Raw genomic sequence first — 112,000 nt, forward strand, 5'->3', positions numbered from 1 at the left:
GCTCGGGGTGGGTGTCGGGGTGGCGTCGGCGTCCGGCGCAGTGGTGCCGGAGTCGGCGCCCGGTGTGGAGTCCTGGACGCGGATCGACCCGCCCTCCTGGGCGATGCGGACCACGAACGGCTCGGCCTCGGGATCGCCGAAGGTCTGCGTCCACAGCTGACGGCCGTCGGCGGTGCGGACCTCGCGGGGCGCGTCGATCGCGCCTCCGTCGACGTCCAGCACGAGGAGCTCGGTGTCCTCCGTGGTCGCCTCGAGGCGGACCGCCGTTCCCGCCATCGTGGCGACGGACACGTGCCCGTAGCCGATCCACAGGTCCAGCGGCTCGCCGGAGGTCTCGTAGCCGGGTGCGACCGTGACGCGCAGGTCGCTCGCCGCGAGCGTCGCGTAGCGGCCGGGAGCGGCGCTCGAGAAGCCGTAGGTGCCGAGCACGGGGAGCAGCTCGCGGTCGGTCGGCAGCACGGCGGCGCAGGCGGCGGTGACCAGCGCGACCGTCGCGAGGGCGATCAGCGCGATCGCGCGCCTCCGGAACAGGCCGGCGAGCACGATCACCACGGCGAGCACGAGCGCGGCCGAGGCGGCTCCGACGACGAGGGCCGTCGGCCCGGAGGCGGTGAGCGAGACCAGTGCGCCGGTCAGGGCGGCGGCGCCCAGGGCGAGCAGCGTGAGGCTCGCCCGCAGCCGGGGGTTCGCGGCGCGTCGGAGGCGCTGGCGCTCCAGGCGCGCGGCGGTGACGGCGGCGGCGGCGAGTCGCGCCTCCTCCGCCCGGGCGCGGGCCGTCTCGCGGGCCGTCGCGCTCTGCTGGGCGCGGAACGCCTCCCGCTCGGCCCGCCACGCCTCCTGGCGCTCGCGCCACTCGGCGACGGCCTCGGGGGACGAGGGGCGCTCGTCCTGCAGGCCGGGGTCGGGTGCGGGGTAGGCCGGAGCGGTGGTCGCGGGATACGGGAGCGTCGCGGAGGGATGTGCGGACGGGGAGGCCTGGGCCGGGTGGGCGGCCTCGTCGTCCGATCGCCGACTCCGCCGCACGATCCAGACCACGAAGGCCACCATCAGCCCGAGCACCACGAGCGACCACAGCGTCCGCCCGGTCGCGGGCGCCCAGGGCATCGCCCCGGTGTACGCGCCGCCGAGCGACCAGAAGCCCTGCGCCACCGGCAGCATCGAGGCGAGCACGAGGACGCCGATCCCGGCGTGCACCCGGTCGAGCGAGCCGCGGAGCAGCCGCTCCACCGGCAGGGCGCCGTCCTGGTCGGGCAGCAGCAGCCAGGCCGCGGCGTAGAGGAGGAGCGCGGGCCCGCCCAGCACCGCGACGACGAGCACGATCCCGCGCACGATCAGCGGGTCGATGCCGAGCCGGTCGGCGATCCCCGCGCAGACGCCGCCGATCCAGCCGGGACGGCGGGGCAGGTCGAGGCCGCGCAGCCAGAGCACGAAGCGGTTCTCGGGCGCGGGGGGCGGATCGGCGGGGCCGGAGGCTTCCGGGCCGGTGCTCTCGGGGCCTGTGCTGTCCGGGCCGGCGCTGTCGGGGCCGGCGGCTCCGGGATCCGTCCCGATCGGCGTCGTCGCTGTGCTCGCCGCCTCCGTGCCGTCCGGCTCCGCGGAGCTCGGCGGGGTCGTGCTCTGTCCTGTCATGCTGCGAGTCTCCCGTGCGCTCCACGGCCCGGACCATCGGGGGAACCCCTGATCCGACCCCGAGAGCACCCCCGATCGTGCGGCCGACCTGTTTGGATGCAGGGGTGAGCACAGTCCCCGGCACCGCCGTCCGCCCCCCGCTGCAGCGGCCGCGGACGATGCTGCTCGGCGGAGTGTGCACCGCGGTCGCCGACCACCTCGGCTGGAGCGTGCGGAGGACCCGCCTCCTCACCGTTCTCACGACCGCGCTCGGCGGGGGCGGCGCGCTCCTCTACCTCTGGCTCTGGGCGCTGGTGCCCCTCGCGCCGCTCGACTCGCGCCACGCGGATCCGGCCGTCCGCCGCTCCGCTCCCGTGGCCGGCCTGCTGACCCTCGCCGCCGCCGTCGCGGCGCTCGCCGTGCTGATCACCGTCGACAGCGGCGACGACGCCGACATCACGCGCGCGCTCGTCGCCGTCGGCCTGCTCGCGGGAGGAGCCGTCGGCTGGAGCCTCGGGCTCGACCGCGGCGACGCCGTCCGCCCCGCCCGGTACGGCTCCGCGGTGCGCCTCGCCTCCTGCGCGCTGCTGGTGCTCGCCGGAGCGGCCGTGCTCACCGGCCGCCCGAGCGCCCTCAACGCGGTGCTCGCCGTGGGCGTGCTGCTGATCGCCGCCGGCGTGCTGGCCGCGCCCCGGGTGGTGACCCTCTGGTCCGAGCTGATGGGCGAGCGGGCCGCCCGCGTGCGCGAGGAGCAGCGGGCAGAGATCGCCGCGCACCTGCACGACTCCGTGCTGCAGACCCTCGCGCTCATCCAGAACCGCGCCGGAGCCTCGAGCGAGGTCGCCCGCATCGCCCGCGCCCAGGAGCGGGAGCTGCGCGACTGGCTGTTCGAGCGCGACGTCCCGGTCGCCAACGACCTGGCCGCCGAGGTCCGGGCGATCGCCGCCGCCGTCGAGCTCGACTACCCCGTGCACCTCGAGGTGGTGGCCGTCGGAGCGTCCGTCCCCGGCGCCGCCGCGCTCCTCGCCGCGACCCGCGAGGCCGTGCTGAACGCCGCCCGGCACGCGGGCGGCGACGTCTCGGTGTACCTCGAGTCCTCCGTGCAGGGCGTCGACGTGTTCGTGCGCGACCGCGGCCCCGGCGTCGTCCTCGACGAGGTGCCCGGCGACCGCCTCGGCATCCGCGAGTCGATCATCGGCCGGATGGCGCGCGCGGGCGGCAGCGCGACCGTGCGTCCCGGGGTCGGCGGCACCGGCACCGAGGTGCATCTGCGGCTCCCCGCGGAGGTCGAGCGGTGACCCGCGTGCTGCTGGTCGACGACCACTCGATCTTCCGCTCCGGCCTGCGGGCCGACCTCGCTCCCGAGCTCGAGGTCGTCGGGGAGGCGGCCGACGTCGACTCCGCCGTCGGCCTGGTCGCCTCGCTCGCGCCCGAGGTGGTGCTGCTCGACGTGCACCTGCCGGGCGGTGCGGGCGGAGGCGGGGCCGAGGTGCTGCGGCGCAGCGCCGGGTCGTCGTCGCGCTTCCTGGCGCTGAGCGTCTCGGACGCCGCGGAGGACGTGGTCGGCGTGATCCGCGCCGGCGCCCGCGGCTACATCACCAAGGCCAGCTCCGGAGCCGAGGTGAGCCGGGCCGTGCTCGCGGTGGCGGGCGGGGACGCCGTGTTCTCGCCGCGCCTGGCCGGCTTCGTGCTCGACGCCTTCGGGGCGCTGGCGGGCGAGCAGGCGGAGTCGGGGGACGAGCTCGACCGGCTCTCGGCCCGCGAGCGCGAGGTGATGCGCCTGATCGCCCGCGGCTACGCCTACAAGGAGGCGGCCGCCGAGCTCTTCATCTCGGTCAAGACGGTCGAGTCCCATGTCTCCGCCGTCCTCCGCAAGCTGCAGCTCTCCTCCCGCTACGAGCTCACCGCCTGGGCCTCCGCGCGCCGCCTGCTCTGAGGCGCACGGCCGCAGTCGACCCCCGTCCCCCGCGCACTCCTGCCGTCCGACACTGTTGGGGCACGACAGCCAAGGACAACATCTCGCCGAGCAGCGCAGCGATCCTGGCCGTCGAGCCCGTGAACACACGGGCCACCGGCAGCCAGGAGGGGGCGTTGAAGCGGTTCATCGACGAGCGGCTCCACCGGATCCTGCTGCGCGAGACGTGGAACGTGCTCGACGCCCTGCGCACCGGGGAGCCGCGTCGCACCCTCGAGCACTCGCTCGGCGGGACCGTCACGGCGCAGGTCGAGACGCTGGTGCTCGGCCCAGGTCGCCTGCGCGAGCGCGATCTGCTGGCGCTCGCGAGGAGCCATGGGTCGCGTCCGCCCCGGAGGAGGTGCTGGGCGCCGAGGTGATCGACTCCGTCGATGCCGCCCTCGCGCAGGCCCGCGCCGCCGTGCTGCCGGATGCACGCGTGCTCGTCACCGACTTCCGCACCGCCCGGAGAAGGTCGACATGGTGACGCTGCCAAACGACGCCGACGCCGCGGCGATCCTCCGCGGGAGCATCGGTCGGCCGGTCCCGAGAGTCTAGACCGACGTCTCTGCGGTGTCGTGAGCAGTCGAAGACTTCGAGCCATTTGTCGCCGCCACACCACTATTCGAATCTAAGGGCCATCTATCGAAAAAAGGCTGAAAGTACCCCCCTTTCCCGAGTCGGAGTCGGCCGCGAGGCGCGGCAGGACAAACTCGTGCACTACTTGTTGATTCTTTTCTATTCCAATCCATCGGCGCCCCAGCTTCTGCGCGACTAGGGCTGTTGTCCCTGAACCCAAATAAAAGTCGAGAACAAGTTCACCTGGATTTGATCCGATTTCAACTATCCTCTCCAGAAGCCCCTCGGGTTTGGGAGTGTCGAAGACCGGTTTTCCCGGAAATTGTCGAATCAGCGCTTTCTTGGCGCTCGAGGTGTCACCCACATCGGCTGCACTCCAGATCGTGAACGGCGCCAAACCGTTACCATCATTCGCATATCGCTTAAGTCGAGGCTTGCCATCTCCGTTCTTCGGCCAGTAGACGAAGCCGTCTCGATCAAGCTGCGCGAGTCGCTCGGCCGTGTAAGTCCAACACCGGCCTGGCGGCGGCCTGTGTTCAACTCCAGTTGGTGTAACGACAGTGTAGAACTGACTTTGTGTCGCGTGCCCCGACTGGACGGACATTGGAGCTGATCGCCAGGGTCCACGAGGATCATTATCCGGATTGGTGAAGATGCCATCGTCTACGAGCCCATTCCGAACTCGTTTCCAATATTGCGGACCGCCGGGAGCATACACGTGAATGTAATCGTGCATTGAGCTGAATGCTTTTCTGTTGTCACGAGTCAAGCGCTTCTGCCAAATCACGGTGGACACAAAAGCATTCCGCCCGAAGACTTCGTCTAACACCACTCGCGCACGATGTTGCTCTGAGTCGTCGAGGTGCAACCATACGCTTGCGTCTGGCGCCAGTAGAGGCTTCAAAGCAGTTAGGTGACTTCGCAAATCGTCGAGCCAGTCGGCTGACTTTCTATTATCGTTGTAGTAAGTGAACCGTTCGCCGGTGTTATAAGGCGGGTCAAGGTAGCAAAGCTTCACATTTCCGTGAACGTCTGTTCCGATTGCTTCCGCCGCGAGAGCTTGTAGCGCCAAGCCGGCGTCTCCTATAAGCAGAAGATTACTCGGGCTTGCGCCGAGTAAGTTACCCTCCGGGCGCGCCAGACGAGACGCGGTCCGATCATTGCTCGAGTCGCGGGTTGCTCTAATAATTTCAGCATAATCTCTTGATGAAGGTTTTGCTTCGATAGTCAATCCAAAGTCCCGTCTCCCCTTCACGCTAGTATACATGCGCGGGCGATGGAAGGAGTCGCCCGCTGAGCTGGCGTCTAACAACGATAGAAAAAAGTGCGGACTGCGCTCCCGGCCATTACTCAGCAACTATCGAGGTGACTGAATGAACCAAAACAGCTCAGGCTTTCGACCAATCCATTACATGGGTAATAAGTCGAAGTTTCTGGCAGAAATTACGACAGAAATGCGGGCACTTACACCTCGAGGATCCACGGTGGTCGACCTCTTCGCCGGAAGCGGTGTCGTGACTCGTGCACTAGGTCAGCTCGGTCCGGTGGTGTCCGCCGACATACAAGCCTATTCATCAGTACTAGTTAGCGCCCTCTGCAACCCCTTTGAGATCACCGACGAGCAGATTTCGAAGCGGATCGAAGCCGCCGAATCGTGGATTGGGGACCTTGGAGACGACATCAGGCCCCTGCTCGACTATGAGGAGGATGCGATCCTGAAATCTAACGACGACCCTCGCGCTTTAGCCTTGCTCGCCGAAGGGCGCTTTTCATCTGACGGCCTAGCGGGGGATAGTCGACTCTCTGCTTCTTTGCAACAAGCTCTGCCAGCAATGGTCGGCTCGGGCGCAACCATAGCGCCCTATTACGGTGGGTCCTATTTTTCGTTCAGACAAGCGCTCGAACTTGACGCTATTTCTGCGACGACCCCGCGTGGGAAAGAAGCGGCGAGCAACACCGTCATTGCCTCACTTCTTGGCGCTGCTAGTAATTCTGTAGCGTCTGTGGGCAACCACTTCGCGCAACCCACTCGCGTTATTGATGCTCGCGGCACCATCAAGAAGTCTGCAATTAGAAGTGTGGCCACTGCGCGAAAAGCTTCAATTTTCCAGATCTTCGGTGAGCGTCTGCGTCAGTATCGGGCGGTTACGCCAACCTTGTATCAATGTGATTCGATGACTGGAGACTATCGATCAATCTTGACGACTCTTCCCGGTTCGGTTGATGCAATATATGCGGATCCGCCCTACACTCGAGATCATTACAGTCGCTTTTACCACATACTAGAGACCCTCGCTCTCGGCGACGATCCAGGAGTCACTTCCAGCTCGGCTTCATCGACTCCCAGTCGAGGTTTGTACCGCAAGCAACGCCATCAATCACCCTTCAGCATTCGTTCTCAGGCGCACGGCGCGTTCGACGAGTTATACAGATTGTCACGCGGGCTAGAGGCGCCGGTTGTGCTTTCGTACTCGCCGAGAGGTCCTGGTACTCAAGCTCGACCTGAGACGCGATTGTTGTCAATCGAGGAAATTGAAGCGATTGCCGGTCGTTACTATCGATCCGTTGATTTGAAGGTCATTGACGGCTCCTCGCATAGTCGGTTCAATCTTCGTCGCCTGAATAGTGAGCCGGATCTTGGCGCCGAAGTGATGGTCATTGCTACTCTTTAGAGTTCGGGAAGCCCGGCTTTCCAGATCCCAAGTTCGGGGATTGACGCCTGGACTTGGCCGACGTTCAGACGCACACGGCGCATGAGACGATTGTGACCGGACCACTGTTCTTTCAAGAATCGAGACGCCTGTGTATAATTGGCGTCTGCTGGCATTAATAGGGAATATAGAAATTGTCCAGTTTCAATTCTCACGAAGATACCAATTGGACGGCCTTGATCGGGGTAGGGCAAATTTCGCGCGGCGGCTAATTCAAACCGGTAGTTCTTACTCACAACCTCGACGCTTGGGCGACTTTCGATTTCTCCAATCGATCCGTCTGCGCCGACATGCTGAAGAACTATTCTTTTTTGAGATCCGACGGTAGCTCCGAAAAATTGTTCGTAATTCTCTTGATCAAAATTTGCTTGGCTCCATCGCTTCTTTGACTTCGGGATCTCAGCAACCAGCGCGATGTCTGTTTGAGCAATGGCAGAAAGCACTCCCTCGGACCGCCAGCCGATGGTTGGTCGTCGGAAACTTCTTTCATTTCCCGTGTTGAGCGCAACCCTAGTCAGGACTTCTTCAGCACCTATCGGCCATAAACAATTTACTTGGTCCGAGAGAAATCGTTCGATCGATTCGAGCGCATCGACGGCCTCGGATCCCTCAAGTCGCAATACTACAAACGCTTCCCAATTCGAAAGCAAGCCACCCATTGTTAGGTTGCCGGAGCCAACTATTAAACTTAGGTGATCCACATGCTCGAACCAAGCCATTTTGGGATGAAACAAAGATTGCTTAGAGCTCAAGTAGGCCTCCACCTGGAGCCTGGGGCACTTCTCGGAGAGCTTGGCTAGCGTATCGATTGCTCGCAGATCTGTAATCGCATCGGTGCCAATAATGAGGCGAAAGTTACTCTTCTGTAGCAGTTCGTCCATCGATTTGTCTCCGAGGAAGGTGATTGCTCCAGATGCATTTGCCCACGCGAATATCCCACCTCCTCGAGTTGCGTCGATCGACTCTGATAAGAGGATCTCGAGCAAATTTCCGTCTTGGGCTCCAGCGGTCTGGAAGTGCAGCATGGGAGAAACCGCTCTCTGTTGATTAGGGCTCAAGCTCACATTAGCTCCTGAGGGCCGTCCTTACACAAGGGAAAGTTGATCAAAGGCGAGGGCGCCGTTGGCTTAGGGGTGAATGGACGGGCACGCGCCACTGAAAGGAGCGGACGCGGTCCGCCCCTCCCGGCACGGCTCACGCCTGCTGGTCGTCCTCGCCCTCGGCGGCCGCGCGGCGGCGCGCTCCGAGTCCGAGCGCGGTGGCGCCCGCGGCCAGGAGCGCGGTGGCGCCCGCGATCAGGCCGACGCTCTCGACTCCGGTCGAGGCCAGCCCGCCGCCCGAGCCGCCGACGGGCAGCGGGGTGGGAGTGCCTGTCGGCGCGGTCGTGGGCATCGGGGACGGAGCAACGGTGGGCGCCGCAGTCGGCCCGGCGGTCGGTGCCGTGGTGGGAGTCGCCGTGGGCGCGGTGGTCGGCGGGGTCGTCGGAGCCGTGGTCGGCCCGGCGGTCGGCGTCGGAGTCGGCGCCACCACCTGCGAGGCCGGCAGGATCTGCACGATGGTCGGACGCGGTGCCGCCACCGCTCCCGCCGCCGTCGATCCGTAGTCCGGGAAGAACGAGGTCGGCGCGTCGAAGGTGCCCTCCTCGCCCGGGTGCTGCACCGCCACGAACACGTGCTGGTCGAGGTCGTGGACGATCGGTCCGCAGGTCTCGGCGTCGCGGGGCACCGAGAGGAACTGCTCCACCCTGCCGCGCGTCGCGCCCTCGAGCGCGACCTTGAAGAGCCCGTCGTTGTAGCCGATGCCGCTCGGGGCGCCGTCGGTCGAGATCCAGAGGTTCCCGACCGAGTCGAAGGCCAGGTTGTCCGGGCACGAGATCGGCGAGACCTGGTCCGCCGGGAAGCCGGAGAAGTAGACGACGTCGCCCTGCGCCTGGTCGCCGCAGAGCATCAGCAGGTTCCAGGTGAAGGTGCGGCCGGTCTGGTCGCCGCCGTCCTCGATGATCTCGACGATGTGGCCGTCGCGGTTCTCGGTGCGCGGGTTGACCTCGGTCGCGCCCTCCTTGGCGCCCTCGGTGCCGCGGGCGGAGTTGTTGGTGCAGGCCACGTAGATCCGGCCGCTGACCAGGCTGGGCTGCACGTCCTCGCAGCGATCCATCTTGGTCGCGCCCGCGGCGTCCGCCGCCTGGCGGGTGTGGACGAGCACCTCGGCGACGCTCATCCCGGCGATCGTCGAGGCGCCGTTCAGCACCAGGGGGAGCCACTCGCCGATCCCGTCGAAGCCGCCGTCCGAGGGGACCGCCCCGGTGCCGGTGATCTCGGCCACGGGGGAGTCGCCGGTGAAGCGGGCGACGTAGAGGTCGCCCTCCTCCAGCAGGGTCTTGTTGTGGGCGCGGTCGCCCTCGATGTAGCGCTTCGTCGAGACGAACTTGTAGAGGTAGTCGAAGCGCTCGTCGTCCCCCTGGTACGCGACCACGCGGCCGTCCGGGGCGATGATGACGTTCGCGCCCTCGTGCTTGAGCCGGCCGAGCGCCGTGTGCTTCTTCGGCGTGGAGTCGGGGTCGAAGGGGTCGAACTCGACGATCCAGCCGAAGCGGTTCGGCTCGTTCTCGTAGCCCGGGGTGCGGGCGTCGAAGCGGGGGTCGTCGAGCTCCCAGAGGCGCGAGGTCTCGGAGTCGGCGAGGCCGTAGCGCTTCTCGGCGTCGCTCGTGCCGACGGCGCGGAAGTAGCCGTTGAAGTTCTCCTCGCCCGAGAGGATCGTGCCCCACGGCGTCGTGCCCCCGGAGCAGTTGCCGAGCGTGCCGAGCACGGTGCGGCCCTCGGGGTCGGCGACCGTCTTCAGCAGGTCGGTGCCGGCGGCGGCGCCGGTCACCTCGTAGGGGGTGTCGAGCAGGTAGCGGCGGTTGCGCTCGCCCCCGCGGACGTAGGCCCACGGGCGGTCGACCGCGGTGCGGACCAGCTCGACGACGCTGAGGCCGTGGGCGGCGCGGCCGACGGCGCGCACGCGCTCCGGCTCCGCCTCGAGCTGCGCGGCCGGGAACATGATGCTCTCGTTCGTGTACTCGTGGTTCACGACGAGCAGGGCGCGGAGGCGCTTCGAGCCCGGGATCTCGACGATGTCGGTGTAGTCGTTGTTGTAGCCGAACTGCGCGGCCTGGGCGGCCTCCGTCTGGTCGGCGATGTCGAAGGCGGGGCTGTCGGCGAAGAGCGGGTCGCCCCAGCGGATGATCGGCTGCCAGGCGAAGCCCTCGGGGACGGTGAACCGGTCGACCGTGTACGGCACCGGAGCGATCGGAGTGAAGGCGAGCGGCGAGCCGTCGGCCGCGGTCGCCACGGCCGCCTCGGCGGTGGGCGCTCCTCCGGCGGAGGCGACGGCGACGGTGACCGCGCCGGCCAGGCCGAGGCCGAGGGCGCTGCGGCGGGAGAGCTGCGACGAGACGATGTCGCGGAAGTAGCTGTTGTGCGACGTGTTGCAGGTCGCGGTGGAGCAGGCGTTGGCGCACTTCAGCGCGCAGGTGACGGGGCTGCGCTTGCCGCGCACGTGGCCGGCCATCGGGAGGAGGAGCGGGCGGCGGGCGGTGTCTGACATGGAGGTCCTTCGATCACGAGCAGGAGACGCGATCGAGGCAAGCAGGGGGAGGGGGCGCCGATGCCGCCGGGTGGAGGCTCCTCCCTGAACGGGACGTGAACGTTCTCACAAGAAGGTGAGGCTCACCTTCCCTCCCGGCGGCCCTCCGAGCGCGCCTCCAGGACCGCCCCGACGTTCCCCGCGATCCACTCGACGACCGGCAGCAGCCGATCCGCCAGCTCCGCTCCCAGCGGCGTCAGCCGGTACTCGACGTGCGGCGGGACGACCGGCCGCGCCTCGCGGTGCACGAAGCCGTCCTCCTCCAGGATCCGCAGCGTCTGAGCGAGCATCTTCTCGCTGATCCCGCCGATCCGGCGCCGCAGAGCGCCCCAGCGCAGCGTGCCCGGAGCGAGCGCCGCGAGCACCAGGACGCCCCACTTGCTGGTGACGTGGCCGAAGACCTCGCGGCTCGGGCAGTCGGCGGAGTAGACGTCCCCGGCGAGCAGGGGGGAGTCGGCGATCGTCAAGGGTGCTCCTCGGGACAGGGGTGATATCTGTACTAACGAAATAGTGGGTACTGCATTCCGGGAAGCAGGAGGAGGATGCGCCGGTTGCACCCTCCTGGCGGCGGACCCCGCCCGCCCCCACCCGTCAGGAAGGACCCCTCATGACCCTCGTCGTCACCGGAGCCACCGGCCACCTCGGCCGTCTCGCCGTCGAGCACCTGCTCGCCCGCGGCACCGCCGCCTCCGACATCGTCGCCACCGGCCGCGATGCCGCGAAGCTCGAGGCGCTCGCCGCCGACCTCGGCGTCCGCACCGCCGTCGCGGACTTCGACGACCCCGCCTCGCTCGACGCCGCCTTCTCCGGCGCCGAGGCCGTCCTCCTCGTCTCGGGCTCCGAGGTCGGCAGGCGCGTCGCGCAGCACACCGCCGCGATCGGCGCCGCCGTCCGAGCCGGCGCGCGCCTGGTCTACACGAGCGCCCCGAAGGCGACCACGAGCGCGCTCATCCTCGCCCCCGAGCACAAGGCCACGGAGGAGGCGATCGCCGCCAGCGGAGTCCCCGCCGTCGTCCTCCGCAACGGCTGGTACAACGAGAACTACGAGCAGACCGTCGCCGAGCTCGCCTCCACCGGCAGCACCCTCTCGAGCGCCGGCGAGGGCCGCGTCGCCAGCGCCGCGCGCACCGACTACGCCGAGGCCGCAGCGGTCGCCCTGACCGACCCGTCCCTGGTCGGCACCGTGCACGAGCTCTCCGGCGACAGCGCCTGGAGCTTCGACGAGCTGGCCGCGATCGTCGCCGAGGTCGCCGGACGCGACGCCGCGATCGGCCACGTCTCCTCCGACGAGCACGCCCGCGTCCTCACCGGCGCCGGCGTCCCCGAGGGCGGAGTCGGCTTCGTCGTCGGCCTCGACGCGAACATCGCCGACGGCCTCCTCGGCGGGACCGACGGCTCGCTCGCCCGCCTGATCGGGCGGCCTACCACGCCGATCCGCGCGTACGTCGAGGAGCAGCTCGGGCGCTGACGCTCCGGCGTCCCCCTCCGGCTCCCGTCCGGCTCGCAGGAGCAGTCCGCCCCCGCGAGCCGGACGGTGGCGCGCCCGGCCCTCCCGCGGCTCCGCGCCGGGCATTCCCGTCCGCGGCTCCGCGCCCGCCCTCCGCGGCTCCGCGCTCGACCCGCCGCACCTCGCGCCACCGTGTCGGCGCCCCGACGTAGGCTGTCCGCCATGACCTCGACGACGCCTCGCTCCGGTATCGACCGCTCCGAACTCGACCCCGCGACGCGCCCGCAGGACGACCTCTACCGGCACGTCAACGGGCTCTGGATCGACCGCACCGAGATCCCCGCCGACAAGGCGCGCTACGGCTCCTTCCACGTGCTCCAGGAGGAGGCGGAGAAGGCCGTGCGCGACATCATCGTCGAGGCGCAGACCGCGCAGCACGGCACCGAGGAGCGACTGTTCGGCGACCTCTACGCCTCCTTCATGGACGAGGAGCGGGCCGAGGAGCTCGGCGCCGCCCCGATCGCCGACGACCTCGCCGCCGTGCAGCGGGTCGACTCGATCCCCGGCCTGCTCCGCGCGGTCGGCGCCTTCGAGCGCACCGGCGTCCCCGGGCTCTTCGGCCTCTTCGTCGACAACGACCCGGGCAGCCCCGAGCGCTACCTCGTCTTCGTCAACCAGGGCGGCCTCGGCCTGCCGGACGAGAGCTACTACCGCGAGGAGGAGTTCGCCTCCGTCCGCGAGGCCTACACGCCGTTCGTCGCGCGGATGCTGGCGCTGGCCGGCATCGACGCCGCCGAGGCCCGCGCCGAGCGCATCGTCGCCCTCGAGACCGACCTGGCCGCCGCGCACTGGGACAAGGTCCGCAGCCGCGACAGCCAGGCGACCTACAACCTCCGCTCCTGGTCCGAGGTCGAGGAGCTCGCCGCGGGCGTCGACCTCGGCGTGTGGCTCACCGCGATGGGCGCTCCGGAGGGGGCGCTCGCCGAGGTGGTCGTCCGCCAGCCGAGCTTCCTCCAGGGTCTCGCGGGCCTGCTCACCGAGGACCGCCTCCCGGCCTGGCGCGACTGGCTGTCCTGGCAGGTGATCCGCGGAGCCGCGGCCTACCTGTCCAGCGGCTTCGTCGACGCCAACTTCGACTTCTACGGCCGCACCCTCACCGGCACTCCGCAGAAGCGGGAGCGCTGGAAGCGCGCCGTCTCGCTCGTCGAGGGCTCGCTCGGCGAGGCGGTCGGCCGCACCTACGTCGCCCGCCACTTCCCCGAGACGGCGAAGGCCGCGATGGACGTGCTGGTCGCGAACCTCATCGAGGCGTACCGCCGCTCCATCGTGGACCTGGAGTGGATGAGCCCCGCCACCCGCGAGCGCGCGCTCGAGAAGCTCGCGAAGTTCACGCCCAAGATCGGCTATCCGGTGCGCTGGCGCGACTACTCCGCCCTCTCGATCGACCCGGCCGACCTGCTCGGCAACGCCCGCCGCGTGGCCGAGTTCGAGTTCGCCCGCGAGCTCGGCAAGATCGGCCGCCCGCTCGACCGCGACGAGTGGTTCATGACCCCGCAGACGATCAACGCGTACTACAACCCGGGCTTCAACGAGATCGTCTTCCCGGCCGCGATCCTGCAGTTCCCCTTCTTCGACGAGGCCCGCGACCCCGCCGCGAACTACGGAGCGATCGGCGCCGTCATCGGTCACGAGATCGGCCACGGCTTCGACGACCAGGGCTCGCGCTTCGACGGCGACGGCCGCCTCACCGACTGGTGGACCGAGGAGGACCGGGCCGCGTTCGAGGAGCGGACGAAGGCGCTCATCGCGCAGTACGACGCGCTCGCTCCCGCGACCACGCCCGGGCACCACGTGAACGGCGCCCTGACCATCGGCGAGAACATCGGCGACCTCGGCGGTCTCGGCATCGCCTGGAAGGCGTACCTGCTCTCGCTGGACGGCGAGGAGCCGCCCGTCGTGGACGGCCTGACCGGCGCCGAGCGCTTCTTCCTCTCCTGGGCGCAGGCCTGGCAGCAGAAGTCGCGCGACGAGGAGACGATCCGCCTCCTCGCCATCGATCCGCACGCTCCGGCCGAGTTCCGCTGCAACCAGATCGTCCGGAACATCGACGAGTTCTACGCTACTTTTGACGTCTCCGAAGGCGACGCCCTCTGGCTCTCCCCGAGCGAGCGCGTCACCATCTGGTAGTCGCCGCCGACCACCTCCGCACCACGGACGAGGAGCCCCGGGCATCGAGAGCCGACCGATGCAGCGGGGTCGTCCGCCGATCGCGCGTCCTGCCGGCGCGTGAGGACCCAGGTCCCCCCTCCGCACGACCGCACTCCCGACCCGTAGAGGGGCCGTACCCGTGGTGATCCCCACCAGCGAGACCCGCCGTGAGAGCCGACGCAACCGCCGGGGGCGCCACAAGGGCGGCGGTGACCGCGAGAACTTCCAGCGCGGCTTCGACGCCCTCGGCCGTCTCGCGATCGACGGGGTCGTCGTCTCGGCGCGCGCCGTCGACCTGGCGACCGGCCGCACCCTGTTCGCGGTCGACGACTCCGTCTCGATGCCCACCGCCTCCCTCGGCACTGTCGTGCTGCTGATCGAGGTCGCCGCCCGGCTGGCGGACGAGCCGCAGGAGAACCTGCGCCTGGTCGACCGGACCGCGGCGGACGCGGTCTCGGGCTCCGGGCTCTGGCAGCACCTCCAGGTGCCGTCGATGCCGATCGCCGACCTCGCCGCCCTCGTCGGGGCCTCGAGCGACAACCTCGCGACCAACGTCCTGCTGCGCCGCGTCGGCCTCGACGCCGTGCGCGAGCGGGCGGAGGCGCTCGGCCTCTCCCGCACCGCCCTGCTCGACGTCGTGCGCGACGAGCGCGGCCCGGACGACGCGCCGCAGCTCTCGATCGGCTCCGCCCGCGAGCTGACCTGGCTGCTCGCCACCCTCGCGAACGGCGAGATCGTCGACGCCGCCGTGAGCTCGCGGGTGATCGGCTGGCTCTCGCTCGGCACCGACCTCTCGATGGTCGCCGCCTCGTTCGGGCTCGACCCGCTCGCGCACCGCCACCCCGACCACGGCGTCCTGCTCGTCAACGCGACCGGCACCGACGTCGGCGTCCGCGCCGAGGCGGGCGTCCTCCGCGGCCCGCGTGCCGGAGTCGCCTACGCGGTCGCCACCCAGTTCGACGACACGACCCTGCACTACCGCCTCGCGGTGCTGGAGGGCATGCGCACCCTCGGGGCCGACCTGCTCGAGTACGTGCACTGACGGCTGCCGGGGCGGAGGCTCCTCCGGAGCAGGCCGATCCCGCGGAACCCCTCGGGTGCCCCGTCAAGTCCGTGACCGCCTCCGGGGGCGCGACCTAGGCTGCCCGCAGCGGCGCCGCCTCCCGGGCGCACCGCGGAGAGGGAACCATGAGCAGCTTCGGCTTCGACGCCCCCGAGGACGTCACCGACACCACCCGCCCCGACGGCGACTCCCTGCCGGTCCCGCCGGAGGACCCGGCCGAGATCGACGACCCCGAGTCGATCGACGAGGCGCTCGACCAGGGCGCCGACGCCCGCCTCGGCGACGACCAGGACCCGCCGGAGCACCCCTTCATCCCGTCGCCCAGCTGATCGGCCGGCCGGGCGCCCCAGCGGCGCCCGGCCTCCTCCGACCTGGCTGCTCCTCCGAGCCGGCTACTCCTCCGAGCCGACTACTCCTTCGACCCCGGCTTCAGGCGGTTCGCGAGGCGCTTGATCGGGTGGGCGGGCTCGCGCTCCGCCGGATCCTCGACCTCGAGGCCGTAGAACGTGCCGATGTCGCCGACGAACGCCTTGCGGCGGGCCTTGTCGTAGGCGCGGATCTCGCGGCGGAAGGCGATCACCGTCGCGACGCACATCAGGATCATCACGACGCTGAACGGCAGGGCCGAGAGGATCGCGGCGGTCTGCAGGGCGTCGAGGCCGCCGGCGACCAGGAGCGACAGGGCGAGCAGAGCGGTCGCGACGGCGAAGAACACGCGGATGCGGTTGCGCGGCTCCGGCTCGCCGCCGGTCGCGATCATCGACATCACCAGCGCTCCGGAGTCAGCGGAGGTCACGAAGAAGACGCCGATCAGGAGGATCGCGCCGATCGTCAGCACCGAGCCCGCGGGCAGTCCCTGCAGCATCGAGAAGAGCGCCAGGTTGGTGTCGACCGAGCCGTCGGCGCCGACGAGGCCGCCGTCGCCGTAGAGCTCCCGGTAGATGGCCGTGCCGCCGAGGACGCTGAACCAGAGGAAGGTCATGATCGTCGGCACGAGCAGCACGCCGCCGACGAACTCGCGGACCGTCCGGCCCTTCGAGACGCGGGCGATGAAGATGCCGACGAACGGCGCCCACGACATCCACCAGCCCCAGTAGAACGTGGTCCACGAGGCCTGCCACTGCTCGCCCTCGCGGCCGGCGTAGGCGCTGACCGTGAAGGTCAGGCCGATGAAGTTCTGCAGGTAGTTGCCGAGCGACTGCACGAACTCGCGGAGGAGGAACTGGGTCGGGCCGGCGACGAGCACGAAGACGAGGAGCGCGGCGGCGAGCAGCAGGTTGCCGGTCGAGAGCCACTTCATGCCCTTGCCCACGCCCGAGATCAGCGAGAAGACGGTCAGGCCCGTGACCACGGCGATGACCACGATCTGCACGGTGAGCGACGACTCCACGATGCCGCTCGCCTCCAGTCCCGCTGAGATCTGGGTGACGCCCAGGCCGAGCGAGGTCGCGACTCCGAACATGGTGCCGACCAGGGCGACCACGTCGATCGCGTTGCCCCAGCCGCCGCGGACCCGGCGGCCCAGCAGCGGCTCCAGCGCCCAGCGGATCGACACCGGCCGCTTGCGGCGGTGGATCGCGTACGCGAGGGCGAGGCCGACCACCACGTAGATGGACCAGGCGTGGACGCCCCAGTGCAGGTAGGTCTGCGAGATGGCGCTCTGCGCGAGCTCCGTCTCGGTGCCGGTGACGCCCGGGCGCGGAGTGGCGAAGTGGGTGAGCGGCTCCGCGACGCCGTAGAAGACGAGGCCGATGCCCATGCCGGCGGCGAAGAGGAGCGAGATCCAGGCGAGCATCGAGAACTCGGGCTCGTCGTCGTCGGCGCCGAGCTTGATGTCGCCGAAGCGGCTGACCCCCATCCAGATGGCGAAGGCCACGAAGACCGCGGCGATCAGCACGTAGTACCAGCTGAACGTGTTGACGACGGTGGTCTGCAGCGTCGAGAACACGGAGGTCGCGGCGTCGGGCGCGAGGATCGCGAAGGCCGCGATCGACAGCGTGAGGACGGCGGCGGGCCAGAAGACCCACCGCGCGAGGCGGTGCGGAGGGGCGGTCGTGCCCGCGGTGGCGGGGGCGGTGTCCGGGGAGGACGGGTGCTCGGACATGGGGTCCTCTCGTCGGCGGCAACCGTCCACGGTACACGGGGGCCCGTCGGCGGCCCCGGCCGGGGGAGCCGGGCTGGCATGATCCGGCCCCGGTGCGGGAGGCTGGACCCGTGCAGTTCAGAGTCTTCACCGAACCCCAGCAGGGCGCGAGCTACGAGGACCTCCTCGCCGTCGCGCAGGCCGCCGAGAGCCTCGGCTACGACGGCTTCTTCCGCTCCGACCACTACCTCCGGATGGGGGACGGCGACCCCGGCGTGGGCCCGTCCGACGCGTGGACGACACTCGCCGGCCTCGCCCGCGAGACCGAGCGGATCGCGCTCGGCACCCTCGTCTCCTCCGTCACCTACCGGCCGCCGGGGATCCTCGCGATCCAGGTCGCCCAGGTCGACGCGATGTCCGGGGGCCGTGCCGAGCTCGGCCTCGGCACCGGCTGGTTCGAGCAGGAGCACGCCGCGTACGGCATCCCCTTCCCTCCGCGCCGCTTCGACCTCCTCGAGGAGCAGCTCGAGATCGTGACCGGCCTGTGGTCGACGCCGGTCGGCGAGCGCTACTCCTTCGCCGGCGAGCACTACACGCTGACCGACTCCCCGGCCCTGCCCAAGCCCGCCCGCCTGCCGCTGCCGGTGATCGTCGGCGGCGGCGGCCCCAAGCGGACCCCGGCGCTCGCGGCGCGGTTCGCGAGCGAGTTCAATCTGCCCTTCCCCGAGTTCGACGCGATCCCGGGGGCCTTCGAGCGCGTCGACGAGGCGTGCCGGGCGATCGGGCGCGAGCCCTCGTCGCTCGTGCACTCGGTCGCGCTGATCGCGGTCGGCGGAGGCGACGAGGCGGAGTTCACGCGCCGTGCCGCGGCGATCGGCCGCGAGCCCGCCGAGCTGCGCGAGCACGGAGTGGCCGGCGGCGTCGACGAGGCGGTCGACCGCCTCGAGTCCCTCCGCGAGGCCGGCTGCGAGCGCGTCTACCTGCAGTTCATGGACCTGCAGGACCTCGACCACCTCGACTTCTTCGCCCGGGAGGTCCTGCCGCGCCTGTCGGCCTAGGGCGGGCGCCGCTGCTGACTCTGCTCCGACCGTCCAGGAGTCGTCGCACTCGCGCTCGACTGCGACGACTCCTGGCTTCTCGCGATCTCGTCCTCGCGGCTCCGCGCCGAGTGCGACGACTCCTGGACACTCGCGGGCTGCGGGCGGCGCGCTCCGGGCCGCGCGCCCGGGCGTCCGCCCGCGCCGCGGCCTACGCTGGAGGGATGGCGGACACGATCGAGCGCGCGGACGAGCGCCTGGCGACCCGCTCGGCGGCCGAGGTCCCGTGGATCGTGCTGGTCTGGGACGATCCGGTCAACCTGATGTCGTACGTCTCGTACGTCTTCCGCAGCTACTTCGGCTTCGGCCGGGCCGAGGCGGAGCGACTGATGCTGCAAGTGCACACCGAGGGGCGCGCGGTCGTCGCGACCGGCAACCGCGAGGAGATGGAGCGGCACGTGGAGGCGATGCACGGCTACGGCCTGTGGGCGACGCTGCAGAAGGCCGACGCGTGAGCGCCCCGCTGCGCCCCGCGGCCGCGGAGACCGGAGAGCACCCCGCTCGCGGCATCCGAGGACTCGGCTGATGCGCGCGTTCCGTCGCGACTCCTCCGGAGCGGCCGTCGCCCGTTTCGACCGCGAGGAGGCCGGGATCCTCCGCCATCTGGCCGGCGAGATGCTCGAGCTGCTCGATCGCGGGGCGTCCTCGGAGGAGGCCCGCTCCGATCCGGCGCTCGCCCGCCTCCTGCCCGACGCCTACCGCGACGACGCCGAGGCGGCCGACGAGTTCCGCCGCTTCACCGCTCCGGACCTCGCCGCCCGCAAGATGGACGACGCCCGCGCCGTCACGGCGGCCCTCGACGCCGGCGACGGCACGAGTCACGGCCGGATCTTCGAGGGGCTGGGCGAGGTCGCGGTCCGTCTCGAGGAGCCGCAGGCGATCGCCTGGCTCCGCGCACTGACCGACATGCGGCTCGCTCTGGCCGTGCGGCTCGGCATCGACGACACAGACGACGTCGTCCCGGAGGAGGGGAGCGCGGCCGCGATCCGCAGCGTCTACGACTGGCTGGGCGGCGTGCAGGACGGACTCGTCCGCGCCGTCGACGTGTGATCCGCTCGTCCTTCTAGCGATTCCACAGCTGTGGACAACCCTGTGGAAAGGTGTGGAGAACCGGCTCCGGGAGCACCTCCGAACGGCGGAGCGCCGGGCGCGGGGGTGTGGAAACGCGTAGCGTCCACCCTGTGAACACTCCGAGCACCGCCGACGCCCAGCGCACCGCCGACGACATCCAGGACTCGCGGGCGGTGCGGACCCTCGCCCGCGGCGGCTTCGCGGCGAACGGCCTCGTCCACCTCCTGATCGGAGTGATCGCGCTCGGCGTGGCCCGCGGCGGCGGAGGCGAGGCCGACCAGAGCGGTGCTCTCGGCGCCCTCGCGGCGCAGCCCGGCGGTCTGGTGATCCTCTGGATCTGCACGGTCGGCCTCTTCGGCCTGGCGCTGTGGGGGCTGCTCGAGGCGTTCCTCGTCCGCCCGCGCGAGAGCGCCCTGAAGACCTGGGGCAGCCGGCTCAAGGAGGCGGGCAAGGCCGTCGTCTACGGCGCCCTCGGCGTGACGGCGCTGAAGTTCGCGACGGGCGGCGGGTCGAGCTCGTCCGAGTCGTCCGAGAGCGCGAGCGCGCAGGTGCTCTCGGCGCCGGGTGGAGTCGTGCTGCTCGTGATCGCGGGACTGGCCGTCCTCGCGGTCGGCGGCGTCTTCGTGTACCGCGGAGCGAGCAGGAAGTTCCTCGAGAACGTCGCGGAGCCGGGCGGCACGGCGGGCACCGTCGTCACCGTGCTCGGCGTCGCCGGCTACGTCGCCAAGGGCGTGGTCCTCGGCGCTCTCGGCGTGCTGCTGATCGTCGCCGCCGTCACCCACGATCCGGAGCAGGCGGGCGGGCTCGACGAGGCGCTGAAGTCGCTCGTGGAGCTGCCGGCGGGCGTGCTCCTCCTCGGCTTCGTCGCGGTCGGGCTCATCGCCTACGGGCTCTTCTGCTTCGCCCGCGCGCGCTGGCCGCGCCTCTGATGTCGGAGAGCGGATCCGCTCCATACCTGTCACCCCCCTTCCGCGCAACTGGTCCCGCCGTCACGGAGTCGGTGACACGCTGGGGCCTGTGAGTGCTGGAGGCGAGGACGCGACCGGTGGACGGGTGCGTCCGCCGCTGACGCAGGACGCCGCCCGTCTGCTGACCCGCTCCGCCACGGGGGACGCCTCCGCTCTGGGAGAGCTCGTCGACCGCTTCGGCGGCCTCGTCTCGGCGTGCGTCGGCACGGTCCAGGCCGACCCGGCCGGCCGCGACCGGCTCTGCACCGACGTCTTCACCGCCGTCTGGCGCCGCTCCCGCGAGGGTGCCCGCTCGCCGGAGCCCGTGCTCTGGGTGCTCGAGGTCCTCTGCGAGACCCTCGGGTCCGCGCACGAGCTCGCCCGGCGTCCGCTCGGCAGCGGCCTGCTCGCCCTCGACTGCCCGGACCGCGAGCTCCTGCTGCTGGCTGCGGCCGGCGGCTTCTCGCAGGCCGAGATCTCGGCGCTGACCGGGATCGACGAGTTCCGGCTGCGCTCGATCCTCCGGAACGCGCTCGAGGCGCTCCAGGGTCGCGACAGCGATCTTCTGACGGCCTGACCGCCGGAGCCGTCGCGGGAGTAAAGTTGAGTCCGTCGAACTCAACTTTCGAGCCACGGAGGAGACCACCATCATGCAGGCCGGTCGGATGCCCCAGCAGGACGAGAAGTCCGCACTCGAGCAGTACGGCGTCAACCTGACCGCCATCGCGGCGAGCGGCAAGCTCGACCCGGTGATCGGGAGGGACGCCGAGATCCGGCGCGTCAGCCAGGTGCTCACGCGCCGCACCAAGAACAACCCCGTCCTCATCGGCGAGCCCGGCGTCGGCAAGACCGCCGTCGTCGAGGGGCTCGCCCAGCGGATCGTCGCGGGCGACGTCGCCGAGAGCCTCAAGGGCAAGCAGCTCGTCAGCCTCGACCTCTCGGCCCTGATCGCCGGAGCGAAGTACCGCGGCGAGTTCGAGGAGCGGCTGAAGGCCGTGCTCCAGGAGATCGAGGAGTCCGACGGCCGGATCATCACCTTCATCGACGAGCTGCACACGCTGATGGGCGCGGGCGGCGGCGAGGGATCGGTGGCGGCCGCGAACATGCTCAAGCCCATGCTGGCGCGCGGCGAGCTGCGGATGATCGGCGCGACGACGCTCGACGAGTACCGCCAGTACATCGAGAAGGACGCCGCTCTCGAGCGCCGCTTCCAGCAGGTCTTCGTCGGCGAGCCGACCGTCGAGGACACCGTGGCGATCCTCCGCGGGCTGAAGGAGCGCTACGAGGCGCACCACAAGGTGGCGATCGCCGACTCCGCCCTGGTCGCCGCCGCGTCGCTCTCGAACCGCTACATCACCTCCCGCCAGCTGCCGGACAAGGCGATCGACCTGATCGACGAGGCCGCGTCGCGGCTGCGCATGGAGATCGACTCCGCTCCCGTCGAGATCGACGAGCTGCGCCGCTCCGTCGACCGGCTGAGGCTCGAGGAGCTGGCGCTGAAGAAGGAGAAGGACGAGGCCTCGAAGGCGCGGCTGGAGAAGCTGCGCGAGGACCTGGCCCGCCGCGGCGCCCAGCTCGAGGAGCTGCAGGAGCGCTGGGAGCGCGAGCGCGCCTCCCTCAACCGCGTCGGCGAGCTCAAGAACCGGCTCGACGCCCTGCGGATCTCCGCCGAGCGGGCGCAGCGCGAGGGCAAGCTCGAGCGCGCGTCGAAGCTGCTCTACGGCGACATCCCGGTGATCGAGCGCGAGCTCGCGGCCGCCGAGGCGGAGGAGGAGCCGGCCGAGGGCCGCATGGTCAACGAGCAGGTGACGGCCGACGACATCGCCGCGGTGATCGCCGCCTGGACGGGCATCCCCGTCGGGCGCCTCCTGCAGGGCGAGACCGAGAAGCTGCTGCACCTCGAGACCGAGCTGCACCGCCGACTGATCGGCCAGGACGAGGCGGTGTCGGCCGTCGCGGACGCGGTGCGCCGCACCCGCGCGGGCATCTCCGACCCCGACCGGCCGACCGGCTCCTTCCTCTTCCTCGGGCCGACCGGCGTCGGCAAGACCGAGCTGGCGAAGGCGCTCGCCGACCACCTCTTCGACGACGAGAAGGCGATGGTCCGCATCGACATGTCGGAGTACGGCGAGAAGTTCGCCGTCTCGCGGCTGGTCGGCGCCCCTCCCGGCTACATCGGCTACGAGCAGGGCGGCCAGCTCACGGAGGCGGTCCGCCGCCGCCCGTACTCGGTGGTGCTCCTCGACGAGATCGAGAAGGCGCACCCCGAGGTGTTCGACGTCCTGCTCCAGGTGCTCGACGACGGCCGGCTCACCGACGGCCAGGGGCGGACGGTCGACTTCCGCAACACGATCCTCATCCTCACCTCCAACCTGGGGTCGCAGTTCCTCGTGGACCCGGCGCTGTCGCGGCCGCAGAAGGAGGAGGCGGTCCAGCAGATGGTGCGCCAGGCCTTCAAGCCCGAGTTCGTGAACCGGCTCGACGACATCGTGATCTTCGACGCGCTCGACCGCACCGAGCTCGGCGAGATCGTGTCGCTGTACGTCGACCGGCTGTCGAGGAGGCTCTCGGAGCGACGGCTCGACCTGGCGGTGACGCCCGCGGCCCGCGGGTGGCTGGCCGAGCGCGGCTACGACCCGCAGTACGGCGCGCGGCCGCTGCGCCGGCTGATGCAGCGGGCGATCGACGACCAGCTGGCGACGGCGTTGCTCGGCGGCACGGCGCGCGACGGGGACGTGGTGCTGGTGGACGTGGCGCCGGACGGCGAGAGCCTGTCGGTGACGGCCGGGATGCCCGCGTCGGACTGACCGGGGTGCTCGACCCCTGTCGCGAGTCCGCAGAGGTCGCGGTGGTCGCGGTCGACGCCGACGTCTAGGGGGACGGGAAGGAGCGCGCCGGCGGTGACGGGAGGTCCCTCCACAGGGCGCTCGCGGGCGGTACTCGTCCACAGTGGCGGGATCCGCGGGCGGCGCGTCCGGCGGGCTCCGTAGCGTCGGCGGCATGTCCTTCGAAACGCCCGGCCCCCGGATGGCCGACCTCCCTCCCGAGGAGAGGCCGAGGGAGCGCCTCCGCGCCTACGGACCGGAGGCGCTCACCGACGCCGAGACCCTCGCCGTGCTCATCGGGGCCGGCGTCCGCGGCGCCAACGCGACCGTGGTCGCGCAGCGCCTCCTCGCGCGCTTCGGCGGCATCGACGCCGTCGCCCGGGCCGGGGTGGCCGATCTGATGCGGCACCGCGGAGTCGGCGAGGTCGCCGCCTGCCGCCTGGTCGCCTCCTTCGAGCTGCGGCGGAGGATGAACCGCGCCTCGCGCGCCGCCCGCGTGACCGACGCCGCCGGCCTGGCCGGGCTCGTCGCTCCGCTGCTGGCCGCCCGGCCGGTCGAGACCGTGCTGGCAGTGGCGCTCGCCGAGTCCGGAGCCGTCCGCGACGTCCTGACGCTGGCCGACGGAGCCCCGGCGCACGCCGAGATCCCCGTCGCCGCCGTGCTCGCCGAGGTGCTGGCGCGCGGCGCGGCGGGCATCGGCCTGGCGCACAGCCACGCGGGCGAGGCCGTGGTGCTCCCCTCCGACCGTGAGGCGACGCGGGCGATCGCCGACGGGGCAGAGGCGTGCGGCCTGCGGTTCCTCGCACACGTCGTGATCGGGCGCGACGGCTGGGCGGAGGCGCAGCCGTGACGCGGCGCAGGGCTGCTGCGAGGCTGCTCCGATCCGGCAGGACGCCTCCCGCCCCGCGCCGGACCGCCCCCGGCCGTGCCCCGGCTCTCCACCTGGGCCGCGTCGGCGCGCGTTCGTGCAAGCCCCCGCCTCTCCGGCGCCCGCGGCCGGTCGCGGGCGTACCGTGGACGCCGACCCCATCCCCCTCCCGACCAGGAGCACCCATGCGAGCAACACTCATCCACGGCGAGCGCGACATCCGACTCGAGGAGGTCCCCGACCCGCAGCTCTCGACGGGGCGCGACGCGATCGTCCGCGTCACCGCGGCCTGCGTCTGCGGCTCGGACCTGTGGCCCTACCGCGGCGTCACGCCCACCAAGGAGGCGCACCGCATCGGCCACGAGTTCGTCGGCGTCGTCGAGGAGATCGGCGACGACGTGCACGACGTCGCGGTCGGCGACTTCGTGATCGCTCCGTTCTACGTCTGCGACGGCACCTGCGCGAACTGCGCGAACGGCGTCTCCACCTCGTGCCTCACCGGCGGCTGGTGGGGCGCCGAGGTCCGCGAGGAGGGCTTCGCGGACGGCGCCCAGGGCGAGAAGGTGCGCGTGCCCCTCGCCGACGGCACGCTCTTCCGCGTGGGCATCGATCCGGACCCGGCGCTCATCCCCAGCCTGCTCACCCTCGCCGACGTGATGGGGACCGGCCACCACGCCGCGGTCTCGGCCGGCGTCACCGCTGGCTCGACCGTCGCGGTCGTCGGCGACGGCGCGGTCGGCCTCTGCGCCGTCCTGGCGGCCAAGCGCCTCGGCGCGACCACGATCATCGCGATGTCGCGGCACGAGTCGCGGCAGAACCTCGCCCGCCGCTTCGGGGCGACCCACATCGTCGAGACCCGCGGCGACGAGGGCGTCGCGCGCGTCCGCGAGCTGACCGGCGGGATCGGCGCCGACTGCGTGCTCGAATGCGTCGGCACCAAGGAGTCGATGCAGCAGGCCCTCGACTCCGCCCGCCCCGGCGGCATGGTCGGCTACGTCGGCGTCCCCAACGGAGGCCCCGAGCTGCCCGTCCGCCAGATGTTCGGCTCGAACGTGGGCGTCAACGGCGGAGTCGCGCCGGTCCGCGGCTACATGGCCGAGCTGCTGCCCGACGTGCTCAGCGGCGCGATCGAGCCCGGTCTGGTCTTCGACCTCGAGCTGCCCCTCGAGGAGATCGCCGAGGCGTACGCCGCCATGGACGAGCGCCGCGCGATCAAGACCCTCGTGCGTCCGTAGTCCCGCCGAGGGGCGCCGGCACGGTCGCGAGGAGTAGCCTCCCGCGCATGACCGCGTCAGCCCGCACCGCCGCGACGGCGCCCCTCTTCCACCCCGACCTCGCGCTCGGCCGCTTCCTCCCGCCGATCGTCCTCGGCCCGCGACTGCTGCGCCTCGCCACGCGACGCGCCGCCGAGGGAGGCGAGGCTCCGCCCGACATCGTGGTCGACGACGTCGAGATCCCCGTCGCCGGAGCCGCTCCCGTCCGGGCCCGCAGCTACCGGCCGCGCATCCTCCGCGGTACCGCTCCCGCGCTCCTCTGGGTGCACGGCGGCGGCATGGTGCTCGGCAGCCACCTCCAGGACGAGGCGTCCTGCATCGACTTCGCCCGCACCCTGGGCATCACGGTCGTCTCCGTCGACTACCGCCTCGCGCCCGCGCATCCGGCCCCGGCTGCCGTCGAGGACGTGCTGGCCGCGTTCGACTGGCTCGTCGAGCACGCGCAGGAGCGCGGCGTCGACCCGGCGCGCATCGCCGTCGGAGGCGCGAGCGCGGGCGGCGGCATCGCCGCGGGTGCGACCCTCCTCGCCCACGACCGCGGAGGAGCGCAGCCCGCGTTCCAGCTGCTCGTCTACCCGATGCTCGACGACCGCACCGTCACCCGGCCCGGTCCTCCTCCGCGCGGAGTCCGCGTCTGGACCCCGGGCAGCAACCGCTTCGGCTGGACCGCCTACCTCGCCGGCGAGCCCGGCGGCCCCGGCGTCACGGCGTACGCCGCCCCCGCCCGCCGCGACGACCTCACGGGCCTCCCGCCGGCCTGGATCGGCGTCGGCGGCCTCGACCTCTTCCACGGCGAGGACGTCCGCTACGCCGAGCGCCTGCGCGCGGCCGGAGTGCCGTGCGGGCTCGAGATCGTGGAGGGCGCCTTCCACGGCTTCGACGCCCTGTTCCGCCGGACCGGTGTGGCGAAGCGCTTCTGGGCGGCGCAGGCCGCGGCGCTCGGCGAGGCCCTCGTCGCCTGACCTCCGCGTCGACGCGCCGGGCCGATTCCGTCTCCGGCGCTCGGCACTGCGAGGCTGAGGGGCGACGGCCGCCGCCCGCGCGTCACCCGTGCCGTGCCTGCCGCGCATCCGTCTCCGCCCGCCGCCCCGCCCCGCCCCGTCTCCCGGAGGACCCATGGACATCGACCGCCTCGCCACCCGCTACGAGATCGCCCTGCCCGCCTGGATCGGTGACGCCCTCCGCGACGTCCCCGAGGTCCTCCCGAGCCTCGAGGACCGGATGGCCCTCGTGCACGCGCTCGCCGACCGCAACTTCCGCGAGGGGAACGGCGGCCCGTTCGCGGCGATCGTCGTCGAGCGCGACTCCGGTCGTCTCGTCTCGGTCGGAGTGAACGTCGTCCTCGGCAGCGGGGTCTCGTCCGGCCACGCCGAGGTGACGGCGCTCGGTCTCGCGCAGACCGCGCTCGGCACCTGGGACCTCGGCGGCGAGGGCCTCCCCGCGCACGACCTGGTCGTCAACTGGCGCCCGTGCGTGCAGTGCTACGGAGCGACGATGTGGTCGGGGGTGCGCCGCCTGGTCGTCGCGGGCTCCGGCCCCGAGCTCGAGGAGATCAGCACCTTCGACGAGGGGCCGATGCGCGAGGACTGGGCCGCCCAGTTCGAGGCCCGCGGGATCGAGGTCGTCGACGGCGTGCTCCGCGACGAGGCCCTCGACGTGTTCCGCGCCTACCGCGCCTCCGTCGACTCCGGCGAGGTGCTCGTCTACAACGCCCGCGCCGACTCCTGATACCGCGGCGGGTCCGGACCGCGCGGCGGTTCCGCGCAGGACGCAGGGGAGCCCCGCCTCAGCGGGGCCCCGTGCGGTCCTGAGCTGCCGGCCGCTGGAAGCGGTCAGCAGCGGCTCAGCGCCACCAGTCGTCGAACATCGACAGCGGCACCTGGCGCTTGTGCTCGGTCGCGGCGTACCGCGCCTCGATGGCCTCGGCGACGGCCCGGTCGACCTCGCCGCCCTCGAGGTACGTGTCGAGGTCGGCGTAGGTGAGCCCGAGGTTCGTCTCGTCGGTCTGGCCGGGGTTGTCGTCGAGCAGGTCCGCCGTCGGCGCCTTCTCGTAGAGCCGGGCCGGTGCGTCCAGGTGCTCGAGGAGCGAGCGCCCCTGCCGCTTGGTGAGACCGGTGAGCGGGAGGACGTCGGCGCCGCCGTCGCCGTACTTCGTGAAGAAGCCGGTGACCGCCTCGGCCGCGTGGTCGGTCCCGACGACGAGCATCCCGGCCTGGCCGGCGATCGCGTACTGCGCGATCATCCGCATCCGCGCCTTCACGTTGCCCTTCACGAAGTCGCTGATCGGCTCGTCGACCGCGTCGCCGAATGCTGCGGCCACGCCGTCGACGCCCTGGTGGATGTCGAAGACGACCTGGCGGTCCGGGCGGATGAACGTGAGGGCGAGCTGGGCGTCCTCCTCGTCGGCCTGCACCTTGTACGGCAGGCGGACCGCGATGAAGGAGGCGTCGCCGCCGCTCGCGCGGACCTGCTCGACCGCGAGCTGGCAGAGGCGCCCGGCGAGGCTCGAGTCCTGGCCGCCGCTGATGCCGAGGACGAGGCCCTTCGCGCCGGTGCTGCGGAGGTAGTCGGCGAGGAAGCCGCTGCGCCGTTCGACTTCGACGGCCGGATCGACGGCGGGGGAGACGTGGAGCTCGGAGATGATCTGCTGTTGGACGTCGCGCACGGCTTCACGCTACTCCGGATGTTCCCCGGCGGCCCCTCCTCGCCGCGGACGCGCAGGCTCCCGACGCCTCCCCGAAACAGGGTCCGCCCGCCGCGTCCGACTGGCGCGGCGCCTACCCGCGCTCGGCGACGATGCGGGCGATGCGCGCCGGGACGGTGTCGTCCTGCAGGCTCGTCACGTCTCCGAGCGGGCGGCCGTCGCGGATGTCGCCGAGCAGCCGCCGCATGATCTTGCCGGAGCGGGTCTTGGGCAGATCCGGCACCACCACCACGTCGCGCGGCTTGGCGATCGGCCCGATCGCGACCGCCACGTGGTCGCGCAGGAGCGCCGAGAGCGTCGCGCCGAGCGCGGCCCAGTAGGCGGGGTCCTCCTCGGCGCGGTCGACGGCCTCGTCGGAGGGGATGACGAACGCCGCGATCGCCTGGCCGGTCGTCGCGTCGGCGACTCCGACGACTCCGGCCTCGCCGACGGCCGGATGGGCGACGAGGGCCGACTCGATCTCGATCGTGGACAGGCGGTGCCCGGAGACGTTGATGACGTCGTCGACGCGGCCGAGCACCCAGACGTCGCCGTCGGCGTCGTACTTCGCGCCGTCCCCGGAGAAGAACCACCCCTGGGACGCGTAGCGGGCCCAGTAGGAGTCGCGGTACCGCTCCGGGTCGCCCCACACGGTGCGGGCGAGCGCCGGCCCTGTCCGGTCGACCACGAGGTACCCGCCGGAGCCGTTCGGCACCCGCTCGCCGTGCTCGTCCACCACGAGTACGCCGAGCCCGGGCAGTGCTCCGAGCGACGAGCCCGGCTTGAGGGTCGAGACGCCCGGCAGCGGGCACATCACCGCAGCGCCGGTCTCGGACTGCCACCAGGTGTCGACGATCGGGCAGCGCCCGCCGCCGATCGCCTCGTGGAACCAGACCCAGGCCTCGGGGTTGATGGACTCGCCGACGGTGCCGAGCAGGCGCAGGCTCGACAGGTCGTACCGGTCGGGCACGCCCTCGGGGAACCAGGTCATCAGCGTCCGGATCAGCGTCGGCGCCGTGTAGTAGACGGTCACCCCGTACCGCTCGATGATCTCGAAGTGCCGGGCCGTGTGCGGGGTGCTCGGGGTGCCCTCGTAGATCACCTGGGTGAGCCCGTTCGAGAGCGGTCCGTAGATCTCGTAGGTGTGCGCGGTGACCCAGGCGAGGTCGGCGGTGCACCAGTGCACGTCGTCCGGCTTCGCGTCGAACACGGCCCAGTGCGTCCAGGAGGCCTGCGTGAGGTAGCCGCCGCTGGTGTGCACCAGCCCCTTGGGCTTCCCGGTCGTGCCGGAGGTGTAGATGATGAACAGCGGCGTCTCGGAGTCGAAGGCCTCGGCCTCGTGGACGTCGCTCTGCGCATCGACCAGCTCGTGCCACCAGACGTCGCGGCCCGGGGTCCACGGGACGTCGGTCTCACCGGTGCGGCGGACGACGAGGACGTGCTCGATCGACGCGACGCCCTCGACCGCCCGGTCGGCGCTCGCCTTGACCGGCACCGCCGCTCCGCGCCGGAACTGCCCGTCCGTGGTGACCAGGAGCTTCGCGCCGGTGTCCTCCACGCGGAACCGCACCGCCTCGGCGGAGAAGCCGCCGAAGACGAGCGAGTGGATCGCGCCGATCCGCGCGATCGCGAGCGTGATGACGATGGTCTCGGGGATCACCGGGAGATAGACGACGACGCGGTCGCCCTTCCCGATCCCGAGCGCGGTCAGCGCGTTCGCGGCGCGGGAGACCTCGCGCTGGAGCTCGGCGTAGGTGATCGACCGCCGGTCGCCGCGCTCGCCCTCGAAGTGGAGGGCGGTCTTCCCGCCGCGTCCCGCGTCCACGTGGCGGTCGACGCAGTTGACGGCCACGTTCAGCCGTCCACCCTCGAACCAGGTCGTGCGCGGCACCGAGAGCGAGCCGTCGGGCAGCGGAGCGGCAGGCTCCCAGCTGTGGGCGGTGTGCCACGGCTCCGCCCACTCGAGGCGGCGGGCTGCCTCCTCCCAGAACGCGACCGGATCGGCGGCGGCTCGCGAGTACTCCTCCGCGCCCGCGTTCGCCTGCGCGGCGAAGGCCGCGGGCGGGGGGAACCGGCGGTGCTCGTCGAGCAGGTTGGCGATCGTCCCGCTCACGCTCGGAGCTCCCTCCCCGGCGCTCACGCCCACTTCCTCACGGCGTAGCGCTGGAACACGCCGACGACGGCATCGGTGAGCTTGCCCAGCACGGCCAGCAGGACGATCGCCAGGAACACCCGGTCGATCCGGCCGTTGTTCTGGCTGTCGATGAGGCGGAAGCCGAGGCCCATCGAGGAGGCGATGAGCTCGGAGGCGACCAGGAACAGCCACGACTGGGCGAGCGCGAGGCGCAGCCCGGAGATCACGGACGGGATCACCGCGGGCAGCTGCACCGTCGTGAAGAGCCGGACGCCCGAGAGGCCGAAAGCGCGGCCCGCCTCGACGAGGTGCCGGTCGACGTGGCCGAGCGCCGTGGCCACCGTGGTGAAGACCGGGAAGAACGCGCCGATCGTGATCAGCGTGATCTTCGACTCCTCGCCGATGCCCATCCAGAGCAGCAGCAGCGGGACCCAGGCCAGCGACGGGACCGCCCGGATCGCGCCGAGGGTCGGTCCGAGGACGACCTCCCAGACGCGGGAGAGCCCGAAGAGCGCGCCGACCACGAGCCCGAGCGCCGAGCCGAGCGCGAACCCGATGAGCACGCGCTGCGTCGAGATGGCGACGTCCTGGCCGAGGTCGCCGCGCTGGGCGAGGTCGACGCCGGCCGCCCAGACCATCGCGGGCGAGGGGAAGACCGCCACCGAGACCATCCCGGTCGTCGTCGCGATCTGCCAGGCGGCGAGCAGCAGCACGGGCAGGACCGCGCCTCCCGCGACGACGAACCACCGTCGCGATGTGAGCGGGTGGGTGCGGTCCTCGCGGAGGCGGCGCTGGGAGGCCGCGACCGATGGGCCCGCCGTCACGAGTCCGGGCTCACCCGGCATCGGCGCGGACAGCGCGCTCCGCCGCAGCACATCGGCGTCGGTCGCGGTGTCGTCGTCGCGGATCGTCATCGTCGGTCTCCTCGGATCACGGGTTCGGGGGCGGAGGGCCGGACCCTCAGGCGCCGATGGCGCTCGGGTCGGCCGCCGAGGCGTAGGTGTCGTCGAGCAGCGAGTCGAGCGCGTCGTCGACCTGCTGCTGCGAGGCGACGTCGCCGTTCTCGACGAAGATCGGGCCGATCACGGCGAGCACGTCGGTCTGCGCGGAGCCGGGGACGTTGTCGACGTCGAGGTTGCTGCGCTCGGTGATGACCGTCGTCGCCACCGCCACGTCGAGGCCGGCGACGGAGGCGAGGATGCTCGCCGTCTCGTCCTGGTTCTCGAGTGCCCAGGCGCGGGCGTGCTCGTACGCGTTCACGACGGTCTGCGCGAGGTCCGGCTTCTCGGCGAGGAAGCTCTCGGTCGCGTTGAGCAGACCGTAGGAGTTGAAGTCGACGTTGCGGTAGAGCAGGGTCGCCCCGGCCGCCTCGGCGCCGGCCATGATCGGGTCCAGGCCCGCCCAGGCGTCGACGGAGCCGTTCTGCAGCGCCGCCCAGCCGTCGGCGTGCTGCAGGTTCTGCACCGTCACGTCGCCGATGCCCAGCCCGGCGGCCTCGAGCGCCTGCACCAGGAAGAAGTAGGGGTCGGTGCCCTTGGTGGCCGCGATCTGCTTGCCCTTGAGCTGCTCGACCGACGTGATCGCCGAGCCGGCGGGGACGACGAGGGCCGACCACTCCGGCTGCGAGAAGATGTCGATCGTCCTGATCGGCGAGCCGTTCGAGCGGGCGAGCAGTGCGGCCGAGCCGGCGGTGGAGCCGACGTCGATCGCTCCGGCGCGCAGGGCCTCGTTGGCCTTGTTGGAGCCGGCCGACTGCACCCAGGCGACGGTGACCTGCTGCTCGGCGAGGGCGGCCTCGAGCCAGCCCTTCTCCTTGATGACCAGGCTCAGCGGGTTGTACGTCGCGAAGTCGAGCGTGAGCGTGCCGCCCTGAGTTCCTCCGGAGGCGGCGTCGGCGGTCGCGGCCGCCGCTCCTCCTCCGCCCTCGCCCTGCACGCAGCCCGCGAGGAGCGGGACGGCGGCGGCGGTGAGCAGACCGGCGAGAGCGGTGCGGCGGGTGAGCGGGGAGCTGGTGAACGACATGGGGGCCTCGGCTTCGGGGATGCGGTGACAGCGAGTGTGGACGCTGCAGGGGAGGGGCGGTGCGGGGAGGTGCTCGTGCGGTGGAGAGCGGGAGGAGGAGGCGGCTGGGGAGGGAGGTCGTGCCGCCCGGACCGTGCCGCCCGGGTGGAGGGACGCGGGTCGATCCGCCCGGGGTCAGTGCCGCTCGATGCCCAGCCCCGCGAGGAGCTCGGCCCGGTGCTCGGCGAGCTCCGCCGAGCCGCGGTCGCGGGGCCGCGCGCCGGGGACGGTGACGATCCGCTGGATGCGCGAGACGCCTCCGGGCTCGTCGCGCCCGAGGAGCACGATGCGGTCGGCCAGCTGGAGGGCCTCGTCGACGTCGTGGGTGACGAGCAGGATCGTCGCCGGAGCCGCCGCGTGCACGTCGAGCAGCAGGTCCTGCATCCGCAGGCGGGTCAGCGCGTCGAGCGCCCCGAAGGGCTCGTCCAGGAGGAGCACGCCGGGGTTCCGGGCGAGGGCGCGGGCGAGGGAGGCGCGCTGGGCCATCCCCCCGGACACCTCGCGGGGCCGCGAGCGGGCGTGCGCGGTGAGGCCGACCAGCGAGAGCAGCTCGTCGACGGCGGCGCGGGCGGCCGTGCGCGGGGTGCCGCGCGGCAGTCCGAGCGCGACGTTGTCGGCGATGCTCCGCCAGGGCAGCAGCCGCGGCTCCTGGAACGCCACCGCGCAGCGCGGGTCGATGCCGGAGACGGGGGCGCCGTCGATGAGGACGGACCCCTCGGAGGCGGTGTCCAGGCCCGCCGCGATGCGCAGCAGCGTGGACTTGCCGCAGCCGCTCGGGCCGAGGATCGCGATGACCTCGCCCGCGGCGGCCTCGAGCGTCACATCCGTCAGCACGGGGGCCCCGGGCGCGAAGGTGCGGCCGACCCCCTCGAAGCGCACGGGGAACGCCGACTGGCCGAGCTCGGCGTCGAAGGCCAGGCTCGTGCGGGCGGCGGGGGTGGCGGGCATGTCTCTCCGGGCAGCGGGACGGACGGGCGGATCGTCCGATCGTACGGAGAGGCTCCCGGCGGCACAGCGGGGACCGACACGGGGAGTAACACAGGGGTGGGACGCGGAAGGCCTCCCCGGTCCGCGGACGGAGGAGGCCTTCCGCGGGAGGGTTACGCCTGGACGAGCACGAGCTCCTCGAGGGGCAGGCGGGTGCGCGGCGCGGTCTCGCGCTCGCGGAGGGTCTCGTTCGCCAGCGCGTCGGCGTCGGCCGCGACTCCCACCGCGGCGATCGTCACCGGGTCGAAGCGCTCGTCGACGCCGAACGCGGCGCGGACGGCGTCCTTGTCGAAGCCGGCCATCTGGTGCACGTGCAGTCCCTCGTGGTGCGCCTGCACGCTGAGGTGGGCGATCGACTGGCCGAGGTCGTAGACGGCCCAGGGGCGCGGCTTCCCCTCGGAGTCGACGGTCTCGGCGAGCGCGACGACCAGGACGGCGGCGGAGCCGGCCCAGGCGCCGTTGAAGCCGGCGAGCGTCGCGACGATGCGGTCGAACTCGTCGGTTCCGCGGCGGGCGACGATGAAGCGCCACGGCTGCGAGTTGCTGGCGGACGGGGACCAGCGCGCGGCCTCGAGGAGGGACGCGAGGGTCTCGTCGGAGACGGTCGCGGTCGCGTCGTAGGAGCGGGGGCTCCAGCGCTCCGCGAGGACGTCGAGGATCGGGGCGCTGGTGCTGGCGGTGCGGGAGGCGGTGGCGGACATCGCGGGGCTTCTTCCGTGCGGGGGACTGGGGGAGGGGCTCCGTCGCCCGTGGAGCCCAACCGTGCCCGCCCCGCGGGCATTCCCGCGCGCGCACGGCAGGCGCCCGCGCGCGCGTTCGCCCACGGAGGAGCGGGCCGCCTCCGAGCCCCGGAACGGTACGGTGGGAGACGGCGTGGTCACCCCGCGCACCACCATCCACGACTCTGGAGGATCATCCATGGCCCAGCACTTCGACGTCGTCGTCCTGGGGGCAGGCCCCGGCGGATACGTGGCCGCGATCCGCGCCGCCCAGCTCGGCAAGTCCGTCGCCGTCGTCGAGAAGCAGTACTGGGGCGGTGTCTGCCTCAACGTCGGCTGCATCCCGTCCAAGGCGCTGCTGCGCAACGCGGAGCTCGCCCACCTCTTCCACACCCAGGCGAAGCAGTTCGGCATCTCGGGCGACGTCTCGTTCGACTTCGGCGCGGCGTTCGACCGCAGCCGCTCGGTCGCGGACGGCCGCACCAAGGGCGTCCACTTCCTGATGAAGAAGAACAAGATCGCCGAGTTCGACGGCGTCGGCTCCTTCACCGGCCCGCAGGGCCTCGACGTGCAGCTGAGCAAGGGCGGCACGGAGTCGCTGACCTTCGACGACGCGATCATCGCGACCGGCGCGAGCGTCCGCCTCCTCCCCGGCGTCGAGCTCTCCGAGAACGTCGTCACCTACGAGACCCAGATCATGACCCGCGAGCTCCCCGACACGATGGCCATCGTGGGCGCGGGCGCGATCGGCATGGAGTTCGCCTACGTCCTCAAGAACTACGGCGTCGACGTGACGATCATCGAGTTCATGGACCGCGCCCTCCCCAACGAGGACCCGGACGTCTCCAAGGAGATCCAGAAGCAGTACAAGAAGCTCGGCGTCGAGATCCTGACCTCGACCAAGGTCGAGTCGGTCGTGGACAAGGACGGCTACGTCACGGTCACCTACACCGCGAAGGACGGCACGCAGTCGACCCTCGAGGTCGACAAGGTGCTCATGTCCATCGGCTGGGTCCCCCGCACCGAGGGCTTCGGCCTCGAGAAGACGGGTGTCGAGCTCACCGAGCGCGGCGCGATCGCGATCGACGACCACATGCGCACCAACGTGCCGCACATCTACGCCATCGGCGACGTCACCGCGAAGCTCCAGCTCGCGCACGTCGCGGAGGCGCAGGGCGTCGTCGCCGCCGAGACCCTCGCCGGTGCCGAGACCCAGACCCTGGGCGACTACCGGATGATGCCGCGCGCGACGTTCTGCCAGCCGCAGATCGCCTCCTTCGGCCTCACCGAGAAGCAGGCGACGGACGAGGGACACGAGATCACCGTCTCGACCTTCCCCTTCATGGCGAACGGCAAGGCCCACGGCCTCGGCGAGCCCACCGGCTTCGTGAAGCTCATCGCGAGCAAGAAGTACGGCGAACTCCTCGGCGCCCACATGATCGGCCCCGACGTCTCGGAGCTGCTCCCCGAGCTCACGCTCGCCCAGAAGTGGGACCTCACCGCGACCGAGCTGGCCCGCAACGTGCACACCCACCCGACGCTGTCGGAGGCGCTGCAGGAGGGCTTCCACGGCCTCAAGGGGCACATGATCAACATGTAGGGCTCGTCCCTCCACGGCCTCCGGCCCGCAGGATCCCGCTCGGCTCGTCCGCGGCGGATCCTGCGGGCCGGAGCCGTCTCCGGGGGCGTCCGCGGGGCTCCGGCGCCGCTCCCGCTACCGTGGCCCGATGGATCCGCGCCTGCTCGACCGCCTCGCCGCCGACGCCTGGCCCGCGCTCGTGCGGCGCCCCCTCGGCCCATGGGAGCTGCGCGCCTCCTCGGGGGTCACGAAGCGCGCGAACTCGGTGCTCGCGTCCGGCGACGTCGTCGACCAGGGGGCGGCCCTCGACGCGGCGGAGGCGTTCGCCCGCGAGCACGGGATCGCGCCCCTCGTGCAGATCGGACCGCCGAGCCCTGCCGGTCTGACCGGGTTGCTCGCCGAGCGGGGCGCCGCGCCGATCGACCGGACGCTCGTGCTGACGGGATCGGTGCAGGAGGCGCTCGCCGCCCTGCCCTCGACGTCGGGGTCCGCGCCGTCGGGATCCGCGCCGCAGCCTCGTGTCCGGCTCGCCCCGGCTCCCGACGAGGACTGGCTCGCCCTCTGGTGGTCGGTGGACGGTCGCGGGGGAGCGGAGGAGCGTGCGGTCGCCGAGCGCATCCTCGCGGGCTGCCCCTCCTCCTACGCTCTCGCCGTCGACGGCGACGGCCCGGCCGCGACCGGCCGCCTCGCGCTCGTCACGGCGCCGGACGGCGAGCTCTGGGGCGGCCTCTTCGCCCTGGCGACCCGGCCGGACGCCCGGCGCCGCGGGCTCGCCTCCGCCGTGATCCGCGCCCTCCTCGAGGACGCGTCCGGCCGGGGCGTCGCGCGCTTCTGGCTCCAGGTGCTCGCCGAGAACGCCGGCGCCCGCCGCCTCTACGCGTCCCTCGGCTGCCGCGAGTCGTCCTGGTACGAGTACTGGCGCTGACCCGCTCGCGAAGGAGGAGCGGGGTGCCCGGGTCAGGCGTTCGCGAGCACGGCGCGGGCGACGGCCTCGGCCTTCGCCGCGTCGCCGGTGACGGTCACGCGCCACCACACGTCGTCGGCCAGTGCGTCGATCTCGCAGACGCCCGCCGCGCAGCCGGTGAGGGCCTTCTCGCCGAAGCCGTCGAGCGGCTCGAGCGGGATCGCCAGGCCCGAGGTCAGCGAGAGGTTCCGCCAGCCGTCGTCGCCGTTCGGGAGCGCGTCGACCGTCACGCCCGAGTAGGCGGCGCTGGAGGCGTCGCTCCAGCTGCAGGAGGCGTACCCGGCCCGGGCGGCGGCAGCGGCCGACGCGGTGGTCGGCGTCCCGGTCCCCGTCCCCGCGGTCGCCTGCGCGAGACCGGCGGCACCGGACAGCTGCTCGGCCGTCAGGACCTCGGTGCAGACGGGCGCCGTCGCGGTGACCGGCTCGTCGAGGCTGCCGAGCGCGGCGGAGGCGGTGCCGGTCGCCAGCGCGGCGAGGTCGACCGCGGCCGGGGCGCCGCGCAGCTGCAGCGTCACCCAGGTGGCGCCGGCGAGCAGGTCCAGGTCGCAGCTGCCGTCGGTGCAGGAGCCGTAGGCCTCGACGCCGGTCTCGAGGCGCGGGCCCGGACGGCCGGCGAACGCCTCAGCGGCGTCGTCGACCGCCGCCGCGGTGATCGAGGCGTCCTCGTCGTACCAGGCGCAGCGGAGCACTCCGCCGTTCTCCTCCGCGGCCTCGCGGATCAGCTCGCCCGAGGAGCGCGTCGTCACCTCGCGGCTGCCCTCGAGAGCGCTGCGGGAGACCCCCAGCGCCGAGGCCGCCCGCGTGGCGGGGAGGAGGGAGTCGCAGCCCAGGCGGGTCGAGGCCGTGGCCGTGGGCGAGGGCGTCGGAGTCGCGGAGGGAATCGGAGCGGCGGTCTCGGACGCCGACGGGGTGGCCGCGACGTCCGAGCGCTCGGCCGTCGTGCAGCCCGTCAGCGCGACGAGAACGGCGAGCGCGGCGCCGACCGTCGCCAGGCGCGGGAGGCGGGCCCTCATGCGGCCAGCTCGCGCTCGATCGCGGCCGTGAACGCGTCGATGTCGTCCTCCGTCGTGTCGAAGGAGCAGACCCAGCGGACCTCGCCGGTCGCCGGGTTCCAGTCGTAGAAGCGGTAGGCGGTGCGGAGCCGGTCCGCGACTCCGGGCGGCAGCGTCGCGAACACCGCGTTGGCCTGGGTCTGCTGCGTGAACTCGAGCCCGGCGATCCGGCCGGCGGCGATCGCCTCCTCGAGCCCCGAGCGCAGGCGCGCCGCCATGGCGTTCGCGTGCCGGGCCGAGCGGAGCCACAGGGGCTCCTCCTCGCCGCCGTCGCCGAGCAGGGCGAGCAGCTGCGCCGAGATGAAGCGCATCTTGGAGGAGAGCTGCATGTTGGTCTTGCGGAGGAAGGTCAGCCCGGTCGAGGCCGCGGGGTCGAGCACGACGATCGCCTCGCCGAGCAGGATGCCGTTCTTGGTGCCGCCGAACGAGAGCACGTCGACGCCCGCGTCGGTCGTGAAGGAGACCAGGGGCAGGCCGAGGGCGGCCGCGGCGTTCGCGATGCGCGCCCCGTCCATGTGCAGCCGCATGCCGAGGCCGTGCGCGTGGTCGGCGAGCGCGCGCACCTCCTCGGGGGTGTAGACGGTGCCGAGCTCGGAGGACTGGGTGATCGAGACCACGAGCGGCTGGGCGCGGTGCTCGTCGCCGAAGCCCCACGCCTCCTGGTCGACCAGCGCCGGGGTCAGCTTGCCGTCGGGCGTGGGGACCGTGAGGATCTTGATCCCGCCGACCTTCTCGGGTGCTCCGCCCTCGTCGGAGGTGATGTGGGCGGTGCCCGCCGAGACGACGGCGCCCCACCGGGGCAGCATCGACTGCAGGCCGGTGACGTTGGCGCCCGTGCCGTTGAAGACGGGGAAGGCCTGGGCCTGCTCGCCGAACTCGCGGCGGAACGCCTCCTGCAGGCGCTCGGTGTAGACGTCCTCGCCGTAGGCGATCTGGTGCGCTCCGTTGGCCGCGGCGATCGCGGCGAGGACCTCGTCGTGCACTCCGGAGTAGTTGTCGGAGGCGAAGCCGCGGACGTCGGGATCGTGCAGAGCGCTCATCCCTCCATCTTCGCAGCCCGCCGGCCGGAGGAGCCCGGGAGGCGCCCGCCGAGACACCCCTCCTGCCTCCCGCATGTTTCGGGCAGGTGAACGGACGACGACCCGAAAGCCGATCTCCGTCAAGAAGTTGGTATCGGCTGGGAGGCAGGCCACTCTTGACGTATGCGCATGGACACGACGGGAGCTGTCCGCGACATGCCCGCCCCTCCCGGGGTGGACGAGATCGCGGCTCGCTTCGGCGATCCCGTCCTCGCGTTCGCGCCCCAGCCGAGGCTGGAGGAGTTCGCCGCGGCGCAGACGATGGCGCTCGGCCGCTTCGTCGAGATCTCGCTCTCGTACTCGTTCTACAAGAACCCGCGCAACCGCGCCGACCCCGTCAACCACGTCCCGCTGACCCCCGAGCAGAAGCGCGCGATCGAGCGCGCCGAGAACGACCACCTGCCGCCGTGGATGGTCGACCAGGTGACGCGGATGCGGTACCCGGTGCTCTGGGAGGCGGTCCGCACTTCCGTGCCGATCCCCGCCGAGCGCAGCCGGCCCCTGGAGTCCCGCCTCGCGGCTCACATGGGCGACGTGCTCCGCAACACCTTCCCGGGCCGCGTGCGCAGCCGCCGCGGCGGGATGCCGGTGGTCGCCGCCGCCCTCCGCGACGAGGACGTCGTGCGCGGCGTCCCGGTGATCGTGGACGGGGAGGCGCTGCGCGGCTACCGCGTGGACACCGATCCGGACGTGGTCGCGATCGGCGCCCGCGTCGACGGCCGCTACATGACGGTCGTGCTCGACCGGAAGATCGTGCCGGAGATCCGGATGGAGTTCGTCCGCCGCACCCCGCCGCGCCCGGCTTCGAGCCAGCCCCGGCGCTGACCGCCCCGGCCCACCGCTCAGGGGCGCCCCGGCACCGCGATCCCGTGCTCGTAGGCGAACACGACCGCCTGGATCCGGTCGCGCACGCCGAGCTTCATCAGGATCTTCGAGACGTGCGTCTTCACGGTCGCCTCGCCCACGAACAGCTCGGCCGCGATCTCGGCGTTCGACCAGCCCCGCGCCAGGTGCACGAGCACCTCCCGCTCGCGTTCCGTCAGGTCGGCCACTCCGGAGTGCTCGGCCGCGGCCGGCGTGTGCTCGGGCACGGACGCGAACCGCTCGATCACGCGCCGGGTGACGTCGGGGGCGAGCATCGCGTCGCCGCGGGCGACCACCTGCACGGCCTCGACCAGCTCCTCCGGCGACGCGTTCTTGAGCAGGAACCCGCTGGCGCCGGCCGAGAGCGCCTCGAAGAGGTAGTCGTCGCGGTCGAATGTGGTGAGGATGAGCACCCGCGAGCACAGGCGCGGGTCGGCCACGATCTCGCGGGTCGCGGCCAGGCCGTCGAGGCCGGGCATCTGCACGTCCATGCAGATCACGTCGGGGCGCAGCTCGGAGGCGCGCTGCAGGGCCTCGAGCCCCGTGCGGGCCTCGCCGACCACCTCGATCCCCGGCTCCGACTCGAGGATGATGCGGAAGCCCACGCGGACGAGCTCCTGGTCGTCGACGAGCAGCACGCGCACGTGCTCGGTCATGGGCGGCCCCCGCTCGCTCGCTCCTGACGCCCCCGCGACGTCTCCGACGACGGTACCGGGTCGTCGGCGTCCGGCACGCTCGCCCGGACGGGGGACAGCGGCACCCGGGCGTGCACGAGGTACCCTCCGCCCCTCGGCCCCATCTCGATCCAGCCGCCGACCGCGGCCGCGCGCTCGCTCATGCCGGTGTGCCCCAGTCCGCAGGAGGCGGGAGCGCTCGGGTGCGGGCCGGACCCGCCGTCGTCGGCGATCTCGAGCTCGACCGCGTCGGGGGCGTAGCGGAGGCGCACCTCGGCGTGCGCGCCGCGCCCCGCGTGCTTGCGGACGTTCGTGAGCGACTCCTGCGCGATGCGGTAGAGGCTGAGCCCCACCGTCGCGGGGATCTCGCGGGGCGTGCCGAGGGTGAGGAAGACGGTGGGCAGGCCCGACCCGCTGGACGCCGCGACCAGCTCCTCGAGCTGGGCCACCCCGCGGGTGGACGCGGCGTCGGTGAGCGGATTCGGGACCGCGTCCTCGGCGCGCAGCGCGACCAGGATGCGGTGCAGCTCCTCGATCGCCGAGCGCGCGTCGCCCTCGATGGCGCTGAGCGATGCCGCCGCCCGCTCCGGATCCCGCGCCAGCACCCGCCGCGCCGCTCCCGCCTGCACGCCCATCACGCTGACGTGGTGCGCGACCACGTCGTGCAGCTCGCGCGCGATCCGCAGCCGCTCGGAGGACACGGCCTGCCGGGAGGAGCGCTCCCGCTCGTCGTCGAGCTCTGCCGTGCGCGTCTCGAGCGCCTCCAGCCGGCGGGCCGACTGCCACGACGCCTCGCCGAAGACGTAGGCGCTGCCGAAGTAGAGCAGGTTCGACACGACCGCGAGGGCCGACTCCGCCGCGTAGGGCGAGAGCAGGCCGGGGGAGTCGTCGACCGGCACGGAGCTGCCGAAGTACTCGCCCGTGGCGAGGGTGGTGAGCAGCCAGCCCAGCATCCCGACCGCGATCGCCACTCGGACGACGAGCGCCGTGCGCCGGTTCCGGCCCCACGCGCCGACCGTGTAGAGCGCGAGGAACAGGCAGATCTGGCCGAAGAGCGACTCCGGCACCTGGAGCACGATCCCGAGCGCGTAGACGACGGAGAGCCCGGCCGCCACGCTCGCGGGGAACCGGCGGCGCAGCGCGAGGGGAAGGGTCATCAGGACGGCCCAGTGGGCGCTGACGACGGGGTGCGCCGCGTCCGGGAAGCCCGCCGAGGAGTACAGCGCGACGGAGACGATCGTCGCCACCAGCAGGATCCCCGCGGTGACCGCGTCGCGCACGTATCCGGCCCGGCTCGGCGCTCGCCGGATCCAGCCCGCGTCGAGCGGGTCCGCGGCTCCGTCACCTGAGGGCATGCGCCCCACGCTAACCGACGCCGGTCGGACGGGGCCCCGGGAGGCGGAGGAGCGCACCCCGCCGCCTCCCGGGCGCGACGTCAGTCCCGGCCGGTGATGCCCCGGGTCGAGGCGATGACGTCGCCCATCTTCTTCCCGAGGGCCTCGTAGAACATCGACAGCGGGAACTCGTCGTCCAGCACCGCGTCGGTGAGCCCGCGCGGGGCGCCGAGCAGCACCTCGTCCGGGAGCCCGCGGGCCCAGGCGGAGGCGGGGTGCGGAGTGAGAGTGGCCGCGATCAGCTCGTGCGCGGCCAGCCAGTGCGCCGTCTTCGGCCGGTCGATCGAGCGCCAGTAGAGCTCGTCTATCGCGTCCGAGAGGGCGACGACCACGTCGGCGACGCCGTCCCACTCGAACGCCAGCCGGGTGTCGGTCCAGTGCAGGACGCCGTGCTGGTGCAGCCAGGCGAAGAGCAGCTGGCCGCCGAGGCCGTCGTAGTTGCGCACCCGCGACCCGGTGAGCGGGAAGCGGAAGAGCCGGTCGAACAGGATCGCGTACTGCACGAAGCGCGAGCGCTCGGCCAGCGCCTCCTCCTCGTCGTCGCGGCGGTCCAGCGCGCCGAGGCGGCGCTCGATGGCGACGGCCTCGCGGAAGGCGGTGAGGTCGCACCGCAGCTCCTCCAGCGAGTAGAGGAAGAAGGGCATCCGCTGCTTGATCATGAACGGGTCGAACGGCAGGTCGCCGCGCATGTGGGTGCGGTCGTGGATGAGGTCCCACATCACGAAGGACTCCTCCGCCAGGCGCTGATCGGCCAGCAGGCGCTGCGCGTCCTCCGGGAGCTCGAGACGGGTGATCCGGGCCGCCTCCGTGACGACGCGGCGGAACCGGGCCGCCTCGCGGTCGGCGAAGATCGCGCCCCAGGTGAAGGACGGGACGGAGCGCATCGCGACCGTCTCGGGGAACAGCACGGCGCTGTCGGTGTCGTAGCCGGCGGTGAAGTCGACGAAGCGCACGGGCACGAAGAGGGCGTTGGAGTAGTCCCCCGCCTCCAGCTCGGCGACGAACCGCGGCCAGACGACCTCGACGAGGACGGCCTCGACGTGGCGGTCGCGGCTGCCGTTCTGGGTGTACATGGGGAAGACGACGAGGTGGCGGCGGCCGTCGACGCGCTCGAGCTGCGGCTGGAACGCGGTGAGCGAGTCGAGGAAGTCGGGCAGGCCGAGGCCGCCGGCGCTCCAGCGCTCGAGGTCGACGACCAGCGCGTCGAGGTACGCGGCGTCGTGCGGGAACGCGGGGGCGAGGGTGCGGACGCCGGCGACGATCCGCTCGACGAGGGTGCGCGCCTCCTCGAGCCGCTCGGGCTCGGCGAGCGAGCCGTCGTGTGACTGGAGCGGCTGCAGCGCGGCGGCGGCCGCCTTCAGGTCGAGCCAGGCGGCGGAGTCCTCCACGCGGTCCTCGACGACCTCGGGTTCTCCGACGACGGTGCTCTGCACGGCTTGCGACATGGTGATCCTCCTCACGCTGGTGATACGGGGCTGCAGGAGCGGAACGCGCTCCGACTCCGAGCGTATGGGCTCGTGCGCGCGCTTTTCTTGCGTCTCGACGGAGCGAAGCGGCGATCTAGCGGGGGCGGGCGCACGTCTCCGCCGCTCCTCGGAGGCCCCGCGGTCAGCGGTTGCCCAGGTGTTGTGCAGGTGCCACCCCCCGTCCGGGGCTAGATTCCTCACCGCTTCCGTTTCCCTCCCCTCATCGGGTCGAAGATGGGGCGACACCGTGTCCGCATCCCGAGTGCGGAGACATCCGATCGGACAGGCGCGCCGAACACCCTGGCGGCGCGCTCGATCGGCGAGCCATCCTGAGAGAGAGGATCGGAGCGCGTGACGGGACCCGAACCCGGAAGCGACCAGAGAACAGCCAGCATCGACCACCACCCCGAGAACCTCCGCCTGCTCCCCTGGCCGCAGGCGGACGCCTCCGTCCTGCGCGACACCCTCGCGCACGCGGGCGGCGGACTCGAGAGCGAGAGCGAGATCCTCGTGCGCCACGACCGCTACCTGCGCGGTTGGGCGGACGGCGACGCGTTCTTCTACGTGGTCGAGCTGGACGGACTCTCCGTCGGCTCCATCGGCTATTGGTACGGCTGCTCGCGCGGCGTCGTCGCCTACGAGGCGGCGTGGAGCATCGCTCCGCACGCCCGCGGCATCACAGCGGACTCCGTGCGGATGCTGCTCGAGGAGGCGGCGGCGTTCCCCGTGCCCCGCTTCGTGCACGCCTTCGTGGCGGAGAGCGACCTGGACGCCGGCGCGACCTGCGTCGAGGCCGGCTTCGACCGGATCGACCTCGTCGAGCAGGGCGAGCCGCCGGAGCTCTACGTGGACTGGGCGTTCGACCTGGCCGCCGTGGCCTGATCAGATCCCGTGGCGCTCCAGCCACGGCCGCAGCACCGCGAGGAACTCCTCCGGGTGCTCGAGGCCGGGCAGGTGCGCCGCGTCCTCGAGCACGTGCAGCTCGGCACCGCTCACCTCGGCGGCGAGGTGCTCGCAGACCGGCAGCGACTCCGAGAGGTCGTGCGCGCCCGCCACGACGAGGGTCGGCACGGCGATCTCCCCGAGCCGCTCGCCCGCCGGCCCGGAGGGCTCGATCGGGCGGGGGGCCTCCGCCTCGTGGCCGACGCCCGTGAGCGCGAGCTCCCGGACCCGCGCGAGGAACTCCGGAGCGACGTCGTCCGCGGAGCGGTCGGGACCCACGGCCCAGAGCTCCGCCTCGACGATCGCCGCGGCCTCCCGCTCGCCCGCGAGCTCCAGCGCCTCGACCTCCCCGAAGCGGCGCTCCTCCTCCGCCGTCAGCGCGGGGTAGTCGAAGCCCGCCAGGCCCGGGGCGATCACGACCAGGCCGGTCACCCGCTCCGGATGCTCGAGCGCCAGGTCGAGCGCGAGCGTTCCGCCCCGCGAGCAGCCGACGACCACCGCGCGCTCGACGCCGAGGTGGTCGAGCACGTCCAGGGCGTCCCGGCGCGGGTCGTACTCCACGTCCTCCGTGCTCGTTCCGCCCGCGCCGCGGACGTCGTAGCGGACCACCAGCCGGTCGCGGGAGAGGTCGGGGACGAGCGGGTCCCACATCCGCAGGTCGGCGATGCCCGCGTGCACGAGCAGCAGGGCGGGCGCGGAGGCGTGGCCGTCCGCCTCCCAGTGGAGGCTCGCGCCGGGGACCTCGAGATGCGGCATGCCGCACACCGTAGGCGCGTCGCGCCGGCGCTGCAACGCCCCGGCCACTGCCTAGGGTGGAGGCGCGACAGCGGACGGGCCGCGGCGGGGAGGCGGCGGCGTGGAGGGCGTGCTCACCGGCTTCTCGATCATCGGGGTCGTCATCGCGGTCGGCTACCTGATCGCGCGGTTCCGGATCGTCCCGCCCGAGAGCCGGCTGATCCTGTCGCGGATCGCCTTCTTCGTCACGACGCCGGCGCTGCTGTTCACCGTGCTGTCGCGGGCCGACGTCTCCGTCCTCTTCTCCTCGTTCCTGCTCGTCTCGCTCCTGACGGTGCTGACCGTCGCCCTGCTCTACGTGCTGGCCTCGCGGCTGCTCTTCCCCCGCCCACTGCCGGAGACGGTGATCGGGACCGCGGCCTCCTCCTACGTCAACGCCAACAACATCGGACTGCCGGTCGCCATCTACGTGCTGGGCGATCCGCAGTGGGTGGCGCCGACGCTCCTCCTGCAGCTGATCGTCCTCGCGCCGACGATCCTGACGCTGCTCGACGTCTCGACGAGCGGGCGGACCTCGGTCGGCGCGATCCTCATGCAGCCGCTGCGGAACCCGATGATCATCGCCTCCGCCCTCGGCCTCGTCGTCGCCCTCACCGGCGTGGAGCTCCCCGCGCCCGTGCTGCAGCCGTTCTCGATCATCGGCAACGCGTCGATCCCGCTGGTGCTGATCGCCTTCGGGATGTCGCTGCGCGGGCAGCGGCCGCTGGAGGCGGGGCCGGCGCGGGTCGAGGTGGTCGTCGCCTCCGTGCTCAAGTCGCTGGTGATGCCGGCGGTCGCGCTGCTGCTCGGGCGCTTCGCGTTCCACCTCGACTCCGAGCACCTCTTCGTGGTGACGGTGACCGCCGCGCTGCCGACCGCGCAGAACATCTTCACCTTCGCCTCGCGCTACGACCGGGGCGTCGCCGTCGCCCGCGACACGGCCCTCGTGACCACGGTCGCCGCGGTGCCCGTGCTCATCGGGGTGTCCCTCCTGCTGGGCTGAGCGGAGCAGCATCCCCGCCTCCCGCTCGGTCCCGGCGGAGGCGCCGGACGGCCCGCGCATCCACGTCGCGTGTCCCTCGTCCTGGGACGGGGCCGGTGGCGCGGGCCCGGTCGCACTCCGCCGACCGTCGCTTAGGCTCTCTCGAATGAGCACCACCACGTCCGCCGACCGCTCCGCCCGCGGCAGGCCGCGCCGCCGTCGCGGCCTCTGGATCACGCTGATCGTCCTCCTGGTCCTGCTGATCGGCGCCGTCGTCGCGGTGCTCCTCGGCGTGCGCACCTACGACAAGGCGATGACCGTCCGCGACAAGCTGACCGAGGCGATCCCGCTGGTGTCGCAGGTGACGGACAGGCTGACGACGTTCGACACCTCCGGGGCGGAGGAGACCGCGGGCCGGATCGCGACCCTCACCGGCGAGGCGCGCGACGAGACCGAGGACCCGGTGTGGCGGGTGATGGAGGTGGTGCCCGTCCTCGGGCCGAACCTGTCCGCGGTCCGCGCCGCGACCGAGATCGCCGACGACGTCTCCGGCCGGATCGTCACGCCGCTCTCCACGACCTCGCTCGACATCCTCAAGCCCGTCGACGGCAGGGTAGACCTCGCGGCGATCACCGAGCTGTCGCAGAAGATCACCGTCGCCAAGGAGGTCGTCGACGCGGCGCAGACCCGCGTCGAGGGCATCGACCGCGGCCCGCTGGTGCCGCAGGTCGCCTCGGCCCTCGACTCCTTCACTCCGCAGCTGGCCACCGCGACCGCGGCGATGGAGCAGGTCGAGCCGCTCACCGCGATCCTCCCCGACTCCCTCGGAGCGTCCGGTCCGCGCCACTACCTGGTGATGTTCCAGAACCTGGCGGAGTCGCAGGCTCTGGGCGGCGGCGCGTCGTCGGTGATGCAGCTCGACGTCGACGGCGGCGCGATCTCGATCGGCCGTCAGCTGGGCAGCGGCGACTTCCGCGGTCTGGCGCCCGTCACCGTCGACCAGAGCGCGCTCGACACCATCGGCGAGAACATGGCGACGACCTTCAACGTCTCGACCAGCCGCCCCGACTTCCCGACGGCCGCCTCGATCGCCTCGCAGTTCTGGGCGCAGAAGTTCCCCGACCAGAGGATCGACGGCGTCCTCGCGATCGACCCCGTCGCCCTCTCCTACCTCCTCGGCTCGACCGGGCCCGTGACCCTCACCGACGGCACGGTCCTCACGAGCGAGAACACCGTCTCGACCCTGCTCAACGAGGTCTACTTCCGCTACCCGGAGTCGGTCGTGGCCGAGCGCACCGACGAGTTCTTCTCGGAGGCGAGCGCGACGGTCCTGGGCAAGATCCTCGGCGGGGAGATGGAGCCGACGAAGATGCTCCCGGCGATCGTGAAGGCGGTCGACGAGAGCCGCATCCTCGCCTACAGCTCCGACGCCGACGAGCAGGCGCTCCTCGCGCCCACGCCGATCGCGGGGGTCCTGCCGCAGACGACGACCGACGGCACGACCACCGGAGTGTTCTTCCAGGACGCCTCGGGCGGCTCGAAGATGGACTACTACCTGAGCACGGCGGTCACGCAGTCGAGCGCGGGCCGGTGCGCCGCCTCCGGCGCGGTCTTCACCACCTCCGTCACCGTGACCAACACGATCTCGAAGGCGATCGCTCGGACGCTGCCCGGCTACGTCGCCGCGGCCGGCGGGCGCGGTGCGTACCCTCTGGGCGACTTCGTCACCAACATCTACGTCTACGGCCCTCCCGGGACCACGGTGTCGAGCGCGGCGTGGACCGACGGCACCGGCTACGGACCCGAGAGCCTCGACGACCTCGGCCGTCCCGTCTCGAAGGTCGCCGTGCAGCTCTCGCCCGGCCAGTCCGAGACGTTCGACGTGCAGTTCAGCGCCGGCGACGCCTCCGGCTTCGGAGACCAGGCCGTGCGGGTGACCCCGATGATCAACCCCACCGCGGTGACGCTGAACGACGAGCCCGCCTGCGGCTGACCGCGCGATCGCGCCCCGAGCACGCCGACCGCTGACGCGCCCCCGGGTAAGTGCTAGACCAGCGCCGAACCGGGGATCGAGCTCGTCACGAGCGAGGAGGCGAGGAACGCGGTGGCGATGCAGAGCACGAACCCGATGACCGGCACGAGGAACGCGCGTCGGCCCACGAGGTAGCGCACGACCGTCACGACCACGGCGATCAGCGTCAGCGCGGGCGGCCCGATCAGCGCGATCGAGACGCCCCAGTCGATCCGGTCGAAGTCGCAGGCGAAGTTCTGGCCCTCGCACTGCGCGGGGAAGACCGAGAGGATCGCGGCGAGGTAGCCGAGCACGATCGTGAGCAGGCCGAGGGCGAGGCAGCCGAGGATCGAGAGCACGAGGTCCCAGCGGCGCCGGCGCGGCTTCCCTGCGGCGATGATCTCGCCCACCGAGCGGTAGGCGTCGGACCGGAACTCGTCGTGCGCGGCTCCGGGACGGGCGGTCGCAGGACGGGCGGTCGCAGGGCGCGCCGTCGCGGGTCGGGCGGCGGGGCGGGAGGCGCCGGCCGAGGCGGCCTCGGCCCGCGCGCGCTTCTTCTTCGACGAGGCCATGCTCAGAAGATCATCGGGCGGTCGTCGTCGAGGGTCGTCTCCAGGTCGAGGTCGACCACCACCGGGACGTGGTCGCTCGGGGCGTCGCCCTTGCGCTCGTCGCGGTGGATCGAGGCGCCGGTGACGAGCTCGACGAACGCGGGGGAGCCGAGCACGAAGTCGATCCTCAGCCCCTCGTTGCGCGGGAAGCGGAGCTGCTTGTAGTCCCAGTAGGTGTAGCCCTCGGGCACGAGCGGGCGGACGACGTCGCGCAGGCCCGCGTCCTCGAAGGCGGCGAAGGCGGCGCGCTCGGGGATCGAGACGTGCGTGGATCCGGGGCCGAGGCTCGGGTCGCCCACGTCGCTGTCGAGCGGCGCGACGTTCCAGTCGCCGACCAGGGCGAGCGGCAGGTCGGGCTCGGCGGCCAGCCACTCGCGGGTGCTCGCCTCGAGGGCCGCGAGCCACTCGAGCTTGTAGAGGTAGTGCGGGTCGTCGACCGCGCGGCCGTTCGGGACGTAGAGGCTCCAGACGCGCACGCCGTCGACCGTGGCGCCGATCGCGCGGGCCTCGAGCGGGTAGGAGCCGTCGGCCGCCGCCTCCTTCGCGAAACCGGGCATGCCCGGGAAGCCGATCTGCACGTCCTCCATCGGCAGGCGCGAGGCGATGCCGACGCCGTTCCACTGGCTGAGCCCGACCATCTCGACGTGGTAGCCGGCGTCGGCGAAGGCCTCGTGCGGGAACTGCTCGGGCTTGCACTTGAGCTCCTGCATGGCGAGGACGTCCACGTCCTCGCGCACGAGCCAGTCGACGACGCGGCCGGTGCGGGCCCGGATGGAGTTCACGTTCCAGGTGGCGATGCGCATCCTGGAAGTGTAGGAGCCGCCGCCGACACGTCTCCTGCGCGTCCTCCGCGCGTCCCGGCGGCCGCGGGCCGGGGGAGTCATCCCCTCGGCGGATTGCGGAACCGGTGTCGGTGGTCGATGGTTGTCTAGCGCCGTCCCGACCGGCCGTTCGTCGTGCCGTCCGGACGCCGCCGCCGCCCGCGCCGTGCGGGCCCGACGGGCTCCCCGGCGCTCCGCGCTCCCCAGCCCGGTCCACTCCCCTCCCGCTCCTGCTCCGCCCCTCCGGAGGACCCATGATCCTGCTCCGCCTCGCCTCCGCCTACGCGAAGCCCTACGCGCGCTGGGTGGCCGCCGTCGTCGTGCTGCAGCTCGTCGCGACGCTCGCCGCGCTCTACCTGCCGAGCCTCAACGCCGAGATCATCGACCAGGGCATCGGCCGCGGCGACACCGACTTCATCTGGGGAACCGGCATGACCATGCTCGGCGTCTGCGTCGTGCAGGTCGCCGCGGCGATCGGAGCCGTGTACTTCGGCGCCCGCACCGCCATGTCCGTCGGCCGCGACCTGCGCCGCGACGTCTACCGCCGCGTCGACTCGCTCAGCGGGCTCGAGGTCGGCGGCTTCGGCACGGCCACCCTGATCACCCGCGGCACGAACGACGTGCAGCAGGTGCAGATGCTCGTGCTGATGACCCTCAACTTCATGGTGTCCGCGCCGATCATGTGCGTCGGCGGCATCGTCTTCGCCCTGCGCGAGGACGCCGGCCTCTCCTGGCTGGTCTGGGTGTCGGTGCCGCTGCTGTTCGTCGTGGTCGGCTTCCTGGTGTTCCTGCTGCTGCCGCTGTTCCGCCTCATGCAGGACCGGATCGACGGGATCAACAGCGTGCTCCGCGAGCAGATCACGGGCATCCGCGTGGTGCGCGCCTTCGTGCGCGAGCCGTTCGAGTCCGAGCGGTACCGCAAGGCCAACGCGGCGATCACCGAGGTGTCGATCAAGGTCGGCAACATCTTCGTGCTGATGTTCCCCGCGATCATGATGATCCTGCACCTGGCCACCGCGGCCGTGCTGTGGTTCGGCGGGCAGCGGGTCGACGCCGGTCAGATGCAGGTGGGCTCGCTCACCGCGTTCCTGCAGTACCTCCTCCAGATCCTCACCGCCGTGATGATGGGCGTCTTCATGGTGATGATGATCCCGCGCGCGGTCGTCTGCGCCGAGCGGATCCAGCAGGTGCTCGACGCCCGCACCAGCCTCACCACGCCCCAGGGCGGAGTCCCGACGCCCGCGCGCGGCCGCGTCGAGTTCTCCGGGGTCGTCTTCGGCTACCCGGGGGCCGAGCGCCCCGTGCTCTCGGGCATCGACATCGTCGCGGAGCCGGGCCGCACCACGGCCGTCGTCGGCTCCACCGGCGCCGGCAAGACCACCCTGCTCGGCCTCGTGCCGCGCCTGTTCGACCCGCAGGAGGGCACCGTCACGATCGACGGCGTGCCCGTCTCCTCCCTCGACCGGGCGCAGCTCGCCGAGGTGATCGGGCTCGTGCCCCAGCGCCCCTACCTCTTCTCGGGGACGATCGCCTCGAACCTGCGCTTCGGCCGCCCCGACGCGACGGACGCCGAGCTGTGGGAGGCGCTGCGCATCGCCCAGGGCGAGGACTTCGTGCGGAGCAAGGAGCACGGGCTCGACGAGCCGGTCTCGCAGGGCGGCACCAACGTCTCCGGCGGGCAGCGCCAGCGGCTCTGCATCGCGCGGGCCCTCGTCGCGAAGCCGCGGGTCTACCTGTTCGACGACTCGTTCTCGGCGCTCGACGTCGCGACCGATGCGCGGCTGCGGGAGTCGCTGGCCGACGCCACCACCGACGCGACCGTGATCATCGTGGCCCAGCGGGTGTCGACCATCCGCCACGCCGACCAGATCGTCGTGCTCGACGCGGGCCGCGTCGTCGGCCGCGGCACGCACGACGAGCTCCTCGAGACGAACGCGACCTACCGCGAGATCGTCGAATCCCAGCTGAGCGTCGAAGGAGTGTCCTGAGATGGCGCGCACACGCGACACCACCGCCCCCGAGGAGACGACGTCCCCCGAGCCCGAGTTCGTGCCCGGCGAGGGCGACGGCGGCATGTTCGGGGACGGGCCGCCCGCCCGCAAGGCGCAGAACTTCTGGCCCTCGGCCAAGCGCCTCTTCTCGCTGCTCGGCCCCGAGCGCGCCCGGATGGTCCTCGTGGTCGCCCTGGTCTCGCTGTCGGTCGTCCTCACCGTCATCGCGCCCAAGATCCTCGGGCAGGCGATGGACACGATCTTCAACGGCGTGATCGGCTCGCAGCTCCCCGCCGGCGTCCCGCTCGAGCAGATCATCGAGCAGCAGCGCGCCTCGGGCAACGGCACCTTCGCCGACATGCTGGCCAAGACCGACATCGTGCCCGGCGCGGGCATCGACTTCGTGGTCCTCGGCCGCCTGATCATCATCGTGCTGCTGATGTACGTCGTCGCGTCGGTGCTCATGTGGGCGCAGGGCTACATCCTCAACGGCCTCGTGATGCGGGTGGTCTTCGGCCTCCGTCAGGACATCGAGGCCAAGCTCAACCGCCTCCCGCTGCGCTTCTTCGACACCCGGCAGCGCGGCGACGTGATGTCGCGCGTCACGAACGACGTCGACAACATCCAGACCGCGCTGCAGCAGGCCTTCTCGCAGCTGGTGCAGTCGGTGCTCACCATCATCGGCATCGCCGCGATGATGTTCATCGTCTCGTGGCAGCTCGCGCTGATCGCGCTGATCTCGATCCCGCTCTCGGGCGTGATCGCGGGCGTGATCGGCGCCCGCTCCCAGAAGCTCTTCGCCGCCCAGTGGAAGAACACGGGCGCGCTCAACGGCCACATCGAGGAGACCTTCTCCGGGCTCGAGATCGTCCGCGCCTTCGGCCGCGACCGCGAGATGCTCGAGGAGTTCGACCGCCGCAACGACAGCCTCTACACCGCCTCGTTCGGCGCCCAGTTCGTCTCGGGCATGATCATGCCCGCGATGACCTTCGTCTCCTACCTCTCCTACGTGCTCATCGCCGTGGTCGGCGGCCTGCGGGTCGCCTCCGGTCAGCTGACGCTCGGCGACGCGACCGCGTTCATCCAGTACTCGCGCGAGTTCACCCAGCCGGTGACCCAGCTGGCGAGCATGGCGAACATGCTGCAGTCCGGCGTCGCCTCGGCCGAGCGCACGTTCGAGCTGCTCGACGCCGAGGAGCAGGAGCCGGAGACGGCGACCGCGTCGCTCCCGCAGCGCACCGACGGCCACGTGGAGTTCGAGGGCGTCTCGTTCTCGTACGACCCGGAGCAGCCGCTGATCGAGGACCTGACCTTCTCGGCGCAGCCCGGGCAGACGGTCGCCATCGTCGGTCCGACCGGCGCCGGCAAGACCACGCTGGTCAACCTGGTCATGCGCTTCTACGAGCTCACCGGAGGGCGCATCCTGCTCGACGGCGTCGACATCACGAGCCTCGCGCGCGGCGATCTGCGCTCGCGCGTGGGCATGGTGCTGCAGGACGCGTGGCTCTTCCAGGGCACCATCCGCGAGAACATCCGCTACGGGCGCCTGGACGCGACCGACGAGGAGATCGTCGACGCGGCGAAGGCCACCATGGTCGACCGCTTCGTGCGCCAGCTGCCCGACGGCTACGACACGGTGCTGGACGCCGACGGCGGCAGCGTCTCGGCGGGCGAGCGGCAGCTGATCACGATCGCGCGCGCGTTCCTCGCGAACCCGTCGCTGCTGATCCTCGACGAGGCCACCTCCTCGGTCGACACCCGCACGGAGCTGCTCGTGCAGCACGCGATGAACGCGCTGCGCACCGACCGGACCTCGTTCGTCATCGCGCACCGGCTCTCCACGATCCGCGACGCCGACACCATCCTGGTGATGGAGTCGGGCCGGATCGTCGAGCAGGGCGCGCACGAGGCGCTCTTGAAGCAGCGCGGCGCCTACTACGAGCTCTACATGACACAGTTCCGCGGAGGAGGCGACGAGGCGGGCGAGCACGCCGCAACGGGCGCGCTCCCGAGCGGGGGAGGGGTCGCCCCGTAGAGTAGGCGCGTGACCGACGCACGCCAGCAGCTCATCGAGTACATCGGCTCCGACGCCGTCTTCCACGGGGACTTCACCCTCACGAGCGGCAAGAAGGCGTCGTACTACGTCGACCTGCGCCGCGTGAGCCTCGACCACCGGGTCGCGCCGCTGATCGGGCAGGTCATGCTCGACCTCATCGCGCCGATCGAGCGCGTCGACGCCGTCGGCGGCCTCACGATGGGAGCCGACCCGATCGCCGCCGCGATCCTCCACCAGGGCGCCGCCCGCGGTCTCGCCTACGACGCGTTCGTCGTGCGCAAGGAGCCCAAGGACCACGGCCGCGGCCGGCAGGTCGAGGGCCCCGACCTCGAGGGCAAGCGCGTCGTCGTCGTCGAGGACACGTCCACCACCGGCGGCTCGCCGCTGAAGGCGATCGAGGCCCTGCTCGAGGTCGGCGCCGAGATCGCAGGAGTCGCCGTCGTCGTCGACCGCGCGACCGGGGCCCGCGAGATCATCGAGGACGCCGGCTACCCGTACTTCGCCGCGATCGGTCTGGCCGACCTCGGCCTGAGCTGATGGTCGACGAGGGGGGACGCGGCGGGGGCCCGGGAGGCGGCGAGCACCCGGAGCCGGAGCGCCGCGGGTCCGAGGGCCGCGAGCCGGAGGGCCGCGAGCCCGAGCCTGCTGGATCGGAGACCTCCGAGCCGGAGCGTGCCGAGCCGGAGCGACCCGAGCCGGAGCGTCCCGTCGGCAGCAGCGAGTGGCTGCTCCAGCAGCTCAGCGGCGGCCGACTGAAGAGCATCTTCGATTCGCCCCGCCTCGTCCCTCCCGTGGAGGAGTCGCGCGCGGAGCGGACGTCCGGTCCTGCTGAGTCCGCAGCCGACGAGGCCCACGTGTCAGCGGAGGAGCGGAGCGTTGCGAGCGAGTCGGCCTCCTCCGCCGACGCGGCCGGACCGTCCTCGGGCGACTCCGACTCCGACTCCGACCCGGCGCCGCGCCGTGCCCCTGCCGCTCCGGTCGGCCTGTGGCCGGGGGAGCCCGTGCTGAGCGCGACGCCGGCCGCCGAGGAGGACGGCGGCGACCTCCCGAACCCCGCGGACGACTCCGCTCGGGTGGAGGAGCAGGACGCCGACGCCGACCGCGGAACGGTCGCGGAGCCGGAGCGCTCCTCCGGCCGCGACGGCGTCCCCGCCGAGGGACGGAGCTCTCGGGGCGACGACACGGGAGCCCGCGCCATGGGAGCGCCCGAGACGGGTGCCCGCGAGACGAGTGCCCGCGAGACGGGTGCCGGTGGGACGACTGCCCGCGGGACGAGCGCCTCCGACGCGGACGTGTCCGACGAGGACGACTCCGACGAGGACGCCTTCGACGCGTTCTTCGCCCCCCTCCGCGACGACGCCGACGGCTCCGACGCCTCCACCGATGCCGGCCGCACCGAGGTGCACCGCCGCGGGGCGGACTCCGTGCGCCCGGTCCTGCCGCAGACCGACCCTCCCGCCGACCTGCCGACCGCCCCCGCCGGACTGCGCAGCGCGCACCGGCCGGACGACGAGCCCGATGCCGGATCCTCGGCCGACGTCGACCCGGCGGGCCGCTCCGGCGTCCCCTACCCCGCCGACGGACGCCCGGTCGGCGCCACCCCGCCGACTCCGCGCGAGCCGACTCCGCCCGCCGTCTACGAGTGGCCCGACCCGCGCGGGGACTGGGACCAGCCGCCCGTGTGGGAGCAGGTCGTCGCTCCGCAGGACGAGCCCGACGAGGACGGCGGCGACGAGGAGCTGTGGCGCGAGACCGCCGGCGCCTACTCATGGAACCTCGAGCCGGCCGCCGAGCCCGCCGACCGCGCCGAGCCCGCGCCCTTCCGCACCGCTCCCGCGGTCGCCCACGTCAACGCCGCTCCGCCGCGGAAGCGCCGCTCCGCCCGGTCCCGACCCGAGAGACGCGAGCGCGACTCGGCGCCCGCCGCAGCACCCGCGTGGCGCACGCTCAGCCGACGCCGGCTCCTGATCGGCCTGATCGCTGCGGGTGCGGTGATCCTCCTCGCCGGCCTCTTCGCGATCGGCATCGCCGTCGGGAGCGCCGGCGGCCGGGCCGAGCCGCAGGCCGCCCCGGTCGTCAGCGAGACGCCCACGGCGGAGCCGACCCCCTCGCCCACTCCGACCGCGACCCTCCCGACCGTCGGCCCGCTGCCCGTCGGCACCTGGGCCTGGAGCGCGCTCCTCGGCGGCGAGTGCGTCGAGCCCTTCGACTCCGTCTGGGCGGAGGAGTTCACCGTCGTGGACTGCGCGGGGTCTCACTCCGCCCAGCTCGTCGCCACCGCGGAGCTGACCGACGCGGTGTTCCCCGGCCAGGACGCCCTGGCCGTCACCGTCTCCTCGCTCTGCCAGGCGCAGGGCGTCGTGGACGTCGCCGCGGCCGAGACCTACGGCGACGTGCAGGTCGCCGGTGCGTTCCCCGTCACCCAGGAGCAGTGGGACGCGGGCGAGCGCAGCTACTACTGCTTCGTCGACCGGGCGGGCGGCGGCGAGCTGACCGGCTCCCTCGCCGGCACCCCCGCGGCCTGACGCGCGCCGTCGCTCGGACCTCGGAGGATGCCGCCGGGCACCGGCCCGGTGCACCCGGCCGAGCCGCGGAGCGCCCAGTAGGATCGCTCGTCGTGCAGGAGAACGAGGCGACCCCCGCGACCGGACCCACCGCCTCCGTGGAGCTCACCACGAACGGCGTCGGCCCCTGGCAGGGGGAGTGGCCCGAGGACGACCGCCTCGACCCGGAGCTGCTGGAGCGCGGCGACGCGCGCAACGTGGTCGACCGCTTCCGCTACTGGCGGATGGACGCGATCGTCGCGGAGCTCGACCGCACGCGGCACCCGTTCCACGTCGCGATCGAGAACTGGCAGCACGACATGAACATCGGCTCGATCGTCCGCAGCGCCAACGCGTTCGGCGCGGAGGGCGTCCACATCGTCGGCCGGCGGCGCTGGAACAAGCGCGGCGCGATGGTCACCGACCGCTACCAGCACGTCCAGCACCACGAGACGGTGGCCGACCTCGTGCAGTGGGCCGCGGAGGCGGACGTGCCCCTCCTCGCCGTCGACAACGTCCCCGGCTGCGTTCCGCTCGAGACCTACCGGCTCCCCGAGCGCTGCCTCCTGCTGTTCGGGCAGGAGGGACCCGGCCTCTCGGAGGAGGCGATCGCCGCCTCGGAGGCGGTGCTCGAGATCTCGCAGTTCGGCTCGACCCGGTCGATCAACGCCTCGGCGGCGGCAGCCGTCGCGATGCACGCCTGGGTGCTGCAGCACGTCCGCTTCTGACCCCCGCGAGCCGCGGTGCCGTGTCAGGAACCGGCGCCCGGCCCGCTGCCGGGCCGCCGGGACTCAGACCGCCGAATCCGGCGGGAACTCCGACTCCAGCGGCTCCGACGACAGGAGCTCGTGCACCCCGCTCAGCACCTCGTCCGGGCGGAACGGATAGCGCTCGATCTCGGCCTCGTCGCTGATCCCCGTCAGCACCAGCACGGTGTGCAGGCCCGCCTCGATGCCCGCGACGATGTCGGTGTCCATCCGGTCGCCGATCATCCCGGTGTTCTCGCTGTGCGCGCCGATCTTGTTCATCGCCGAGCGGAACATCATCGGGTTCGGCTTGCCGACGACGTACGGATCCTTGCCCGTCGCCTTCGTGATGAGCGCCGCGATAGCCCCCGTCGCCGGGAGCACGCCCTCGGCGCTCGGCCCCGTCGCATCGGGATTGGTGACGATGAAGCGCGCACCCGCGACGATCAGGCGGATCGCCTTCGTGATCGCCTCGAAGCTGTAGTTGCGGGTCTCGCCCACGACCACGTAGTCCGGCGCCGTCTCCGTCATGATGAAGCCCGCCTCGTGCAGCGCGGTGGTGATCCCCGCCTCGCCGATCACGAACGCGCTCCCGCCCGGCTTCTGCGACGCGCAGAAGTCCGCCGTCGCCAGAGCGCTCGTCCAGATCCGCTCCTCCGGCACGTGCAGCCCCGACCCGCGCAGCCGCGCCGCCAGATCCCGTGGCGTGAAGATCGAGTTGTTCGTCAGCACCAGGAACGGCGTGCCCGAATCGGTCCACTCCTGGATCAGCTCGGGCGCGCCGGGGAGCGCCTTGTTCTCGTGCACCAGCACGCCGTCCATGTCCGTGAGCCAGGCCTCGACTTCACTGCGGTTCGTCGCCATGGGTCGATGCTATCGGCGGCACCCCCGCGCACGACGGCGACGACCGGCGAACCGCCCGGCTCCCTCCGCTGACGCCCCTGTGGAGGGACGACCGCCGTGCGCCGGACGGCCGGACCCCGGACCCGCACAGCCGCGAGCGGGATAGCCTGGGAGGCATGAGTGGCGAGAACCTGCTGGGCCCCGAACCGACCCTCCTCCCCGACGAGCCCGCGGTCACCGCGGCCCTCGCGAAGCACGCGAACCCGGGAGCCGTCGAATTCGCCGCCCTCGCCGCCGCCCACCCGCGCTCCCCGCTGGCCTGGGCACTGCTCGCCGACAGCGTCTGGGGCATCGACGCGGCCCTCCCCTCCTACGCCTACGCCCGCGTCGGCTACCACCGCGGCCTCGACCTCCTCCGCGGAGCCGGCTGGCGCGGCCAGGGCCTCATCCCCTGGCGCCACGGACCCAACCGCGGATTCCTGCTCTCCCTCTACGCCCTCCGCCGCGCCGCCGACTCCATCGGCGAGACCGAGGAGGTCACCCGCCTCACCCAGTTCCTCCAGCAGGCCGACCCGATCGCCATCGAGGAGATCGAGCGGTACCACGAGGACGCGTTACCCCCTACCGCCGCCATCATCATCCTCGGCAACGACTAGGCGCCGCCCGGGTGCGGTTCTGGCGGCGTTGTCGTCGGGCGCCGTAGCGCCGCTACGGCTTCCTCCTCCGCCTTGCCAGAACCGCACCCGGACGCCGCCTAGCCCTGTGCTGGTGGGGTGGGCGCCGTGCCTGCGGCACGAGCCTGCTCGCGCGGGAGTGTGGGGGCCGTGCCTGCGGCACGAGCCTGGTCGGGGGGAGTGCGGGGGCCGCGCCTGCGGCGCGAGCCTGGTCGGGGTGAAGGAGTCGGGCCGTGGTTGCGGCGCGAGCGTGGTGCGGGTGCTGGAGGGTCGGGCCGTGCCTTCGGCGCGAGCCGCTTCGGGCCCTGGACGTGGGACGTGCGTTCGGCGCGAGGCCGGCCTCGGGTGGCGGTTGATCGAGGCGGCGCGCGGGGGCTGCGGCAGGATGGGGGGATGGACGGCGGGGCGGTGGAGCGGCTTCTCGAGGGGCTTCCGGGAGCGGAGGCGGGGTTCCCCTTCGGGGAGGGGATCCGGGTGTGGAAGGTCGCGGGGAAGGTGTTCGCGCTCGAGTCGGAGCGGTTCGGGCGGCCGGTCGTGAGCGTGAAGGCGCTGCCCGAGAACGTGGTGCACCTGGTCGCGGGGGTCGACGGGATCGAGCCCGGCTACCACCTGAACAAGAAGCACTGGGTGACGGTCGACGCCGGCGGGACCGTCGAGCCCGAGCTGGTGCTCGAGCTCATCGAGGAGTCGCACGCGATCGTGGTCGCGAACCTGCCGAAACGGCTCCGCCTCGCCCTCGACGGCACGGCGTCCGGATCGTTGAACGAGGACGTCTGACAGCGGCCGGGACGCGCAGGGCCCGGACGCGCAGACCCCCGAACCGGCCGAGCCCGGACGCGCTGCGCCCGAGGCCCCGACGGAGCACCGGACGCCTGACGGTGCCCGCCTGCGCAGCGCCTGGACGCGCGGGTGCACAGGACCCGCGAGGGGGCGCCGACGCCTGACGGCAGCTGGACGCGCACCGCCCACGACGTCCAGCGCCCGAGGCCTGCGACGACCCCCGGATGCACGGAATCCCCCGCCGCAGCAGGGGATCCCGGAACGTCTCGCGCGGAGCGGTTACAGGCCGTAGGAGCGGAGGTACGCGGCGGTGTCGTGCCAGCCCTCGACGGCGAAGCACTCGACGCCCATCGCCTTAACGGGGTAGTCGTTGCCGTCCGGGTCGAGGCGGTCGCCGACGAAGATCATGTCGTCGAGAGGGATGCCCGTCAGCTCGGTGAGCTTGTTCATCCCGTACGCCTTGTCGATGCCCTTGCGGGTGATGTCGACCGACGTCGAGCCGCCGGAGCGGACCTCGAGGTCGGGGAGCACGGCCTGCACGGCCTCGCGGAGGGTGTTCTTCTTCTCGCCGTCCGGGTCCCAGGCCTGCTTGACCTCGACGGGCGCGGACTGGCCGAGGGCCGAGAAGGTGATCTGCGAGTCGCGGTCCTCGAGGATCGGGCCCCAGGTCTCGGACTCCCAGTAGCCGAGCTCCTTCGCCTTCTCCTCGACGGCGGCGAGCGCGCGCGACTTCTCGTCCTCGGTGAGGTTCTCGGCGTAGATCTGCGCCCAGTCGCCGTTCTCGTACCGGTAGTACTGCGTGCCGCAGGTGGGCATGAGGTGCAGCTTCGCGAGCACCTCGGGGTCGGCGCCCTCGAGGCGGTCGAGCACCTGCATCCGGAACTGGCCGATCTGGCCGCCCGAGATGATGCACACCTCGGTGGCCTGGAGCAGCTTCACGAAGAGGTCGGCCATCGCCGGGTCGACGGGGGACTTCGAGGCGGCGAGGGTGTCGTCGAGGTCGAAGGCCATCAGGCGGGGCAGGGTGCTCATGGAACTCGTTTCACGGTCTGCGGACGGGGCGGTAACGAGGATACGGGGCGCCGCCGGAACGCGCGCGCGGTCGGCGCGAGCGGGCTCCGAGCGCAGACTGGGGGCATGACCGCCGCCACAGCGCCCGACGGAGGACGCCGCTCCGTTCCGCGCACTCTCGCCCGCATCCTCCTGGGCCTGGTGCTCGTCACGGCCGGCGCGGCGCACCTGACGGTCGCGCGTCAGGCCTTCCAGGCGCAGGTCCCGCCGTGGCTGCCGGCCGACCCGGACCTGGTGGTCGTCGCGTCGGGCGTCGTCGAGATCGCGCTCGGGCTCGCGCTCGTCGTGCTCGTGCGGTGGCGCGTGATCGTGGGAGTCGTGGTGGCCGCGTTCTTCGTCGCGGTCTTCCCGGGGAACATCTCGCAGCTGGTGACGCGGACGCCGGCGTTCGGCCTCGAGACGGACGCGGCGCGCGCGGTGCGGCTCGTCTTCCAGCCCCTGCTGGTGATCTGGGCGCTCTGGTCCACCGGCGCGTTCTCGGCTTTGCGGGCCCGCCGGTCGCGACGCCGCGGCGACTGAGCCGCCGGTCCGCCACCCGATCATCCTGCGATCCTCCGGAACGACGAACGGCGGTCGGCGGGAGACCCCGCCGACCGCCGCCCGTGCCTTGCTCGGCTAGGCCGCGAGGCGGCGTCGCGCGACGACCAGCGCGAGACCCGACAGCAGCAGCACGAGGGCTCCGCCGATCAGGCCGGCCGCGTCGGCGCCGGTGTTCGCGAGCGAGCCCGGGCCGGAGCCTCCCGCGACGGGGGCCGCCGTGGTGGTGGGGTGCGGCGACGGAGCGGTGGTGGGCTGCTCCGTCGGGGTGCCGGGCTCGGTCGGCGCCGGGGTGACCGGGACCTCGGCGGCGGGCTCCGTCGTCAGCGACCAGTTGGGGTCGTAGAAGTCGGCCTGGTCGATCACGCCGCGGGCGGTCGACCAGTCGATGAGGAGCTGGCGGATCTCGAGACGCTCGTCGTAGACGAGCGGTGCCTGCGCGACGGCGGGGTAGGCGCCTCCGCCGCTCTGGCGGTAGTTGTTGACCGCCATCACGAAGCGCTCGTCGTCGGCGACGGGGGTGCCGTCGGCGTGGGCGAGACCGCGGATCCGCGAGCCGGCGGGCTGGGAGACGTCGATCACGTAGTCCAGGCCCGAGATCGCGTCGTAGTTGTAGTCCGGGATGCCGTCGGGGCGGTCCTCGGTCGTCGCGTTGGTGCCGGTCTCGGGGTCGAACACGGCGCCCTCGGCGGTCTGCACGAAGTAGCGGGCCGAGAACTCGAGGTAGTCGCGCACCTCGGCTCCGGTCAGCTCCACTCCGCGGAGGGTGTTCTCGTAGATGTACAGGCCCGCGATGTCGCGGATGCTGACCTGCCCCTTCGGGAAGACGGCGGTGCGCGAGAACGGCGACGCCTGGGAGATCACCGGCAGGTCCGCCCACTCGGTGCCCTCGAGTGCCGTCTCGACGGTCTCGGCCTGGACGGTGTTGATGAAGTCGATGATCGGGGTGTCCTCGTAGCGCGAGGTCGCGGCCGAGAGCTCCTCGACCGAGTCGGCGACGGGGGTGTTCACGTACTCGATCGTGGCGGCGTGCTGCTCGTCGAGGGCGTCGACCAGTGCGGGCGACTCCTCGGCGATGTCCTTCGCGTAGACGGGCTGCGTGACGGGTGCGTTCCCGGCCGACCAGTCGACCTCGAGGCCGCCCGCGGCGTCCGGCACCAGGTTCAGGGTGACCTCGGTGAGGCCCTGCGCCCAGAACTCGGGCTGGGTGACCAGCACCTGCTCGCCGGCGACGTTGGTGAACAGCGTCTGCGGCAGGTCCTTGTGGCTGTGGCCGGCGACGACCACGTCGATGCCGGGGACCTGCGTCGCGATGTTGTTGACGACGTCCTCGTTGAGGTCGGCGGCGTCGTACTCGGCGTCCGGCACCGTGCCCTGGCCGGTGTGCGCGAGGACGACGACCACGTCCGCCTGCTCCTGCACGATCGGGACCCACTGCTTCGCGGCGGCGACCATGTCCTGGAACTCGAGGACGCCGTCGACGTACTGCTTGTCCCAGACGCGGACGCCGGGGGTGACGAGGCCGAGGACGCCGACGGTGACCGTCTTCCCGTCGATCTCGCGCTCGATCAGCGTGTAGGGGTCGTGGTACGGCTTGCCGGTGGCGACGTCGACGACGTTCGCGCCCAGCAGCGGGGCGTTCAGGTCGCCCTCGTACGCGCTGAGCATGTCGAGCCCGTAGTTGTACTCGTGGTTGCCGACGACCTGCGCGTCGTAGCCGATGGTGTTGAACGCGGTGGCCATCGGGTGCGTCGTCTCGCCGGAGAGGACGCCTGCGGCGCCGTCGCCGAGGCCGTAGTAGTAGGTGAGCGGCGTGCCCTGGATCGCGTCGCCGTTGTCCATGACGAGCACGGACTCCTCGCCCTTCTCGGCGCGGAGGCGGTCGACCTCGGTCGCGACGCGGGTGAGGCCGAGCGCACCGTCGGCCGGGTACGGCGCGTTCGCGAAGTAGTCCCAGTCGTAGACGTGCCCGTGCGTGTCGGTCGTCGACACCAGGGTGAGCTCGACGCCGTCGTCGAGAGGGGCGGCCGAGGCGATCGGAGCGGCGGTGGCGGCTCCGAGTGCGACGACGGCGAGGAGGCTTGCGGCGCGGAGTCTGCGCATCGTGGTCCTGTTCGCGTGATGAGTGGAGTGTGAACGTCCTCGAATCTATGCGCCGCGTGTGAACTGCGCATGACGGGATCGAGAGCATTGCTCGGCGATGCGTCCGCGGTGCCGGCCGGAGCCGGGGGAGTCCGCGGTGCCGCCCCCGCGCGCTGGAGCCGTCCTCCGGCCCCTCCGCTAGAATCGAGCGGCTGGTCGCGCGGAGGCGGCACGACTGCCGCGCCGCACCCGCCCACCCCCGCCCCTCCCGTCGAGAAGGACACGCCATGCCAGCAATCGTCATCACCGGCGCCCAGTGGGGCGACGAGGGCAAGGGACGCGCCACCGACCTCCTCGGCAGCCGCGTCGACTACGTCGTGAAGTTCAACGGCGGCAACAACGCCGGGCACACCGTCGTCGTGGGCGACGAGAAGTACGCCCTGCACCTGCTCCCCTCCGGCATCCTCACCCCGGGCGTCGTCCCGGTCATCGCGAACGGCGTCGTCGTCGACATCGAGGTGCTGTTCCACGAGCTCGAGGCGCTGAGCGCCCGCGGCGTCGACGTGTCGAAGCTGCTCGTCAGCGCCAACGCGCACGTCATCACCAGCTACCACCGCACCCTCGACAAGGTGACGGAGCGCTTCCTCGGCAAGCGCCAGATCGGCACCACCGGCCGCGGCATCGGCCCGGCGTACGCCGACAAGATCAACCGCGTCGGCATCCGCATCCAGGACCTCTTCGATGAGAACATCCTCCGCCAGAAGGTCGAGGGCGCCCTCGACCAGAAGAACCACCTGCTGGTGAAGGTCTACAACCGCCGCGCGATCCTGGTCGAGCAGGTGCTGGAGGACCTGCTGCAGTACACCGAGCGCCTGCGCCCGATGGTCGCCGACACGTCGCTCGTCCTCTCGCAGGCGCTCGACGCGGGCAAAACGGTGCTGTTCGAGGCCGGCCAGGCCACGATGCTCGACGTCGACCACGGCACCTACCCGTTCGTCACCTCCTCCAACGCGACCTCGGGTGGAGCGGCCACCGGGTCCGGAGTCGCGCCGAACCGCATCGACCGCGTCATCGCGGTCATCAAGGCGTACACGACCCGCGTCGGCGCCGGCCCGTTCCCGACCGAGCTCTTCGACGAGTGGGGCGAGTACCTCCGCCGGCAGGGCTTCGAGTTCGGCACCACGACCGGCCGCCCGCGCCGCTGCGGCTGGTACGACGCCCCGATCGCCCGCTACTCGGCGCGGATCAACGGCGTCACCGACTTCGTCCTCACGAAGCTCGACGTGCTCTCGGGCCTCGAGACCATCCCCGTCTGCGTCGCCTACGACGTCGACGGCGTGCGCCACGACGAGGTCCCGGTCTCGCAGAGCGACTTCCACCACGCGAAGCCGATCTACGAGGAGTTCCCCGGCTGGCAGGAGGACATCTCCGGCTGCCGCGAGTTCTCGGACCTGCCGCAGACCGCGCAGGACTACGTGCGCGCGCTCGAGGCGATGAGCGGCGCTCGGTTCTCGGCGATCGGCGTCGGCCCGGAGCGCGAGCAGGTCGTCGTGCTGCACGACCTGCTCGACTAGAAGCGGCGAGGAGCCGGGCCGGGCAGCCCTCTCGGAGGCGGCCCACGTGTTCACAACCGAGGAAGAACGTCGGGGACCTCGCGGAGAGACGCGGATCCCGGGCCCTCTCGACGAATCCTTCCTCCGGTGTGGACACGACCGCCGCCGAGCGCGCCGGATAATCGGCGCATGCAGATCTACGCCGACCTCCCGGCCGTCCGCGCGCGGCAGATCCTGGCCGACGCCCTCGCTCTCGGCGTGGCCGTCGTGGCGATCGCCGCGGGGATCGCGGTCGGCTCGCTGATCGCCGGCCTGGCCGAGATCGGCCGTCGGCTCGAGAGCGCCGGCAGCGGCTTCGGCTCGACCATGAGCGACGCCGGGACCACCCTCGGCGGCATCCCCCTGCTCGGCGACGCCGTGCGCGCGCCGTTCGACGAGGCGAGCGGGGCCGGCTCCGTGCTCGCCGCCGCCGGACGCGACCAGCAGCAGCTCGCGAGCGCCCTGGCCGTGGTCGCCGGGCTCGCCGTCGGGGGCCTCCCGCTCCTGCTCCTGGCCGTGCTCTGGCTCCGGCCCCGGCTCCGCTTCGCCCGCCGGACCGCCGAGCTGCGCGCCCTCGGCTCGACCGTCGGCGGAACCGAGCTGCTGGCCCTGCGCGCGCTCACCCAGGCGTCCCCCCGCGACATCCTCGCCGCGCACCCGGACGCCGCCGCGGGCTGGCGGACCGGCGACCCCGCCGTCACCGCCGCGCTGGCGGCCCTCGCCCTCCGCCGGGCGGGGCTCCGGCCCCGCTGACCCCGCAGGACCATCGCGGGTCCGCCGGAGGGATGACGCCGCGAGCCACTGCGGACGACGCCGGCGACACGGGTGCCTCCGTAGCGTCGAGGACATGCAGAACCAGACCTCCTCCGTCGTGGCGCGCGTCGAGGGCGTGCGCAAGCTCTACGGCAGCACGCCGCCCGTCGTCGCCCTCGACGACGTCACGCTCTCGATCGAGCGGGGCGAGTTCACCGCGGTGATGGGCCCCAGCGGATCCGGCAAGTCGACGCTCATGCACGTCCTCGCCGGCCTCGACACCGCCTCCTCCGGCCGCGTGTTCCTCGGGGACGCCGAGATCACCTCGATGAGCGACGCCGAGCTGACCGTGCTCCGCCGCCGCAGCGTCGGCTTCGTCTTCCAGGCCTTCAACCTCGTCCCCACGCTCGACGTGCGCGGAAACATCCGCCTCCCGTTCGAGCTCGACGGCCGCTCCGTGACCGGCGACGAGGAGCAGTGGATCGCCCGGCTGATCGAGTCCCTCGGGCTCCGCGAGCGCCTCACGCACCGGCCCCACGAGCTCTCGGGCGGGCAGCAGCAGCGTGTGGCGATCGCCCGCGCCCTCGCCACCCGGCCGCAGCTGATCTTCGCCGACGAGCCCACCGGCAACCTGGACTCGCGCACCGGCCGCGAGGTCCTCAGCCTGCTCCGGGCCTCCACCCGCGAGTACGGCCAGTCGATCGCCATGGTCACCCACGACCCGATCGCGGCGGCCTACGCCGACCGCATCGTCTTCCTCCGCGACGGGGCCGTGGTCGACGACCGCCGCGGGATGAGCGCCGAGGAGATCTCGCGCGCGATGCTCACGATGGAGGGCGCGGCGTGAGCGGCGTGCGCACGGGCTCGAGCCAGGGCGGGGGCGCCATCGTCACCGTCGCCGCACTCGCCGCGGCGTTCGGCGCCGTGCTCGTGCAGGTCATCGCCGACATGGTCGCGGCCTTCGCGGCAGCGGGGATCGACGGCTTCGGCCAGGTCGCCCTCATGCTCGGGATGGTCGGCGCCGTCTTCTTCGGCATCGCGGTGTTCGTGGGCGGGATCGTCACGGCCAACGCGGTCTCGACCGTCATCGCCGGGCGCACCCGCGAGATCGCCCTGCTGCGCCTGCTCGGCGCCTCCGGCCGGTCGCTGCGCAGCGGGATCGTCCGCACGGGCCTCCTGCAGGGGCTCCTCGGAGCGGCGATCGGCCTGGTCGCCGGCGTCGCTCTCGTGGCGCTCGCCGCGGAGCTCGCCATCCGGAGCGGCACCCTGCCCCGCTTCGACTACCCGCTCGTCTCGCCCGGCCTCGTGCTGCCGCTGATCGCCGTGGTCGCCTCGACGGTCATCGCCTCGTGGTCCGGATCGCGCCGCGTGCTCGCGGTCGCGCCGTCGCAGGCCGCCGGATCGTCCGCCGAGCCCCGCTACGAGGAGCTGCGCGGCCGCACCGCCCGCAACGTCACGGCGATCGTCTTCGTCGTGGTCGGCGCGCTGCTGCTCGCCGCCGGCGTGGTGTTCGGGCTCGCCAACCCCGGCGGCGTCCTCCTCGGGCTGGTCGGAGGCATGGCGTCCTTCACCGGCGTGATCCTCGGGGCGCCCGTCCTGCTCCCTCCGCTCACGGCCCTCGTGGGCCGCGCCTTCGGCCGGGGCCCCGTCGCCCGCCTGGCGTCCGCCAACGCAGTCCGCAATCCGGCGCGCAGCGCCCGCGCCGTCATCGGACTGGTCATCGGAGTGTCGCTGGTCACGATGTTCGCGGTCGCCGCCGCCACCTTCGGCACGATCATGGAGCGCTCGGGTGAGACGAACCCCGAGGTGATCGCGGCGTTCGAGCAGTTCATCCAGGTGAGCACCGCGGTGATGAGCGTCCTGCTCGGCTTCTCGGTCGTCCTGGCCGCCGTCGGCATGGTCAACACGCTGTCGCTCAGCGTGCTGCAGCGCCGGCGCGAGCTGGGCCTGCTCCGCGCGCTCGGCTTCACCGGCTCGCAGGTGCGGTCGATGGTGGTGCTCGAGGCGGCGCAGATGATCATCGCTGCCGCGGTGCTCGGCATCGTGCTCGGGATCGTCTACGGCTGGTGCGGCGCGATCTCGGTGTTCGGCTCGCTGCCGGGCATCGGACTGATCCCGCCGACCGTCCCGGTGCCGATCCTGGTGGCGGTGCTCGTGGTGGGCGTCGTGATCACGGTCGTCTCGGCCGTGCTGCCCGCCCGCCGCGCCACGAAGGTGTCGCCGGTCGCCGCTCTCGCCGTGGCCTGAGAGCCGGCGCCGCGCAGAACCCGCAGCCGGAGGGCCGGCGCCCTCACACCACCGAGAACCCCGCGGCGAGGGGCTCCCGCCCGCTCAGCGCGAGCAGGAGCTCCTCGCCGCGTCCGGCTCGAGCGGCCAGCCCGCCGGTCAGCGCGCAGCACGCCTCGACGGCCTCGCCGGGCAGCACGTGCGGGATCCCGGTGGCCCGCGAGAGGTCGAGCGTGTGCACGACCAGCTCGAGCAGCCGGGTCCGGAGGTACTCGTCCAGCTCGATCGCGTGGCCGCCCACGGCGACGAGGCGGCCGGGACGCTGGGCGGCGACCAGCTCGACCGCGCGGCCCGCCGCCTCCGCCAGCGCCTGAGCCGGCCTGTCGCCGAGCAGCAGCCCCGCCTCGACCCCGCGCCGCGCCACCGCCGCGGGGTCGGCGACGTTCCCGGCCAGCGCGGCGTAGTAGTCGAGCGCGTCCTCGATGGTCGGCTCGGGCGGCTCCGGAGCGAGGAGGTACGCCTCGACCGTCAGCACCGCCCGCGACGCGTGGCCCGCGAGGCCGCGGACGTCCCAGACGCCGAGCCCCGGCTGCTCCCACTGGTCGTCCCGCACCTGCGCGAGCAGGCCGACGAGGGCGGCGGCGGCGGACTCGAACAGCGCGGCGGTGCTCATGGAGCCATGCTGGCACGGTGCCCCACACTGATCGCGTGAGCAGTCCCCGCCGCCCCGGTCCCGTCACGCTCGTCGGCCGCTCGATCGTCCTCGAGCCGCTCGCCGCCGAGCACGTCGAGCCGCTCGGGCGGGCGATCGGACGTCCGGAGGTGTTCGCCGGCGGCTACGGAGGAGGACCGTCCGGCCTCCCCGGCACCCCGGAGGAGTTCCGCGCCTTCGTCGACCGCTACTACCCCTGGGGCACGGGCCTGCCGTTCGCCGTGCTGCAGGAGGGACGCGTCGTCGGCACGACCTCGCTGGCCGACTTCGACGAGGCGCGCGAGGCGGCCCACCTCGGCTGGACGGCCTACGCGCCCGAGACGTGGGGCACCGTCGTGAACCCGGAGGCGAAGCGGCTGGTGCTCGGGCTCGCCTTCGACAGCGGCTACGAGCGGGTGAAGCTCCAGGCGGATGCGGTGAACGCGCGCTCGCGGGCCGCGATCCTCCGCCTCGGCGCCGTGTTCGAGGGGGTGCTCCGCCACGACCAGCGCCGGGCCGACGGCTCGTGGCGCGACACGGCCGTCCACTCGATCCTCGCGGCCGAGTGGCCGGCCGTCCGCGACGCGCTCGACCGCCGGATCGACGCGGCGCTAGCGCTCCCTCCCTCGACCGCGCAACCGCTGACCGGGCGGCCGCCCGAGGAGTAGGAAGGAGGCATGGAACGCATCCACTACGCCGGCAGCTCCGTGCTGACGGGTACCGCCATCGCGCGGTCGCTGCTGGCCTACGCGGAGGCGCTGGCGCTCACCAAGGGGTCGATCACGGTCGACATCCCGATCCGCCAGGAGTCCGGCCGGCCCGGACGGGCGGCGCTGCTGATCGGACCGGCGAGCCAGCTGTTCTCGGAGTCCGAGGACGACGGAGCCGAGGAGCTGCTCGACGAGGAGCTCGTCGAGCGCTTCACCCGCGAGACGGCCCGCCTGGGCGTCTCGCACCCCGTGGCCGAGGAGGACGGCGGCGCCGGGCCCCTCTCCGCCGTCGACACCGAGATCCCGCACTTCCACGGCGAGGACGACTCCTGGTGAGCATCCGGGGCGCCGGTAGGATCGACACTCACGACTCCGCCCGATCCTTCGCGGACGGGCGACTTCCCGAACGGAGAACCGCCTGATGGGGCGACTGATCTACGACTCGACCCTCGAGGCCGACTTCGACGACCGTCTGCTGGCGCACCTGCAGATCGTGATCGGCTCGAAGCTCGCGCGCAACGAGTCCTTCTACTTCTCGTGGAAGGACTCGCAGGCGGTCGGCGACGGACGCACGTCGATCTGGCTGCACCCCGCCATCCCGCTGCGCTTCAAGTACCACGGCGGCCGTGCCCCGAACATCAACCCGGACTGGATCCGACAGCTGCTCGCCGACTCGCACACGGCGCACGGGCTGCGGATCAGCGAGGAGCCCCACGGGACCGCCCGTCAGAGCGAGGAGAGCATGCTGTGAAGCGCGTCGAGATCATCTACGGCGGAGCGCCGTTCAGCCTGAGCGAGACGTCGGCCGCGGAGGTGCGCGAGAGCATCGACCGCGCCCTGGACGGCTCCGCGTCGCGCTGGATCACGGTGAACCAGGGCGAGGGCGAGCCTCGCGAGACCTCGATCCTGATCACGCCGGGAGTGGCGTTCTCGGTCGCCGACGTCGCGCACTGAGGTCGACGCCGCGGTCACGGTGATCGCCGCCGCTCACGCCGCCGGCTCGGTCCGGGGCGCTCGCACCGCTGGCCCGCCTCGGAACGACTGCCGTCCTCAGCGCACCCGCGCCGCTCAGCCCGCCAGCACGCGCGGGAACTCCCCCGGGATCTCGCTCGCGAGGTACCCGGCCGGTCCGATCCGCGCGGAGAGGCGCGTGTCCGCCTCCGTGTGCAGGAACGCGCCCCACGCGGCCGCGCCCATCGGATCGACGCCGCGCCCGCGCAGGCCCGCCGTCGCTCCGGCGAGCACGTCGCCGCTGCCCGCGGTGGCCAGCCCGGGGTGCTCGCCCTCGATCCGCACCGCGTCGCCGTCGGGCGAGGCGATCGTGTTGAACAGGCTCACCACCGCGCCGTAGCGCTCGGCGACCGCGAGGGCGGCCCGCTCGACGTCGTCGACCTCCTCGCCGAGGAGCCGGGACGCCTCCTCCGAGTTCGGGGTCAGCAGGAGCCGGCCCGCGAGCCTCCGTGCGAGACGGCGCTGCCCGGGCAGGACTCCGAGCGGGAAGGCGTCGAGGTGCACGGCCGGCACATCGTAGAGGAGCGGAGCGAGGGCACGGAGGGTCGCGGCGGTCGCGCGCGGGTCGTCCAGGCCGGGTCCGATCAGGGCGACGTCGGCGGAGGAGAGCTCGCCGGCCAGGACGTCGAGCCCGCGGCCCGAGACGGAGCCGGTGCGCGTCTCCGCGAGCGGGACCACTCCGCACTCCGGCAGCGCGACCGCGGTGGCCGACGCGACCGACTCGGCGACGCAGAGCGTGATGCGACCCGCGCCGGTCCGCAGCGCGGCGATCCCCGCGAGGATCGCGGCTCCGGGCGTCTTGCGGGCGCCGCCGACGACGACGACGTCGCCGCGGGAGTGCTTCGAGCCTCCGGGCTCCGGGAGGGGCCAGCGCTGCTCGAGCAGGGCGCGGGAGACGAGGTCACTCATGAGGGTCTCCTTCTCCGTCCGCTCGGTCGTCGTGCCGGGTGACGGGGGCGCCGGAGCGCTCGAGGTGGGACGTGCGGTTGAAGAGCTCGAGGCGCCACGCGTCGCCGTCGCGGACGAGACGGGTGACGGAGCCGTTGGCGACGGGCGTCGAGGCGCCGATGTCGAGCAGCTCGTGCTCGGAGAGGCCCTCGAGGACGTAGCGGAGGACGAGGACGACCGCGTCGTGGCAGAAGAGGATCGCCGGCCCGGGAGGCGCGGCGACGGCGAGGTGGTCGACGAAGGCGCGGATGCGGAGCGCGAGGTCCGTCCAGGCCTCGCCTCCCGGCGGCCGGTAGTAGAACTTGCCGAGCCACTCGCGCCGCGCCGCCTCCTCGGGCATCCGGGCCCGCACGCCGGCGGAGGTGAGGCGGTCGGTGACGCCGAGGTCGCGGTCGCGCAGGCGCTCGTCGGGGCGCAGCCGCAGGTCGATGCCGGCCTCGCCGAGGGCGAGGCGGGCGGTCGCGGAGGCGCGGCGGTAGGGCGACGTCCAGGCGGAGGCGGGCCGCGCCTCCTCGGCCAGCCAGCGGCCGAGCGCGCGCGCCTGCTCCTCGCCGGCGGGGGAGAGCTCGACGTCGGGGTCGCGGCGGTCGACGGCGATCTCGTGCGCCCCCGAGGCCTCGGCGGCGCTCGCCGCGATGTTGGCGAGGCTCTCGCCGTGACGGACGAGGAGGAGCTCGGTCGGGCCGGTGGAGGAGGCGGGCATGGCTCCACGCTCCGCCTCGCGGGCCGGAGGCGCCAGGGGGTTCCGCCGCGGCGACGCGGGTTGCTACGGAGTCGTCAGGGGTTCCGCCGTCGTCAGGGCGCCTCTCCGTCGGCGCGCTCCTCCGCCGAGACCGCCGTGACGACCGCGGTGAGCGTCTCGGGGTCGCTCAGGATGCGGAAGTGCCCGCCGGTCTCGATCCGGACGTTGACCGCGCCCTCGAGCATGCTGCCCTCGGGGATGTGCGGATCGAAGAGGCCGAACACGGACGTGATCCGCGCGTTCGCTCCGGAGCGGCTCGACAGCAGCAGGGTCGTGGCGTCGCGCGGCGAGAAGGCGCGCAGGCTCCGGAGGACCAGGTAGGGCGCGTAGCGGGAGCCGCCGAACGGGGTCGCCACGGCGACCATCCGGTCGACCCGGCCGTCCGGGTCGAGCTCGGTCATCACGTACTTGCCGATCAGTCCGCCCTTGCTGTGGGCGACGATCACCACGTCGCGGAGCCCGTGCTCGGCGAGGTAGGCGGCCACGTCCTCGGCCGTCCGGGCGACCGGGCGGCCGTTGCGGCCGAGGCTCGTCAGCACGTGGAGAGGGTGCCCGCGCTCGTGCAGCGGATCGATGATCGGGCGGAGGAAGGACCAGGTCTCCCAGATCCCCGGCAGGACCACGACGGGCCGCCGGTCGCCGTCGAGGTAGTCGTCCGGGGCACGGCGCGAGAGGACGCCGCGCACCTGCCAGGCGACGGCGTAGGCGTAGTCGCGGATCCACCAGACGGCGTCGCGCACCAGGCGCCGGAGCCGGCTCATGCGGCCGGCTCCGACCGGAGGGGGAGCGGGGCGGCGGGCCTCTCGCCGAGCGCGGCGGCGAAGCGGAGGATCTCGCGGGCGAGCGCTCCGGGCTCGGTGCGGGGGACGACGTGGCGCGAGCCGGCGAACTCGACGAGCCGCCCCTCGCGCGCGTGGGCCGTGAGCCGCTCGCACCAGTCACGGGTGGCGATCGGATCGTCGCGGCCGCGGGCGACGAGGACCGGCACCTCCAGCTCGGCGACGCGCACCTGGACCGGATGCCGCAGCATCTCGGGCAGCTGGCGCAGGTACCAGCGCAGGCCGCCGCGCAGGTAGTCGGCCAGCAGGATCGCGTCGACGCCCACCGGCTCGCCGAGGCAGTCCCGCAGCAGCGCGAGCCCCTGGCGGACCGCTCCGGGCCGCTGCGGATCCACCACCGGCCCGATGAGCACCGCGCCGTCGACGAGGCCGGGCGCGCGCAGCCCCAGCTCGACCGCCACCTGCGACCCCATCGAGTGCCCGACGACGACCGCGCGCGAGACGCCCAGTCCGCGGAGGACCTGCTCGACCTGCCGCGCGTGGTCCTCGAGGCCGACCCTCCGCCGCGGGCGCGCATTCGCGCCGAAGCCGGCGAGGTCGACGCCGATCACCCGGCCGTGCCGCTTCAGGCGGGCGGCGAGCGGCGAGAAGGTGTGGTGCGACATCCCGATCCCGTGGATCAGGACGAACACCGCGCCCGCTCCGGCCGGACCGGTGTCGACCGTCCGCAGCGTGACGCCCTCGACCTCGTGTCGCACGGGGAGGACGCGGCGGGGCGGTGTCGGCAGCATCGTCCCAGGCTAGGGATCGGCGGCCGGCCGCGCGGGGGGATGCGCCCGCTCCCGCCGTGGTCTAGGCCGCATCCACCCTGGGGAGGAGCATTCACCCCGCCGGCCGCCGGCGGTCCCCGCCGAGCGTCCCGTCGTGCCCGCTGTCAAGCGGCTCCTCCGCGGCGGCACCCCTGCCTAGCCTCGGAGGGGGGGGCCGGCGTGCGCCGCTCCCGGAGGGATGACGCCATGCGGATCGCGATCGTCGGGGCGACCGGCAACCTGGGGACGGCCCTGCTGCGGCGCCTGCACGGCGAGGCCGGGGTGGAGGAGATCGTAGGCATCGCCCGCCGGGCCCCTCAGCTCCGCTCGGAGGAGTACCGCGACGTGCGCTGGGTCGAGATCGACCTCGCGTCGAGCGTCGCCCCGCGGCGGCTCCGCGAGGCCTTCGCCGGCGTCGACGCCGTCGTCCACCTCGCCTGGGCGCTGCAGCCCAGCCACGACGAGCCGTTCCAGCGGCTGGTCGACGTCGGAGGCACCGCGGCCGTGCTCGAGGCGGTCGCCGCCGCGGGAGTCGGCCAGGTCGCCGTCGCCTCGTCCGTGGGTGCCTACAGCGCGGCGCCGAAGTCGATCCGGGTGACCGAGGACTGGCCCACGGGCGGCCTGCACACCTCGACCTACAGCCGCCACAAGGCCGCGAACGAGCGGCAGCTCGACGCCTTCGAGGAGCGGCACCCCGAGATCGTCGTCACGCGCCTGCGCCCGGGGCTCGTCTTCCAGCGCGGAGCGGCGACCGAGATCGCCGGGCTCTTCGCCGGACCCCACTACCCGACGCGGTGGCTGAAGGCGGTCCGGATCCCGGTCCTTCCGCTGCCGAGAAGCATCGTCTTCCAGGGCGTGCACGCCGACGACGTGGCCGACGCCTTCTGGCGCGCGCTCGACCGGCGCGCCGGCGGGGCCTTCAACATCGCGGCCGAGCCGGTCCTCACTCCGGAGCGGCTGGCGCACGCCTTCGGCGCCCGCCTGGTCACGGTGCCGTTCGGGCTGCTCCGCTCCGTCGTCTCGGCGACCTGGCACCTGCGCCTGCAGCGCACCGACGCGGGCTGGCTCGACATCGCGGGCAACGTCCCGGTGATGTCGACCGAGCGCGCCCGCGCCGAGCTCGGCTGGGCGCCGACCCGCACGGCCGAGGAGGCGCTCGCCGAGCTCGTGGCCGGCCTGGCCGACCGCTCGACCGTCCCGGGCTCACCCCCGCTCCGGGGATGATCCAGCCGGTCGTCGATCGGAGGCGAGCCCTCCCGGTCAGTCGGCGACGCGGATGAGCACCTTGCCCGTCGCTCCCTGCTCGACCGCGTCGTGGGCGGCCGCGGTCTCCTCGAGCGGGAACCAGGTCAGCGGGAGGCCCGCCTCCTCGCCCACCGGGAGCGCGCCGTCGACGAGCGCCGCGGTGATGTCCTCGGCCGCGGCCTGCAGCGCCTCCTCGCCCACGGTGTAGAGCAGCAGGCCCTGCCAGCGGGCGTTCTTCGCGAAGCTCGCGACGATCGGCACGGTGAACTCGTCGCCGTTGTTGTTCGCGTAGTACCCGATGCTGCCGTGGTTGGCGAGCACCTCGACGTCGAGCGCGGCGTTCTGAGCCGGTGCGACCTCGACCACGTGCTGGACGCCCTCAGGGGCGAGCCCGCGGATCCGGTCGGCGAGAGCGTCGTCCGGGTACTGCAGCACGTGCTGCGCGCCGGCCGCACGGGCGAGCCGCTCCTTGGAGTCGCTGCTCACCGTCGCGATGACGGTCGCCCCGGCCCAGACCGCGAGCTGGATGGCGGCGTGCCCGACGGCTCCGGCGCCACCCTGGACCAGGACGGTGCGGCCGGCGAGGGCGCCGGGCGCGAGGCGGGAGGGGCCGTGCTCGTGCACGGTGAGGGCGCGGTGGGCGGTCATCGCGGGGACGCCGAGGCTCGCGGCGACGTCGGTGCCGACGCCCACGGGCAGGCGCACGACGTGCTCGGCGGCGAGCACCGCCGACTCCTGCGCGGTGCCGGTGGGGCGGCGGTGCGCGGAGAGGTACATCCAGACCCGGTCGCCGACGGCCAGGCCCTCGACGCCCTCGCCGACCGCCTCGACGACACCGGCGCCGTCCTGGTTCGGCACGACCTCGTCGAACGCGAGGTCGCCGTCTGCGCGCGCCTTCCAGTCGGTCGGATTCACGCCCGACGCCAGGACGCGGACGCGGACCTCGCCGGCGCCCGGCGCCCGCTCCTCCCGATCGACGAGGGAGAGGACGGAGGAGTCACCGGTGCGGGAGTAGACGATCGATCGCATACGGAGGGCAAGGAGTGCGGGCGGCGGTGTATTCCCGGCGGCACGACGAAGGGCGGCGGGCCCGGAGGCCCACCGCCCTGTCAGCGCCGACGGATCAGTGCTGCACGTCCTCCTGGACGGCGTGCTTGGCCTCGCGGGCCGAGTCCTTCACGTCGTCAGTGGCGGAGGTGCCCGCCTCCTTGACGTTCTGCGCGGCGTCGGTCGCGGTCTCCTTGACGGAGGCGAAGGCCTGCTGCGCGGGCTCGCGGAGCTCGCTCGCCGCCTCCTTGGCCGCGTCGGTCACCTTGTCGACGACCGGCTGGGCCTGCTCCTTGACGCGGCTCGCCGCCTCCTTCTCCTTGCTGGAGGCGGGGATGAGCGAGGCGACGAGGAGTCCGGCGCCGAGGGCGATGAGCCCCACGGCGAACGGGTTGCCCTCGGCCTTGGCCTTCGCCGAGCCCGCACCGCTCGAGAGCGAGTCGGAGGCGTCGTGCGCCGAGCCCATCACCCGGTCGCGGACGGAGCCCACGGCCGACTTGACCTTGTCGGTCTGACGCTGCGCGATGGCGGACGGGCTGACCTTCTCGGCCAGCGCGTCGACGTCCCCGCCCAGCTCGAGGCGCGTGCGCTCGATGTCCGCCCGGATCTCCTCGGGTGTCTTGTTCTGTCCTGCGTCGTACGTCATCGTCCTGCCCCGTTCGGCTTGAGGGTGTCGGGAATCTTCTTGAGGGAGTCGACCGTCTCGGGAGCGCCGTCGACCTGCTTCAGGCTCTTGCGGCCCACCGCGTAGAGGATCGCGGCCACGATCGCCCAGATGACGGCCACGACCACTCCGGACCAGCCGTTGCCGATCAGAGTGCCCAGGCCCCACCAGAGGGCGATCGAGAGGAAGAGCACGGCCATCAGCGCGGCGTAGCCCGCCCCGCCGAGGAGGCCCGCTCCCTTGCCCGCCTTGCCGGCGGACTCCTTGAGCTCGGCCTTCGCGAGGGCCATCTCCTGGCGGATCAGCGTGGAGAGGTCGCGCGAGACCTCGCCGAGCAGATCGCCCAGCGACGTCGACCCGGCCCGCTGGTCGGGCGTCTCCGTCGAGCGGTGGACGCCCGTCGGGTCGGTCACAGCCGGCCGCCGTTCGGGAAGCCGCCGTCGAGCGGGTCGGCGACGGGCTCGGTCGGCGCGTAGTCGCGCTCGAGGGAGCTCGAGCCGACGGTGCCGTAGGCGGACGCGACGGGCGCGTCGTACGCGGAGGCGTCGGAGTACGCGGTGGTCGAGGCGGGGGCGTCGAACTCGGGCCCGTCGGTGCGGGTGCTCGTCGCCTCCTTCTCGTCCTTCGCCTCGGCGGTCAGGGCGCGGATGAGGCGCCCGCCGACGAGTCCCGTCGCCGCGGCGATGAGGATGAAGGCACCCGGGCGGCGGCGGGCGAACGCGCGGACGTCGTCGAGGAGCTCGGACGGGTCGCGGTTCTCGAGCCACGAGGCCACACCCTGCACGCGGGTGGCCGCCTGGGAGACGAGCTTCGCGGCGGCGTTGTCGCTGCCGCCCTCGCCGTTGGCCAGCGCGGTCAGGTCGTCGCTGAAGGCGCGGGCGCCCTTGGCGGCGTTCTCCTTCTGGGCGTGGGCCTGCTCGGTGAGCTGGGTGCGGCTCTGGTCGTAGAGGTCCTTGACCTGGACCTTGGCCTCCTGGACCACGTTGGCGGCCTCGTCCTTGCCGGTCGAGAGCACTTCGCTCGCGGCCTGCTTGGCGTCGCCGGCGACGGCGCCGGCCTGGTCCTTGGCGGTGCCCGCGGCGGCGCTCGCCTTCTCCTTCGCGGAGTCGGCCGTGCCGCCCGTGGAGGAGCCGGAGGACGTGTCCGTGGGGGCGACGTGCGCCCCGCTGTCGGTGGGGGTCTCGGTCGCGCCGAAGTTCGCGGCGCCGTCTCCGAACGGAGGTGAAGCGGGATCGATGTTCGACATCGTCTGTCCCTTCCAGGATCGAGTGGGGGATGAATGCGTGCCGGCGTCGCCAGTCTGTTCGGGCCCTCGAGTACCGGGAAGGGCATAGCGGCTGACCCCCCGATGGGGCTACCATCCCGCGCCCACGAGGGCGGGTCCCGAGGGCCCGTGGATCGACTGCTCCGCCACCGCGTCAAGCCCCTTCTGACCCGCGAACAGGGCTCCCTAGCGTCGAGAGGACAGACATCGGACGTCCGCACCCGGATCCGCCCGGCTACCCCGGAAAGGCAACCAGTCATGTTCTTCCACCGTCAGGAACTCCAGTTCACGTCCACGCCCTCGAAGCCCGACGCGGTCTTCGCCCGCCGCTTCCAGGAGGTGCTCGGCGGCCAGTACGGCGAGATCACCGTGGCGATGCAGTACGGCTTCCAGGCCTGGAACGCCCACGACCCGGGCAAGTACCGGGACCTGCTCTTCGGCATCGGCGCCGAGGAGTTCGGCCACGTCGAGATGATCGCCGTGATGATCGCCCAGCTGCTCGAGAAGGCCCCGGTCGAGCAGTCCGAGGACGCGATGAAGAAGGACCCCGTGCTCGCGGCGGTCATCGGCGGCTCCGACGTGCAGCACGCCATCGTGGCCGGCGCCGGCGCGCGCCCCGTCGACAGCATGGGCAACCCGTGGCAGGGCTCCTACATCACCGCCAGCGGCAACCTGCTGGCCGACTTCACCGCCAACGCGAACGCGGAGATGCAGGGTCGGCTCCAGGTCGCCCGGCTCTACCACATGACCGACGACCACGGCGTGCGCGACCTCCTGTCGTTCCTCCTGGCCCGCGACACCATGCACCAGAACCAGTGGATCGCGGCAGCCGCCGAGCTGCGCGCGGAGGGCCGGGAGGACCTGCCCGTGCCCTCGAACTTCCCGATCTCGAAGGAGGAGCGCTCCGTGTCGTACGAGTACATCAACTTCTCGGACGGAGCAGCGGCCTCCGAGGGCAGCTGGGCCTCGGGCCCGACCCCGGACGGCAAGGGAGAGTTCAGCTACCGCGTCGCGGAGCCCGGCGGCAACGTCCCGATGCCCCCGCCCACGCAGCCGGACGAGCGCCTCTACGGCACCGACCCGAAGCCGAACATCGTCGAGAAGGCAGTGGGGGCCGTCAAGGACGCGGTGACGGGCAAGTGAGCGCCGCACGGGTCCTCGGGGCGCTCGGCGCCTGCGCTCTGACGATCGGCCTGCTGGCCGGCTGCACCGGCGACGCCCAGACGCCGTACCAGTCGGGGAGCGCGGTGCCCACCAGCGCCGACGACGGATCGTCGCAGACGCCCACGAACGCGCCCTCGCAGTCCGCTCCGTCCGAGTCCGCCACCCCGGCGACCTGATCCCGCGCCCTCGACCGGCCGGCACCGGTCGAGGGCGCGAATCATCGCAGTCCAGCGGGCGCCCGGGCAAGCCCCTTCCCGCTCCCAGGAAGCGGGCAGTTCCCGGTCCTACGGTCGTGCCAACGATCAGCGAAGGAGGCACCACCATGGGGCTCGATGACAAGATCAAGAACGCCGCTCAGGACATCGCCGGCAAGGCGAAGGAAGCCCTGGGCGACCACAAGAACGACGACAGCCTGAAGGCCGAAGGCCAGAAGGACCAGGCCGCGGCCTCGGCCAAGAAGGCCGGCGAGGACGTCAAGGACGTCTTCAAGTAGGTCTCGGCAGTACCGCGAAGGCGGCGCTCCCCTCGGGGGGCGCCGCCTTCGCTGTTCCCCGGCTAGGGGTGCAGGACGACCTTGATGCAGCCGTCCTCCTTCTTCTGGAAGGTCTCGTAGAGGGCCGGAGCGTCCTCGAGCGGCGCCCGGTGGGTCACGAGGTCCATCACGCCGAGCGGATCGGAGGAGTCCTCCACCAGCGGCAGCAGGTCGTCGATCCAGCGCTTCACGTTGCACTGGCCCATCCGCACCGTCACCTGCTTGTCGAACATCGACTTCAGCGGCATCGGGTCGGCCTCTCCGCCGTAGACCCCGCTCAGCGACACGGTGCCACCGCGGCGCACCAGGTCGAGGGAGGCGTGCACCGCGGCGAGGCGGTCGACGCCGACCGTGTCCATCGCCTTGCGGGCGATCGGGTCGGGCAGGAGCCCCGCCATCGACTGCGCGAACGAGCCGACCGGCGAGCCGTGCGCCTCCATGCCGACCGCGTCGACGACGGAGTCGGGGCCGCGCCCGTCCGTGAGGTCGCGCAGCTGCGCGGCGATGTCATCGGACAGGTCGAACGTCTCCACGCCGTACCGCTCGGCCATCGCGCGCCGCTCGGCGACGGGCTCCACGGCGAGGACGCGGTAGCCGCGGTGGGCGCCGATCCGCGCCGCGAACTGGCCGACCGGGCCGAGTCCGAAGACGACCAGGGTCCCGCCGTCGGGCACCTGCGCGTACTCCACGCCCTGCCAGGCGGTGGGCACGATGTCGCTGAGGAAGAGGTAGCGCTCGTCCGGCAGGTCCGTGCCGACGACGATCGTGTTGTAGTCGGCCAGCGGCACGCGGAGCAGCTCGGCCTGCCCTCCGGGGACCTGGCCGTACATCTTCGTGTAGCCGAAGAGCGCCGCTCCCGAGCCGTACTCGGTGACCTGCGTCGTCTCGCACTGCGACTGCAGCCCTCGGCGGCACATGAAGCACTCGCCGCAGGCGATGGTGAAGGGCACGACGACGCGGTCGCCGGGCTTCAGGGTGGTGACTCCGGAGCCCACCTCCTCGACGACGCCCATCGGCTCGTGGCCGAGCACGTCCCCGCGGTCGATGTAGGGCCCGAGGAGGCGGTAGAGGTGCAGGTCGGAGCCGCAGATCGCGGTCGAGGTGATCCGGACGATCGCGTCGGTCGGCTGCTGGATGCGGGGGTCGGGGACGGTCTCGACCGAGACCTTCTCGATGCCCTGCCAGGTGAGTGCTCGCATGCTCGTGTCCGTTCTCCGGCTCGCGCCGGTCGTGGTCGGTGTCCCTCCACCGCACACCCGGAGGGCGCCGAGGGGGAGGGGCTTGACGCTCCCCGGAGCGCTTCCGAGGGGGATTCCCGGGAGAACGCACGGACGTGCATCCCGCGTTCACCCGACTCACGGCGGCCGAGTGGTGGGATGGGGGGATGGATGCTCTCTACACCGCCATCGCCCACGCCTCCGGTGGAGGACGCGACGGCCACGTCCGCACCGAGGACGACCGTCTCGACCTCGACACCCGCGCCCCGCAGGAGCTCGGCGGCTCCGGCGAGGGGACCAACCCCGAGCAGCTGTTCGCGGCCGGCTACTCCGCCTGCTTCCTCAGCGCCCTGCACGGAGCCGGTCGCCAGCTGAAGATCGACACGACCGACGCGGCCGTCTCGGCCAGCGTCTCGATCGGGAAGAACGACTCCGACGGCTTCGGCCTCTCGGTCGAGCTCGACGTCTACGTGCCGAAGGCGAGCTCCGAGGACGCGCAGAAGGTCGCCGACGCGGCGCACCAGCTCTGCCCGTACTCCAACGCCACCCGCGGCAACATCCCCGTGCAGATCAACCTGGTCGACTGACCGGGCCCTCTCGACGGCCCCTCCCGGACTCCGGGCAGGGGCCGTCGTCGTGTCCGGGGGCGGTCCGTTAGGGTCGGGGCATGACCGAGGAGCTGTCGCACGAGGAGCCGTCGCACGAGGAGTCCCTGGCGCGGGCCGAGCTCGTGCAGATCCGTCAGAGCATCGACAACATCGACGCGGCGCTGATCCACCTGCTCGCCGAGCGCTTCAAGTTCACGCAGAAGGTCGGCCGGCTGAAGGCCGCGCACGGGCTGCCCGCCGCGGACCTCGAGCGCGAGGCCCGCCAGATCGCGCGACTGCGGGCGCTCGCCGAGGAGTCGCACCTCGACCCGGCGTTCGCCGAGAAGTTCCTCGGGTTCATCGTCGCCGAGGTCATCCACCACCACCAGCGCATCGCCGACGGCGCCGAGGACTGAGGCTCAGCCCTCGATCCGCAGCAGCCCCGCCGTGCGCTCGCGCAGCACGCCGAGCAGCAGCGGATAGTCGGGGAAGAGCTGGTCGCGCCGCAGCGTCGGCACCCGCAGCCCGAGGGGGACCTCCGTGATGCGGCCGTTCGTCTCGGTGAGGGTCAGGCGGAGGCTATGGCTCCCCGTCGGGCTCGAGGCGACGACCGAGCGCAGAGCCTCGAGCGGGAAGATCAGCCCGTCGATCTGGATGGCCGACTCCGACACCACGATCGAGCCCGGCAGCCCGGGCCGCAGCGCCAGCCGCGCGGCGACCAGCCCGAGCGGGAGGGAGAGCGCCACGACGACCGCCCCCAGCGCGATCTGCGCGCGGTCGCCCGACGGGGATCCCGCGAGGGCGACGGCCAGGACGCCGGCGGCGAACGCCTCCGTGGCGACGACGACCAGGGCGACCGCCCGGCGCTGGAGCGGAGCGCGGTGCGGCCGGAAGCGGACGGCCGAGGCGGGCCCGGCCAGAGCGGGCGGCAGGGCGTCGCGGACGCGGGCGGCGGCGCCGAGGTCGGCGAGCAGGGCGGCGAGGTCCTCCGGGCGGAAATGCGCGCAGCGGACCTCGACTCCGTCGCCGCGGCACCAGGCGACGAAGCCGTCGCCGTCGGCGGACTCGAGGAAGCGGACCGACCGGCGGGGCCACTGCTCGCGGCGGCGACGGCCGCGCATCAGCACGACCTGCGTCTCGGTCGTCATCACGCGGGTGGGGGAGACGACGAAGAGCGAGACCGCCGAGGCCAGTCCGATGACGACGGTGAGGGCGAGGAGGCCGAGCGCGAGTACCGACTCGTCGAGGACGCCGCGGCGGTCCGCGAGGACGGCGAACGGGATGAGCACGGCCGCGAGGCCGGCGCCGAGGAGCCGCAGGAGGAGGGCGCGGAGGCGCCGCAGGACCGACGGGCCGTACACCCGTCGCGTCCGGATCGCCATCGGTTCCGACTCCATCGCGTCAGGCTAGCCCCGGCCGGGACCGGTCGCCCGGAGAGGCGCGTCGGTGGCGCGATCCTCGCGCCACCCGTCCCCGGTTCGGGGGAGGAGTGGCGCGAGGATCGGCCTACGCCTCCGCGGTGCGGTGCAGGGCGCGGACCGAGACGACCCGGCGACGGGCGATCGCGGCGACGGTGAGCAGCAGCCCGAACAGCAGCCAGATCACCAGGCCGACGACGGCGCCGGCCGTGCCGTCGGTGCCCTCGACCACTCCGGACAGCGCGTTCTGCGCCGCCGAGAGCGGCAGGAACCCGAGCACGTCGTCGAACAGCCCGGGGACCGTCGAGATGATGCCCGCGCCGAGCGCGATCACCGCCGCGACCATCGCGAGGAAGCGGCCGATCCCTCCGAGCAGGGCGACCAGCCCCTGGTTCACCGCGGCGAACGAGGCGCCGGTGAGCATCGCCAGGAGGGCGAAGCCGACCCAGCGGCCCGCCTCCAGGCCCGCGACCCCGCTCATCACGATCGCGACCGCGAGTCCCTGCACCACGCCGATCACGAGCGCCGGCACGTAGGAGGAGAGGGCGAGCGCCGCGGAGGAGCGGGTCGAGGAGAGTGCACGGTGCGAGAACGCCGCGAGCACCAGGAACGTCGCGAGGGCGCCCAGCCAGAGGGCGATCGTCGCGAAGAACGGGACGCTGGAGGCTCCGAACAGGTCGGTCGCGCTGCTCGCGTTCTCGACCGGGTCCGAGACGACGTCGGCGAGGTTCGTCGACTCCGACTCGGTGTAGGTCGGGAGTTGCGCGACGGCGGCGTCGAGGCCGGTCGCGAGCGTGCGGGTGCCGTCGGCGAGCTGCACGGCGCCGTCCGAGACCCCGCTCGCTCCGTCGGCGAGCTGGTCGGCTCCGTCGGCGGCGGAGGAGGCTCCCGTGGCGAGGTCGGCGGCACCGCCCGCGGCGGTGGTCGCGCCGGTCGCGAGGTCGCGGGCGCCGGCCGCGGCGGTGGTGGCGCCGGTCGCGAGCTGCGCGGACCCGGCCGCCGTGGTGTCGAGGCCGTCGGCGAGCTGTGACGCTCCGCCCGCGGCGTCGTCCGCGCCGTCGGCGAGCTGCGTCAGGCCGCCGGACAGCTGTCCGATGCCCCCCGAGAGAGTGCGCGCGCCGGTGGCGGACTGCCCGACCGCGTCGATCAGCGAGGGCTGCCCGTCGCCGCCGAGGCGGATGCCCGCGTCGATCCCGGCGACGGCTCCCGCGGTCGTCGTGGCGAGAGTGGTCGCGCCGGTGGGTCCGTCCGCCGAGGCGATGACGGCGCGCGCGGCGAGGCACTGCGTCGTCTCGCAGCCCTCGAGCGCGGCGCTGAGCGCCTCGAAGGTCCCCGCGGTGGCGGCGGCGGCGCCGGCGCTGAGGGCGGCGACCTGCTGGGTCCCGTCGCCGGTCCTCACCACTCCCTCCCTCAGCTGGTCGAGCCCGTCGGCCAGGTCGGAGGCGCCGCCCTGCAGCGCGGTCGCCCCGGTCGCCGAGTCGCGGGCGCCCGTCGCGAGCTGTCCCACTCCGCCGGAGAGGCCGCGCGCACCGGTGGCCAGCTGCGCGACTCCGCCGGAGAGGTCGGAGGCTCCGGTGCCCAGCTGCCCCACGCCGTCGGCGAGGGACGAGGCTCCGGTGCCGATCTGCCCGACGCCGTCCGAGAGCGAGGAGGCGCCGGAGGCGAGCTCGTCGATCCCGTCGGCGAGGCTGCTGGTGCCGTCGGCGAGGGTGGAGGCGCCGGTGCCGAGCTGGTCGGCGCCGTCGGCGAGCGTGCCCGCGCCCTCGGCCGCCTGGCCGATCTGCTCGTTGAGGGTGTTGAAGCCGACGTAGACGTTCTCGAGGTAGGCCGTGGTCAGCTGCGTGTTGAGCAGCGAGGTGGCGGTGCTGGTCACCGTGGCCGAGATGGCGTCGTCGACGAGTTTGGCCTTCTCGCTGGTGGCGATGTCGATGGTCGCCTTCGTCGCCTCCGCGGCGTCGCCCGAGTACGAGGTAGCGGCGGCGGAGAAGGAGGAGGGGATCGTCACGACGGTCGCGTAGCTGCCGTCGGCGAGGCCCTTCGCGGCGTCGTCCTTGTCCGTGAGGACCCAGGTGAAGTTGCCCGTCGAGTCCGAGCCGGAGACGTTGGGCACCGGGGTCGTGCTCGCGGACGGCGTCGCGCTCGCCGAGGGGGTGGAGGAGGGGGCGTCCGAGCTCGCGGAGTCGGTGCCGCCCGTCACCAGGCCGGCCGCGAGCTGGCGCCCGAGCGGCACGGTCTGCCCGTTGATCTCGACCGGGGTGTCCTCGTTGACCACGGCGGCCGTGATCGTGTCGAGTCGCTCGGTCGGGTTCCACAGCGCCCACACCAGGAGGCCGCCGATGACGAGGGGGACCAGGACGATCCCGAGAAGGGTCAGCCAGGACACCTTCTTGACGCCGCGGGGGCGTTCGAGGGAGAGGAGAGCCATCTGTCAGAGGACCTTTGCGATCGCGCGGCGCTCGGCCGCGGGCGAGACCGCGAGCACGCCGCGGTCGGAGGGGAGGAGGTCGTCGAGCGCCTCGGCGTCGACGGAGGAGGCGACCACGGTGAACGCGTCGGCGGCGGCGCGGGCGGCGTCGAGCTCGGCCCGGATCGCGCCGCGCAGCTGCGGGTCGGTGACCGTGTCGAGGTCGTCGAGCACCAGGATCGGCGGGGCCGACTCCAGGGCCGACCGGACGTCGGCGACGGGGTCGGCGGCTCCGGCGAGGCGCACCAGCCCGACCCGGCCGCGCACGGCGGCGGAGCGGATCGGCACGACCAGGCCCGCGACCTTCAGGCGCCCGGAGTCGGGGGCGAGCCGGCCGGCGATGCTCAGCAGCAGCGCGGTGCGGCCGGAGCGGTGCGGCCCGTGGACCACGAGGGAGGAGCCGGGCGCGACCCGCAGCGAGACGCCGCTGTAGACGGGACCGTCCGGTCCGTCGAGGCGGAGGTCCTCGGCCGCTATCACGTCCGTGGATCCGGGCTCCGGCCAGTCGGCAAGCGCGAGCTCCTTCGTGAGGCCCTCGCCCTCGACGTCGAAGGACGGCAGGACGCGGTCGAGCCAGCGCGGCATGTGCCAGGCGCGGTCGCCGAGCAGGTGCAGCACGGCGGGCACCAGCGTCATCCGCACGATGAACGCGTCGACGAAGACGCCCACGGCGAGCCCGAGCGCGATCGGCTTGATGTTGGTATCCCCCTCCGGCACGAAGGCGGCGAAGACCGAGAACATGATGACCGCGGCGGCCGTGACCACCTTGGCCGAGCCGACGAAGCCCGACTCGACAGCGGCGCGCGCCGGCCTCCCGTGCACGTAGTCCTCGCGCATCCGCGAGACCAGGAACACCTCGTAGTCCATCGCGAGGCCGAAGAGCACGCCCATCAGGATGATCGGCATGAAGCTGATGATCGGGCCCGTCTTGTCGACGTGCAGAGCGTCCGAGAACCATCCCCACTCGAACACCGCCGCCACGGCGCCGAAGGACGCACCGACCGACAGCAGGTAGCCCAGTGTCGCCTTGATCGGCACCCAGAGCGAGCGGAACACCATCGTCAGCAGCACCAGCGACAGGCCCACGACGAGCAGGCCGAACGGCAGCAGGGCCTTGGCGAGAGTGTCCGAGATGTCGATCCCGACCGCGGTCTGGCCGGTCACCGCGAGGTCGACGCCGTACTCCTGCTGGAAGTAGTCGTGCTTGTCGCGGATCTCGGCGACCAGCGCCTTGGTGGCCTCGGAGTCGGGGCCGCCCTCGGGAATGACCTGGATGATGCCGGTGTCGGCGGTCTCGTTGGGCGTCGCGAGCGGCACCGAGGCGACTCCGTCGAGCTTCTCGATCTCGCCCTTGAGGTCGTCCATCAGGCCGAGCGGATCGGTCGAGCCGATGATCGTGCCGGTGACGATGAGCGGGCCGTTGTAGCCGGCGCCGAAGTTCTCGGCGAGCAGGTCGTAGGTGGTGCGCGCGGGAGTGCCCTCGGCCTGGTAGCCGGCGTCCGGCAGGGCGAGGCGGAGGCTGAGCGCCGGGATGCTCGCGACGCCGAGCACGCCGATCACCGCGATGATCGTCACGATCGGGAAGCGCGTGACGACCCGGACCCAGCCGCGGAAGAACCCGCGCGGGACCTCGGCGTGCACGTGGCCGCCGGGGGAGGCGGTCGCCGCCTCCTCGTGCGCCTCGGTGTCGACGTGGGTGCCCGCGGCGGCGGCGGCCTTCTTCTTCGCGCGGCGCTCCTTCGGGCGCAGCCGCGCGCCGGCGAAGCCGAGGAGGGCGGGGGTCAGGGTGAGCGCGATGACCACGGCGATCGCGACTCCGCCCGCCGCCGCGACGCCCATCGTCGTGAGGAACGGGATGCCCGCGACCGAGAGGCCGACGAGCGCGATGATCACGGTCAGGCCCGCGAAGACGACGGCGGAGCCCGCGGTCGCGGTCGCCCGCGCGGTCGACTCCTCCGGGTCCATGCCCTGCTTCAGCTGGTCCTGGTGGCGGCTGATGATGAAGAGGGCGTAGTCGATCCCGACCGCCAGGCCCAGCATCAGCGCCAGGAGCGGCGTGGTCGAGGAGATCGAGGCGAAGCGGGTGGCGATGAAGATGGCCGACATCGAGAGGGCGACGCCGAGCAGTGCGGTGACCAGCGGCATGCCGGCGGCCAGGAACGAGCCGAAGGTGAGCACGAGGACGACGAGGGCGACCACGAGGCCGATCGCCTCCGTGATGGTCACGCCGGGGAGGTTCTGGGCGAAGAGGTCGCCGCCGAGCGAGACCACGGAGCCGGCGGGCAGTGCGTCCTGGAGGGTCGTCGCCTCGGCCTTCAGCGCATCGCGGCTCTCGGGGCTCGTGGTGGTGGCGGAGCCGTCCATCTGGGCGGTGATGACGAGGGCGTTCCCGGCGTCGGAGATCGTGCCGGACACGCTGTCGGAGTAGGGGTCCGTGACGGCCGCGACCTCGTCGACGTCGCCGAGCGCGGCGACCGCGTCGCTGACGGGGCCCTTCACGTCGGCGTCCTGGACGCTGCCCCCGTCGGGCGCGACGACCACGTACCGCGCGGACGTGCCGCTGACCTGGGGGAAGGTGCGCTCGAGCTGGTCGAGGGCGGTCTGCGACTGCGTGCCCGGGATGGAGAACGTGTTGTCGGTGCCCTGGTTGAGCAGCAGCGCTCCTCCTCCGCCCGCCACCACGATCAGCAGCCACAGGACGGCGACGAGGCGGTGGGCGCGGTACACGCGACGACCGAGACGGTAGAGCAGCGACGACACGCGGTCTCCTGACGATGGGTGGGGAGGGTGGCGATACGTCTCTGTACCAGGGCGGAGCCGGGCTCCGATACACGAGCGTATCCGATACAGGACCGTATTCGATACGTGAATGTATCGGATAAGGTGAACGGCGTCGAAGGTGTTGACAGGGCGGGCAGGAGGCTGGTGATGACGGCGATCGACTCCACCCCTCCCGAGACCTCCCGCCGAGGCCGCACCCGCGAGCGCCTGCTCGACGCGGCCTACGACGTCTTCGCCGAGACCGGCGTGCACAGCGCGTCCGTCGAGCAGATCTGCGAGCGCGCCGGGTTCTCGCGCGGCGCCTTCTACTCCAACTTCTCCAGCAAGGAGGAGCTGTTCTTCGCGCTCATGGAGCGGGAGAACGGCGCCCGGGTGACCGCCCTCGTCGAGCAGATGGACCGTACGATCCCGCGCGTCGTCTCGGCCGACGAGCCGCTGACGGCCGAGACGCTGGCCGTGGTGATCCTCGACTTCCTCCAGGGTCCTGCCACCGACAACCGCCGCTGGTGCGTGGTCGAGTCGGAGTTCGAGCTGCTCGCGCTGCGCGACCCGCGGATCGCTCCGCAGTACCGCGACTTCCGCGCCGGCTTCGACGCCTCGCTCGTGCAGATCGTGCACGGGGCGCTGCGCCAGGTGCGCCGCGAGTTCTCCCTCGAGCCGACGACCGCCGTGCGCCTGCTGGTGGCGGGCTACGACGACGCGGTCAAGCAGTCGATCCTCGAGGACGAGTCGGAGCCCGCGTCGCTCGAGCGCCTGCGGGCGACGCTGACGGCGATCGTCCTCGCGATCTCGTCCGCCGACGCCTGAGCCGGGCCGGCTCTCGCGACGGCGGCCGCCGTACCCGACGGCCGAGTCCGCACCCGGCGGCCGAGCGGCCGCTGGGGAGTGCCGGGTCCGGTCCCCGCTCCTCCGCCCGCGCGACGAGGATGGACCCATGGAACTGCGTCAGCTCGAACACTTCCTCGCCGTCGCGAAGGAGCAGCACTTCACCCGCGCCGCGAGCGCCCTGCAGATCTCGCAGTCGGGCCTCTCGGCGTCGATCCGTGCGCTCGAGAGCGAGCTGGGCAGCCCCCTCTTCACCCGCAGCACGCGCCGGGTCGAGCTGACGCCGGCCGGCCGGGCGATGCTCGCGGAGTCGGAGCGCTCGGTCGCCAGCGCGCTCGCCGCCCGCGACGCGGTTCTCGCCGTGCAGGGGGTGCTCCGCGGGAGCCTCGCGGTCGGCACGGAGGAGTGCCTCGGCGGCGTGCACCTGCCGCGCGAGCTCGCGACCTTCCGCGAGCAGCACCCGGGAGTCGCGCTCCGGCTGATCCACGAGGGGTCCGGCACGCTGCTCGACTCCGTCGCCGCCGGCCGCCTCGACCTGGCGCTGGTCGCCGACATCGGAGCCGTGCCGGGCTGCGTGCGGACGATGCCGCTGGCGAGCGAGGGCTTCGCGGTGCTCGTGCGCCCGGGTCACCCGCTCGCGAGCCGCGTCGGCTGCCGCATCCCGGACCTGGCGGGCGAGACGATCGTGGGGCTGCAGGAGCACTGGGCGGCGAGTCACCTCGCGGCGCGGGCGTTCGCGGCGCACGGCCTCGCGTTCGAGGTCGAGCTCGAGGTGAACGACGTGCACACGCTGCTCGACCTGGTCGAGTACGGCATGGGGATCGCGGTCGTGCCGGCGCACTTCGCCGAGAAGCGCCCGGCCGGGCTGCGGGCGGTGGCGCTCGCCGATCCGCTCCTGGTGTGGCGGACGATGGTGGCGGTGCCGGAGCGGCCGAGCGCCGCGGCCCGCGCGTTCGTCTCGGCCCTCCCGCAGCCGCTGCAGGACGCGGTCTGAGCGGGATCGTGCTCGCAACGGAGGAGGGACCAGCGCCGAGATCCCGCGATCCGCGTCGGACCGGTGCCTCGACCGGATCCCTCCTCCGTCATGAACGGGCTCAGTCGAGCGAGGCCAGCTCCTCGGGCGTGAGCTCCAGGTCGGCCGCCGTGGCGGAGTCGCGGATGCTCTCGGGGCGGGAGGCGCCCGGGATCGGCAGCACGACCGGGGCCTTCGCCAGCTCCCAGGCGAGGCAGACGACCTGCGGCGTCACGCCGCGGGCCTCGGCGACCGCCGCGAACGCGGAGTAGCGCGAGCCGAGCTCGCCCGCCGAGGAGATGCCGCCGAGCGGGCTCCACGGCAGGAACGCAAGTCCCAGCTCGGCGCAGAGCTCGAGCTCCGGCTCGCTGGAGCGGAACGACGGCGAGAACTGGTTCTGCACCGAGACCAGGCGCTCGCCGAGGATGCCGTGCGCCTCGCGGATCTGGTCCGGGTCGGCGTTCGAGATGCCCGCGCGGAGGACGACGCCCTCGTCGAGCAGCTCGGCCAGCGCTCCGATCGAGTCGGCGTAGGGGACCGCCGGGTCGGGCCGGTGGTACTGGTAGAGGCTGATCGCGTCGACGCCGAGGCGCTTCGCGGACGCGCGAGCCGCCTCCTTGAGGTACTCGGGGCGGCCGTCCTGATCCCAGGGGCCGGGCTCGCGGCGCAGGTGGCCGCCCTTGGTGGCGACGAGCACGGCGGAGGTGTCGCCGCCGTAGCTGCGCAGCGCCTCTGCGATCAGCAGCTCGTTGTGGCCGAGGTCGTCCTGGGTGGCGAGGTGGTAGGCGTCGGCCGTGTCGATCAGGGTCACGCCGGCGTCGAGGGCGGCGTGGATCGTGGCGATCGAGCGCTCGCGGTCCGGGCGGCCCTCGATCGACATCGGCATGCCGCCGAGTCCGATCGCGCCGACCTGGAGGTCGCCGAGAGTGCGCTGCTTCATGAATGCTCCTTCGCAGTGGGGTGGGTGGTCACCAGGCGTAGTCCTCGGGGGCTGTCCGGTGACCGGGGAAGATCTCGTCGAGGCGCGCGAGGGCCTCGGCGTCGAGGGTGATGTCGACGGCGGCGACGGCGCTCTCGAGCTGCTCGAGCGTCCGCGGCCCGGTGATCGGACCGGTGACGGCGGGCTGGTGGAGGAGCCACGCCAGCGCCAGCTCGCCGGGCGCCTCGCCGCGCTCGCGGGCGAACGCCTCCCACTGCTCCAGGGCGGGGCGGTGCTCCTCGATCGCGGCGAGGGTGCGCTCGGAGGAGCGGCGCCCGCCCTCCGCGGTCTTCTCGAGCACGCCGCCCAGCAGTCCGCCCTGCAGCGGCGACCAGGGGATGACGCCGAGCCCGTAGTGCAGCGCGGCGGGCAGGACCTCGCGCTCGACGTCGCGGACGAGCAGGTTGTAGATCGACTGCTCGGAGGCGAGGCCGGTGAAGTGGCGGGCGCGCGCCGCCTCCTGCGCCTGGGCGAGGTGCCAGCCGGCGAAGTTGCTGGAGCCGACGTAGAGGACCTTGCCCTGCTGGACGGCGACCTCCATCGCCTGCCAGATCTCGTCCCAGGGCGTCGTCCGGTCGACGTGGTGGAACTGGTAGAGGTCGATGTGGTCCGTCTGCAGGCGGCGGAGGCTCTCGTCGAGCGCGCGGCGCAGGGTGAGCGCCGAGAGGCGGCCGCCGTTGGGCCAGGAGTCGCGGCCGCGCTCGGCTCCGGGAGCGGCGAACTCGCCCATGTCGCCGAAGACCTTGGTCGCGAGGACGGTGCGCTCGCGGCGCTCGCCGCCCTGGGCGAACCAGCGGCCCACGATCTCCTCGGTGGCGCCGCGGCCGGCCTCGCCTCCGTACACGTTGGCCGTGTCGAAGAAGTTGACGCCCAGCTCGTGCGCGCGGTCCATGATCGCGAACGAGTCGGACTCCTCGGTCTGCGTGCCGAAGTTCATGGTGCCGAGGACGGTGCGGGAGACGGACAGGCCGGTGCGGCCGAGGTGCGTGTACTGCATGGTCCCAGTCGACTCCGGTTCGGGCCGCGTGTCCAACAGGTGCTCGGCATGGGTGCGATCGACGGGGGAGGTCAATCGGGGGCGCGCCGTCCAGGGGCCGCCCGAGCCCCGCCTCGGTCGGGCCTGCGCGTCGGCCGGGTCCAGCGGCCTCGACCGGATCGCCCGCAGCCCGCTGGGCGCGGTGGCGCCCGGCCGCCCGGGTGCCGGGTTAGAGTCGCGGAATGGTCCGGACGACGCAGCGCCTCGTGATCGCCCTCTCCGCCGTGGTCCTGCTCGCCGGCTGCACGGCGGAGGCGACGAGCCCCGCCGCCGCACCCGCCGAGCCGACCGCCTCGACCGCCTCGACCGCGCCGCCCGCCGCCGGAGCCGAGTCCACGCCGCGGCCGGTGCCGAGCGTCTCGACCACTCCCGCACCCGTCGAGGACGTCTCGGGCGAGTGCATCGTCCAGGCGCTCGACGAGGGGACGCTCGACGGCGTCGACCTCGAGCGCGTGCGCGACCGCGGCACCCGCGCCGGCGCGACCGGGACGGCGAGCACCGCCTCCGACGGCGCCCCGGCCTCCTACCTGGTGGCAGCGGGCGACATCAGCGAGCGGATCGCGGACCGGTTCTGCATCAGCTCCGACTACCTCTCCGCGCTGAACTCGGTGCGCCGCGACGGCGTCGACATCGACAGCCTCTACGGCGGCGACACCCTCAACCTCCGCCCGGCGACCGTCCTGAGCGTCGGCGACCAGAACGGCCGCGTCCTCGACAACGCCGAGCCCGACGACCTCCCCGCGCAGACCGGCTGACGCCGCCGACGCCCGCCGCCACTCCTCCCGCCTCGCAGCAGCACGCGACCACCGCGGAAGGCGCGGATCCGACGGCACGTGCGCGGCATTCAGCCCAGGACGCCGATCAGGACCGCCGACACGGCGACGGTCGCCGCGAGCCCGGTCGTCCGCGAGCGGCGGCGCGCCGGATCCTCGAACCACGGCAGCCCGCCCCAGCGCAGCACGGCGCCGGCCGCCCCGGCCGCGGTGAGAGCCACCAGCGCGGCCCAGGGGAGCAGCGTCAGCGCCGACCAGTCGACGAGCGCCCGCCCGAGCAGCAGCACGGCGACGGCCTCGACGCCGCGGGCGAGCGTCCGGACGCGGTCGCGGTCGAGGAACCCGGCCGCCCGGCGCCGGGGGACGCTCCCCAGGGCGAAGCGGCCGACGGTGAACGCGACGACGAGCAGGACGAGGATCGAGGCGATCATCACGACTCCTCCCCGGCGCGCTGCAGCAGGCGCAGGCCGAGCTCGTCGACCGAGCTCGCCGTGTCCCCGTTGACGAACACGGCCACGCCGCGCTCGCGGTCCATCGCGAGCATCGTCGAGTAGCCGGAGGTCCCTCCGTTGTGCCAGGTGACGGATCCGCCGTCCTCCGACTCCGAGGTGAACCAGCCGAGGCCGATCCGCGCCCCGTCGGCGTCGAACCGGGGATCCAGGACGCTCGCCGCGGGCACCCCCAGCGCGGGGTCGTCGGTGAGGAGGGCCTGCGCGTAGCGGGCCATGTCCGCCGCCGTGGAGCGGACGCCGCCCGCCGGTGCGTAGCCCGCCATCGTCCACGCGTCGACGGACCGCCCGCTCGCCGAGAAGCCGGTCGGCGCGTCGGCGGGGAGGGCGTCCGCGGTCTCCGGGACGGAGGTCGCGGTCATCCCGAGCGGATCGAGGACGCGCTCGCGGAGGAGGTCGGCGTAGTCGCGGCCCTCGGCACGGGCGAGCGTCTGGCCCAGCACCGCCGCACCGAGGTTCGAGTAGGCGTGCACGTGCTCGCCCTGGTCCGCCTCGGCGGCCTGCCGGAGGACGTCGTCGGCCGACCAGCCCGCGTAGGGGTCCGTGCCGCGCAGCTGGGCGGCGAGCGTCGAGGCGAGGTCGCCGACACCGGTGGGGAGGCGCGGCAGGCCGGAGCGGTGGGTCGCCAGCTCCTCGAGCGTCCCGGTGAAGCCGCCGACGTCGGCGTGCTCCGCGGCGGGGTCCTCGAGCCCGACCGTCCCCTCGGAGGCGCTCCGGGCGAGGAGGAGCGCGGTCATCGTCTTCGTGACCGATCCGATCTCGACCTCGGTCCGCTCGTCGGCTCCGAGTCCGCCGTAGCGCACGCCGTCGGGCGTGATCACGGCGGCGACGAGGTGGTTCCGCGCGCCGTCTCCGACGTCGGTCCGGAGCCACCCGGCGATCTCGGCGTCGCCGGTCGCCTCGGTCGAGAGGGTGGGAGCGGAGGGACGGAGCAGCACTCCGCCGAGCAGGACGACGGCCGCGGCGGAGGCGGCGGCGAGGGCGAGGCGGCGGCGGGTCATCGGGGTCCTCCGGAGGCGAGCAGGATCACGAGCAGGGGGACGAGGCGCTCCGGCGGGACGCCGTAGCGACCGCGGCCGCGCGCCTCCAGCCAGCCGGCGGCGACCAGCTGGTTGACGTGGTGGTAGATCTGCCCGGTGGTGCCCGCGCCCTCGCTCTCGGCCAGCTGCGCGACGGTCTCGACTCCGCCGGCCACCGCCTGCAGGAACCGCAGACGCACGGGGCTGCCCAGCGCGGCGAGCGCGGTCGGCCCGGGGCTCGCTCCCCAGTCGCGCTCGAAGAACGCGTCGGTGCTGAGGCCGTACTGCCACTCGACGGGGCCGGCCGGAGTGGCGACCGAGCCGGCGAAGACGACTCCGCCGGGAGAGGGCAGGCGCTCGCGGAGAGCGGTCAGGGCCCAGAGCGGATCGTCGGCGGCGGGCGCGGCGGGGGTGTCGGCGCGCTCGAGGCGGTCCAGCCGCGCTCGGAGCTCGTCGACCTCGCCGGCGAGGTCTCGGGAGGAGGTCATGGCTCCACTATTGCAAACATTCCGTAATCACGGAACTCCGGAGCTGAGCCGGTACCGCAGGAGTCGCGGTGGTCCAGCTCGACCACCGCGACTCCTGCGGACTCGGATCGCCCGGAGGCTCAGCCGAAGTGGCGCGGCAGCACGGCGCCGTTCACCGAGCGCAGCTCGTCCAGCGGCAGCGTGAAGAGGCCCTGCACCTCGACCGCGGGGGTCGCCGCGTCGGTCACGCCGATGCGCAGCACCGGGTAGCCCCGGCCCTCGCAGAGCCCGCGGAACTTCACGTCGTCCTCGCGCGGCACCGACACGAGCACGCGGCCGGTCGACTCCGAGAACAGCGCGGCCGTCGCGTCGACGCCGTCGCGCTCCATCAGCTCGTCGAGCCAGATGCGCGCCCCGACGCCGAAGCGCATCGCGGACTCGGCCAGCGCCACCACGAGCCCGCCGTCGGCGAGGTCGTGGGCGGAGGCGATGAGCGACTCCTTCGCGCCCGCCGAGATCAGCTCGGCCAGCGCGCGCTCGGCGCCCAGGTCGAGCTGCGGGGGCAGCCCGCCGAGGTGGTCGTGGATCGTGCCGGCCCACGCCGAGCCGTCGAGCTCGTCGCGGGTGGTGCCGAGGAGGTAGAGGTTGTCGCCCTCGTCCTGCCAGCCGGAGGGGATGCGGCGCGCGACGTCGTCGATCACGCCGAGGACGCCGACGACCGGGGTCGGGAAGATCGGCACGTCGCCGGTCTGGTTGTAGAACGAGACGTTGCCGCCGGTGACGGGGATCTCGAGCTCGAGGCAGGCGTCGGCGAGCGCGCCCACGGCCTCGCGGAACTGCCACATCACCTCGGGGTTCTCGGGGCTGCCGAAGTTGAGGCAGTCCGAGACGGCGACCGGGGTCGCTCCGGTGACGGCGACATTGCGGAACGCCTCCGCCAGCGCCAGGCGGGCGCCCTGCGCCGGGTCGAGCTGGCACCAGCGCCCGTTCGCGTCGGTCGCGACCGCGAAGCCGAGGCCCGACTCCTCGTCGACGCGGACCATGCCGCCGTCGTCGGGATAGCTGAGCGCGGTGTTGCCGAGCACGTAGCGGTCGTACTGCGAGGTGATCCAGCTCTTGTCGGCGAGGTTCGCCGAGCCCAGGAGCGCCAGGGTCTCGGCGCGCAGCGCGTCGCCGCCGGTCGAGCGGGGCAGTCGGGAGGAGGAGTCGGCCTGCAGCGCGTCGAGCCAGGAGGGGTACTCGATCGGGCGCTCGTAGACCGGGCCGTCGACCGCGACGGTGCGCGGGTCGACGTTGACGATCTCCTCGCCGTGCCAGTTGATGATGAGGCGGCCGGAGTCGGTGACCTCGCCGAGCACGCTGGTCTCGACGTCCCACTTGCCGACGACCTCGAGGAACGCGTCGAGCTTCTCGGGCGTGACGACGGCCATCATCCGCTCCTGCGACTCCGACATGAGGATCTCCTCCGCCGTGAGCGAGGGGTCGCGCAGCAGCACCGAGTCGAGCTCGATGAACATGCCGCCGTCGCCGTTGGAGGCCAGCTCCGAGGTGGCGCACGAGATGCCCGCGGCGCCCAGGTCCTGGATGCCCTCGACGAGGTCCTTGCGGAACAGCTCGAGGCAGCACTCGATGAGCACCTTCTCGGCGAACGGGTCGCCGACCTGCACCGCGGGACGCTTGGTCGGTCCGCCGTCGGCGAAGGTGTCGGAGGCGAGGATCGACGCGCCGCCGATGCCGTCGCCTCCGGTGCGCGCCCCGAACAGCACGACCTTGTTGCCGACGCCGCGGGCGTTCGCGAGGTGCAGGTCCTCGTGGCGGAGGACGCCGACGGCCAGCGCGTTGACGAGCGGGTTGCCCTGGTAGACCGAGTCGAAGTAGGTCTCGCCGCCGATGTTCGGCAGGCCGAGGCAGTTGCCGTAGAAGGAGATGCCGGCCACGACGCCGTGCACCACGCGCGCGGTGTCGGGGTCGTCGATCGCCCCGAAGCGCAGCGCGTCCATGACCGCGACCGGCCGAGCGCCCATCGAGATGATGTCGCGGACGATGCCGCCGACCCCCGTCGCCGCACCCTGGAAGGGCTCGATGTAGCTCGGGTGGTTGTGGCTCTCGATCTTGAAGGTGACGGCCCAGCCCTCGCCGACGTCGACCACTCCGGCGTTCTCGCCCATGCCGACCATGAGGTTCTTCTTCATGGCGGGGGAGACCTTCTGCCCGAACTGGCGGAGGTACATCTTCGACGACTTGTAGGAGCAGTGCTCGCTCCACATCACCGAGTACATCGCGAGCTCGCCGCTCGTGGGGCGGCGGCCGAGGATCTCGCGGATGCTCGCGTACTCGTCGGGCTTGAGTCCGAGGGCCGCGTAGGGCTGCTCCCGCTCGGGCGTCGCCTCCGCGTTCGCAGTGGTGTCGGGAACGGCGGTGCGGCTGTCTGCCATGTGCTGGAGGCTCCAGGGGAGGGGGACGGGATGCGCGTCGATCCTACCCGCCGCGGTCGCCGCGGCCCGGGCCCTCCGGTGGAGCGGTGCGGGCACCGGCGCCTAGGATCGGGCGGGTGAAGCGGGCGGCTCTGATCGGGACCGTGCTGTGGGGGCTCTACCAGTGCTTCGGGAACCTCGGAGCGGCGAACATCTCGTCGGACGAGCCCGTGTACCTCGCCGCGGGGTGGGACTACCTGCACGGCGACGTGAGCGCGAACCTCGAGCATCCGCCGACGGCGAAGTACCTGATCGGGCTCGCGCAGGTGCTGCTCGGCGAGGGGCTGCTCGCGGGCAGGATCGCCGCCGGCGCGGCCGCGTTCCTCACCGGGGTGGTGCTCTGGCTCTGGTTCCGGCGCGAGCTCGGCCCGACGCTCGCGCTCGTCCCGGCCGGCCTGTTCCTCCTCCTCCCGCGCACCGCCGTGGGCGCCGGCACCCGGATCGACCGCCTCGCGCTCCTGGAGCCGTTCATGGTGCTCTTCGCCGTCGCGGCGATGGCGGCGGCGTGGACCTGGTCGCGCGCCTCACCGGGCAGGCGGAGCGGCTGGCTGATCGCGCTGGCCGGTGCGCTGCTGGCGCTGTCGGTCACCTCGAAGCTGACCACCGCGGTCCTCGCGCCCGTGCTCCTGCTGCCGCTGCTGTGGTCGGGGAGCAGGGCCCGGGCTCTGCGGGGCGGCCTCGCCCTCTCCGTCGCGTTCGTCGTCACCGGGGTGCTCGCCTACCTGCCGGTGCACCCGGTCGAGGCGGTCCGGTACCTGCTCGAGTTCCAGTCCGAGCACAACGCCGACGGCCACCTGATCGAGGTCGCCGGGACCGCGTACGTCTTCCCTCCGTGGTGGGCGAACCTCTGGTTCATGGTCGTCGGCATCGGGCCGGCGGCGCTCGCCGTGCTGCTCCTCGGGACCCTGCTGGCCCTGCTCGCTCCGCGGCGCCGCGCGCTGGTGCTCTACCTGGGCGCCGCGACGCTGCTCCTCCTCGTGTTCCACCTGGCGATCAGCTCGGTCGCGCTGCCGCACTACTACGCGGCGTGGGCGTGGCTCCTCTGCGCGCTGGCGGGCATCGGCATCGCGGAGGCGCTCCGCGGCGGGATCGTGCTGCCCGTGCCCCTCGCCCGCGGCGCCGGCGCGGTGCTGCTGGCCGCCTCCCTCGTGATCGCGATCGCCACCTCGGCGGGGATCGCCCAGGAGCGGCCGACCGGGATCGCGCGGGTGGCCGACGTGCTGCGCGAGCGCGGCCTCGACGGCGGCCTGGTCCTCGCGCAGGGCATGTCCTCGGGCGTCTACGTGCCCTACATCGGCGATCGGGTGACCACCGATCCGTCGTCAGCCGGGATCGTCGCCATCGCGATCGAGCGGTCGGCGCGCTTCCCCGTCGATTCGCGCGTGTCCGCCTACCTCGAGTCGGCGCGGCCCGAGACGGTGCGGCTCGACGACCTCACCCTCGTGCTGGTCGACGGACCGCTGCCGTGACCGCTCACTTCGAGCGGCAGGCCCCCGGATCGACGGCGTCCGTCAGCGAGGCGGCCTGCTCGACCACGGGAGTGAGGACCGAGAGCGGGATGGCGTAGCCGACGTTGTCGACGGAGGCGGCCTTGCCGAAGACGACGCCCGACACGGTGCCCTCGAGAGAGAGCAGCGGGCCGCCCGAGTTGCCCTGGTTGACGACGGCGGCGAGGGTCAGCACCTCCCGTGAGGTCGGTGCTCCGTCGACCATCAGCGAGACCGTGGCGTCGGAGGAGATCTCGGCCGAGCCGAGGGTCAGCGGGCCGCCGAAGGGGTAGCCCGCGACCACCGCGTCGTCCCCGGCGGCGACGGCGTCGTCGAGCGGGAGCGGGGAGGCGTCGAGCCCGTCGACGGCGATCACGGCGAGGTCGGCGGCCGGGTCCAGGTAGACGACTCGGCCGGTGCGCGGGGCCTCGCCCGGCGCCTCGACGACCGGCTGCGAGACTCCGCCGACCACGTGCGCGTTGGTGATGACGCGGTCGTCCGAGACGACGAAGCCGCTGCCCGTCACTCCGACGTCGCAGGCCCAGGCCGTGCCGGAGACGCGCACGACCGAGCGGGTGGCGGCGGCGACCTCCGGGTCGTCGGTCGAGACGTCCGGGATCGCGGGCGCCCGGGTCGGAGCGTCGAGCGCCTCGACGACCCAGGACGTGCCCTCGTCGACCACGGTCGACTGCAGCTGGGCGAGGAAGGCGCGGACGGGGGAGGGGGTGAGGTCGTCGATCGTGCGGATGACCGTCGAGCCGGCGACCGAGGTCGTGACGAGGGGGACGCCGAGGAGGGAGACGGCCGAGGTGACGGCGATCCAGACCAGGCCGGAGATCGCGACGCCGGCGACGCCGCCCGCGAGCCGGTCGAGCAGGCCGAGCTTCACGCGGTCGGCTCCGCGGCCGATGACCGCGCCGAGCGCCGCTCCGATCGCGTAGCCGACGCCCAGCAGCAGCACGGCGGTGCCGATCACGGCGAGCAGGCGCCACTCGCTGCCGGCCGTCCACGACGAGACGGCGGGCACGGCGAACGAGGCGCCGATCGCGCCTGCGACGATCCCGGCGAGACCGCCGAGGGTCCGGAGCAGGCCGCGCCGCAGACCGTCGACGAGCGCGCCGATGAGGCTCAGCACGACGATGACGTCGACGATCACGGATGCACCCACGCGGAACTCCTGCCGGTGTCGGGGACGGGTCCTCCAGCATGACCGACGCGGGATGCGCGGACGCCCGGAGGCGGCTGGCAGTCCGCGGCGGCCGCGGATGCGCGGGGGCTGCGGCGGCGGCGCGGGAGCCGGACACCGCCGGCCGCGCACTGCCGCCGAGAGGGCGGTGCCGCCGGGAGGGCGGTGCCCCCTAGAAGAACGAGATGCAGTACGGCGTCGCGATCGGCGCGAACAGGCGGTCCATCCGCCCCGCCTCGCCCGTGACGCGCGCCAGCCCGGCCTTCGCCAGGATCGACGGCCGCACCGAGCCCAGCAGCAGCGAGCCCAGGTCGGCCACGTCCAGCGCGAGCTCGGCCTCGTCCCCGGTGCGCTCCACGGTGGCGGAGCCGCCCGAGGCGGTGAGGCGGTAGCGGCCGTCGGCGAGCCCGAGCCCGTCGGCCACCTCGACGACGACCGAGCCGTCAGCGGTCCACGGCCGGGCCGAGAACGCGGCGGCGACGTCGAGGATCCGCAGCCAGATCAGGTCGCCCACGTGGCTCACCTGCACCACGCGCGCGTCGCGGAGCGCCCAGGTCAGCGGATCGTCCACCGGCGCCATGTCCCAGGTCACCGCGGAGGCGAGGTCGACCGCGCCGAGGTAGCCCCAGAGCGCGAGGTAGGCGTCGGCGCCGGGGGCGACGAGGTCGACGATCTCGAGGGTCTTGTCGTCCTCGGGCCCGACCGCGCGGTAGGTCACGAAGCCGTCGAGCGTCCCCTCCTCGTCGAGGTGGACGGCCGAGCGGACGTCGAGGCCGGGCGTGGTCTCGCCGGACGCGGTGCCGACGGAGTTCGCCTCGTAGCGCGACTGGCGGGTCAGCGAGCCGGGGGTCGACGCTTGGAACGCGGCGAACACCGCGGGGATGCGCGGCTGCAGCCAGCTCGTCGCGACCACCTCGACGCGACCGGCGGGCTCGGTCTGCAGGCCGAAGCGCGGTCCGGTGTCGACGCGGATCGAGCGGGTGAAGGCCGAGCGGCCGAAGCCGAACCGGCGGTAGATGGAGGCCTCGCTCGCCGTGAGCGCGGCGACCGGGGTGCCGGCCTCCTTCGCCAGGCGCAGGTCCTCGGTGATCATCGCGCGCAGGATGCCGCGGCGCCGGTGCGTGGGCCGCACGGTCACCTGCGAGACGAGGTGCGCCGGCAGCTCGCGTCCCCCGCCGACCTGCAGGGCCCCGGGGAACGCCGCGTAGGTGCCGACCGGCACGCCCGCGCCGTCGAGTCCCTCGGGGGCGGAGGAGTCGACGACCGCGGTGAGCACGCGCTGATCAGCGACCATGTGCTCGGCCCAGTCGCGCAGCTTCTCCGGCGTGAACTCCTTCTCGTGGAAGCCCGCGTTGATCGCGGTGGCCCACGCGGCGGTGGCGGCGTCGGGACCGCCCTCGTCGTTCAGGGCGGCGGGGAAGCGGCGGAGGTCGAGACCGGTGAGAGGCATCCGTCCAGCCTATTCACCCGGGGTGCGCGGGGGCTGAACCGATGCGCGAACGGTCACCGCGACGGGCGCGCCCGTAACGCGGACCGCCGTCAGAGCACGGTCCACCGCTTCTCGAGCGCCGCGTCCACCGCCTCCGCGAGCTCGTCCAGCCGCCGGGAGTCGAGGCGCCCCGGGTCCGCGGCCGTCCGGATCCGCCCGCTCATCGCCGCGATCGCCGAGAGCCGCCGCGGCAGGGTCGCGGTGAACGCGCAGTCGCGCAGCAGCACAAGCAGCTCGTCCGCCCGGCCCTGCGCCTCCGCGAGGACCTCGAGCCGCCGCTCGAACGGCGACTCCGGGACCGTCACGCGCAGGAACCCGTCCGGATCCTGGAACGCCGCCGGCGGATCCGGGACCCGCGCGAGCAGCGCCAGTGCGGCGCCCAGCTCGTCCAGACCGCCCTCGTGCGCCAGCTCCCGCAGCCGCGAGTCCACGTCCTCGGCCGGCCCCGCCCCGAGCTCCACCGTCCGCAGCACGAGCGCGTCGAGCCGGCGCTCCTCCTCCTCGCCCGGGACCGACGGAGTCGCCGACCACCACGAGAGCACCGGAGTCGCGGCCACCGCGTGCTCGCCGATCCGCCGCTCCAGCGCGATCAGCAGGTCCTCCCGCGCGGCGAGCGCCACCAGCGCGTCCACGTCGACGTGGAGCAGGGTGCCCGAGGCGGGCGGCGCCACCAGCCGGCGTCCGGAGGGAGGGACGGTCTCCGCCCGCGTCCTCGCCCCGGGTCCGCGCTCGCTCGCCCGCAGGATCTCCTCCTCGAGGGTCCGCCGGGGTCGTCGTCGTCCGCTTCCGCGCGCCATGCCGTCACGCTACCGTCGGCCGCATGACCCGGTTCCTCGCCCTCCTCCGCGGAGTGAACGTCAACGGCCGCACCGTCCGCAGCGCCGAGCTCGCCGAGACGGTCGCCGGGATCGGCGTGGACCGGGTGCGGACGGTCCTCGCGAGCGGCAACGCGGCCTTCGACTCCGATCGCCCGGCCGCCGAGCTGAAGCCCGCGCTCGAGGCGGCGCTCGCCGAGCGGTTCGGCTACGACGCCTGGATCGTGCTCGTGACGCAGGAGGCGCTCGCCGCGGTGCTCGCCGCCTACCCGTTCCCGCGGATCAACGAGGAGGCGCATCCGTACGTCGTCTTCGGCTCGGACGAGGAGGCGCTCGACGCCGCGCAGGCCGCGATCGGCGAGCCGGATCCGGCGGTCGAGCTCGTCGCCCGGGGTGCCGGTGTCCTCTACTGGCGCTGCCCGCGCGGCTCCTCGACGGACACTCCGGTCGCGCGGATCCTCGCCCGCTCCGCCTACCGCTCGAGCACCACGACCCGGAACCTGCGCACCGTCGAGAGGCTCGCGACGGCCTGACGTCCGCGGCCGTGGCAGGGCCGTCTCCGGGCTCCGCGAGCGGCACCTCGGGGCGCCTCCGACCTCGGGAGGCGAGGAATCGGGGCTGAGAGCACGCACATTCTTTGGTTAGGCTGTCCTTAGTGCCGGTCCACTCGGACCCTGCGCCGCCTCCCGCACAGCCTCTCGAAAGGGACCCATGCCCCGCGCCACCACGCCCCTCGCCCTGCTCGCCGCCACCGCGCTGACGATCGGCCTCGCCGGCTGCAGCGGCTCGGCCGCCGGAGACGACGCCGCCGCCGACAGCGGCTTCACGCCGATCACGATCGAGCACGCTCTCGGCACCACCACCATCGAGTCGGCGCCCGAGCGCGTGGCGACGGTCAACTGGGCCAACCACGAGGTCCCGCTCGCGCTGGGCGTGGTCCCCGTGGGCATGGCCGCCGCCAACTTCGGCGACGACGACGGCGACGGGCTCCTCCCCTGGGTGAGCGAGAAGCTCGACGAGCTCGGCGCCGAGACCCCCGTCCTCTTCGACGAGACCGACGGCATCGACTTCGAGGCCGTCTCGGACACGGACCCGGACGTCATCCTCGCCGCCTACTCCGGCCTCACGCAGGAGGACTACGACACCCTGAGCGAGATCGCCCCCGTCGTCGCCTACCCCGAGACCGCCTGGGGCACCTCCTGGCGCGACATGATCACGCTGAACAGCGAGGCGATGGGCAGGGCCGACGAGGGCGCCGCGCTGATCACCGAGCTCGAGGGCGAGATCGAGGAGAAGGTCGCCGCGCACCCGCAGCTGGCCGGCACCTCGGCGATGTTCCTCACCCACGTCGACCCGACGGACCTCAGCCAGGTCAGCTTCTACACCTCGCACGACACCCGCCCCGCGTTCTTCGAGGACCTCGGCATGGCCACTCCGGGCAGCATCGCGACCGCCTCCGCCGCGACCGACAAGTTCTCGCTCACGCAGAGCGCCGAGCAGGCCGACGCGTTCAGCGACGTCGACGTGATCGTCACCTACGGCGACGACGAGCTCGTGAGCACCCTCAAGGCCGACCCGCTGCTGTCGCAGATCCCCGCGGTCGCCGACGACGCCATCGTGCGCCTGCCCTCCACCCCGCTCGGCACCGCCGCCAACCCGACGCCGCTCTCGATCTCGTGGGTCCTCGACGACTACCTGGACCTGCTCGACGAGGCCGCCGCCAAGGCCGCGCAGAGCACTCCGGCCGCCTGAGCCGGGACCCGACCCGCGTGACCCTCGCCGCTCCTCCCGCCGCCTCGGGCGTCGCCGCCGTGCGCCGCCCGAGGCGGCTGCGCGCCCTCTGGCTGCTCGCGGCCGTGGCCGTGCTGCTCGCCGCCGCCGTGGTCTCGGTGCTGGTGGGGTCGCGGGAGGTGGCGTGGAGCGACGTCGTCGCCGCGTTCGGCGGGTCCACGGACGGATTCGCGCAGGCCGCGGTCGCCAAGCGCATCCCGCGCACCGTGCTCGCCGCGATCGCGGGCGCGGCCCTCGGCGTCGCCGGCGTGCTGATGCAGGGGGTGACCCGCAATCCGCTGGCCGACCCCGGCATCCTCGGGGTGAACACCGGAGCCTCGCTCGCGGTCGTGACGGGCATCGTCTTCTTCGGACTGACGAGCTCCGCCGCCTACGTCTGGGTCGCGATCGGCGGGGCCGCGGTCGCCGCGGTCTTCGTCTACACGGTCGGGTCGCTCGGGCGCGGCGGCGCGACTCCGCTCAAACTCGCCCTGGCCGGGGCCGCCACCTCGGCCGCGCTGGTCTCGGTGATCAGCGCGATCGTCCTGCCGCGCGCCGACATCGCGGGCGGCATCCGCTCCTGGCAGATCGGCGGAGTGGGCGGCGCCACGTCCGCGAGCATCGCGCAGGTGCTCCCCTTCCTCCTGGCCGGCCTCGTCCTCTGCGCGCTCTCGGCCAAGAGCCTCAACACCCTCGCGCTCGGCGACGAGCTCGCCGCGGGCCTGGGGGAGCGGGTCGCCCTCGCGCGCGGCGGGGCCGCCCTGGGCGCGGTCGTGCTCTGCGGAGCGACGACCGCGGTCACGGGGCCCATCGGCTTCGTCGGCCTGGTCGTCCCGCACGCCTGCCGCCTCCTCGTCGGCGTGGACCACCGCTGGCTGCTGCCGTTCTCGGCGGTGACCGGCGCCGTGCTCCTGATCGCGGCGGACATCGTCGGCCGCGTCGTCGCGCGCCCGAGCGAGATCGACGTGGGCATCGTCACCGCGTTGGTCGGCGCCCCGGTGTTCATCGCGATCGTCCGCCGCCAGAAGGTGCGCGAGCTGTGACCGCGCTGCTCGAGGCGCCCTCCGCCACCGCCCGCGCCGTCGCGGCCGGCCGCCGCCGCCGCGGGGCCCGCCGCCGGGTCGTCGTCGCCGTCCTCGCGGTCCTGATCGCGGCCGTCCTCGCCGTCTCCCTGCTGGTCGGCCAGACCGTCTACTCGCCCGACGAGGTGCTGCGCGTGATCCTCGGCGAGCAGGTCCCCGGGGCGAGCTTCACCGTCGGGCGCCTCCGCCTCCCGCGCGCCGTCCTCGCCCTGCTGGTGGGCCTGTGCTTCGGGCTCGGCGGAGTGAGCTTCCAGACCATGCTCCGCAACCCGCTCGCCAGCCCCGACATCATCGGGATCAGCGCCGGGGCGAGCGCCGCCGCGGCCTTCGCGATCGTGACGCTCTCGCTCGGGGCGGCGCAGGTCTCGGCCCTCGCGATCGTCGCGGGACTCGTGGTCGCCCTGCTCGTCTACGCCCTGTCCTACCGCAGCGGAGTCGCCGGCACCCGGCTGATCCTGATCGGCATCGGGGTCGCCGCGATGCTCGACTCCCTCACCGCCTACGTGCTCTCGCAGGCCGCCGCGTGGGACCTGCAGGAGGCGTCCCGCTGGCTCACCGGGAGCCTCAACGGCGCGAGCTGGAGCGAGGTGGTGCCGGTCCTCGCCGCGGTCGTCGTCCTCACCCCCGTCCTGCTCTCCCGCTCGCGCGACCTCTCCGCCACGCAGCTCGGCGACGACACCGCCTCCGCGCTCGGCATCCGCGTGAACGCCACCCGCCTCGTCGTGATCGTCGCGGCGGTCGGGCTGATCGCCTTCGCGACCGCCGCCGCCGGCCCGATCGCGTTCGTGGCCTTCCTCTCCGGTCCGATCGCCGCCCGCCTGATCGGGCCCGGCGCGTCGCTCCTCATCCCCTCGGCCCTCGTCGGCGCGCTGCTCGTGCTCGTCGCCGACTTCGTCGGGCAGTTCGGGCTGGGCCTGCGCTACCCGGTCGGAGTGGTCACCGGCGTCCTCGGGGCGCCGTACCTCGTCTACCTCATCGTCCGCAGCAACAGAGCGGGAGGCTCACTGTGACCACCGCGCACACACTGACGGCCGAGGGGGTCACCCTCGGCTACGGCGACCGGACGGTCGTCGACGGCCTCGACCTCGTCGTCCCGCCCGGCCGCATCACCGCGATCGTCGGAGCGAACGCCTGCGGCAAGTCGACGCTCCTGCGCTCGATGTCGCGCCTGCTCGCGCCCCGCTCCGGCGCCGTGCTGCTCGACGGCAGGGCCGTGCACCGGACGCCGGCGAAGCAGCTCGCCCGCACGCTCGGCCTCCTCCCGCAGTCGCCGATCGCCCCGGAGGGCATCACCGTCGCGGATCTCGTCGGCCGCGGCCGCCATCCGCACCAGGGGATGCTGAGCCGTTGGAGCGCCCACGACGACGAGGCCGTCGCGACCGCGCTCGACGCGACCGACACCGCCGCCCTGGCCGACCGCTCCGTCGACGAGCTCAGCGGCGGGCAGCGCCAGCGCGTCTGGATCGCGATGGCCCTCGCGCAGGAGACCGACGTGCTGCTGCTGGACGAGCCGACCACCTTCCTCGACGTCAGTCACCAGATCGAGGTGCTCGACCTGCTCGTCGACCTCAACCGCACCCGCGGGACGACGGTGGTGATGGTGCTGCACGACCTCAACATGGCCGCCCGCTACGCCGACCACCTCGTGGCCATCGCGTACGGCGCGGTGCACGCCTCCGGCACCCCGGCCGCGGTGCTCACCGAGGAGACGGTGCTCGCCGTGTTCGGCCTCGACAGCCGCATCATCACCGACCCGACCTCGGGCACCCCGCTGATGCTCCCCCTCGGGCGGCACCGCCTCGCCCCCGAGCGGATCGACGCCCCCGGCGGCGCGCAGATGACGGACGTGTAAACGGTTCCACACGGCGGCCGGGGGGGCGTATACGATACCTGCAGTCCGCGGCGGACGACCGTCATCGGCGGAACCGCCGAACGCCTGCCCCCGATCAGAGGTCCTCCCCGCCGTGACTGCATCCCCGACGCGCCCCGACGCCTCCGCCCTCCGCGGCGTCCGCGCGCTCCTGTTCGACCTCGACGGCGTGCTCACGCCGACCGCCGACGTCCACATGCAGGCCTGGTCGCGGCTGTTCACGGAGTACCTCTCCTCGCGCGGGATCGCCGAGGGCTACACCGACGCCGACTACTTCCGGTACATCGACGGACGCCCGCGGTACGACGGCGTCCGGGCGCTCCTCGCCTCGCGCGGCATCACCCTCCCCGAGGGCGCGCCCGAGGACGACCCGTCGCTCGAGACCGTCTGCGGGCTCGGCAACCGCAAGAACGACGCCTTCAACCGCACCCTCGCCGAGACCGGCGTCGCTCCCTACCCGGGCTCGCTCCGCTTCGTCGACGCCGCGATCGCCGCGGGCGTGCAGGTCGCCGTCGTCACTTCCTCCCGCAACGGCGTGCCGGTGCTCGAGGCGGCCGGCCTCCGCGACCGCTTCGAGGTCGTCGTGGACGGGCTCCTCGCCGCCGAGCGCTCGATCGCCGGCAAGCCCGCGCCCGACACCTACCTCTACGCGGCCGAGCTCCTCGGCCTCCCGGCCGCCGAGTGCGCCGTCCTCGAGGACGCGCACTCCGGAGTCGCGGCAGGCCGCGCGGGCGGCTTCGGCCTCGTCGTCGGCGTCGACCGCGGAGTCGGGGCCGACACCCTGCTCGAGCACGGCGCCGACCTGGTCGTGGACGACCTGGCCGAGCTGCTCCCCTTCCTCCCCACCGCTCCCGCCCCCGAGGACGCCGCATGAACCCCATCACCTCCGACCCGCTCGACCGGAACCGCTTCCCGATCGACGAGTGGGCCCTCGTCGAGACCGAGTTCGCCTCCGAGCTGCAGGGCCGCACCGAGACGCTCTTCGCCACCGGCAACGGCTACCTCGGCCTCCGCGGCAACGTGGAGGAGGGGCGTGACGGCTACGCCTACGGCACCTTCATCAACGGGTTCCACGAGACCTGGCCCATCCGCCACGCGGAGGAGGCGTTCGGCTTCGCCCGCGTCGGCCAGACCATCGTCAACGTGCCGGATGCCAAGATCATCCGCCTCTACGTCGACGACGAGCCCTTCGTGCTGAGCGAGGCCGACGTCCTCGCCTACTCGCGCCGCCTCGACTTCGCGAACGGCGTGCTCACCCGCGAGCTGGAGTGGCGCACCCCCTCCGGCAAGCGAGTCCTGATCCGCTCGCGCCGTCTGGTCTCCTTCACCGACCGGCACCTCGCGATCCTCGACTACGAGGTCGAGATGCTCGACCACGACGCGTCCGTGCTGATCTCGAGCCAGATCCTCAACCGCCAGGACGGCGTCGACGAGTACCACGCCCCCTCCGGCAGCGAGGGGGCCGGCTTCGACCCGCGCAAGGCGGAGTCGTTCGAGGACCGCGTGCTCCAGCCGCGCCTCAAGCGCGTCAGCGGCACCCGCTACCTCCTCGGCTACCGGACCACCAACTCCCAGATGACCGTCGCCTGCGGCGCCGAGCACCAGCTCGAGACCGAGAACGAGTGGGACCAGACCTCCCAGATCGACGACGACCTCGCCAAGCACGTCTACCGCGTGAAGGCCAAGGCCGGCCGGCCGGTCCGCCTGGTCAAGACGCTGACCTACCACACCTCCCGCGGCGTGCCCGTGCGCGAGCTCGCCGACCGCTGCGACCGCACGCTCGACCGCGCCCGCGAGACGCCGGTCGAGGAGCAGTTCGTCAAGCAGCGCGAATGGCTCGACGACTTCTGGACCCGCTCCGATGTGCAGCTGGACGGCCAGCCCGCGATCCAGCAGGCCACCCGCTGGAACCTCTTCCAGCTCGCCCAGTCCACCGCCCGCACCGACGGCGGCGGAGTCGCGGCGAAGGGCGTCTCGGGCTCCGGCTACGGCGGCCACTACTTCTGGGACACCGAGGTCTACGTCCTCCCGTTCCTCAGCTACACGGCGCCCCTCGTCGCCAGGAACGCCCTGCGCTTCCGGCAGAACATGCTCGAGGCCGCCCGGGCTCGCGCCTCCGAGCTCAACCAGCGCGGCGCGCTCTTCCCCTGGCGCACCATCAACGGGCAGGAGTCGTCGGCGTACTACGCCGCCGGCACCGCTCAGTACCACATCGACGCCGACATCTCCTACGCGCTCATGCAGTACGTGGGTGCCACGGGCGACGACGACTTCCTCGCCCGCGGAGCGATCGACATCCTCGTCGAGACCGCGCGGATGTGGGCCGATCTGGGCTTCTGGCGCAGCAACGGCGACGACCACTTCCACATCCACGGAGTGACGGGGCCGGACGAGTACACGACCGTCGTCAACGACAACCTGTACACGAACGTCATGGCCCGGGCGAACCTCCGCTCGGCCGCCCGCGCCGTCGAGCTGCTGAAGGCCGTCGAGCCCGCCGCGTACGAGCGGATGGCCGACCGCCTCGCTCTCGACGAGGGCGAGGTGCTCGAGTGGGCGCGCGCCGCCGAGAAGATGCACATCCCCTTCGACGCGCGGGCGGGCATCCACCCGCAGGACGCGGCCTTCCTCGAGAAGGAGCTGTGGGACCTCGAGAACACCCCCGCGAGCAAGCGCCCGCTGCTGCTGCACTTCCACCCGCTGGTGATCTACCGCTTCCAGGTGCTCAAGCAGGCCGACGTCGTGCTCGCGCTGCTGCTGCAGGGCAACGAGTTCACCGCCGAGCAGAAGCGCGCCGACTTCGAGTACTACGACGCGCTGACCACCGGCGACTCGACCCTCTCGGCCGTCGTGCAGTCGATCATCGCCGCCGAGGTCGGCTACAGCGACCTGGCCCGCCACTACTTCCTGTCGGCGCTGTTCGTCGACCTCGCCGACCTGCACCGCAACACCGCGGACGGCATCCACGTCGCCTCGACGGGCGGCGTCTGGAGCGCCCTCGTCTACGGCTTCGGCGGGATGCGCGACCACGGCGGCCGGATCACGCTCGATCCGCGCCTTCCCGACGACTGGGACCGCCTCGCCTTCCGCATCACCCTCCACGGCACGCGCGTGCGCGTCGAGGTGACGCAGACCGAGGTCCTGCTGACGGTCGAGACCGGCGACTCCGCCGCGATCACCGTCCGCGACGAGCGCGTGCACGTCGCTGCCGGCAGCCCCGTGCGCGTCCCGCTCACGCACCAGGGCCGCCGCCTGCACGGCGCGCCGACCACGTCCGACATCGAGGGCACCCGCCGCTCCGACGGCACCGTGATCACCGCCTCGATCCCCACCATCTCGATGACTCCGGAGCCCGAGGTCCTGACCGGGCCCTGACCGGCCCCGCGAACATCGCCCATCACGCACGAGACCCCCGGCCGGAACCGGGGGTCTCGTGCGTCGCGGGCGGGCGGAGCCGCCCGGACCGGATACGTCAGGCGGAGGCGAGCAGCGACTTCAGCGCCGACGTGAAGAACGTCAGCCCGTCCACACCCGAGCGCATCGCGGCGGCCGTGTCGGGCCCGAAGCCCTCCTCGACGGCGTGCTCCGGGTGCGGCATGAGCCCCACCACATTGCCGCGGCGGTTGCTGATGCCGGCGATGTCGTTCATGGAGCCGTTCGGGTTGTGGCCGAGGTAGCGGACGACGACGCGTCCCTCCGCCTCGAGCTCGAGCAGCGTGTCGGCCGAGGCGATGTAGCCGCCCTCGCCGTTCTTCAGCGGGATCGTGATCTCCTGGCCGGGCTCGAAGCCGTTCGTCCAGGCGGTCTCGGTGCTCGCGACCATCAGGCGCTGGTCGCGGCAGACGAAGGATCCGATGTCGTTCGCGATCAGGCCGCCGGGCAGCAGGTGCGCCTCGGTGAGCATCTGGAAGCCGTTGCAGATGCCGAGGACCGGGGTCCCGGCGTTCGCCGCGTCGACGACCTCGCGCATGATCGGGGAGTGGGAGGCGATGGCGCCGCAGCGCAGGTAGTCGCCGTAGGAGAAGCCCCCCGGCAGGACGATCGCGTCGACGCCGTCGAGGTCGTGGTCGCCGTGCCACAGCGCGACCGGCTCCGCACCCGCGAACCGGACGGCGCGCTGGGCGTCGCGGTCGTCGAGCGAGCCGGGGAAGGTGATGACGCCGATCCTCATCGGGCGGCCTCCGCCGGGTAGTGGATCCCGACGACGTCCTCGATCACCGAGTTCGAGAGCATCTCGTCGGCGATGCGCTGCACCGAGGCGCGCACCTCGTCGGTCACCTCGTCGACGGTGATCTCGAAGCGCTTGCCCACCCGCACGCCGTGGAGGGCGGAGTGGCCCAGTCGCGCGAGCGCGCCGGCGACGGCCTTCCCCTGCGGGTCGAGCAGCTCGGCCTTGGGCATGACTTCAACGACGATCGTGGGCACCGTGTTCTCCGGAGTCTCGGGGGAGTGCGGTCTTCCGCGCGACCATCGTACCCGCGGGGGTCCCCGCGATCGGCGGCGCTCAGGAGGTCGTGACGCGGATCGCGTTCGCCCAGGGGTCCTCGAAGGCGAGGGTGCGGCCGTCGTCGCGGGTGGCGACTCCGGAGCGGGCCAGCCGCTCGCCGAGCGCGCCGAGGTCGTCGGCGCCGGGCACCACGATCTCCACCTGTCCGAGGCCGAGGGCCTGCTGCCGGCGTCCGGCGCCCGCCGAGTTCCAGGTGTTCATCGCCATGTGGTGGTGGTAGCCGCCCGCCGAGACGAAGAGCGCCTGCCCGCCGTACGCGATCGTCGTCTCGAAGCCGAGCCGGTCGACGTAGAACTCCTTCGCGGTGGCGACGTCGCCCACGCTCAGGTGCACGTGGCCGACGGAGGCGCCGCCGAGGCGCGGCTGCGCGATCGACTCCTCGGTGAGGTGCTCCTGCAGGAACGCCTTCGGGTCGAGGAAGAGCGTGCTCATCTCGATCCGCCCGTGCGTCCACGACCACTGCGTGCGGTCGCGGTCCCAGTAGAGCTCGACGCCGTTGTGCTCGGGGTCGTCGAAGTAGAAGGCCTTGCTGACCAGGTGGTCGGAGCTGCCGGTGAACGAGCCGGGGTGCCGGGTCGCGACGCTGTACACGGCCGCGGCGAGCGCCGCCTCCGATTCGAAGAGGATCGCCGTGTGGAAGAGGCCGGCGCTGCGCGGCGAGGCGTGCACCAGCTCGGGCGCGTGCTGGAGGATCACGGCTGGCACTCCGCCGCGGCCGAGCACCGCGACCGGTCCGTCGTGCGAGAGCAGCTCGAGCGTCACGGCGTCGCGGTAGTAGGCGATCATCCCGTCGAGGTCGGCGACGCGGAGGGTCACCGCGCCCATCGTGGTGTCGGGAGCGAGCAGGTCGGGGGAGGAGGTGGTCACGGCGGAGACGCTACCCGCTTTTGGTTGAAGCTACAACTATTTGGGGAGTCGAGCGCTCATAGGAACCGCATAAGCAGCGTCCAGGCGGCGCGGGGAGGCCGGGCGTGGAATGGGAACCGGTCGCCGTCAGGGGCGGCCCCGGCACGAGGACGACACCATGAACGAGCGACACGAATCCGACGAGCGAGAGCTCACCGACCAGCCCGCCACCACCGAGGCGACGGGCGCCGACGAGGTGCGCGCGCTGCGCGCGGACGACCGCCGTCGTCGTCGTCGTGCGCTGATCGCCGGCGGCCTCGGCCTCGCCGTGCTGATCGGAGTGACAGCAGGCGGAGTCGCCACCGCCGGCCGCACCGAGGCCGCCTCCTCCGCCTCGGCCGGCGCCGCCACGATCGTCTACCCCGGCGGCTCGCGGGGATCCTTCGGCGGCGGGTACGTGATCGTCCCCTCCTGGGGCGGATCGACGCAGGGCGGATCGACGCAGGGCGGCTCCTCCGCGTACGGCTCGACGCAGGGCGGCTCCTCCGCCTCCGAGCCGGCCACCGGCGCGACCGACGCCGTGGCCGCGAGCACCGCGCAGACCGCCGGCGTCGTCACGATCACCTCCGAGCTCACCTACCAGGGCGCCCGCTCGGCCGGCACCGGCATGATCCTCACCTCCGACGGCATGATCCTCACCAACAACCACGTCGTCGAGGGCGCCACCGCGA

The 112,000-nt window shown here is 72.8% G+C and carries 105 protein-coding genes and 1 pseudogene (1 of these 106 cut by a window edge); 58 read left to right on the plus strand and 48 right to left on the minus strand.

Annotated elements, in window-relative coordinates; translation table 11 throughout:
- Positions 1–1,629 (minus strand): PspC domain-containing protein (locus C5C39_RS07210; RefSeq protein ID WP_104353024.1); only part of this gene is annotated, 1,629 nt, incomplete at its 3' end.
- A gap of 104 nt (positions 1,630–1,733) precedes the next feature.
- On the opposite strand from C5C39_RS07210, the gene C5C39_RS07215 reads away from it, so the two are divergent.
- From C5C39_RS07215 to C5C39_RS07225, 3 genes are all read left to right on the plus strand, one after another.
- Entirely contained in the window at positions 1,734–2,906 is a 1,173-nt protein-coding gene (locus tag C5C39_RS07215; RefSeq protein WP_104353025.1) for a sensor histidine kinase, read from the plus strand.
- The gene (locus C5C39_RS07220; RefSeq protein WP_104222839.1) at positions 2,903–3,544 is read left to right on the plus strand and encodes a response regulator transcription factor; all 642 of its coding nucleotides are present in this window, start codon (positions 2,903–2,905) and stop codon (positions 3,542–3,544) included. The genes C5C39_RS07215 and C5C39_RS07220 overlap by 4 nt, the downstream gene beginning before the upstream one ends.
- A gap of 155 nt (positions 3,545–3,699) precedes the next feature.
- A complete protein-coding gene (locus C5C39_RS07225; RefSeq protein ID WP_181136343.1) occupies positions 3,700–3,942 on the plus strand; it encodes a hypothetical protein in 243 nt (80 codons plus the stop codon).
- Between the two features lie 251 nt (positions 3,943–4,193).
- Here C5C39_RS07225 and C5C39_RS07230 read toward each other — a convergent pair whose 3' ends face one another.
- Positions 4,194–5,372, minus strand: a complete 1,179-nt coding sequence (locus tag C5C39_RS07230; protein WP_219813321.1) for a site-specific DNA-methyltransferase — start codon at positions 5,370–5,372, stop codon at positions 4,194–4,196.
- 181 nt (positions 5,373–5,553) lie between these two features.
- On the opposite strand from C5C39_RS07230, the gene C5C39_RS07235 reads away from it, so the two are divergent.
- Positions 5,554–6,813 carry a DNA adenine methylase gene (locus tag C5C39_RS07235; protein WP_258075796.1) on the plus strand — a complete coding sequence of 420 codons (1,260 nt, stop codon included), beginning with the start codon at positions 5,554–5,556 and terminating at the stop codon, positions 6,811–6,813.
- On the opposite strand, the gene C5C39_RS07240 is transcribed toward C5C39_RS07235, so the two are convergent.
- The 3 genes and pseudogenes from C5C39_RS07240 to C5C39_RS07250 form a co-directional block, all read right to left on the minus strand.
- Complete coding sequence (locus tag C5C39_RS07240) at positions 6,810–7,877, minus strand: phospholipase D family protein (protein ID WP_104353029.1); 1,068 nt, start codon at positions 7,875–7,877, stop codon at positions 6,810–6,812. The genes C5C39_RS07235 and C5C39_RS07240 overlap by 4 nt on opposite strands.
- 520 nt (positions 7,878–8,397) lie before the next feature.
- Positions 8,398–10,437 (minus strand): annotated as a pseudogene (locus C5C39_RS07245) (PhoX family phosphatase); the annotation flags it as partial.
- Between the two features lie 122 nt (positions 10,438–10,559).
- Positions 10,560–10,943, minus strand: a complete 384-nt coding sequence (locus C5C39_RS07250; RefSeq protein ID WP_160033071.1) for a helix-turn-helix domain-containing protein — start codon at positions 10,941–10,943, stop codon at positions 10,560–10,562.
- Positions 10,944–11,083: 140 nt separating this feature from the next.
- Between C5C39_RS07250 and C5C39_RS07255 the strand changes: the two genes are divergently transcribed.
- The 4 genes from C5C39_RS07255 to C5C39_RS07270 all read left to right on the plus strand — a co-directional run bounded on the left by C5C39_RS07255 (position 11,084) and on the right by C5C39_RS07270 (position 15,523).
- A complete protein-coding gene (locus C5C39_RS07255; RefSeq protein ID WP_104353031.1) occupies positions 11,084–11,944 on the plus strand; it encodes an NmrA family NAD(P)-binding protein in 861 nt (286 codons plus the stop codon).
- Positions 11,945–12,145: 201 nt separating this feature from the next.
- Positions 12,146–14,110, plus strand: a complete 1,965-nt coding sequence (locus C5C39_RS07260; RefSeq protein ID WP_104222834.1) for a M13 family metallopeptidase — start codon at positions 12,146–12,148, stop codon at positions 14,108–14,110.
- Between the two features lie 160 nt (positions 14,111–14,270).
- On the plus strand, positions 14,271–15,173 hold the full coding sequence (locus tag C5C39_RS07265) for a serine hydrolase (RefSeq protein ID WP_104353032.1): 903 nt from the start codon (positions 14,271–14,273) through the stop codon (positions 15,171–15,173).
- 146 nt (positions 15,174–15,319) lie between these two features.
- Positions 15,320–15,523 carry a hypothetical protein gene (locus C5C39_RS07270; RefSeq protein ID WP_104222832.1) on the plus strand — a complete coding sequence of 68 codons (204 nt, stop codon included), beginning with the start codon at positions 15,320–15,322 and terminating at the stop codon, positions 15,521–15,523.
- Positions 15,524–15,603: 80 nt separating this feature from the next.
- Here the strand turns inward: C5C39_RS07270 and C5C39_RS07275 are convergent, their stop codons facing one another.
- Positions 15,604–17,298 carry a BCCT family transporter gene (locus C5C39_RS07275; RefSeq protein ID WP_104350288.1) on the minus strand — a complete coding sequence of 565 codons (1,695 nt, stop codon included), beginning with the start codon at positions 17,296–17,298 and terminating at the stop codon, positions 15,604–15,606.
- 110 nt (positions 17,299–17,408) lie between these two features.
- Here C5C39_RS07275 and C5C39_RS07280 point away from each other — a divergent pair, with 110 nt between their 5' ends.
- From C5C39_RS07280 to C5C39_RS07325, 10 genes are all read left to right on the plus strand, one after another.
- Positions 17,409–18,335 (plus strand): LLM class F420-dependent oxidoreductase, encoded by a 927-nt coding sequence (locus C5C39_RS07280; protein ID WP_104222830.1) that lies wholly within the window; start codon positions 17,409–17,411, stop codon positions 18,333–18,335.
- A 203-nt stretch (positions 18,336–18,538) separates the two neighbouring features.
- Positions 18,539–18,829, plus strand: coding sequence for an ATP-dependent Clp protease adapter ClpS (clpS, locus tag C5C39_RS07285; RefSeq protein WP_104222829.1), 291 nt, complete (start codon positions 18,539–18,541; stop codon positions 18,827–18,829).
- Positions 18,830–18,899: 70 nt separating this feature from the next.
- Positions 18,900–19,424 (plus strand): DUF2017 domain-containing protein, encoded by a 525-nt coding sequence (locus C5C39_RS07290; protein ID WP_104225742.1) that lies wholly within the window; start codon positions 18,900–18,902, stop codon positions 19,422–19,424.
- Positions 19,425–19,555: 131 nt separating this feature from the next.
- The gene (locus tag C5C39_RS07295; protein ID WP_104225741.1) at positions 19,556–20,374 is read left to right on the plus strand and encodes a DUF1206 domain-containing protein; all 819 of its coding nucleotides are present in this window, start codon (positions 19,556–19,558) and stop codon (positions 20,372–20,374) included.
- Between the two features lie 88 nt (positions 20,375–20,462).
- Positions 20,463–20,969 (plus strand): RNA polymerase sigma factor, encoded by a 507-nt coding sequence (locus tag C5C39_RS07300; protein WP_146083900.1) that lies wholly within the window; start codon positions 20,463–20,465, stop codon positions 20,967–20,969.
- An 88-nt stretch (positions 20,970–21,057) separates the two neighbouring features.
- Positions 21,058–23,199 (plus strand): ATP-dependent Clp protease ATP-binding subunit, encoded by a 2,142-nt coding sequence (locus C5C39_RS07305; protein ID WP_374953677.1) that lies wholly within the window; start codon positions 21,058–21,060, stop codon positions 23,197–23,199.
- Positions 23,200–23,392: 193 nt separating this feature from the next.
- Entirely contained in the window at positions 23,393–24,067 is a 675-nt protein-coding gene (locus C5C39_RS07310) for a RadC family protein (RefSeq protein WP_104353034.1), read from the plus strand.
- A gap of 203 nt (positions 24,068–24,270) precedes the next feature.
- Positions 24,271–25,320 carry a zinc-dependent alcohol dehydrogenase family protein gene (locus tag C5C39_RS07315; protein ID WP_104222823.1) on the plus strand — a complete coding sequence of 350 codons (1,050 nt, stop codon included), beginning with the start codon at positions 24,271–24,273 and terminating at the stop codon, positions 25,318–25,320.
- Positions 25,321–25,367: 47 nt separating this feature from the next.
- Positions 25,368–26,321: an alpha/beta hydrolase fold domain-containing protein gene (locus C5C39_RS07320; protein ID WP_104353035.1), complete on the plus strand. Its 954-nt coding sequence runs from the start codon at positions 25,368–25,370 to the stop codon at positions 26,319–26,321.
- A gap of 154 nt (positions 26,322–26,475) precedes the next feature.
- The gene (locus tag C5C39_RS07325) at positions 26,476–27,087 is read left to right on the plus strand and encodes a nucleoside deaminase (protein WP_181027247.1); all 612 of its coding nucleotides are present in this window, start codon (positions 26,476–26,478) and stop codon (positions 27,085–27,087) included.
- Positions 27,088–27,202: 115 nt separating this feature from the next.
- On the opposite strand, the gene nadE is transcribed toward C5C39_RS07325, so the two are convergent.
- From nadE to C5C39_RS07355, 6 genes are all read right to left on the minus strand, one after another.
- On the minus strand, positions 27,203–28,024 hold the full coding sequence (nadE, locus tag C5C39_RS07330; protein ID WP_104222821.1) for an ammonia-dependent NAD(+) synthetase: 822 nt from the start codon (positions 28,022–28,024) through the stop codon (positions 27,203–27,205).
- 112 nt (positions 28,025–28,136) lie between these two features.
- Entirely contained in the window at positions 28,137–30,155 is a 2,019-nt protein-coding gene (gene acs / locus C5C39_RS07335) for an acetate--CoA ligase (protein ID WP_104353072.1), read from the minus strand.
- Positions 30,156–30,178: 23 nt separating this feature from the next.
- Positions 30,179–31,021 (minus strand): ABC transporter permease, encoded by an 843-nt coding sequence (locus C5C39_RS07340; protein ID WP_104353073.1) that lies wholly within the window; start codon positions 31,019–31,021, stop codon positions 30,179–30,181.
- Positions 31,022–31,136: 115 nt separating this feature from the next.
- Positions 31,137–32,198, minus strand: coding sequence for an aliphatic sulfonate ABC transporter substrate-binding protein (locus C5C39_RS07345; RefSeq protein WP_104250694.1), 1,062 nt, complete (start codon positions 32,196–32,198; stop codon positions 31,137–31,139).
- 174 nt (positions 32,199–32,372) lie between these two features.
- Positions 32,373–33,185 carry an ABC transporter ATP-binding protein gene (locus C5C39_RS07350; protein ID WP_104353036.1) on the minus strand — a complete coding sequence of 271 codons (813 nt, stop codon included), beginning with the start codon at positions 33,183–33,185 and terminating at the stop codon, positions 32,373–32,375.
- 152 nt (positions 33,186–33,337) lie between these two features.
- A complete protein-coding gene (locus tag C5C39_RS07355) occupies positions 33,338–33,925 on the minus strand; it encodes a nitroreductase family protein (RefSeq protein WP_104239204.1) in 588 nt (195 codons plus the stop codon).
- Between the two features lie 217 nt (positions 33,926–34,142).
- Between C5C39_RS07355 and lpdA the strand changes: the two genes are divergently transcribed.
- Both lpdA and C5C39_RS07365 read left to right on the plus strand, forming a co-directional pair.
- Entirely contained in the window at positions 34,143–35,543 is a 1,401-nt protein-coding gene (gene lpdA / locus C5C39_RS07360; RefSeq protein WP_104222818.1) for a dihydrolipoyl dehydrogenase, read from the plus strand.
- 127 nt (positions 35,544–35,670) lie between these two features.
- Entirely contained in the window at positions 35,671–36,447 is a 777-nt protein-coding gene (locus C5C39_RS07365; RefSeq protein WP_104353037.1) for a GNAT family N-acetyltransferase, read from the plus strand.
- Between the two features lie 32 nt (positions 36,448–36,479).
- On the opposite strand, the gene C5C39_RS07370 is transcribed toward C5C39_RS07365, so the two are convergent.
- Positions 36,480–37,499, minus strand: coding sequence for a hypothetical protein (locus C5C39_RS07370; RefSeq protein ID WP_104353038.1), 1,020 nt, complete (start codon positions 37,497–37,499; stop codon positions 36,480–36,482).
- The gene (locus C5C39_RS07375) at positions 37,496–38,578 is read right to left on the minus strand and encodes a low specificity L-threonine aldolase (protein WP_104353039.1); all 1,083 of its coding nucleotides are present in this window, start codon (positions 38,576–38,578) and stop codon (positions 37,496–37,498) included. The genes C5C39_RS07370 and C5C39_RS07375 overlap by 4 nt, the downstream gene beginning before the upstream one ends.
- Positions 38,579–38,746: 168 nt before the next feature.
- Here C5C39_RS07375 and C5C39_RS07380 point away from each other — a divergent pair, with 168 nt between their 5' ends.
- Positions 38,747–39,442 carry a hypothetical protein gene (locus C5C39_RS07380; protein ID WP_104239200.1) on the plus strand — a complete coding sequence of 232 codons (696 nt, stop codon included), beginning with the start codon at positions 38,747–38,749 and terminating at the stop codon, positions 39,440–39,442.
- Between the two features lie 17 nt (positions 39,443–39,459).
- On the opposite strand, the gene C5C39_RS07385 is transcribed toward C5C39_RS07380, so the two are convergent.
- The 3 genes from C5C39_RS07385 to C5C39_RS07395 all read right to left on the minus strand — a co-directional run bounded on the left by C5C39_RS07385 (position 39,460) and on the right by C5C39_RS07395 (position 42,994).
- On the minus strand, positions 39,460–40,137 hold the full coding sequence (locus C5C39_RS07385) for a response regulator transcription factor (RefSeq protein WP_104348982.1): 678 nt from the start codon (positions 40,135–40,137) through the stop codon (positions 39,460–39,462).
- A complete protein-coding gene (locus C5C39_RS07390; RefSeq protein ID WP_104260958.1) occupies positions 40,134–41,510 on the minus strand; it encodes a sensor histidine kinase in 1,377 nt (458 codons plus the stop codon). Before C5C39_RS07390 ends, C5C39_RS07385 begins: the two co-directional genes overlap by 4 nt.
- A gap of 80 nt (positions 41,511–41,590) precedes the next feature.
- The gene (locus tag C5C39_RS07395; protein ID WP_104353040.1) at positions 41,591–42,994 is read right to left on the minus strand and encodes a DUF6421 family protein; all 1,404 of its coding nucleotides are present in this window, start codon (positions 42,992–42,994) and stop codon (positions 41,591–41,593) included.
- A 372-nt stretch (positions 42,995–43,366) separates the two neighbouring features.
- Between C5C39_RS07395 and C5C39_RS07400 the strand changes: the two genes are divergently transcribed.
- Positions 43,367–43,897, plus strand: a complete 531-nt coding sequence (locus tag C5C39_RS07400) for a hypothetical protein (RefSeq protein WP_104260956.1) — start codon at positions 43,367–43,369, stop codon at positions 43,895–43,897.
- Here C5C39_RS07400 and C5C39_RS07405 read toward each other — a convergent pair whose 3' ends face one another.
- A complete protein-coding gene (locus C5C39_RS07405; RefSeq protein ID WP_104353041.1) occupies positions 43,898–44,713 on the minus strand; it encodes an alpha/beta fold hydrolase in 816 nt (271 codons plus the stop codon). It lies immediately after the preceding gene.
- A gap of 100 nt (positions 44,714–44,813) precedes the next feature.
- Here C5C39_RS07405 and C5C39_RS07410 point away from each other — a divergent pair, with 100 nt between their 5' ends.
- Both C5C39_RS07410 and C5C39_RS07415 read left to right on the plus strand, forming a co-directional pair.
- Positions 44,814–45,734: an AEC family transporter gene (locus C5C39_RS07410; RefSeq protein ID WP_104353042.1), complete on the plus strand. Its 921-nt coding sequence runs from the start codon at positions 44,814–44,816 to the stop codon at positions 45,732–45,734.
- 145 nt (positions 45,735–45,879) lie between these two features.
- On the plus strand, positions 45,880–47,706 hold the full coding sequence (locus C5C39_RS07415) for a DUF4012 domain-containing protein (RefSeq protein WP_104353043.1): 1,827 nt from the start codon (positions 45,880–45,882) through the stop codon (positions 47,704–47,706).
- 53 nt (positions 47,707–47,759) lie between these two features.
- Here the strand turns inward: C5C39_RS07415 and C5C39_RS07420 are convergent, their stop codons facing one another.
- Together C5C39_RS07420 and C5C39_RS07425 are read right to left on the minus strand one after the other, a co-directional pair.
- Positions 47,760–48,296: a hypothetical protein gene (locus C5C39_RS07420; protein ID WP_104326228.1), complete on the minus strand. Its 537-nt coding sequence runs from the start codon at positions 48,294–48,296 to the stop codon at positions 47,760–47,762.
- 2 nt (positions 48,297–48,298) lie between these two features.
- The gene (locus C5C39_RS07425; protein WP_104353044.1) at positions 48,299–49,138 is read right to left on the minus strand and encodes an exodeoxyribonuclease III; all 840 of its coding nucleotides are present in this window, start codon (positions 49,136–49,138) and stop codon (positions 48,299–48,301) included.
- A gap of 272 nt (positions 49,139–49,410) precedes the next feature.
- Between C5C39_RS07425 and C5C39_RS07430 the strand changes: the two genes are divergently transcribed.
- From C5C39_RS07430 to C5C39_RS07450, 5 genes are all read left to right on the plus strand, one after another.
- Positions 49,411–51,144, plus strand: a complete 1,734-nt coding sequence (locus C5C39_RS07430; RefSeq protein WP_104247972.1) for an ABC transporter ATP-binding protein — start codon at positions 49,411–49,413, stop codon at positions 51,142–51,144.
- A 1-nt stretch (position 51,145) separates the two neighbouring features.
- Positions 51,146–53,182, plus strand: a complete 2,037-nt coding sequence (locus tag C5C39_RS07435; protein ID WP_104353045.1) for an ABC transporter ATP-binding protein — start codon at positions 51,146–51,148, stop codon at positions 53,180–53,182.
- Between the two features lie 9 nt (positions 53,183–53,191).
- Complete coding sequence (pyrE, locus tag C5C39_RS07440; RefSeq protein WP_104256006.1) at positions 53,192–53,740, plus strand: orotate phosphoribosyltransferase; 549 nt, start codon at positions 53,192–53,194, stop codon at positions 53,738–53,740.
- On the plus strand, positions 53,740–55,728 hold the full coding sequence (locus C5C39_RS07445) for a septum formation family protein (protein ID WP_104353046.1): 1,989 nt from the start codon (positions 53,740–53,742) through the stop codon (positions 55,726–55,728). Before pyrE ends, C5C39_RS07445 begins: the two co-directional genes overlap by 1 nt.
- A 92-nt stretch (positions 55,729–55,820) precedes the next feature.
- A complete protein-coding gene (locus tag C5C39_RS07450) occupies positions 55,821–56,474 on the plus strand; it encodes a TrmH family RNA methyltransferase (RefSeq protein WP_104353047.1) in 654 nt (217 codons plus the stop codon).
- 63 nt (positions 56,475–56,537) lie between these two features.
- On the opposite strand, the gene C5C39_RS07455 is transcribed toward C5C39_RS07450, so the two are convergent.
- Positions 56,538–57,356: an HAD-IIA family hydrolase gene (locus C5C39_RS07455; protein WP_104225721.1), complete on the minus strand. Its 819-nt coding sequence runs from the start codon at positions 57,354–57,356 to the stop codon at positions 56,538–56,540.
- 155 nt (positions 57,357–57,511) lie between these two features.
- Here C5C39_RS07455 and C5C39_RS07460 point away from each other — a divergent pair, with 155 nt between their 5' ends.
- Together C5C39_RS07460 and C5C39_RS07465 are read left to right on the plus strand one after the other, a co-directional pair.
- Positions 57,512–57,991, plus strand: a complete 480-nt coding sequence (locus C5C39_RS07460; RefSeq protein ID WP_104353048.1) for a DUF3151 domain-containing protein — start codon at positions 57,512–57,514, stop codon at positions 57,989–57,991.
- A gap of 411 nt (positions 57,992–58,402) precedes the next feature.
- Positions 58,403–58,786, plus strand: a complete 384-nt coding sequence (locus tag C5C39_RS07465) for an MmcQ/YjbR family DNA-binding protein (RefSeq protein WP_104258040.1) — start codon at positions 58,403–58,405, stop codon at positions 58,784–58,786.
- 282 nt (positions 58,787–59,068) lie between these two features.
- Here the strand turns inward: C5C39_RS07465 and C5C39_RS07470 are convergent, their stop codons facing one another.
- Entirely contained in the window at positions 59,069–59,821 is a 753-nt protein-coding gene (locus C5C39_RS07470; protein ID WP_104222786.1) for an HAD-IIB family hydrolase, read from the minus strand.
- Positions 59,822–59,926: 105 nt separating this feature from the next.
- On the opposite strand from C5C39_RS07470, the gene C5C39_RS07475 reads away from it, so the two are divergent.
- Entirely contained in the window at positions 59,927–60,379 is a 453-nt protein-coding gene (locus tag C5C39_RS07475) for a DoxX family membrane protein (protein ID WP_104353049.1), read from the plus strand.
- A 96-nt stretch (positions 60,380–60,475) separates the two neighbouring features.
- On the opposite strand, the gene C5C39_RS07480 is transcribed toward C5C39_RS07475, so the two are convergent.
- Positions 60,476–62,500, minus strand: coding sequence for a bifunctional UDP-sugar hydrolase/5'-nucleotidase (locus C5C39_RS07480; protein ID WP_181136345.1), 2,025 nt, complete (start codon positions 62,498–62,500; stop codon positions 60,476–60,478).
- Positions 62,501–62,766: 266 nt separating this feature from the next.
- Between C5C39_RS07480 and C5C39_RS07485 the strand changes: the two genes are divergently transcribed.
- The 4 genes from C5C39_RS07485 to C5C39_RS07500 all read left to right on the plus strand — a co-directional run bounded on the left by C5C39_RS07485 (position 62,767) and on the right by C5C39_RS07500 (position 67,071).
- Positions 62,767–64,053, plus strand: coding sequence for an adenylosuccinate synthase (locus tag C5C39_RS07485; protein WP_104250676.1), 1,287 nt, complete (start codon positions 62,767–62,769; stop codon positions 64,051–64,053).
- Between the two features lie 168 nt (positions 64,054–64,221).
- Positions 64,222–64,824 carry a hypothetical protein gene (locus tag C5C39_RS07490; RefSeq protein ID WP_104353050.1) on the plus strand — a complete coding sequence of 201 codons (603 nt, stop codon included), beginning with the start codon at positions 64,222–64,224 and terminating at the stop codon, positions 64,822–64,824.
- 94 nt (positions 64,825–64,918) lie between these two features.
- Entirely contained in the window at positions 64,919–65,671 is a 753-nt protein-coding gene (locus C5C39_RS07495; protein WP_104222781.1) for an ABC transporter ATP-binding protein, read from the plus strand.
- On the plus strand, positions 65,668–67,071 hold the full coding sequence (locus C5C39_RS07500; protein WP_104353051.1) for an FtsX-like permease family protein: 1,404 nt from the start codon (positions 65,668–65,670) through the stop codon (positions 67,069–67,071). Before C5C39_RS07495 ends, C5C39_RS07500 begins: the two co-directional genes overlap by 4 nt.
- 43 nt (positions 67,072–67,114) lie before the next feature.
- On the opposite strand, the gene C5C39_RS07505 is transcribed toward C5C39_RS07500, so the two are convergent.
- A complete protein-coding gene (locus tag C5C39_RS07505) occupies positions 67,115–67,723 on the minus strand; it encodes a maleylpyruvate isomerase N-terminal domain-containing protein (RefSeq protein ID WP_104234280.1) in 609 nt (202 codons plus the stop codon).
- A 35-nt stretch (positions 67,724–67,758) separates the two neighbouring features.
- Between C5C39_RS07505 and C5C39_RS07510 the strand changes: the two genes are divergently transcribed.
- From C5C39_RS07510 to C5C39_RS07525, 4 genes are all read left to right on the plus strand, one after another.
- Positions 67,759–68,409, plus strand: coding sequence for a GNAT family N-acetyltransferase (locus C5C39_RS07510; protein ID WP_104274504.1), 651 nt, complete (start codon positions 67,759–67,761; stop codon positions 68,407–68,409).
- Between the two features lie 9 nt (positions 68,410–68,418).
- On the plus strand, positions 68,419–68,787 hold the full coding sequence (locus tag C5C39_RS07515; RefSeq protein ID WP_104222777.1) for a hypothetical protein: 369 nt from the start codon (positions 68,419–68,421) through the stop codon (positions 68,785–68,787).
- Positions 68,788–68,872: 85 nt separating this feature from the next.
- Complete coding sequence (locus C5C39_RS07520; RefSeq protein ID WP_104222776.1) at positions 68,873–69,202, plus strand: ATP-dependent DNA ligase; 330 nt, start codon at positions 68,873–68,875, stop codon at positions 69,200–69,202.
- On the plus strand, positions 69,199–69,405 hold the full coding sequence (locus C5C39_RS07525) for a hypothetical protein (protein ID WP_104222775.1): 207 nt from the start codon (positions 69,199–69,201) through the stop codon (positions 69,403–69,405). Before C5C39_RS07520 ends, C5C39_RS07525 begins: the two co-directional genes overlap by 4 nt.
- A 114-nt stretch (positions 69,406–69,519) precedes the next feature.
- On the opposite strand, the gene C5C39_RS07530 is transcribed toward C5C39_RS07525, so the two are convergent.
- The 4 genes from C5C39_RS07530 to C5C39_RS07545 all read right to left on the minus strand — a co-directional run bounded on the left by C5C39_RS07530 (position 69,520) and on the right by C5C39_RS07545 (position 72,722).
- Positions 69,520–70,371, minus strand: coding sequence for an NAD(P)H-hydrate dehydratase (locus C5C39_RS07530; RefSeq protein WP_104295554.1), 852 nt, complete (start codon positions 70,369–70,371; stop codon positions 69,520–69,522).
- Positions 70,364–71,113: a histidine phosphatase family protein gene (locus C5C39_RS07535; protein WP_104295553.1), complete on the minus strand. Its 750-nt coding sequence runs from the start codon at positions 71,111–71,113 to the stop codon at positions 70,364–70,366. Before C5C39_RS07535 ends, C5C39_RS07530 begins: the two co-directional genes overlap by 8 nt.
- Before the next feature lie 92 nt (positions 71,114–71,205).
- On the minus strand, positions 71,206–71,913 hold the full coding sequence (locus C5C39_RS07540) for a triacylglycerol lipase (protein ID WP_104239324.1): 708 nt from the start codon (positions 71,911–71,913) through the stop codon (positions 71,206–71,208).
- On the minus strand, positions 71,910–72,722 hold the full coding sequence (locus C5C39_RS07545) for an alpha/beta fold hydrolase (protein ID WP_104295552.1): 813 nt from the start codon (positions 72,720–72,722) through the stop codon (positions 71,910–71,912). Before C5C39_RS07545 ends, C5C39_RS07540 begins: the two co-directional genes overlap by 4 nt.
- Before the next feature lie 225 nt (positions 72,723–72,947).
- On the opposite strand from C5C39_RS07545, the gene C5C39_RS07550 reads away from it, so the two are divergent.
- Positions 72,948–73,964 carry an NAD-dependent epimerase/dehydratase family protein gene (locus C5C39_RS07550; protein ID WP_104353052.1) on the plus strand — a complete coding sequence of 339 codons (1,017 nt, stop codon included), beginning with the start codon at positions 72,948–72,950 and terminating at the stop codon, positions 73,962–73,964.
- A gap of 36 nt (positions 73,965–74,000) precedes the next feature.
- Here the strand turns inward: C5C39_RS07550 and C5C39_RS07555 are convergent, their stop codons facing one another.
- The 4 genes from C5C39_RS07555 to C5C39_RS17845 form a co-directional block, all read right to left on the minus strand.
- Positions 74,001–75,014 (minus strand): NADPH:quinone reductase, encoded by a 1,014-nt coding sequence (locus tag C5C39_RS07555; RefSeq protein WP_104295550.1) that lies wholly within the window; start codon positions 75,012–75,014, stop codon positions 74,001–74,003.
- Between the two features lie 94 nt (positions 75,015–75,108).
- Complete coding sequence (locus C5C39_RS07560; protein WP_104222768.1) at positions 75,109–75,678, minus strand: DUF3618 domain-containing protein; 570 nt, start codon at positions 75,676–75,678, stop codon at positions 75,109–75,111.
- Positions 75,675–76,109, minus strand: a complete 435-nt coding sequence (locus tag C5C39_RS17840) for a phage holin family protein (RefSeq protein WP_104222767.1) — start codon at positions 76,107–76,109, stop codon at positions 75,675–75,677. Before C5C39_RS17840 ends, C5C39_RS07560 begins: the two co-directional genes overlap by 4 nt.
- Positions 76,106–76,942: a hypothetical protein gene (locus C5C39_RS17845; RefSeq protein WP_104353053.1), complete on the minus strand. Its 837-nt coding sequence runs from the start codon at positions 76,940–76,942 to the stop codon at positions 76,106–76,108. The genes C5C39_RS17840 and C5C39_RS17845 overlap by 4 nt, the downstream gene beginning before the upstream one ends.
- A gap of 276 nt (positions 76,943–77,218) precedes the next feature.
- Between C5C39_RS17845 and C5C39_RS07575 the strand changes: the two genes are divergently transcribed.
- The 3 genes from C5C39_RS07575 (at position 77,219) to C5C39_RS07585 (ending at position 78,617) form a co-directional block, all read left to right on the plus strand.
- Positions 77,219–78,103 carry a manganese catalase family protein gene (locus C5C39_RS07575; RefSeq protein ID WP_104222765.1) on the plus strand — a complete coding sequence of 295 codons (885 nt, stop codon included), beginning with the start codon at positions 77,219–77,221 and terminating at the stop codon, positions 78,101–78,103.
- Positions 78,100–78,300 (plus strand): hypothetical protein, encoded by a 201-nt coding sequence (locus C5C39_RS07580; RefSeq protein ID WP_104295548.1) that lies wholly within the window; start codon positions 78,100–78,102, stop codon positions 78,298–78,300. The genes C5C39_RS07575 and C5C39_RS07580 overlap by 4 nt, the downstream gene beginning before the upstream one ends.
- A 146-nt stretch (positions 78,301–78,446) precedes the next feature.
- A complete protein-coding gene (locus C5C39_RS07585; RefSeq protein WP_104222763.1) occupies positions 78,447–78,617 on the plus strand; it encodes a CsbD family protein in 171 nt (56 codons plus the stop codon).
- A gap of 62 nt (positions 78,618–78,679) precedes the next feature.
- On the opposite strand, the gene C5C39_RS07590 is transcribed toward C5C39_RS07585, so the two are convergent.
- Positions 78,680–79,855: a zinc-dependent alcohol dehydrogenase gene (locus tag C5C39_RS07590; protein WP_104222762.1), complete on the minus strand. Its 1,176-nt coding sequence runs from the start codon at positions 79,853–79,855 to the stop codon at positions 78,680–78,682.
- A 185-nt stretch (positions 79,856–80,040) separates the two neighbouring features.
- Between C5C39_RS07590 and C5C39_RS07595 the strand changes: the two genes are divergently transcribed.
- The gene (locus tag C5C39_RS07595; RefSeq protein WP_104222761.1) at positions 80,041–80,460 is read left to right on the plus strand and encodes an organic hydroperoxide resistance protein; all 420 of its coding nucleotides are present in this window, start codon (positions 80,041–80,043) and stop codon (positions 80,458–80,460) included.
- An 80-nt stretch (positions 80,461–80,540) separates the two neighbouring features.
- Positions 80,541–80,876 (plus strand): chorismate mutase, encoded by a 336-nt coding sequence (locus C5C39_RS07600; protein WP_104222760.1) that lies wholly within the window; start codon positions 80,541–80,543, stop codon positions 80,874–80,876.
- 3 nt (positions 80,877–80,879) lie between these two features.
- Here C5C39_RS07600 and C5C39_RS07605 read toward each other — a convergent pair whose 3' ends face one another.
- The 3 genes from C5C39_RS07605 to C5C39_RS07615 all read right to left on the minus strand — a co-directional run bounded on the left by C5C39_RS07605 (position 80,880) and on the right by C5C39_RS07615 (position 87,102).
- Positions 80,880–81,857, minus strand: coding sequence for a hypothetical protein (locus tag C5C39_RS07605; RefSeq protein ID WP_146083901.1), 978 nt, complete (start codon positions 81,855–81,857; stop codon positions 80,880–80,882).
- A 109-nt stretch (positions 81,858–81,966) separates the two neighbouring features.
- On the minus strand, positions 81,967–84,303 hold the full coding sequence (locus C5C39_RS07610) for a YhgE/Pip domain-containing protein (RefSeq protein WP_104353055.1): 2,337 nt from the start codon (positions 84,301–84,303) through the stop codon (positions 81,967–81,969).
- A gap of 3 nt (positions 84,304–84,306) precedes the next feature.
- On the minus strand, positions 84,307–87,102 hold the full coding sequence (locus C5C39_RS07615; protein WP_104353056.1) for an MMPL family transporter: 2,796 nt from the start codon (positions 87,100–87,102) through the stop codon (positions 84,307–84,309).
- Positions 87,103–87,270: 168 nt separating this feature from the next.
- Here C5C39_RS07615 and C5C39_RS07620 point away from each other — a divergent pair, with 168 nt between their 5' ends.
- Both C5C39_RS07620 and C5C39_RS07625 read left to right on the plus strand, forming a co-directional pair.
- On the plus strand, positions 87,271–87,930 hold the full coding sequence (locus C5C39_RS07620; RefSeq protein ID WP_104234269.1) for a TetR/AcrR family transcriptional regulator: 660 nt from the start codon (positions 87,271–87,273) through the stop codon (positions 87,928–87,930).
- Between the two features lie 127 nt (positions 87,931–88,057).
- Positions 88,058–88,942 (plus strand): LysR family transcriptional regulator, encoded by an 885-nt coding sequence (locus C5C39_RS07625; RefSeq protein ID WP_104353057.1) that lies wholly within the window; start codon positions 88,058–88,060, stop codon positions 88,940–88,942.
- 100 nt (positions 88,943–89,042) lie between these two features.
- Here C5C39_RS07625 and C5C39_RS07630 read toward each other — a convergent pair whose 3' ends face one another.
- Positions 89,043–89,900 carry an aldo/keto reductase gene (locus tag C5C39_RS07630; RefSeq protein ID WP_104353058.1) on the minus strand — a complete coding sequence of 286 codons (858 nt, stop codon included), beginning with the start codon at positions 89,898–89,900 and terminating at the stop codon, positions 89,043–89,045.
- A 28-nt stretch (positions 89,901–89,928) separates the two neighbouring features.
- Complete coding sequence (locus C5C39_RS07635) at positions 89,929–90,936, minus strand: aldo/keto reductase (RefSeq protein ID WP_104353059.1); 1,008 nt, start codon at positions 90,934–90,936, stop codon at positions 89,929–89,931.
- 221 nt (positions 90,937–91,157) lie between these two features.
- On the opposite strand from C5C39_RS07635, the gene C5C39_RS07640 reads away from it, so the two are divergent.
- The gene (locus C5C39_RS07640) at positions 91,158–91,730 is read left to right on the plus strand and encodes a hypothetical protein (RefSeq protein ID WP_104353060.1); all 573 of its coding nucleotides are present in this window, start codon (positions 91,158–91,160) and stop codon (positions 91,728–91,730) included.
- 89 nt (positions 91,731–91,819) lie between these two features.
- On the opposite strand, the gene C5C39_RS07645 is transcribed toward C5C39_RS07640, so the two are convergent.
- The 4 genes from C5C39_RS07645 to purL all read right to left on the minus strand — a co-directional run bounded on the left by C5C39_RS07645 (position 91,820) and on the right by purL (position 96,178).
- Positions 91,820–92,179, minus strand: coding sequence for a hypothetical protein (locus C5C39_RS07645; protein ID WP_104353061.1), 360 nt, complete (start codon positions 92,177–92,179; stop codon positions 91,820–91,822).
- A complete protein-coding gene (locus tag C5C39_RS07650; RefSeq protein ID WP_104353062.1) occupies positions 92,179–93,258 on the minus strand; it encodes a serine hydrolase in 1,080 nt (359 codons plus the stop codon). Before C5C39_RS07650 ends, C5C39_RS07645 begins: the two co-directional genes overlap by 1 nt.
- On the minus strand, positions 93,255–93,764 hold the full coding sequence (locus tag C5C39_RS07655; protein WP_104222749.1) for a helix-turn-helix transcriptional regulator: 510 nt from the start codon (positions 93,762–93,764) through the stop codon (positions 93,255–93,257). Before C5C39_RS07655 ends, C5C39_RS07650 begins: the two co-directional genes overlap by 4 nt.
- 119 nt (positions 93,765–93,883) lie before the next feature.
- The gene (purL, locus tag C5C39_RS07660) at positions 93,884–96,178 is read right to left on the minus strand and encodes a phosphoribosylformylglycinamidine synthase subunit PurL (RefSeq protein ID WP_104353063.1); all 2,295 of its coding nucleotides are present in this window, start codon (positions 96,176–96,178) and stop codon (positions 93,884–93,886) included.
- Positions 96,179–96,294: 116 nt separating this feature from the next.
- Here purL and C5C39_RS07665 point away from each other — a divergent pair, with 116 nt between their 5' ends.
- Positions 96,295–97,686, plus strand: coding sequence for a glycosyltransferase family 39 protein (locus C5C39_RS07665; RefSeq protein WP_181136346.1), 1,392 nt, complete (start codon positions 96,295–96,297; stop codon positions 97,684–97,686).
- A gap of 4 nt (positions 97,687–97,690) precedes the next feature.
- Here C5C39_RS07665 and C5C39_RS07670 read toward each other — a convergent pair whose 3' ends face one another.
- The 3 genes from C5C39_RS07670 to C5C39_RS07680 form a co-directional block, all read right to left on the minus strand.
- Positions 97,691–98,872, minus strand: coding sequence for a MarP family serine protease (locus C5C39_RS07670; RefSeq protein WP_258075795.1), 1,182 nt, complete (start codon positions 98,870–98,872; stop codon positions 97,691–97,693).
- A 190-nt stretch (positions 98,873–99,062) separates the two neighbouring features.
- Positions 99,063–100,340, minus strand: a complete 1,278-nt coding sequence (locus tag C5C39_RS07675; protein ID WP_104222746.1) for a GNAT family N-acetyltransferase — start codon at positions 100,338–100,340, stop codon at positions 99,063–99,065.
- An 89-nt stretch (positions 100,341–100,429) separates the two neighbouring features.
- On the minus strand, positions 100,430–101,176 hold the full coding sequence (locus C5C39_RS07680; RefSeq protein WP_104353066.1) for a DUF2254 family protein: 747 nt from the start codon (positions 101,174–101,176) through the stop codon (positions 100,430–100,432).
- A gap of 23 nt (positions 101,177–101,199) precedes the next feature.
- Between C5C39_RS07680 and C5C39_RS07685 the strand changes: the two genes are divergently transcribed.
- From C5C39_RS07685 to C5C39_RS07715, 7 genes are all read left to right on the plus strand, one after another.
- Complete coding sequence (locus C5C39_RS07685; RefSeq protein WP_104353067.1) at positions 101,200–101,727, plus strand: DUF1697 domain-containing protein; 528 nt, start codon at positions 101,200–101,202, stop codon at positions 101,725–101,727.
- Positions 101,728–101,905: 178 nt separating this feature from the next.
- Positions 101,906–102,946 carry an iron-siderophore ABC transporter substrate-binding protein gene (locus C5C39_RS07690; protein WP_104222743.1) on the plus strand — a complete coding sequence of 347 codons (1,041 nt, stop codon included), beginning with the start codon at positions 101,906–101,908 and terminating at the stop codon, positions 102,944–102,946.
- A gap of 17 nt (positions 102,947–102,963) precedes the next feature.
- Positions 102,964–104,007, plus strand: a complete 1,044-nt coding sequence (locus C5C39_RS07695; protein WP_104353068.1) for an iron ABC transporter permease — start codon at positions 102,964–102,966, stop codon at positions 104,005–104,007.
- Positions 104,004–105,056, plus strand: a complete 1,053-nt coding sequence (locus tag C5C39_RS07700; RefSeq protein ID WP_258063477.1) for an iron chelate uptake ABC transporter family permease subunit — start codon at positions 104,004–104,006, stop codon at positions 105,054–105,056. Before C5C39_RS07695 ends, C5C39_RS07700 begins: the two co-directional genes overlap by 4 nt.
- The gene (locus C5C39_RS07705) at positions 105,053–105,898 is read left to right on the plus strand and encodes an ABC transporter ATP-binding protein (protein ID WP_104353069.1); all 846 of its coding nucleotides are present in this window, start codon (positions 105,053–105,055) and stop codon (positions 105,896–105,898) included. The genes C5C39_RS07700 and C5C39_RS07705 overlap by 4 nt, the downstream gene beginning before the upstream one ends.
- 112 nt (positions 105,899–106,010) lie before the next feature.
- Positions 106,011–106,790: an HAD family phosphatase gene (locus tag C5C39_RS07710; protein WP_104222739.1), complete on the plus strand. Its 780-nt coding sequence runs from the start codon at positions 106,011–106,013 to the stop codon at positions 106,788–106,790.
- Positions 106,787–109,291, plus strand: a complete 2,505-nt coding sequence (locus tag C5C39_RS07715; protein ID WP_104222738.1) for a glycoside hydrolase family 65 protein — start codon at positions 106,787–106,789, stop codon at positions 109,289–109,291. Before C5C39_RS07710 ends, C5C39_RS07715 begins: the two co-directional genes overlap by 4 nt.
- A gap of 97 nt (positions 109,292–109,388) precedes the next feature.
- On the opposite strand, the gene purQ is transcribed toward C5C39_RS07715, so the two are convergent.
- The 3 genes from purQ to C5C39_RS07730 form a co-directional block, all read right to left on the minus strand.
- Positions 109,389–110,087, minus strand: a complete 699-nt coding sequence (purQ, locus tag C5C39_RS07720) for a phosphoribosylformylglycinamidine synthase subunit PurQ (RefSeq protein ID WP_104222737.1) — start codon at positions 110,085–110,087, stop codon at positions 109,389–109,391.
- On the minus strand, positions 110,084–110,341 hold the full coding sequence (gene purS / locus C5C39_RS07725; RefSeq protein ID WP_104222736.1) for a phosphoribosylformylglycinamidine synthase subunit PurS: 258 nt from the start codon (positions 110,339–110,341) through the stop codon (positions 110,084–110,086). Before purS ends, purQ begins: the two co-directional genes overlap by 4 nt.
- Positions 110,342–110,420: 79 nt before the next feature.
- A complete protein-coding gene (locus tag C5C39_RS07730; protein WP_104353074.1) occupies positions 110,421–111,248 on the minus strand; it encodes a VOC family protein in 828 nt (275 codons plus the stop codon).
- A gap of 199 nt (positions 111,249–111,447) precedes the next feature.
- Here C5C39_RS07730 and C5C39_RS07735 point away from each other — a divergent pair, with 199 nt between their 5' ends.
- Positions 111,448–112,000, plus strand: the 5' end (the start) of a protein-coding gene (locus tag C5C39_RS07735; protein WP_104353070.1) for a S1C family serine protease. The gene runs 785 nt beyond the window's last position; 553 of the gene's 1,338 nt are visible here — the first part of the coding sequence; its start codon is at positions 111,448–111,450; its stop codon lies beyond the right edge, outside the window.

It is taken from the genome of Rathayibacter sp. AY1F3 (assembly GCF_002931975.1).
GTDB lineage: Bacteria > Actinomycetota > Actinomycetes > Actinomycetales > Microbacteriaceae > Rathayibacter.

Excerpts from the sequence above, each read along its gene's own strand:
- C5C39_RS07235 (WP_258075796.1), top strand. The coding sequence starts at position 5,554 with ATGGGTAATAAGTCGAAGTTTCTGGCAGAAATTACGACAGAAATGCGG.
- C5C39_RS07240 (WP_104353029.1), bottom strand. The coding sequence starts at position 7,877 with ATGCTGCACTTCCAGACCGCTGGAGCCCAAGACGGAAATTTGCTCGAG.
- C5C39_RS07255 (WP_104353031.1), top strand. The coding sequence starts at position 11,084 with ATGACCCTCGTCGTCACCGGAGCCACCGGCCACCTCGGCCGTCTCGCC.
- C5C39_RS07260 (WP_104222834.1), top strand. The coding sequence starts at position 12,146 with ATGACCTCGACGACGCCTCGCTCCGGTATCGACCGCTCCGAACTCGAC.
- C5C39_RS07270 (WP_104222832.1), top strand. The coding sequence starts at position 15,320 with ATGAGCAGCTTCGGCTTCGACGCCCCCGAGGACGTCACCGACACCACC.
- C5C39_RS07275 (WP_104350288.1), bottom strand. The coding sequence starts at position 17,298 with ATGTCCGAGCACCCGTCCTCCCCGGACACCGCCCCCGCCACCGCGGGC.
- clpS (WP_104222829.1), top strand. The coding sequence starts at position 18,539 with ATGGCGGACACGATCGAGCGCGCGGACGAGCGCCTGGCGACCCGCTCG.
- C5C39_RS07290 (WP_104225742.1), top strand. The coding sequence starts at position 18,900 with ATGCGCGCGTTCCGTCGCGACTCCTCCGGAGCGGCCGTCGCCCGTTTC.
- C5C39_RS07305 (WP_374953677.1), top strand. The coding sequence starts at position 21,058 with ATGCCCCAGCAGGACGAGAAGTCCGCACTCGAGCAGTACGGCGTCAAC.
- C5C39_RS07310 (WP_104353034.1), top strand. The coding sequence starts at position 23,393 with ATGTCCTTCGAAACGCCCGGCCCCCGGATGGCCGACCTCCCTCCCGAG.
- C5C39_RS07315 (WP_104222823.1), top strand. The coding sequence starts at position 24,271 with ATGCGAGCAACACTCATCCACGGCGAGCGCGACATCCGACTCGAGGAG.
- C5C39_RS07320 (WP_104353035.1), top strand. The coding sequence starts at position 25,368 with ATGACCGCGTCAGCCCGCACCGCCGCGACGGCGCCCCTCTTCCACCCC.
- C5C39_RS07325 (WP_181027247.1), top strand. The coding sequence starts at position 26,476 with ATGGACATCGACCGCCTCGCCACCCGCTACGAGATCGCCCTGCCCGCC.
- C5C39_RS07340 (WP_104353073.1), bottom strand. The coding sequence starts at position 31,021 with ATGCCGGGTGAGCCCGGACTCGTGACGGCGGGCCCATCGGTCGCGGCC.
- C5C39_RS07345 (WP_104250694.1), bottom strand. The coding sequence starts at position 32,198 with ATGTCGTTCACCAGCTCCCCGCTCACCCGCCGCACCGCTCTCGCCGGT.
- C5C39_RS07350 (WP_104353036.1), bottom strand. The coding sequence starts at position 33,185 with ATGCCCGCCACCCCCGCCGCCCGCACGAGCCTGGCCTTCGACGCCGAG.
- C5C39_RS07355 (WP_104239204.1), bottom strand. The coding sequence starts at position 33,925 with ATGTCCGCCACCGCCTCCCGCACCGCCAGCACCAGCGCCCCGATCCTC.
- lpdA (WP_104222818.1), top strand. The coding sequence starts at position 34,143 with ATGGCCCAGCACTTCGACGTCGTCGTCCTGGGGGCAGGCCCCGGCGGA.
- C5C39_RS07365 (WP_104353037.1), top strand. The coding sequence starts at position 35,671 with ATGGATCCGCGCCTGCTCGACCGCCTCGCCGCCGACGCCTGGCCCGCG.
- C5C39_RS07370 (WP_104353038.1), bottom strand. The coding sequence starts at position 37,499 with ATGAGGGCCCGCCTCCCGCGCCTGGCGACGGTCGGCGCCGCGCTCGCC.
- C5C39_RS07375 (WP_104353039.1), bottom strand. The coding sequence starts at position 38,578 with ATGAGCGCTCTGCACGATCCCGACGTCCGCGGCTTCGCCTCCGACAAC.
- C5C39_RS07380 (WP_104239200.1), top strand. The coding sequence starts at position 38,747 with ATGGACACGACGGGAGCTGTCCGCGACATGCCCGCCCCTCCCGGGGTG.
- C5C39_RS07385 (WP_104348982.1), bottom strand. The coding sequence starts at position 40,137 with ATGACCGAGCACGTGCGCGTGCTGCTCGTCGACGACCAGGAGCTCGTC.
- C5C39_RS07390 (WP_104260958.1), bottom strand. The coding sequence starts at position 41,510 with ATGCCCTCAGGTGACGGAGCCGCGGACCCGCTCGACGCGGGCTGGATC.
- C5C39_RS07395 (WP_104353040.1), bottom strand. The coding sequence starts at position 42,994 with ATGTCGCAAGCCGTGCAGAGCACCGTCGTCGGAGAACCCGAGGTCGTC.
- C5C39_RS07405 (WP_104353041.1), bottom strand. The coding sequence starts at position 44,713 with ATGCCGCATCTCGAGGTCCCCGGCGCGAGCCTCCACTGGGAGGCGGAC.
- C5C39_RS07415 (WP_104353043.1), top strand. The coding sequence starts at position 45,880 with ATGAGCACCACCACGTCCGCCGACCGCTCCGCCCGCGGCAGGCCGCGC.
- C5C39_RS07420 (WP_104326228.1), bottom strand. The coding sequence starts at position 48,296 with ATGGCCTCGTCGAAGAAGAAGCGCGCGCGGGCCGAGGCCGCCTCGGCC.
- C5C39_RS07425 (WP_104353044.1), bottom strand. The coding sequence starts at position 49,138 with ATGCGCATCGCCACCTGGAACGTGAACTCCATCCGGGCCCGCACCGGC.
- C5C39_RS07430 (WP_104247972.1), top strand. The coding sequence starts at position 49,411 with ATGATCCTGCTCCGCCTCGCCTCCGCCTACGCGAAGCCCTACGCGCGC.
- C5C39_RS07435 (WP_104353045.1), top strand. The coding sequence starts at position 51,146 with ATGGCGCGCACACGCGACACCACCGCCCCCGAGGAGACGACGTCCCCC.
- C5C39_RS07445 (WP_104353046.1), top strand. The coding sequence starts at position 53,740 with ATGGTCGACGAGGGGGGACGCGGCGGGGGCCCGGGAGGCGGCGAGCAC.
- C5C39_RS07455 (WP_104225721.1), bottom strand. The coding sequence starts at position 57,356 with ATGGCGACGAACCGCAGTGAAGTCGAGGCCTGGCTCACGGACATGGAC.
- C5C39_RS07460 (WP_104353048.1), top strand. The coding sequence starts at position 57,512 with ATGAGTGGCGAGAACCTGCTGGGCCCCGAACCGACCCTCCTCCCCGAC.
- C5C39_RS07465 (WP_104258040.1), top strand. The coding sequence starts at position 58,403 with ATGGACGGCGGGGCGGTGGAGCGGCTTCTCGAGGGGCTTCCGGGAGCG.
- C5C39_RS07470 (WP_104222786.1), bottom strand. The coding sequence starts at position 59,821 with ATGAGCACCCTGCCCCGCCTGATGGCCTTCGACCTCGACGACACCCTC.
- C5C39_RS07475 (WP_104353049.1), top strand. The coding sequence starts at position 59,927 with ATGACCGCCGCCACAGCGCCCGACGGAGGACGCCGCTCCGTTCCGCGC.
- C5C39_RS07480 (WP_181136345.1), bottom strand. The coding sequence starts at position 62,500 with ATGCGCAGACTCCGCGCCGCAAGCCTCCTCGCCGTCGTCGCACTCGGA.
- C5C39_RS07485 (WP_104250676.1), top strand. The coding sequence starts at position 62,767 with ATGCCAGCAATCGTCATCACCGGCGCCCAGTGGGGCGACGAGGGCAAG.
- C5C39_RS07490 (WP_104353050.1), top strand. The coding sequence starts at position 64,222 with ATGCAGATCTACGCCGACCTCCCGGCCGTCCGCGCGCGGCAGATCCTG.
- C5C39_RS07495 (WP_104222781.1), top strand. The coding sequence starts at position 64,919 with ATGCAGAACCAGACCTCCTCCGTCGTGGCGCGCGTCGAGGGCGTGCGC.
- C5C39_RS07505 (WP_104234280.1), bottom strand. The coding sequence starts at position 67,723 with ATGAGCACCGCCGCGCTGTTCGAGTCCGCCGCCGCCGCCCTCGTCGGC.
- C5C39_RS07515 (WP_104222777.1), top strand. The coding sequence starts at position 68,419 with ATGGAACGCATCCACTACGCCGGCAGCTCCGTGCTGACGGGTACCGCC.
- C5C39_RS07520 (WP_104222776.1), top strand. The coding sequence starts at position 68,873 with ATGGGGCGACTGATCTACGACTCGACCCTCGAGGCCGACTTCGACGAC.
- C5C39_RS07530 (WP_104295554.1), bottom strand. The coding sequence starts at position 70,371 with ATGAGTGACCTCGTCTCCCGCGCCCTGCTCGAGCAGCGCTGGCCCCTC.
- C5C39_RS07535 (WP_104295553.1), bottom strand. The coding sequence starts at position 71,113 with ATGCCCGCCTCCTCCACCGGCCCGACCGAGCTCCTCCTCGTCCGTCAC.
- C5C39_RS07540 (WP_104239324.1), bottom strand. The coding sequence starts at position 71,913 with ATGAGCCGGCTCCGGCGCCTGGTGCGCGACGCCGTCTGGTGGATCCGC.
- C5C39_RS07545 (WP_104295552.1), bottom strand. The coding sequence starts at position 72,722 with ATGCTGCCGACACCGCCCCGCCGCGTCCTCCCCGTGCGACACGAGGTC.
- C5C39_RS07550 (WP_104353052.1), top strand. The coding sequence starts at position 72,948 with ATGCGGATCGCGATCGTCGGGGCGACCGGCAACCTGGGGACGGCCCTG.
- C5C39_RS07555 (WP_104295550.1), bottom strand. The coding sequence starts at position 75,014 with ATGCGATCGATCGTCTACTCCCGCACCGGTGACTCCTCCGTCCTCTCC.
- C5C39_RS07560 (WP_104222768.1), bottom strand. The coding sequence starts at position 75,678 with ATGACGTACGACGCAGGACAGAACAAGACACCCGAGGAGATCCGGGCG.
- C5C39_RS17845 (WP_104353053.1), bottom strand. The coding sequence starts at position 76,942 with ATGTCGAACATCGATCCCGCTTCACCTCCGTTCGGAGACGGCGCCGCG.
- C5C39_RS07575 (WP_104222765.1), top strand. The coding sequence starts at position 77,219 with ATGTTCTTCCACCGTCAGGAACTCCAGTTCACGTCCACGCCCTCGAAG.
- C5C39_RS07585 (WP_104222763.1), top strand. The coding sequence starts at position 78,447 with ATGGGGCTCGATGACAAGATCAAGAACGCCGCTCAGGACATCGCCGGC.
- C5C39_RS07590 (WP_104222762.1), bottom strand. The coding sequence starts at position 79,855 with ATGCGAGCACTCACCTGGCAGGGCATCGAGAAGGTCTCGGTCGAGACC.
- C5C39_RS07595 (WP_104222761.1), top strand. The coding sequence starts at position 80,041 with ATGGATGCTCTCTACACCGCCATCGCCCACGCCTCCGGTGGAGGACGC.
- C5C39_RS07600 (WP_104222760.1), top strand. The coding sequence starts at position 80,541 with ATGACCGAGGAGCTGTCGCACGAGGAGCCGTCGCACGAGGAGTCCCTG.
- C5C39_RS07605 (WP_146083901.1), bottom strand. The coding sequence starts at position 81,857 with ATGGAGTCGGAACCGATGGCGATCCGGACGCGACGGGTGTACGGCCCG.
- C5C39_RS07610 (WP_104353055.1), bottom strand. The coding sequence starts at position 84,303 with ATGGCTCTCCTCTCCCTCGAACGCCCCCGCGGCGTCAAGAAGGTGTCC.
- C5C39_RS07620 (WP_104234269.1), top strand. The coding sequence starts at position 87,271 with ATGACGGCGATCGACTCCACCCCTCCCGAGACCTCCCGCCGAGGCCGC.
- C5C39_RS07625 (WP_104353057.1), top strand. The coding sequence starts at position 88,058 with ATGGAACTGCGTCAGCTCGAACACTTCCTCGCCGTCGCGAAGGAGCAG.
- C5C39_RS07630 (WP_104353058.1), bottom strand. The coding sequence starts at position 89,900 with ATGAAGCAGCGCACTCTCGGCGACCTCCAGGTCGGCGCGATCGGACTC.
- C5C39_RS07635 (WP_104353059.1), bottom strand. The coding sequence starts at position 90,936 with ATGCAGTACACGCACCTCGGCCGCACCGGCCTGTCCGTCTCCCGCACC.
- C5C39_RS07640 (WP_104353060.1), top strand. The coding sequence starts at position 91,158 with ATGGTCCGGACGACGCAGCGCCTCGTGATCGCCCTCTCCGCCGTGGTC.
- C5C39_RS07645 (WP_104353061.1), bottom strand. The coding sequence starts at position 92,179 with ATGATCGCCTCGATCCTCGTCCTGCTCGTCGTCGCGTTCACCGTCGGC.
- C5C39_RS07650 (WP_104353062.1), bottom strand. The coding sequence starts at position 93,258 with ATGACCCGCCGCCGCCTCGCCCTCGCCGCCGCCTCCGCCGCGGCCGTC.
- C5C39_RS07655 (WP_104222749.1), bottom strand. The coding sequence starts at position 93,764 with ATGACCTCCTCCCGAGACCTCGCCGGCGAGGTCGACGAGCTCCGAGCG.
- purL (WP_104353063.1), bottom strand. The coding sequence starts at position 96,178 with ATGGCAGACAGCCGCACCGCCGTTCCCGACACCACTGCGAACGCGGAG.
- C5C39_RS07675 (WP_104222746.1), bottom strand. The coding sequence starts at position 100,340 with ATGCCTCTCACCGGTCTCGACCTCCGCCGCTTCCCCGCCGCCCTGAAC.
- C5C39_RS07680 (WP_104353066.1), bottom strand. The coding sequence starts at position 101,176 with ATGGCGCGCGGAAGCGGACGACGACGACCCCGGCGGACCCTCGAGGAG.
- C5C39_RS07685 (WP_104353067.1), top strand. The coding sequence starts at position 101,200 with ATGACCCGGTTCCTCGCCCTCCTCCGCGGAGTGAACGTCAACGGCCGC.
- C5C39_RS07690 (WP_104222743.1), top strand. The coding sequence starts at position 101,906 with ATGCCCCGCGCCACCACGCCCCTCGCCCTGCTCGCCGCCACCGCGCTG.
- C5C39_RS07715 (WP_104222738.1), top strand. The coding sequence starts at position 106,787 with ATGAACCCCATCACCTCCGACCCGCTCGACCGGAACCGCTTCCCGATC.
- purQ (WP_104222737.1), bottom strand. The coding sequence starts at position 110,087 with ATGAGGATCGGCGTCATCACCTTCCCCGGCTCGCTCGACGACCGCGAC.
- C5C39_RS07730 (WP_104353074.1), bottom strand. The coding sequence starts at position 111,248 with ATGGGCGCGGTGACCCTCCGCGTCGCCGACCTCGACGGGATGATCGCC.